This window comes from Streptomyces sp. NPDC002574 (genome assembly GCF_042889545.1).
Classification (GTDB): Bacteria; Actinomycetota; Actinomycetes; order Streptomycetales; family Streptomycetaceae; genus Actinacidiphila.
Genome location: NZ_JBIARB010000006.1, coordinates 18,664 through 134,006, shown reverse-complemented (window position 1 = coordinate 134,006; position 115,343 = coordinate 18,664). Strand labels below are relative to the sequence as shown.

Sequence of the window (115,343 nt, the reverse complement as noted above, 5' to 3'; positions counted from 1 at the left end):
CGTGACGGCGACGAAGGCACCCGTCACCGCGGCGGCGCGCCTTCGCCGGAGGGTCCGGCCGCGCGCGAGGCCGGCGGCCACGAGCGAGGCGGTGTCGGGGCTGAAGGCGTCACCTGTGCGGCGCAGCGCGGCGCCGAGGTCGTCTTCGAATGGCATGGGAGTACCACCGTCCGTGGAAGAGCGGGAAGCCGTGAACCGGAGCATTGCGGGGGGTCAGCGGGGTCAGCGGTGGGACACCAGGTCCACGAGGCTGTCGCCGAGCAGCTCGCGCAGCCGGGCGAGCGCGCGGAACGACCGCGTGCGCACGGTGCCGGAGGTCAGCCGCAGGGCTTCCGCGGTCTCCTCGATGCTCCGGTCCTCCCAGTAGCGCAGCACCAGCACCGCACGGTCCTTGGGAGACAGCCGGGCCAGGGCGTCGAGGAGGGTCAGCCGCAAAAGCGTCGTGTCGCCGTCCGGGGACGCGCCCGACGGGATGTCGGGGAGCTCTCCGACGGGCGACTCGCCGCTGCTGCGCCGCCGCTGATGGGTGAGGAAGGTACGGACGAGTACGGTCTGGGCGTAACCGGCCGGGTTGCCGATGCGGTTGATGCGCCACCAGGTGAGGTACATCTTGCCGAGGGTCTCCTGGACGAGGTCTTCGGCGAGATGCGTGTCGCCCCCGGTGAGCAGGCAGGCCGAACGGAAGAGGTGCGCCGCTCTGGTCGCGGCGAACTCCAGGAAGTCCTCCGTGCGTTCCTCGTGCATCCGCCGCCCCCTGGTCGTGATCGTCTTCCGGCGCGCCTTCACCTCACTGATGCCGTGGACGCCCGGAAATGTTGCACCGCCACAGCAGCAGGGCCCCGGCCAGGAACGGCAGACCCGCCACGGCGAACAGCGGCGCGGGACCGGCCCAGCCCGAGCCGAGCGCCCAGAGGCCGAACAGCAGCAGCGCGGCGGCCTCGGAACCCAGCCCCGCCAGGGAGGTCACGGTGGCCCGGGTGCGGTCCCCGAGCAGTTCCTGGAGTCGGGCGTCGGCGGCGGCGCCCGCCCAGTCGAAGACCCCGAACGCCACCGCGACGGCCAGCAGACCGGCCGGGTGACCGCTCGCCGTTCCCGCGCCGGCCGCCAGGCACAGCCCGGCCGCCGCCGGGGCCGCGGGGGCCCAGCGCATGCCGCGCCCGGCGAGCCAGCCGCCGGCGGTGGCGCCCGCGGTGACCAGGAGCACGAGCACCGGTACGAGGGGCGTGCTCACGCCGGTGGCCCGCGCCAGCAGCGGCACGTACTCGTCCAGCGCGGCCGCGCCCGCCAGCAGCGAGACCACCGCGAGCATCCGCGCCACCCCCGGCTCGTGCCGGGCCTCGGTCAGCGCGTCGCGCAGCAGTGCGCGGTAGCCCGGTTCCTCCTCCGCCGGTCCCCGGCGCCGCTCGGGCAGGCGGAGCGCGGCGAGCGCGGTGAGCACCGTCACGGCGATGCTGGCCAGCCCCACCGCCCGGTAGCCACCCGCCCCCAGCAGCGGTCCGGCCGCGGCCGTGGCCGCCAGCGCGGCCGTGGTGCCCAGGGCCTGGGAGCGGCCGATGAGACGTGCGTACGCATCGGCCGCGCCCGCCCCGGTCAGCCCTTCGTGGACGAGTGCCTGCAGCGCCCCCGACCGCAGTGCGCTACCGGCGCCCCACAGCACGAATCCGGCCGCGAAGGAGGCATAGCCGGGCAGGAAGGTCCACAGGGCGAAGCCCGCTCCGGTCAGCAGCGGCGCGACACACAGCAGGGCACGCCGGGAGAAGCGGTCGGCCCACACCCCGGAGGGCACTTCCAGCGCGAACGCCGTGAACGACCAGAGGGCGAAGAGCGAGGAGATCCCGGCCTCGGACAGCCCGGAGTCGGCGAAGAGCACCGCGTACACCGGGTAGAGCGGGATGAGGTCCTCGAGGAAGGCGTAGGCGTACAGCCTGCGCGCGAGGAAGGACTCCGGGGACTTCGAGGACTCCGGGGACTTGCCTGAGGATCAATGTCGCCATGTCATGACACGAGCGTACTGGGGTACGTCTCCGTTGAGGAGTGGTTTCCATGCACCTGGGACGTACCGGAAGCGAACCCCTGCAGGCCCGCAGCGCGCTGCGGCTGAGACTGGGGCTGGCCGCCTTCGGCCTGGTCTGGGCGATCGCCGGGACGGTGATCTTCTCGATCCTCGGGCAGATGGGCTGGGCGATCTTCTTCGGCGTGCTGGCGCTGGCCGCCGCGACCGACCTGGTGGTGGTCGTCCACCACATCCGGCAGGGCCCGCACTACCAACCGGGGCGTGACGTGCCCCCGTACCACCCCGTGCGCAGGCGGTGACACCGCGCGCACGTCGCGAAAGGCGGGAATGACGGAAGGCCCGGCGCTTGCGCACCGGGCCTTCCGTTTCAGTAGCGGGGACAGGATTTGAACCTGCGACCTCTGGGTTATGAGCCCAGCGAGCTACCGAGCTGCTCCACCCCGCGTCGATGAACACCACCCTACGGGGTGCCGGCCCCAGGACCAAATCCATTTCCCCCGGCCGCGCCGGACCGGGTCCGCGCAGCATCGCCGGCCGGCGACGGGAGGCCCCGGACCCTCTGGCGCGCCTCCCCGCGCGACCGGTCGAAACGGGCGACACTCTCATCCCGCGGAGGGAAAGCGGATGGTCCGGGTCGAGCGGCGCGCTTCGGCGCCGAGGACGCGAGGTGAGCGGTGAGCGGGTTCTCTGCCGCGCTTTCGCTGCTGGGGCTGGTGGTCCTGGCCGTCGGCCTCGGGTACGGGGTGAGCCGGCTGGTGCGGGTGCCGTCCGGGCACGTCGACGTCATGCCCTTCACCTCGGGGCTCGAGCCCGCCGAACACGCGGTCAGCCGCTTCCATGTGCGCTGGTACACGCCGGCGATGCTGTTCCTGGCCTTCGACATGGAGATGGTCTTCATGTACCCGTGGACGCGGGTCGTCCGGGCGATGGGACCGAGCGCCGTCATCGAGATGTTCGCCTTCCTCGGCATCCTGCTCGCCGGAGTGGCGTACGCCTGGCGGGAAGGCGCCCTGCGGTGGGTGTGAGAGCGGCGATGCTCCGCTCGGTCGCCGCCCGGCCTGCGGTTCTGCTGGTGACCGTGCCCGGCGGGACCGGTGCGCGGCTGGCCGCCGAGCGTGAGCTGCGGCAGCGGGACCTGCCGGTCGCCCTCACCCCCGCGGGGGCCGACATCCTCCTCGTCGCCGGCCGGCCGGCTCCCGCCCTCGCCGACGCGGTCGACCGGTTGTGGCGGGACATCGCGGCGCCCCGCGCACGAGCGGACGTCCGCGACGCGGGCGAGGTCGCCACGGCCCTGGACACGTGCGCCGTACGGCTGTCCGATCCGGCCGGACACCTGTCCGCCCCCGGGGCGGACGCCCGGGAAGCGCGCGTGCGGCACGGTGGCCTGCCGATGGCCGCGCCGGGCGAGGACCGTGACGGCCTGACGCTGGACCGGCTCCATGTACCGCTGGGCCCGCTGCTTGCCGACTGGCCGGCCGGGCTCGTGGTCCGGCTCGCCCTGCAGGGTGACGTCGTCCAGCGGGCCGACGTGGACGGCGGCGTCGCCGCGCACGGACCGCCGTTCTGGTCGGAGCCATGGCTGCGTGCCGCGGCAGGGGAGGACGTGACGGTGGGTGCTGCGGCCCGCCGACGGGCCGCCGCCCACTTGGACAGTCTGGGCCGCTTCCTGGCCGTGGCGGGTTGGCCCTCGCAGGCCACCGTCGCGCGGCGGCTCCGCGACGGGTTGCTCATGGGGTCGGAGACGACCCGGCTCCGGCGGGAGGTGCACGGGTTCTCCCGGCGTGTCGGCCGGTCGCGGACCCTGTACTGGCTGACCCGGGGACCGGGCGAGCTGACGCAGGGCCAGGCGCGTGACGCCGGAGTGGAGGGCCCCGCGGCGCGGGCGGGCGCGGACGTACCGGCCCGCTACCGGCAGTGGCTCGCCGACGTCGAGCGCGATCTGTCCCGGCTGGACGACCCTGCCCCGCTGGATCCGTCGGTGGATCGCGGGCCGCGTGGCCGGGCGGACGGTACGCGACGGCCGTCCGCGGCGCTGGTGGAGGTACTGCCGCGCATGCTCGCCGGTGCCGAACTGGCCGCGGCCCGGCTGATCGTGGCCAGCCTCGACCCGGACCCGGACGAGTACGGGTCGCGACCCGTCGGGGCAGTGGCCGGTGGCTGACTCCTCGCCGTGGTGGTCCGTCCTGGTCGCCCCCGTTCTCCTGGTGGCGCTCGCCGCGGTCGCGCTCGCCGCGGACGGAATGCTGGCCGCGCGGGACGCCGGACGCCCGGTCACCGTGGCGGCGGGCGGACGGCGGCTGCTGGCCGTGCCCCGGCTCCTGGTGTCCCAGCCACGCCGGATGCCCGCCCCGGACCTGCTGCTGTGGCGGCTGGGCGTGGTCGCGGTCCCGGCAGGCGCCGTGCTGTCGGTGCTGGTGATCCCGTTGGGCCGTTGGACGGTGGCCGATGTGTCCGTGGGCGTCGTGTGGTTCAACGCGACGGAGGTGCTGACATGGGCCGGTCTGTGGCTGGCCGGATGGGGTCCGGATTCGGCGTTGTCCCTGATCGGCGGCTACCGGTTCCTCGCGCAGGGACTCGCCTACGAACTGCCGTTGATGTTCGCGCTGATCGCACCGGCGACGGCGGCGGAGTCGCTGCGGGTGGGTGACATCGTCGGGGCCCAGCACGGTCTGTGGTACGCGGTGTGGATGCCCGTCGCCTTCGCCGTCCACGTGCTGAGCGTCCTGGCGTTCAGCTTTCAGGGGCCCTTCGCGTATCCGGCCGGGACGGACATCGCCGGAGGCGTGCTCGCCGAGGCGTCGGGCGTGGACCGCCTGCTCCTGCAGGCGGGGCGCCGGCTGTGGCTGGCGTCGGGCGCGGCGATGGCGGTCGCGTTGTTCCTCGGCGGCGGGAGCGGTCCCGGGCTGCCCGCCTGGGCCTGGTCGCTGGTCAAGACCGTACTGATGGTCCTGGTCCTGGTGTGGGTCTCGCGCCGGGTTCCCGTGCTCCGCGCGGACCGGTGGGCGGAGTTCGCGTGGGTGGTCCTGACGCCCTTGACGATCGTGCAGGTGCTGGTGCCGGCCCTGGTCGTACTGAACCGCTGACTCGTACCCGGTCGTTGGGAGGTGGCTGTGCACGCGGTGCTGCTGTGGGCGCTGGGCGCAGGGGCGTTGACGGGCGGCGCGCTGGTGTTCGTGTGCGGTTCGATGGCCAGGGCCACGTTCTCGATGCTGGGGTCGCTGTGCTGCGCCGGAGGGGTGGTCGTGGTGCTGGGGCTGCCCTATCTCGGTGTGGTCATCGTGCTGATGATGATCATGGAGATGGCGATCATGGCGGTGTTCATGGTCGCCTACATGATGGATCCGGCCGGACTGACGCCCATGTCGATGGTGCACAACAAGCGCGGAGCGCTGGCCACGTCCGTCGCGGTGTTCGCGGCGCTCGTCACGGGGATCTTCGTGGTGCCCTGGCCGCAACGGGCCGGCCGGGCCCCGTCGGACACCACCTTCCAGGTCGGGCGCGCGCTGATGGACGACCAGATGCTCGCGATGGTCACCCTGGGCGTGACGCTACTGGCCACCATGGTCGGCGCGACCGTACTCGCCACCCGACGGGGCCGCTACGACCGGTTCGGCGACGACCTCGACCAGCGGCCGGCCCGGGACCCGGCCGGCGGAGGGGTGGGCCGGTGACCTTCCCACTCGTGCTGGTGCTGGCGGCGGGGCTGTTCTCGACCGGCCTGTTCGGCGCGCTGTCCCAGCAGTCGATCGTCATGGTCATGATGGGGATCGAGTTGATGATCGGCGGAGTCGTCGTCGCCGCGGCCGCGTTCTGGCACTTCCTGGCCCCGGCCGCGGGAAGCGGCCAAGTGGTGGTCGTGGCCGCGGTGGTCGCCATGGCGGTGGAGATGGCCATGGGCTTCGCCGTCACCACGGCGATCTTCAGGGCCCGGCAGATCGACATGACCGACATGGCCGGGGATCTCAAGGGATGAGCGCGATGCCGTGGCTGCTGGTCGCCGTCCCCCTGGTCACCGGAACGGTCCTCGCGGCCCTGGGCACGACCCGGTGGCGCGCCCGCCCCTGGGTCCCCGCACTCGCCGCGGCCGCGGCCGCGGCGACTCTCGGGTCGGCCGTGGCCTGCGCGGTGCTGAGGCCGCCCGCGGCCGGCGCACCGCTGTTCTCCGGCGTCCGGGCCGGGTTGCGCGTCGACGGGCTGTCCGCGGTCATGGCGGTCACCGTCGCGGTGGTCACCCTCGCCGTCGTGGTCTTCTCCGCCGGCGAGTTCGGCGCACAGGAGAACCGGGGCCGGTTCTTCGGGATGCTGCTGATGTTCGCCGGGGCCATGCTCGTCACCGTCACGGCCGTCACCCTCCCGCTGCTGCTGATGGCCTGGGAGCTGATGGGGGCGACCAGTTGGGCGCTGATCGGCCATTGGTGGCGGCAGCCGGAACGCGTACGGGCCGCGGACACCGCGTTCCTGACCACCCGGACCGCCGACCTGGGTCTGTATCTGGCCGCGGGCGCCGCTGTGGCCGGCGGCGTCGGCTCCCTGCGCCTGGACGCGCTGCCGCAGGCCGACTCACTGTGGCTGCACGTACTCACCGCGGGAGTCGTGGTCGCAGCGCTGGGAAAGTCCGCGCAACTGCCGTTCTCCTTCTGGCTGTCACGGGCCATGCAGGGCCCCAGCCCCGTCTCGGCGCTGCTGCACTCCGCGACCATGGTCGCCGCCGGGGCGTACCTGCTGCTGCGGCTCCAGCCCCTGCTCGCCGCCTCCGGCTGGGCCGGACCGCTGGTGGCCTGGGCCGGCGCGGCGACCGCGCTGGCCCTCGGCGTCGTCGCCGTCGCGCAGACCGATCTCAAACAGTTGCTGGCGGCCTCCACCTGCGCACAGATCGGCTTCATGGTGCTGGCCGCCGGAAGCGGGGGCGTTGCCGCGGGCACCACACAGCTCGTCGCGCACGCCGCCACGAAGGCGGGCCTGTTCCTGGCCGCGGGCGCCTGGCTGAGCGCGCTGGGCACCAAGCGGTTGACGGCCCTGCGCGGCGCCGCCCGCGCCTTCCCGCTGGTGGGCGCCGCTTTCACCGTCGGGGCGCTCACGCTGGCGGGCCTGCCGCCGCTGTCGTTGTGGGCGGCCAAGGACGAGGTCCTGGCCTCCGCCCGCGCCGACGACATCGGGCTGTACGCCACCGGGTCGGCGGCCGCGGCCCTGGCAGCGGTCTACAGCGTCAAGGCCCTGTGGTTCGTCACCAGGCCGCTGCCCTCGGATCCCACCGCGGGCTACGACACCGAGCAACGCGGCACCCGCCAGGTGCCCGCGTTCGCCCATGCGCCCTTGTGCGTGCTGGCCCTGGCCGCGGCCGTACTCGGCGTGCTGGCGCTGCCCGGCCCCGCGGCCTGGCTGCGCACGGCCGTCGGCACACCCCACGAGCCGTCACCGCGGCCGTGGGAACTGGGCCTGTCGGCCGGTGTCGCGCTCGCCGCGGCGGCGGTGACCTGGCGGTGGGCGGGTCGCCCCGTCCGCCTTCCCGGCGTCGCGGTCCGGTGGGCGGCCGACTGGCTGTCGCTGGAAAAGATGGCCCATGCCCTGGTCGTACGGCCGGTGCTCGCGCTGGCCAGGTCCCTCGCCGTCTTCGACGACCGGTTCGTGGACGGTGCGGTGCGCCTGGCTGCGGGCGGCGCGACGGCCGCCGCGCGGTGGGCCCGGCGCCTGGACGACGGCGGGATCGACGCCGTCGTCCGGGCCGTCGCGGCCGGGACCCGGCGCCTGGGAACCTGGGCGCGCCGCCCGCAGACCGGACTCCTCCACCAGTACTACGCCCAAGCCGCCGCCGGCTTCGCCGTGCTGGCCATGATCGTGCTGTTGGTGAGGTAACCCCTGTGCTGACCGTCGTCACCTTCCTGCCGCTCGCGGTGTGCGCCGCGCTGATGCTGCTGCCCCGCGCGCTCCCCCGCCGGGCGTACACCTGGACGTGGATCGCCACCGCCACCGCCGACCTGGCCCTGGTCGTCGTCCTCTGGGCCGGCTTCGACCCCCACGGCGGCCTGCAGAACCAGCAGCGGGTGCGCTGGATCCCCGGCGCGGGAGTGGGCTACCACGTCGGCGTGGACGGCCTGTCCCTCCCACTGGTCGCCCTCACCTGCGTGCTCTTCCTCGCCGTCGCCGTCCAGTCGCTGCGCGAGACCCGCCGGGTGCGCGCTTACGTCTGCCTCTTCCTGTTCCTGCAGACCGTCGCCGTCGGGTTGTTCGTGGCCCTGGACCTGATTCTCTTCTTCGTCTTCTTCGACCTGTCCATCGTCGGCATGTTCTTCGTCATCGCCGGCTGGGGCCACGGGGAGCGGGCCCGGGACGCGGCCCTGAAGTTCTTCCTCTACACCTTCGCCGGGTCCCTCGCGCTGCTGCTCGGCTTCATCGGCCTCTACCTGGCCGCGGACCCGCACACCTTCGACATCCTCGACCTCACCCGCACCGGCCCGCTCGCCGGCCGCGGCGGCTATGCGGCGCTGGTCCTGCTGGCGATCGGCGTCGGCCTCGCCGTCAAAACACCCGTGGTGCCGTTCCACACCTGGCTGCCGCCGGCCCACACCGACGCCCCCGCCACGGGATCGGCCATCCTGGCAGGCGTCCTGCTGAAGATGGGCACCTACGGATTCGTGCGGATCGCGATGCCGCTGCTGCCGGGCAGTTGGCGGCAGTACGCGCTCGTCTTCGTCGTCGTGGGCGCGGTGTCCGTGGTGTACGGCGCCCTGGTCGCGCTCGCCCAGACCGACTTCAAGCGCATGATCGCCTACACCTCGGTCAACCACATGGGGTACATCGTGCTCGCCGTCGGCGCGGCCGGCACGCTCGCCGGCACCGATGCCCAGGCCCGCTCCCTGGCCACCACGGGAGCGGTGACGCAGATGGTCAGCCACGGCCTCATCACGGGCGCGCTGTTCCTGCTGTCCGGAGTCCTGTACGACCGAGGCGGCACCTACACCATGTCCGCGTACTCCGGCCTGGCCGCGTACACCCCGCGCTTCGCGGCTCTCACCGCGGTCGCCGCGTTCGCCGGCCTCGGCATCCCCGGGTTCTCCGGCTTCGTCGCGGAGTTCCAGATCTTCGCCGGAAGCCTCGGGCCCCAGACCGTCGCCACGTGCGTCGCGCTGACCGGGATCGTCCTCACCGCCGCCCTGTTCCTGCTCGCCCTGCGCCGGATGTTCCTCGGGCCGCCGCAACTGCCGCACTCCGTGGGCGCGGGCGCCTTCGACGACCTGACCACGACCGAGGCGGTCGCCACCGTGCCGCTGCTCGGCGCCGCTCTCGCCATCGGGGTCGCACCGCGCTTCCTGCTGGACGTGATCGAACCGGCCAGCCGTACCCTGATCGGGCTGGTCGCCCGGTGAACCAGAACCTCGCCGCCCTCGTCCCCGAACTCGCCCTGCTCGGCGCCGCCGTGGCCGGCCTGCTCGCCGGGTCCTGGCTGCCGCGCCGCCGTCAGTGGATCGTCGCGGCGCTCGCGGCCGCTGCTTGCGCGGCCGGTCTGACCGCGACCGCGGTCACCATGGCCACCGGGCGGGAACAGACCGTCTTCACCGACGCCTTCGCCGTCGACACCGCCACCGACGTCGGCCGGCTCATCGTGCTCGGCGCCCTGCTGCTGGTCGTCGCCCTGTCGGTGGAGACCGTGCGCGGCCACAAGCGCGAGAGCGAGTACTACGTCCTGCTGCTGCTGACGGCCCTCGGCACGCTCGCCATGACCGGCGCGAACGACCTGCTGATGCTCTTCGCCGGCTACCTGCTCGCGAGCGTCCCCGCGTACGCGCTGACCGGCTTCGCCAAGGACGTGACCGGCACCGAAGCGGCCCTGAAGTACTACCTGATGGGGGCGCTGTTCGGCACCACCATGCTCGCCGGTGCCGCGCTGCTGTACGGAGCCGGGCACGGCACCGCGTACCCGGGGCTGCGCACCGCGCTGCCCGCCGCGTCGTACGGGCTCGTCGCCGTCGGGCTGGTCGCGCTCCTCGCCGGACTGCTCTTCAAGATCGGCGCCGTCCCGGCCCACTTCTGGGTGCCCGACGTCACCGAGGGCGCACGCACCGCCGTGGCCGCGTACGTCACCACGCTGCCCAAGGTCGGCGCCCTCATCGCCCTCTACCGGCTGCTGCACCAGGCGTTGCCGGCCGTCGACGTCAACTGGCCGCTGCTGATCGCCGTCGTCGCCGCCGTCACCATGACCCTGGGCAACCTGGCCGCCTTCTTCCAGCGTTCCGTCAAGCGGCTGCTGGCGTACTCCACCATCAGCCAGGTCGGCTACCTGCTCATGGCGCCCGCCGTCGCCACCCGGAGCGAACTCGCGCAGAAGGGACTGCTGCTGTACCTGGCCGCCTACGCCGTCACCAACCTCGGCGCGTTCGCCGTCGTCACCGAACTCCCCCACGCCCGCACCCTGGCCGACTACCGCGGCCTGGCCCACCGCCGTCCCGCGCTCGCCGCCGTGCTCGTCGTGTGCCTGCTCGGTCTGGTCGGCACGCCGCCCACCGGCGTCTTCCTCGGCAAGCTGGAGATCTTCAGCGCCGCCGTCGACGGCGGTCTCACCTGGCTCGCCGCCCTCGCCGTCGCCAACACGGTCGCCTCGCTCTTCTACTACCTGCGGTGGCTCGCACCCGTCTTCGCCACCGCTGATCCCGCGCCCGCCCCGGCCCACACCGTCCTCGGCCACTGGGCCGCGGTGACCGCCGTCGCGGCCGCGGCCCTCTCCCTCGCCCTGGGCGTCGCCGGCGGAGCCGTCCTCCCGCTCACCACCGGCGCGCTCCTGCCCTGAGCCGCGCCGGCAGTCCCGGTCCCCCGAGGCCCGGCACGGTCAGACGGGCTGCCAGAGCTCGATCCGGTTGCCCTCGGGATCGGTGACCCAGCCGAACCGGCCGATCCCCTCCATGTCCTCGGTCTCCTGGGCCACGTCCGCCCCCTTGGCGCGCAGCTGCGCGAGCATCGCCTCCAGGTCGCGGACCCGGAAGTTGAGCATGGTCTGCTGGGCGCGGGACCCGAAGTAGTCGGTGCCGGACTCGAACGTCGCGAACACCGTCCCCCCGGCTTCCTGAGTCCACAGGCCGTGCTCATCGGTGTCCAGGCCCAGGCAGTCGCGGTACCACGCGCTCAGAGCCGCCGGGTCGGTGGCCCGCAGGAAGTATCCGCCGATTCCAAGTACACGTTCCATGCCGTCATCCTGCCAGGACCGGGGCGGACCGGCACCGCGCCATCCGCCGCTACTGCGGGCCCGGGCGGGGCCGGGGCAGGGTCGGGAGGTCGGGCGGGTCCTGCTCGTCCGCGGCGTCCGGGGCGTAGGGCCGGAAGGGGTCCAGGGCCGGGATGTCGGGGACCAGGTGCGCGTGCGCGCGGCAGACCGCGGCGGTCTCGGCGATCGACACCAGTGGGGTACGGATGTGGGACCAGCCGCCGGAGGCGTCCCCGGCCACCGCCACACCGGCCCGCTCCGGGGCGATCGACGTCGCGGCCGCCATGGCCTCGGGCGCGAAGTCGGCCAGGCCGATCTCGGCGGTCTGCTTGCTGACCCGGTGCACCACCCGGCCGGTCAGCTGGGCGCGGAGCAGGCCGGCGCCCTTGCCGAGCTCCGGCCCGAAGCGCTGCCCGCAGATCTCCAGGTAGATGCCGACCGGACGCGCCCTCTGGGCCAGCCGGATCAGGTTCGCGACCATGCGGTCCCGGGTTTCCTCGTCGATGGTCGTGGCGTTGGGGAACAACTCGGCGACGTCGTCGACCAGCACCACGACCGGGAAGGGCCGCAGGTACGCGGGAAGCCCCCAGATGTCCGACGCGACCTCCTCCTCGGGCTCGTCGAGCGCCGCGCCCTGCTGGTTCTTGAGGAGGTCAAAACGATCCTCCATCTCCGCCACCAGCGCGTCCAGCAGCTTGGCCGCCTGCTCGCGGTCGGTGGCCAGGGCCGACAGGCGGCACGCGTACGGGGCCTGTTCCACCCCGCGCTTGCAGTCGATGCCGACCAGGGCCACCGGAAGCCTGGCCAGGTTCATGATCAGGTTGCGCTGGTACATCGTCTTGCCGGACTGGTTCGCGCCCAGGGTCAGCGTGTGCGGGATCCGCCGGTAGTCGCGCACGAAGGTCGTCCCGTCCTCGCGCAGCGCGACCGGGACCACCATCGGGCCGGACGGCAGACGGCGCGGCATGCGCACGTCGCGCAGCACGTCGTAGCCGGTCATCCGCAGTTCCACCACGCCGGGCTTGATCGCGACCACGCTGAGCGCGTGCACGCCCCAGGCGTGCCGGAGCCGGCTGGAGGCGGCGGCCACATCGGCCGGTTCCAGTCCCGGTGGGAGCCGCAGCCGTACCCGCATGCCGATGAGGGAGCCGCTGACCCTTCGGATCTTCGGCGGGACCGGCTGGGCCTGCCGGCGGCCCGTGACCCACACCGCGAACGCCCGCAGCCGGGACGGGGGCAGCGCCAGCCCGCAGGCGACCATCGTGGAGCCGTAGGTGGCCAGGAACCGCCCCCACGTCAGCGGCAGGCCGACCAGCAGCCAGAAGGCCACCGGGTACCGGCGCCGGGTGTGGTCCAGGCCACCGGCCAGGGTCAGCACCAGGCCCAGGAGCACGACGACCCTCATGGTGATCAGCCCCTGCCATTCGACGCGGCGGCCAGAACCAGTGCGTGACCGCCACGGCGCAGATCGGGATCCCGTGCCGGGTACGGCCGTTGAACGCATGGTCGCAGCTCCGGGGCCGTGGGCCGCGGAATCGACACAGGAGGGCGCCGGACGCAGCCCGGATCGGTGACGCGGCTACTGCGGATGGCCGCTGACGAGCCGTCGGATGCCGGGGGCGGACGTGCGGGCGCGCCGACGGCGGGGCTCCCCCCGGTGCCCCGCCGCCGCGTACCGCGTGCCGTCGTGCCGCTCTCCGGCCGGGTCAGCCGTAGAGCTTGGCGACGGCCCTCTTGGTGGTCTTCTTGAACGCCGTGACCGGGGCCTGCTTGAGCGTGCCGATCTGGCTCCACTTCACGACGGTCACGGTCCGGCCGTCCCGCCCGATGCCGTAGAGCGCGACGCCGTGCTCGGAGTCGGGGTGCGCGGTGTGCACGCCGTAGACGTGCGCGCCGTTCTCGACACCGATCGCGCCGTAGTCCTTCCAGTCGGCGTCGCCCCGCGGGTTCTGGCGCTCGAACCGGGCGGCGCAGCCGCGGACGGACGCGCGGAGCCGGGTGGCCAGGTCGCGGGCGGCCTGGGTGTTCTTCGTCTTGAAGGTGAGCTGGAGGGCGCCGGTGTCGAACTCGGTGCCGAACTCCCGGTACGCGGCGCCGCGGGACGGCAGGACGCGCTCCAGGCAGAAGACCGGGTAGTCGGGCAGGCCCTGGGTGACCCGGTTGGCGAACCAGGGGGAAGTGGGATGTGGCGGCAGTTCCTTGGCCGCCAGGAACTTCGGTGCGGGAGCGGGCGCGGCGGCCTCCGCCCCGGCCGCCCCGAGGCCGAGCAGGGTGGTGGCGGCGACGGCCGTCACGACGGCGCGGCGGGTCAGTGTGCGCTGGTACAAGGTGCGTCCCCGTTGTCTGTGATGGTGGTCTTCGGTCGCGGTGCCGCCGGCGCCGGAGCGACGGCGGTTGACGTGCACCAGCCTGCGCGGGACGGTCCCGGCCGGGCAACGGATACCGCGTCATCCGGGACGCCGGAACGCTTCCGCGTACCCTGGCCTGGGGAGACGGGAGCGCCCTGGAACGGGTGCCGGGACGCGGGACGACGGCGGGGGCACGGGGATGGCCGGTACGGCGGCGGGCAGCGGGCAGTTCGCGGAACGTCTGCGCACCCTCAAGGAACGGTCGGGACTGAGCTACGGGCAGCTGGCGAACCGGCTGCACGTCAGCACGTCCACGCTGCACCGCTATTGCCACGGCGACGCCGTTCCCGCGGACTACGCGGTCGTGGAGCGCCTTGCCCGGCTGTGCGGCGCGGGGCCGGAGGAACTGGTCGAGCTGCACCGCCGGTGGGTGCGGGCGGACGCGGCGCGGCGGGCCGGCAACCGGGGCGGCGGCGCGGAGCCCGCGGGCGAGGCGCTCGACGCACCCGAAGTATCCGAAGCACCCGCGGAAGCCGTGCTGGAGCCCGCTGCGGACGGTCCGCCGCCCGCCGCCGGGGGCACGACGCGGCGCGGTTCCTGGCGCCGGCGGTTGTCCCGCCCGGCGGTCGTGGTGTCCGCGGCCGCGCTCGTGCTCACCGGCGCCGCGCTGGCGATGACCGATCCCACCGGCGACGGCCGGCCCGCGGCGGCCCGCACCGCGCCTCCGGCGACCGGCGGGACGAGCAGTGCGCACGCCTCCGCACCCGTCCCGGAGGGGGAACTCGGCGGCGGCCCGTCGTTGTCGCCCTCCGCGTCGGGCACTCGGGCGGCTCCTTCCCACTTACCGTCGTCAGGCGGCCCGTCGCGCTCGCCGTCGCCCGCGCGAACGCCGACGGGTTCCGTCCCCGCGGTCCCGGCCAGGCCGCTGAGCTGGAGCGTCCGGTCGCACGTGTGGGAGAACGGCTGCGACCACCGCTATCTGATCGACCGTCCGCCCTCCGACGTCCCGCCGCCGCCCGTCGCGCAGGACGCCGGCGCCTGGGCGAGCGCCCTCGACGCCGTGCACGGCGGCACCACCATCGTCGAGACCACGCTGCGCGGCCGCACGCCGGCACCGGTGGTGGTGCAGGCCTTGCACGTGCGGGTGGTGGAGCGGCGCGGCCCGCTCCACTGGTCCTCGTACGCGATGGACAACGGCTGCGGAGGCGCCCTCACCCCTGCCGTGTACAGCGTCGACCTCGACATCGCGCGCCCCCTCGCCCGTCCCCAGGACGGTTTCGACGGCGAGAACACCGTCCCCGCGACCCGTCTTCCGTACCAGGTCTCCGACGAGGATCCGCTGGTGCTGCGGGTCGACGCCCGGACGCAGGGCTGCGACTGCGACTGGTACCTGGAGGCCGACTGGACCTCCGGCGGGCGCACGGGCACCGTCCGCATCGACGACGGCGGGCGGCCGTTCCGCACCAGCGGCGTCAAGGGCCGCCCGCAGTACGGCTACTGGCCGTCCACCGGATGGACCCGCGGCTAGCCCCAGGCGTCAGGAGCCGAAGGGCAGGAGCAGCCCCTTGTTCATGGTGAGCAGCACGACCAGCACCATCAGGTCGGCCGCGCCGAGGACGAGGCCGAGCACGGCCCGTACGGGACGCTTGGTGCCGCGCACCAGGGCGATGCCCCCGAGCACGAGGGCGAACGGGCCGAGCACGATGTTGAAGGCGAGCAGGCCGACCAGTCCGAGGACGAACGAGGCGACGGCCATGCCGTCGGCCCCGTCCGAGCCGTCCTTGGAACGTGCGTCGCGCTCATGTGCGGGTGCGTAGGAGTCCATGGGTCGAATCCCCCCTGGGAGACGTGGAGTCAGCGGTTGCGGTGGTGTCCGAGGCGTTCGCGGATCGAGAAGACGAGCAGCCAGGCGGCGATCGCGCCGGCGGCGACGAGGAAGACGGGGAACGAGGTGCAGGAGACGGTGCCCAGGAGGATCCCCAAGGCGACCAGGGCGACGAGGAACGTCACGGGGTGCTGCCTTTCGTTTGAGTGAACAGTTGGAATAACAGTTGTTCACTGAGTCCGTAGTCTAGTGTCGCCAAACTCGGCGAACAGCTGTTTACTGGATGACATGAGTCACACCCTCGGGGTCCGCGAGGCCCAGAAGCAGCAGACCCGGCAGGCCCTTCTCGACGCGGGCCTGCGCCTGTTGGAGAACCAGAGCCTGAGCAGCCTGGGACTGCGCGCCGTCACGCGCGAAGTGGGCGTCGCACCCGCGGGTTTCTACCGCCACTTCCGGGACATGAGCGATCTCGGGGTGGCCCTGGTCGGCGAGTCGCTGAGCAGCCTGCACGTGATGATCCGGGCGATCATGGCCGAGCAGGACGACGCCGAGGAGGTCATCGCCCGCACCGTGCGGCTGATCGCGCTCCATGTGCGCGAGCACCGGCCGCACATCCGGTTCCTGGCGCGCGAGCGCCACGGAGGCGTCACCGCGGTCCGCGAGGCCATCGCGGCCGAGATGGATCAGTTCGCCGAGGAAGTGGCCACCGCCCTTGCCGCACAGCCCATTTCGGCGGGCTGGCGCGACGAGGACGTGCGCATGCTGGCCGAACTCTACGTGGACCGCATGCTGATGACCGCGATCGCCTTCATGGAGGCGCCCGCGGACGATCCCGCGGCCGAGGAGCGCATCGAACGCACCGCCCGCAAGGAGCTCTTCCTCGTCCACCTGGGCCGCCGGCACTGGCTCGCCGCCCAGGAGGACGGCACCGCGCCGCGCGACTGACGGGGGGTTCCACGATCCGGAATGCCGATTCGCACTTGCGGAGATCGGCCATCTAAGGTGAAGCCATGGCCATCGCACTCTTTCGGCGCAATCGTTCGGCACGCAACGGTACGGAGGCGGCGGTGCTCGCTCCGCCGATCGCCAGAGGCGCGGGACTGATCAGCTGCCAGGTCCTGGACCCTCTCGGCCAGCCCATGAACGGTGCCGACATCACGGTGTCCGAACTGGGCAGCGGACGCGTCCGGGTGAAGGCGACCAGCGACCCCTACGGGACGTTCCTCGCGACGCTGCCGCCCGGGCAGTACACCGTGGTCGTCTCCGCCGACAGCCTGCAGCCCTACCGCGGGACGGTGGAGATAGCCGAGGGGCTGCAATCCCCCATCGGCAGGATCCAGTTGGCCCCCGCCCCCGGGCTGGAGCTGCCGCCCCCCGGCACCTGGCTCTTCGACCCTCCGCACACGGCGATCCGCTTCATCGCCAAGCACGTCGGCATGGCGCACGTGCACGGCCGCTTCGACCGCTTCCAGGGCGGCATCCGGGTCGCGGAACGCATGGAGGACTCGCAGGTCGAGATCAGCATCGACGCCGCGAGCATCAACACCGGCAACCGGACCCGGGACAACCACCTCCGCTCCGCGGACTTCCTGGACGTCGCCGCCTACCCCTCCCTCCACTTCGCCAGCGACCGCTTCCTGCACCGCACCGGCAACAAGTGGACCGTGCAGGGCCATCTGACGATGCACGGCACCAGCCGCTCGGTCTCCCTGGACACCAACTACCTGGGCCTGGCGACCGGCGGCTACAGCGAGGAACTGCGCTGCGCGGCCCTCGCCACCGCCGAACTGCACCGTGAGGACTACACCCTCAACTGGCAGAACATGCTGGCGCGGGGCATCGCGGTGGTCGGCCCGACCATCAAGCTGGAGCTCGACATCCAGGCCATGTTCTCCGCGCACGACACCCCGACGCCCCCCGAGTAGCCGGGACCGGGCCTCAGAACGCGCTGTCGGCCGCGGGCGTGATGATCGCGAACACCGCGCCCTGCGGGTCGACGACCTGGGCGAAGCGGCCGACACCCGGCATGTCCATCGCGGGCACCCGCAGGCTGCCGCCGGCCGTCACGGCCTTGGCCACGGTCGCGTCGACGTCGGTCGCCGTGAAGTACGGCAGCCAGTGCGCGGTGGTGCCCGCGGCGAGCTGCGCCTCCTCCAGCAGCGCGACGCCGCCGTGGCCCGCGTTGTCGTCGCCGGCGCCCGGGGAGACCACCACGTAGGTGAAGCCCGGGTTGCTCATGTCGTCGGTCTTCCAGCCGAGGACCGTGCGGTAGAAGCCGAGCGCCGCGGGCACGTCCGTGGTGTACAGCTCCGTCCAGTACAGGCTGCCGGGCTCGTTGACGAGGTCGAGGCCCTTGTTGACGCCGGGCTGCCAGACGCAGAAGTTCGCGCCGGCCGGGTCGCCGAGGACCGCCATGCGGCCCAGGTCGAAGACGTCCATGGCCGGGTGGCGGACCGTGCCGCCGGCCTGCTCCACCAGCTTGGCGGTGGCCTCGGCGTCCTGGGTCTGGAAGTACGGCTCCCAGGCGGCGGAACCGGCACTGGGGTCGCCCGGGCCGATCCCGGCGACGGTCTTGTCGCCGATCTTGAACATGCCGTAGCCGCCCGCGTCCGGTCCGGCCGAGACGTACTGCCAGCCGAACACCTCGCCGTAGTACGCGGCGGCGGCCTTGCTGTCCGGCGCTCCCAGGTCGAGCCAGTTGGGCGCGCCGGGGAGGAAGTCTGTGCTGAGCATGGGGTGCTCCTTCGACGGAGGGTGTTTCCCTGGTCGCGCACAGTCTTGCAGGGGGGTCTGACAACGCCCCCGAACAGCGCTTTCCCGCCCTGTCCGCCCTCCGGGCCGTCAGGACCGCGGCGGCTGGCTGGTGATGACGGCGAACACCGCGCCCCCCGGATCCGCCAGGTGCGCGAACCGGCCGACGCCCTCGGTGTGCTGCGGGGCCATGACCACGGTCCCGCCGAGCCGGTCCGCCGTGCGGACCACCGCGTCGCAGTCGGTGACCTCGAAGTACGGCAGCCAGCGCGGGACGACGCCGGCCGCCCCCATCTCGTCGGTGATCCGCACGACGGCGCCGAGGGTGGAGCCCCCGCCGGAGGGCCCCTGGTCGGAGGTGGACAGCAGCGTGTAGCCGGTGTCGCCGAAGGGGACGTCCTGCGCCTGCCAGTCGAGGACGGAACCGTAGAAGGCGATCGCCGCGGCGGGGTCGGGCACGAACAGCTCCGCCCAGCACAGACTGCCGGGTTCGGTGACCACGTCCAGGCCCCGGGTGTCGCGCGGCTGCCACACGGAGAACTCCGCGCCGCCGGGATCGGTGAAGCCCGCCGTCCGCCCGTTGGCGAACACGTCGAAGGGCCCGAAGCGGACCGTGCCGCCCGCCTGCTCCACGGCCTTGGCGGTGGCGTCGGCGTCGTCCACCTGGAAGTACAGCGTCCAGGACGGGGGCGAGCTCTCGTCCGCCGACGGACCGAGGGCGGCCACGGTCCTCCCGTCCAGCTGGAAGAACCCGTAGCCGCCCGCTTCCGGCCCCAGGGGCCGCATGTCCCAGTCGAAGAGCCCGGTGTAGAACGCGGCGGAAGCGCCGGGATGGCGGCATCCGAGGTCGAGCCAGCTCGGGGCGCCGTGGGCGTAATGAGTCGTGAGCATGACGGGCTCCTTCGCTACGGCGTACTGCCCCCGTGCCGTCTTCCCGGTTCCGCCCTCAGTCTGGCACCGCCGTCCGGCTCCCGCCGGACGGCGTCACTTGGCCTTGGTGAACGCGTCGTACGCCTTCAGCACGTCCGGGGTCGGACCGTCCATGCGCAGGGTGCCGTGCTCGAGCCAGATGGCGCGGGTGCAGGTGTCCCGGATCGTGTTGTTGTTGTGGCTGACGAGGAAAACCGTTCCGGCTTCCTCGCGCAGCTCGCGGATCCGCGCCTCGGAGCGCTTGCGGAAGCTGTTGTCACCGGTGGCCAGCGCCTCGTCGATCATCAGCACGTCGTGCGTCTTGGCCGCCGCGATGGAGAACCGGAGGCGGGCCGCCATGCCGGAGGAGTACGTCCGCATCGGCAGGGAGATGAAGTCGCCCTTCTCGTTGATGCCGGAGAACTCGACGATGTCCTCGTAGCGCTCCTTCACCTCGTCCTGGGTCATGCCCATCGCGAGGCCGCCGAGCATCACATTGCGCTCGCCGGACAGGTCGTTCATCAGCGCGGCGTTGACGCCGAGCAGCGAGGGCTGGCCCTGCGTGTAGACCTTGCCGCTCTCCGCGGGCAGCAGGCCGGCCACGGCCTTCAGGAGGGTGGACTTGCCCGAGCCGTTGGAGCCGATCAGCCCGATGGACTCGCCGCGGTACGCGGTGAAGCTGACACCGCGCACGGCGTGCACCCGACGCACGTTCGGGTTGCCTTTGCGGCGAACGATGCGCGACAGCGCGTTGACGGCACTGCCCCGGCCGCCGCCGGCGCCGTGCACCCGGTACACGATGTGCAGGTCGTCCACGATCACGGTGGGAATGCGCTCATCAGCCACGGCCGTACCGCTCCTCTGCCTTCCAGAAGTACACGAAACCGCCCACGCCCATCACGAGGGCCCAGCCCAGCGCGACCGGCCACACGTGCGGCGGCAGCTGGTCCGCGGTGAAGCTGTCGATCAGCGCGAAGCGCATCAGGTCGATGTAGACGGCGGCCGGGTTGAGACCCAGCAGTATCTTCACCGCGTAGGGGGCGTGCGCCGCGACGTGGGCGATGCTGTACATCACGCCGGAGGTGTACATCCACGTGCGGAGGATGAACGGCATCAGCTGCGCCAGGTCGGTCATCTTGCTGCCGATCCGCGCCACGACCATCGCGAGCCCCGCGTTGAACACCGACTGCAGCAGCAGCGCCGGCACCACCAGCAGCCACGACAGCCTCGGCACCTCGCCGGTCATCAGCACGATCGTCAGCAGCACGAACATCGACATCAGGAGCTGCTGCAGCTGCATCAGCGTCTGGGCGATCGGCAGGCTGGCGCGCGGGAAGTGCAGGGCGCGCACGAGACCGAGGTTGCCGGCGATCGCGCGGACACCGGCCATCACCGAGGACTGGGTGAAGGTGTAGACGAAGATGCCGGTGACGAGGAACGCGATGTAGTTGTCCACGCCGCGGTCGGTGCCCAGCAGCAGGCCGAAGATCAGGTAGTACACGGCCGCGTTGAGCAGCGGCGTCAGCACCTGCCACAGCTGGCCCAGCCGGGCCTGGGTGTACTGCGCCGACACACGGGCCGTGGCGAACGAGCTGATGAAGTGGCGGCGCCCCCACAGCTGCTTGACGTACTGGCCCAGGCCTGGCCTGGCTCCGCTGACCGTGAGGCCGTACTTGGCCGCCAGCTCGCCGGGCGGAAGCGTCAATGTGCCTGGCGGCGCGGTGGCTGCGGAGGAGGACTCGATGTCAAGGCTCACGGGGGCGGCGCTTTCTTTCGAGGGGGTTCGAGGGAGGGGGTGCTGCGCGGGGGGTTTACGCTGAAGCTGAAGCGGAACCGGAACGACACCGTACCGTCGTGATCGAGACGTTAGACCACACGAGCGCTGGAACGCAACCGTTCCGTCCCGACGTCGCGTAGGCTGCCGCACATGGCATCGGACACCGCCCCCTCCCGTCGCGCCCCTGCCGGGGCAGCCGTGCTCCGTGACGACGTCACGGAGGCCATCCGTGCAGCGGTCTTCGAGGAACTGGCGGCCGTCGGCTACGGACGGATGTCCATCGAGGGCATCGCCCGCCGTGCCGGAGTGGGGAAGGCAGCCGTCTACCGCCGCTGGCGCTCCAAGCTGCCGCTCGTCCTCGACGTCGTCTCCGCCGTCGCCGCGCTCGGTGTGCCCGCTCCCGCGACGGGTTCCCTCCTGGGCGACATCCGTGTGCTGCTGGAAGTCACCGCACGGGCACTGCGGCACCCCGTGGCCTCCCAGATCGTCCCCGACCTGCTCGCGGAGGCCTCGCGCAACCCCGAGATCGCCGCGGCCCTCCAGGCCGCGCTCCGGGACACCCAGCGGGGCATCGCCGCCGGCATCATCGACAGCGCGATCGCCCGCGGCGACCTCCCGCAGGGCACCGACGCCGACCTCGCCCTGGACCTCATCGCGGGTCCCCTCTACTGGCGCCTCGCCGTCCTGCGCGCCCCCCTCTCCCCCCGCTACCTCGACCGCCTCTCCGCCGCCACGGCGGCGGCGCTCGCGGCGACGGCCGCCTGACGCGCTCGTGTGAGATGCCCCACACCGGGCGGATGTCACCCACGCGATGTGATCATGCGCACATCCTTGCGGTGCCGGGGTGCCGGGGTGCCGGCGGTGCCGGCCGCGTCAGTCGTGTCAGCCGCGCGGGATGGCGAAGTCGTCGAGGTGGGCCTCGTCGGAGGTGAGGGCGGACCAGGGAGCGGACGAGCTGAGGACCGCTAGAGCGGAGGTCGGGAACTTGTCGGCGGCCCGGAGCAGGGCGTCCGAGGCGGCCCCTCCCGCGAGGCGGAGCGTCAGGTCCTGGACGCCGGGATTGTGGCCGACGAGCAGAACGGTGCGCACGCTGTCGGGCGTCTCGCGGAGCACGTCGAGCATCGCGCGGGCGGTGGCGGCGTAGAGCCGCTCGTCGTACGCCACCGGGAGCTCCGCGCGGGGGGCGAGGGTGTCGGCGGCCAGTTCCCAGGTCTCCCGGGTGCGCAGAGCGGTGGAGCAGACGACGAGGTCCGGTATGTGCTTGTTCTCCCGCAGCCAGCGCCCGGCGGCCGGTGCGTCGCGGCGGCCGCGGGCGCCGAGTGGCCGGTCGTGGTCGGGGACGTCCGGGGGCCAGGCGGACTTGGCGTGCCGGAGCAGGATGAGGCGTCGGGTCACGGCCGCACCCCGCCGACCTCGCGGGTGAGTTCCAGGCCCAGGACCCGGTCCACGTGCGCGAAGGTCTCGAACCGCGAGCCGGGCGGCAGTTCCGCCTGACCCGCGACGACGTCGAGGACGTCCAGCACGGCCCGGGTGTCGAGGTCGGACGACAGCGCCGTCCGTACCCGCTCGACGTGCGGCGCGCACATCGGTTTCGAGGGCTCCTCCGCCCACAGTGCGACCGCCTGACGCCAGCGGGTCAGTCGCGCGGCGGCCGCGTCGAGCGTCGGCGGCGCCAGTTCCAGGGGCTCGCGGCGGCCCCGGCCGAGCAGCGCGAGCCGGAGGTCCAGGCCCGGGGACGGTTCCCCGGTCACGGGGCCGACGTCCATACGTACGCCTTCCCCCTCGTCGCCGGGGTCCACCGTGTCGCCGGCGGCCACGACGCGCACCGCGATCCGGCCGGCGAGGCCCTCCTGGGCCTCGGCGACGCTCGCCGCGAGGATCGCCGGGGGCGCCGCGCCCAGTGCGCGGCTCACGCCTGCGGCGTGGGGGGCGTGGGTGGGCTCGACTACGGCGAGGAGCACTTGGCCGCCTGTGAACTCGACCGTGCGCGCGAGTACGTCGGCCGTCACGATCACCCGCGCGGCCTGCGGGCCGCCCCTGGGGGGCAGGCAGGCCACGACTCTCAGCGGTGCCCGGCGTCCCGGTTCCAGCTCCACGGTTCCGCCTGTCCGGCCGTCCTCGATGCGCAACACGCCTCCGAATCTACGCCGTGGGCGTGGGCTGCGCTTGTGCTGGCAACGTGCGCGGGGGGCGCTGGAGTTGGCGCAGGCTCTTCCCCGCCCGCCCTCCCGTGTGCCCTGTGAAGTCAGGGCACCCCGACGCGCGTTTCGTGGGAGGCCGGGTGCGCGGCCTCCGGGCTGGCCATTCTGGACAGCACATTTAGGTGCCTCCGGTGCTCCCCACTGATCACCCCGGGTCATGCACCCAAATATGCTCCACAGTCCAGAACGCCCACCCTCCGACCCCGCCCCCTCCGTTTCGTCATGCGCCTGATCCCCGGAGGGGGGGTGGAGACGGCACCGCGCTCAGGCCACCCATTGGCGCAGCGCCGTCCAAGTGCCCAGCCGTCACCGCCGACAGCACCCCCAGCGGCCGTCAGTCGCTCCAGCAGCCGGAGGGGGTGTGGCGGGGTCCTCCCCCAGCGGTAGCTGGGGGAGGACCCCGGCGCGACACCGACCCCTCGTACGCACGCAGCGCAAGGCGGTCATTTACCGCGCCGGGCACACGGGCGGGCGGGGAAAAACCCAGGAGCCAGCGCAGCCGCGGCGGCTACTGGTCCGGGCCTTGCGCCCGCACGCGGCGCACGTGTTCCAGGGACTCCCGCAGCTCTCCCAGCCACGTGTCCGCGTTCCGCTCGACCAGCCGCACGCACCACGCCAGCGCATCGCTGCGGCTGCGGGCGACCCCCGCGGCGACGAGCGTGTCGAGCACCTGCCGCTCCGGCTGCCGCAGCCGGGTCATGACGGGGGCGGAGACGGTGGTGTACATCGTCCGGCGGCCGCCGCACTCCACACCCCAGGAGACCTTGCGGCCGAAACGCTGCTCGGCCTCGCGGGCGACGGCGACGCGGTCGTCGCGCGTGCGCTCCCGGAACTCCGCGGCGCGCCCGTCCAGGGCGGCCTCGCGCTCCACTTGTGACGCCTTGGCGCCGAGCTCGGGCTCCGGGATGCGGCCGACGACCGTGATCTCCTCGCGGTCCACGGTCACGTCCAGGAGCTCGGCGAACAGTCCCTCGGGCAGCCGCCCGGCGAGCCAGCCGCGTAGTGCCTCCATCTGCTCACTCGTAATCATGTAATCAGCATTACTCCGCAAGCGGCGCGGCACAAGGGGGCCGGCGCGAGGATTCCGGCGCTGTGCACCCGCCCGGGGGGCGACCTACAGTTGCGCGTATCGGACATTACGGATGCATGGGGTGAGAGGAGCCGTCGGTGCGCGAGATCCTCCCGGCGCTGGGCCGCTGGTACGCCGCGGGAACCCCCTTCGGGCTGGCGACGGTCGTCGACGTCAGCCGCAGCGCGCCGCGCGGACCGGGCGCGGCGATGGCGGTCGGGCCGGGGGACGAGGTCGTGGGCAGCGTGTCCGGCGGATGCGTGGAGGGCGCGGTCTTCGAACTCGCCAAAGAGGTCGTGGAGTCGGGCGAGCCCCGGGTGCAGACCTTCGGCTACAGCGACGCGGACGCCTTCGAGGTCGGGCTCACCTGCGGCGGCGAGCTCACGCTGCTCGTCCGGCCGGTGTCCCCCGCGACGGATCCGGCCTTCGGCGCGGTCGCCGCGTCCGTGGCGGCGCACCGGCCGGTGGTGACCGCGACCGTGCTCGACGGCCCCGCCCCGCGCGGCGCGGCGCTCGCCGTGTGGCCCGACGCGGTCGCCGGCACGCTCGGCACCGAGGGCCTGGACGCGGCGGTCACCGACGACGCGCGCGGCGGACTGGCCCAGGGTGTGACCGGGCTGCGGCACTACGGACCGCGCGGCGAGCGGCGCGAGGATGCCGTCAGTGTCTTCCTGCAGGCCTTCGCCCCGCCGCCGCGCATGCTGGTCTTCGGCGCGATCGACTTCGCCGCCGCGGTGGCGCGGATGGGGCTGTTCCTCGGCTACCGGGTGACGGTGTGCGACGCGCGCAAGGTCTTCGCCACACCCCGGCGGTTCCCGGAGGGCGTGGAGGTGGTGGTCGACTGGCCGCACCGCTATCTGGGCGGCACCGAGACCGACGACCGTACGGTCATCTGCGTCCTGACCCACGACCCCAAGTTCGACGTGCCGCTGCTGGAGGAGGCGCTGACGCGTCCCGCCGCGTACATCGGCGTCATGGGCAGCCGCCGCACCCACGAGGACCGCCTGGGGCGCCTGCGCGACACGTCGGTCTCCCCCGCGGCGCTGGCCCGCCTGCGCTCCCCCATCGGACTCGACCTCGGCGCGCGCACGCCCGAGGAGGTCGCGGTGTCCATCGCCGCCGAGATCGTCGCCCTCCGCTGGGGTGGCACCGGCATGCCGCTCTCCGTCACCGTGGGAGCCATCCACCCGCCGGCGCTCACCCGCGTGACGGCCTCCGGCTGACGGCGCGGGCTCACATGTTGATCATGTGACCCGCGAGGCCGTGCAGCGCCTCCTGGACGGCCTCGCCGAGGGTGGGGTGGCCGTGGACGTTGCGGGCGAGTTCGTAGGCGGTCAGGTCCCACTTCTGGGCGAGCGTCAACTCCGGGAGGAGTTCGGTGACTTCGGGGCCCACGAGGTGGCCGCCCAGGAGTTCGCCGTGGGCGGCGTCGGCGATGAGTTTGACGAAGCCGCCGGAGTCGCCGAGCCCGTGGGCCTTGGCGTTGGCGGAGAAGGGGAACTTGGCGACACGGACGTCGAAGCCGCGTTCGCGGGCCTGGGCCTCGGTCCACCCGAAGCTGGCGATCTGCGGCTGGCAGAAGGTGACCCGGGGGATCATCACGTAGTCCAGGGGCATGGTCTCCGCGTCGCCGATGGTCTCGGCGGCGACGATGCCCATGGCCTCGGCGGCGTGGGCGAGCATCAGCTTGGCGGTGACGTCCCCGATGGCGAAGATGTGCGGCACGTTCGTACGGCAGTGGTCGTCGATGTCGATGGCGCCGCGCTCGGTCAGCCGGACCCCGGTCTGCTCCAGGCCGTAGCCCGAGACGCGCGGCTGGAAGCCGATGGCCTGGAGCACCTTGTCCGCCTGGAGGGTCTGCCGCTGGCCGCCCGTGGTGACCATGACCTTGACCTGGTCGCCGGAGTCGTTGATCGCCTCCACCCGGGTGGAGGTCAGCACGTCGATGCCCATCCGCTTGTAGCGGCGGGCCAGTTCGGCCGAGACCTCCTCGTCCTCCAGCGGCACCACGCGGTCGAGGAACTCCACGAGGGTGACCTTGACCCCGAAGTTGTGCAGGACGTAAGCGAATTCGACGCCGATGGCCCCCGCGCCCGCGATCAGGACGCTCCGCGGGAGCGTGTCCGACATGATCTGCTCCTCGTACGTCACGACCCGCTCGCTGAGCGACGTACCCGGCAGCAGCCGGGTGGTGGCCCCGGCGGCGATGATGCAGTGGTCGAAGGTGACGGTCTGCGAGCCGCCCTCGTTGAGGGCCACCTGGAGGGTGTGGTCGTCGGTGAAGGTGCCGCGCCCGTCGAACTTGGTGATGTCGTTCTTCTTCATCAGGTAGTGGACGCCCTTGACCCGGCCGTCCGCCACCTTGCGGCTGCGCGCGAAGGCCTCGCCGTAGTCGAAGCTGACCTCGCCGTTCACCCGGATGCCGAAGGTCTTGGCCTCCTGGGTGAAGATGTGGGCCAGCTCGGCGTTGCGCAGCAGCGCCTTGGACGGGATGCATCCGACGTTGAGGCACACGCCGCCCCAGTAGCGCTCCTCGACGACCGCGGTCCGCAGGCCCAGCTGGGCGGCCCTGATGGCCGCGACGTACCCACCGGGGCCCGCGCCCAGGACGACGACGTCGAAGTGTGTACTGGTCATGCGGCAACCCCTGTCTGGACCACTGACGGATGCTCGTGCAGGCCGGACTTCCCCGCCTGCAACGATCACCCGCCCGGTCCGCCCGCGCAACACGTGCGCGGTGTCCGCCCCGTCACATCGGCCGCGCGGCAAGGGAGATGGGCCGCTACGCCCGACCGCACCCATGGCCAAGGATGCGGTCGTCCACGAGGCGATGCCGTGCCGGTGAGGACGACCGATCGTGCCCGCCGGCGGCATACGACGGCTCGCTTTCGCCGGAAGGCTTTCGCGGCTCGCCGCGTCCATGCCAAGAGGACCTACGTCCCGCCCGGAAAGGACTTCAGGACGGACCAAAGTCCGAGGTCAGCGGCGGTTCCGCCCCCTACGGTGGAGTGCTGATCCACGCATGCGGCGCATGCGTCCGAACGGCACCAGGAGGTACCCCCGTGGCACTGACGACTCGCGCGAACCGGACGCTCGGCGTTCTGGCGGTGACGATCGCCGGAGCCTCGGTGATGGCCTGCGGCACGCAGCACATGTCCCAGACGGCGGCTGCCGCGCCCGCCACGGCGACGCCCACCGCGGCCGCCACCTCCCCGGCGGCCCCGCACTCCCCCGCCGCGCCCTCGCCGGCGCGCACCCCGGCCACCACGGCGCCCGCCGCCCCCACCTCCGCGGCCCCCGCCCCCGCCCGGCCCACGCACCACCGCGCCGCCGCCCCGGCGCACCGGTCGCACACGGCGCCCGCCCCGGCACACTCCGCCACCCCGCCGGCCCCGCACCGCACGACCTCCGGCACCCCGGCCCACGCGCCGGCCGCCGGCCGCGTCGACCAGTCCATCCAGCACGGCGCGGAGGGCGGCGGGAAGTCGGTCGCGCTGACCTTCGACGACGGACCGGACCCGACGTGGACCCCGAAGGTCCTCCAGGTGCTCGCGGCGCACCACGCCAAGGCGACCTTCTGCGAGATCGGCCCCAACGCCACGGCCCACCCGGACCTGGTCAAGAAGATCACCGCGGCCGGTCACCGGCTCTGCGACCACTCCGTCCACCACGACGAGGCCGGGAGCGGCAAGTCCGCGGACTACAACCGCCACGAGATCCTCGACGCGCAGCAGGAGATATCGCGCGCCGCGGGCCACGGAGACCCGGTCTGGTACTACCGCGCCCCGGGCGGCGACTTCTCGCCCGCCATCCGCGCGATAGCCGCCGGCCACGGGCTGCGCCCGCTCGGCTGGACCGTGGACTCCGAGGACTGGCGCCGGCCCGGTGTCGACTCCATCCTCAAGAACGTGAACACCGAGCTCAAGCCCGGCGGGATCATCCTGATGCACGACGGCGGCGGCGACCGGTCGCAGACCGTCCAGGCCCTCGGGACGCTGCTCGACCGCCTCGACGCGGACGGCTACAGCTACACCTTCCCCGGCCGCTGAATCGCGCGGGCGGCGCGCGCGTCGCACCATGAGCACATGGCTACCGGGAGCGCCATCGACGCCGGGACCGTGGCGAACATGCGGGACCTCGGCGGGATCCCGCTGTCCGGCGCGGGCCCGGGACGGGTGGTGCGCCCCGGGGTGGTGCTGCGCTCCGGTCCGCTCGACCGCTACGACGCGGGTGCCGACCCGGACGTCGCGGGGCTCGGCATCCGTACGGTGGTCGACCTGCGCACCCACGAGGAGCGGGCCGGCGCCCCCGACGTCCTCCCCGAGGGCGCGCGGCTGTTCGTCGCCGACGTCCTCGGCGACCGTCCCGACCTGCCGGCCGCACGGCTGCCCATCCTGCTCGACGACCCGGCGGGGGCGGACCGGGAGCTCGGCGGGGGCAGGGCCGAGGAGCTGATGACGCGGGCGTACGAGCGGATGGTGCGGTCCCCGCGGGCGTGCTCCGCGTTCTGCGCCCTGCTGGAGACCGCCGCGGATCCGGCGGCGCGCCCGGTGCTCTTCCACTGCACGGCGGGCAAGGACCGCACCGGGTGGGCGAGCACGGTCCTGCTGACCCTGCTGGGCGCGGATCCCGCGGTCGTGGAGCGGGAGTTCCTGTCGGTAAATCCCGCGGTGCGCGAGGCCTTCCGCCCGGAGCTGCGCCGTTTCGAGGCGGCCGGCGGCGACCCGGAGATCGCGGACGCCGTCGTCGAGGTGCGCCCGCGCTACCTGGAGGCGGCACTGCGCACGGTGACGGAGGGCTGGGGCGACGTGACCGGCTATGTGCGCCACGGCCTGCGACTGCCCGACGCCGCGGTGCGACGACTCCGGGAGGGGCTGGTCGCCCCCGGCTCCCGAGCGTGACGATTCCGCGCACACGGGCTGCGCGGGCGCCCCGGAGACGGTGTAATGACGTCGTGGTCAGCGACGGCGCGAAGGGACGCAGGGTTCGGACGCTGTCGGCCGAGCTCGCGCTCAAGACGCTCCGATCCGGTCCGGAGCACTCCGGACGGCTGAGATCCGTCATCGAACAGGCACTGGTCTTCACCGGCGCGACGCTGGTCGCCGTCTACCTCCCCGCCGAGGGCGGTGGGGAACTGCGGCTGGCCGCCTCGGCCGGCGTACCGCGCACGCTGTACGGCCTGCGGGAGGGGTATCCGGCGGACGGGGGCTCGCCCATGGCCGTCGCGGTCCGGCGGAACCGGCCGGTCAGCGCCACCTCGGGCGCCGCTGACGCCTCCGGCACCTCGGCCGGGGGCGGACTGCCCGAGGGGGCGGCCCCGTTCGACGCGCCGCTCGTCGCGCTGCCGGTGCGGGCCGGGGAGGACGGCGTGGGATGCCTGGTCGCCGTCACCGACGACCCGGCGGGCTTCGACGTCGAGGACCGGCAGTGCCTGGATCTGTACGCCGCGGCTGTCGCCTTCCCCGGACCGGAGTCACTGCCCGACGATCTGCCCGAGCCGTCCGAGCCGTCCGAGCCGCCCGGGGCGCAGCCCGACCACCGGGCCCGCGACTTCGACCTCGCCATGGACACCGGGCGCATCCGGGTGGACGACGAGGTCCTGGCGCTGTTCGGGCTGGCCCCGGCGGACTTCGACGGCCGGGTGGACACGCTGCTGGCGCTGACCGTGCCGGAGGACCTGCCGACCGTCATGTCCGTGGTCGAAGCGGGTCATATGGCGACCGGGGAACGGGAGTTGGAGTTCCGTATCCGCCGGCCGTCCGGCGAACTGCGCTGGCTGCGGCTGCGCGGGCACGTGGTGCTCGCCGCGGACGGCCGTCCGGCGCGGCTGGTGGGCACCGTCGGCGACACCTCCCGGCTGCGCTCCGGCGTCAACGACGTGGGCCGGATCCAGCAACTGGCGACCGACCTGTCGAACGCCTCGACGGTCCAGGAGGTCAGCCAGGTCGTGGCCACGGCCCTGCGCGGGCCGCTCAGCGCCGACCGGATCGCGCTGGCCGAGGTGGAGACCGACCGGCTGGTCGTGACCGTGCTCGACCCCGCGGACCAGGCCGCCTGGCCCGAGGTGTGGCGCAGCGAGTGGCGCACGGAGTGGCCGGACGCGCCGACCCGCACGATGCCGACGCTGGCGACCGCGCTGCGCGAGGGCCGGATCGCCTTCTGCCCGCCGGGGACGCCGCTGGAACCGGCGCTGGCCGGGGTGGGGCCCGGGGGGCTGGCCGTGCTGCCGCTGCCGGCCGCGGGGCGGGTGGTCGGGTGCTGTCTGATCGGCTGGGACTCCCCGCACGAATTCGCCCCCGACGAACGGGCCGTGCTGACCGCCGCCGCCGGTCTGGCGGGCCAGGCGCTGGTCCGGGTACGGGCCTTCGACGCCGAGCACGAGCTCGTCGCCACCCTCCAGCGCACCCTGCTGCCCCGCAGGCTGCCCGAACTGCCCGGCGGCATCGCCGTCGCCCGCTACCTGCCGACCACCGGCGGCCTGGAGGTCGGCGGCGACTGGTACGACGTCATCCACCTGCAGGACCACCATGTCGCGCTGGTCATCGGCGACGTGCAGGGGCACAACGCGGGCGCGGCCACGCTCATGGGCCAGATGCGCACGGCGATCCGCGCGTACGCGGTGGAGGGGCACCCTCCCGACGTCGTCGTCTCGCACGCCAACCGGCTGCTCATGGGCATGGAGACCGATCTGTTCGCCACGTGCTGCTACGTGTCCATCGACATGGAGGAGGGCAGCGGCTGGTGCGTCCGCGCCGGGCACCTGCCCCCGCTCCTGCGGCTGCCCGACGGCGGGACGGAGACGGTGGAGGGCGACGGCGGGCCGCCGCTCGGTGTCATCGCGCACGCCGACTTCCCGCTGATCCCGCTGCGCCTTCGCCCGGGCACCGTTCTGGCACTGACCACCGACGGGCTGGTGGAGTCCGCCGAGCTCCACTACGACGAGGGCATGCGGCGTCTGGCCGCCACGCTGTCCGGCACCGACCCGGGGCACCTGGGTCTGATGGCCGACGCGCTGCTGGACGGCGCCACCCGCGGCGACGACATCGCCCTGCTGCTCATGCGCTACGACGGCATGGCGGTCAAGCCCGTCCGCGAGAGCTGGACGGTGTGGCGGCTGCCCGACGCCGCCTCGCACGCCCGTCGTTTCACCGGCCGGACGCTGCGGTCGTGGGGGCTGCCCCGCGACGAGGTGGACACCGCGCTCCTGGTCGTGTCCGAACTCGTCACCAACGCCCTGGTCCACACCGACGGGCAGGTCCGGCTCGACCTCACCCACATCGGAGACCGGCTGCGCATCGCGGTCAGTGACGCCTCTCCCCGTACCCCCGTCAAGCCCGCCATCGTCAGCTGGCAGGACACCGGCGGCCGCGGCATCCTCCTGGTCGAGGCGGTGTCCACGGCGTGGGGGACGGTGCCGCTCAGCGGCGGCAAGCAGGTCTGGAGCGAGCTGACGGTGCCGGCGCGACCCGTCTGACCACGCCTGATCACGTATGGCGGCCGACCGGGCCCGCCGCTACGGCAGTTGAGTCAAGACCGCTTCAAAACCGTGACCTGCAGCCCCTCTTCACGACATGCCGACCAGTCGGTATCGTGCGGCCACCCCGGAGCGACCCCGGGGGCGTACCGGCCCTGCCCGCTGGGAGACCACGTGATGACGTACTTCGGCGACACCCGGCACCACCCGTCCGCACATCGCCCCGCCGTGCCCGGCTGAACGCGCCGCGTGCCGCGGACCGTTGCGGTCCGCGGCCCTGGACGAAGCCCGCACTCGACCGAATCCGATTCTGGTTCTGGTTTTGGTTCTGGTTCCCGACTCGGATCGGGTTCGGGTTCCCGTTCGGGTTCCGGAACGCGCCAGACCTGTCCGCCCCTGTCCCTCTTCTCCCGCCCCGCCGAACTCCCCTAGGAAGGGTGACTGGTGGAAAGCCTCCTGCGGATCGACGACCTCGGAGTCTCCTTCGGTGGTCTGTCCGCGCTCGACGCGGTGTCCTTGTCGGTCCGGCCCGGCGAAGTGCTCGGCGTGATCGGGCCCAACGGCGCCGGAAAGACCACCCTGTTCAACGCCGTCTGCGGTTTCGTGCGCCCCGCCTCCGGCACGCTGCACTGGCAGGACCGCCCGGTGTCCTGGCCGCGCCCGCACCAGCTGGCCCGGCTGGGCATCGCCCGCACGCTCCAGGGGCTGGGGCTGTTCCCCCGGCTGACCGTGCTGGAGAACGTGATGGTGGGCGCCACCCGGCACGCCCGGGCGGGTTTCGCCTCGGCGCTGCTCGGGCTGCCCCGTTCCGACCGCGACGAGCGCCTGCTGCGGCACCGCGCCCTGGCGGTGCTGCGCGAACTCGGGGCGGAGGACGTCGCCGGCCGGCTGCCCGGCGAACTCCCCTACGGCGTGCAGAAACAGGTCGCGCTGGCCCGCGCGCTGGCCGGGGAGCCGCGCCTGCTGCTGCTCGACGAACCGGCCTCCGGGCTGTCCGAGGCGGAGATGCGCCGTCTCGGCGAGGTGATCGGCGGCCTGCGCGAGCGGATGGCGGTCGTCATCGTCGAGCACCACATGGACCTCGTGATGAGCGTCTGCGACCGGGTCCTGGTCCTGGACTTCGGCCGGGCCATCGCCCAGGGGACGCCCGACGAGGTGCGCGACGACCCGCTGGTCACCGAGGCCTACCTCGGCGACGAGGTGACCGAGGAGACCGCGGCCACCGCGGCACCCGCCCCGACCACGGCCGGCACGGCCGGCACCGGCGACGCCCGAGAGGAGTCCTCCCGTGCTTGAGATCGACGGCCTCGCCGTCCGCTACGGCATGGTCCGGGCCCTGGACGACGTCTCCCTGACGGTGGACCAGGGATCCATCACCGCCGTCCTCGGGGCCAACGGGGCGGGGAAGACCACCCTGCTGCGCGCCGTCCACGGGCTGGTCCGCCCGCGCGCCGGGCGGATCGTGCTGGACGGCGAGGCCATCACCCGCCTTCCGGTGGAGGACGCCGTCCGCCGCGGACTGGCCCATGTGCCCGAGGGCCGCGGGGTGATCACCGAGCTGAGCGTCCACGACAACCTGCGCCTGGGCGGCCTCTGGCGCGGCCGCGCCGAGCGCAGGGCCCGGCTCGGCGAGGGGCTCGACGAGGTGTACGCGCTCTTCCCCGCGCTGGCCGAACGCCGGGCCCGGCCCGCCGAGACGCTCTCCGGCGGCGAACGGCAGATGCTGGCCGTCGGGCGCGCCCTGATCACCCGGCCGCGGCTGCTGCTGCTCGACGAGCCGTCGCTCGGGCTGGCGCCCCGCATCACCGCCCAGATCCTCGCCGTCCTGCGGGAGTTGCGGGACCGGCAGGGACTGACCGTGCTGCTCGTGGAGCAGAACGCGCGCAGCGCGCTGTCCGTCGCGGACCACGGTGTCGTGCTGAACCTGGGACGGGTCGTCGCCGCCGACGCGGCCGCCCGTCTCGCCACCGCGGACGACCTCCGCCACGCCTATCTGGGGTTCTGAATGTATTTCATCAATCTGACACTCGGCGGGGTGAGCAGCGGCATCGTCTACGCGGCGGTCGCGCTCTCCCTGGTGCTGATCTGGCGGGCGACGCGGATCGTCAACTTCGCCCAGGGCGGCATGCTGATGATCACGACCTTCGTGGCGCTCGGCGTCATCCACGCGACGGGTTCCTACTGGGCCGGGCTGCTGGCGGCCCTGGCCGCGGGCTTCCTGCTGGGGGCGGTGGTGGAACGGCTGCTGGTGCGGCCGGTGGAGAAGGCCCCGCCGATGAACGCGGTCATCGTCACCCTCGGCCTGCTGCTGTTCCTCCAGGCGGTCGCCGGGATGGTGTGGGGCGGCTCGCCGCGCTCCTTCCCGCCGCTGCTGGGCATCCAGGGGTTCGGCATCGGCGGCGCGCGTCTGCTGCTGTCGCCGTCGGACCTGTTCACCATCGGCGCCGTGCTGGTCGTGATGGCCCTGCTGGTCGTCCTGTTCCGGGCCACGCCGGTGGGGCTGCGGATGCGTGCCGCGGCCTTCGCGCCGGAGGTGGCGCGGATGTTCGGTGTGCGCGTCGGGCGGGTGCTCACGCTGGGGTGGGCGCTGGCCGGGGCGGTCGGCGCGCTCGCCGGCGTGCTGATCGCACCGACGACGTTCGTCGGGCCCAACCAGTTCGACGCGGTGCTGGTGTTCGGCTTCGCCGCGGCCGTCGTCGGCGGGCTGGACAGTCCACCGGGCGCGGTGGTCGGCGGGCTGGTGGTCGGGCTGACGCTCAGCTACGTCTCGGGCTACCTGGGCTCCGAAGTGGCCCTGCTGGGCGCACTGGTGGTGCTGATGGCGGTGCTCATGGTGCGGCCCAACGGACTGTTCTCGCGTACCTCCGTGCGACGGGTGTGAGGCGCCATGACCGAGACGACCGACACGAACGAAACGAACGGCACGAACGGCACGAACGGCACGACGAAGTCCGCGGCCGCCACGTCCGCCGGCCCGGGCGGGCCCGCGTGGCTGCGCCCGGCACTCGACCGGACCCTGGTCCGGCACCTGCTGCCCGGCGCGGTGGCCCTGCTCGTGCTGTGCGCCGTCGCCGCCGCCCTGCCGCCGTTCCAGGACCTCCAGGTCGCCAATGTGGCCACCTATGTGTGCGCGGTCGCCGGGCTGACGGTGCTGACCGGTCTCAACGGCCAGATCTCGCTGGGCCACGGCGCCCTGATGGCGGTCGGCGCCTACGGCACCGGGCTGTTCCTCACCAACCTGGCCTGGCCGCTGCCCGTGGCCCTGGTGGCCGGAACGGCGGTCACCGCCGCGGTCGGCGCCCTCGTCGGCACCGCGGCGGCCCGGCTGCAGGGCCCGTACCTCGCGGGCGCGACGCTCACCCTGGCGGTGGGCCTGCCCGCGCTGGCCAACTACCGGCATCTGTCGGACCTGCTCGGCGGCGAGAACGGCCTGGTGGTGGCCACTCCCCCGCCGCCCGCCGCACTCGGCGTGTACTTCCCGCTGGAGCGCTGGCAGGCGTGGATCTGCCTGCTGTGCGCGGTGGTCGTGCTGGTCCTCCTCGCCGATCTCGGCCGCAGCCGGGTGGGCAGGTCGTGGCGGGCGATCCGGGACGACGAGGACGCGGCGGCGCTCGCCGGCATCCCCGTGGCCCGGCTGCGGGTGCTCGCCTTCGTCGTCAGCGCGGCCTGCGCGGGCCTGGGCGGCGGCCTGCTCGCGGTGGTCAGCTCGCTGGCGGCGCCCGGGGCGTTCCCGCTGGCCCTGTCGCTGTCGCTGCTGACCGGGGCGGTGCTCGGCGGGCTGGGCAGCCTCGCGGGCGCGGTCTACGGGTCCATCGTGCTCGTCCTGCTCCCGACCTGGACCGGGGACGTCGCGGACGCCCTGCACCTGTCGCGGGGCTTCTACGCGAACCTGCCGCTCGCCCTGTTCGGCCTCGTCCTCGTCCTGTCGATGCTCGTCTTCCCGCAGGGCATCCAGGGCGCCCTGGTCCGGCTCGCCCGGCGGCTCCGGTCGGCGCGCCGCGCCCCGTCCTGACCGCTCCCCCCTTACGGCACGACCCCGTACATCCGTCCATCACCCACCGAATCCGATTCGGTTCCAGGAGGGGCCATGAGAAGAAGTCTCCGCACCGCACTCCGCGCACGCCTGCACCTGCGCGCCACGGCCGCACTGGCCGTCCTCGCGCTCGCCCTCACCGCGTGCGGTGGCGACTCCGGCGGCGGTTCGGCGCCGGGCGTCACCAAGGACAGCATCGTCATCGGCAGCCACCAGCCGCTCACCGGCCCGGCGGCGCCGGGCTACAGCAACGTCTCGCAGGGGGCGAAGGCGTACTTCGACTACGTCAACGACCACGGCGGGGTCAACGGCCGCAAGATCGACTTCCGGTACCGGGACGACGCGTACAACCCGACCGAGACGGTGAAGATCACCAAGGAACTCGTCCTGCAGGACCGGGTCTTCGCGATGCTCGGCGGGCTCGGCACCCCGACGCACACCAAGGTCGTCGACTTCCTCAACGCCCAGCGCGTGCCCGACCTGTTCGTCTCCTCCGGCTGCCGCTGCTGGGACGAGCCGAAGAAGCACCCGCAGACCTTCGGCTGGCAGCCCGACTACGTCATCGAGGGCAAGATCCTCGGCCAGTACGTCAAGGAGCACTTCGCGGGCAAGAAGGTCGCGTACTTCTACCAGGGCGACGACTTCGGCAAGGACGGCGTGGCCGGGCTCGACCAGTTCATCCCGGCCGACCAGGTCGTCAGCCGGCAGAGCTACCAGCCCGGCGGCACCGACATCAGCCCGCAGGTCGCGGCCATCGCCGCCAAGAAGCCGGACGTCGTCGTGCTGTTCACCATCCCCGCCTACACCGCGCTGTTCAAGCTCACCTCGGTCAAACTCCGCTACAACCCGCAACTGGTGGTGACCAACGTCGGCTCCGACCCGACCACACTGGGCGGCCTGCTCGACGCGTACGTGAAGAAGGCGGGCGGCACCGCCGACGTCGCCGCGCTGATGGACGGCATCATCACCGACACCTACATGCCGCCGACCACGGACACCTCCAACAGCTGGATCAAGCTGTTCCGTTCGATCCACGACAAGTACATCCCCAAGACGCCCTTCGAGGGCAACGTGGAGTTCGGGATGTCCATGGCCTACACCTTCGTGCAGGCCCTGAAGGGCGCGGGGAAGGACCCCACGCGCGAGTCGCTGGTCAAGGCCGTGGAGAAGGGCGGCTTCACCGGCCCCGGCCTGGTGCCGTTCCGCTACAGCGCCGACTCCCACGCCGGCTACACCGGGGTGCAGATCGGCACGCTGAAGGGGTCGGAGATCAGCATGGAGGGCACTCCGCTGGTCACCGACAGCGGGACCGGCGCGATCACGCCGTACACCACCGCGCAGCCCGAGGCGCCCGCCGACGGCATTCCGGCGTCCTGACCGAAGGGACCGAAGAGACCGAAGGGTAGTGTTCTGCCCCACCAGGCAGTGACGGACGAGAGGTCCCGGTATGGGCGACACACAGGGCGACGAGCCGCTCGTCGGCGATTCCCCTGACGCCCAGGCCGCGGACCCCGGGGCCGGGCCCGCGGCCGCACCCGCGACCGCGCAGGCCCGGACGCCCAGCCGCGCCGAGACCACCCGCCAGGCCCTGCTCAAGGCCGCGCGGGAGGTCTTCGGCGAGGCCGGCTACAACGCCGCCGGCATCGCCGAGGTGGTGCGCCGCGCCGACGCCAGCGTGGGCGGCCTCTACCACCACTTCGACGGCAAGGCCGACCTCTTCCTGGCGCTGTGGGAGGACTTCCGCGCCGCGCAGGCCCACGCCGCCGCGCAGGCCGTGGCCCGGTGCCGCGCTGCCGGGGGCAGCCACCCCCGCGCGCTCTTCCTCACCGGCACCCGCGCCTACCTCGAACACACCTGGGCCCGGCGCGAGATGGCCAAGCTCTTCTACACCGGCGACACCCCGCCGGGCTTCGACGTGATGGGCCGCCGGAACCTGCGGACCTGGATCCACCACAACGCGACCCTGCTCGGCACCAGCCGCGAGGAGCCGGGCGACCGTGCGCTGCTCATCGCCCTGACCACGACCATCGCGGAGATCGGCCGCGAACTGGTGGCCTGCGACAACGCGTGCGAGGCGGCCGCCCTCACCGACAGCGCCATCGAACTCATCGACGGACTCTGCGACTTCGCCCCGGGAGGGGCGCGCTACCCGGCCCGGCAGCCTCAGATGCGCTGACCCGGCGCCTGCGTCGTGTCGCGCTGGCGCGGCAGGGCGACGCCCGCCGCCCCCTCCTTGCCGTCCGCCCCGGCATTCTCCGCGACGCCGTCCTGCCGGAGCATCACCGTTCGGGTGGGGTACGAGATCTCGATGCCCTCCGCCTGGTAGCGGCGGTGCAGGCGCTTGAGGAACTCGTGCTTGATGCGGTACTGCTCGCCGTACTCGGAGGTCCGCAGGATCACCGAGAAGTCGATGCGGGACTCGCCGAAGGTGTGGAAGCGCACGGCCGGTTCGTGTGCGGGCACGCCGCCCTCGACGCCGGCCATCACCTCCGCCGCGACCTCGACCGTCACCCGCTCCACGTGCTCCAGGTCGTTGCCGTAGCCGACGCCCGCCTGCACGATGAGCGACATCTGCTGCTCGGGCTGGTGGTAGTTGGTGGCGATCGCCCCGGCCAGCTTGGCGTTGGGGATGATCACCAGGTTGTCGGAGAGCTGCCGCACCACGGTGTTGCGCCAGTTGATGTCGACGACGTAGCCCTCCTCGCCGCTGCTCAGCCGGATGTAGTCACCGGGCTGCACGGTCTTGGAGGCGAGGATGTGCACGCCGGCGAAGAGGTTGGCGAGGGTGTCCTGGAGGGCGAGGGCGACCGCGAGACCGCCGACACCCAGGGCCGTTATCAGCGGTGCCACGGAGATGCCGAGCGTCTGGAGCAGTACCAGGCCGCCCATGCCCAGCACCGCGACGCGGGTGATGTTGACGAAGATCGTCGCCGAGGCCGCCACGCCGGAGCGCGACAGCGCGACCGACCGCACCGTCTCGGCCACCATGCGCGCCGCGGCGACCGAGGCGGCGAGGATCAGCAGGGCGACCAGGACCTGGTTGACCGTGCGGTCCACCGCGTGCTGCAGCGGGAGCGCTGCGGCGGCGGCCCACGCCCCGGCCCCCAGGACCGACCACGGCACCAGGGTGCGCAGCGCGGTGACGACGATGTCGTCGCCGTCCCACCGCGTCCGGGTGGCCCGTTCCCCGAGCCAGCGCAGCGCCAGCCGCAACGCGAGGGCGGCCACCGCGCCCGCGCCGACCCAGGCGCCGGCGACTATCAGGTCGTGCATGGTCAGCGTACGGTTCACCGGCCCGCTCCCGCCGTGTGTACGGATCCATCCACGGGACGGGGGACGTGCTGTGTCGTCACTTGTCGCCTTATCGCTCTGGGGACGTCGAGGGAGCGCGCCGGACAGACATCCCTCGTCCGGGCGCGATCTTCACCATCCTGCCCCAGTCGTCACCGCCACCGCATGTCGCGGACCCGGCAACGGGAAGCATCGCGCCACGCCTTGGCCGGCGCCCCGCGCACCGGAACGGCGCACGCGGCGGCCGGTCCCGCCCCCACCACGACAGCCGACCCGTGCGGAGGCGGAAACCGACGCGCCGGCCGACGGGCCCGGCACGCCCCCGCACCGTCAGGTCCCGCAAGCCCCCGGCCAGGCGTAGTCGGGGAGCAGGCGGCGCCAGCGCTGCCGGTCGGAGGGGCCCGCCAGGCGGCACAGGCGGGCGGTGCGGTGGTGGACGTCGGGGTCCCAGAGCCGGATCGTGCCGTCGTTGCCCGCGCTGGCCACGGTGGCCCCGTCCGGGCTGAAGGCGACGCTCCACGCGGCCCGGGTGTGGCCGGTCAGGGTGGCGGTGAGCCGCCGCGTCGCCGGGTCCCACAGCCGGACGGTGCGGTCGTTGCCGCTGCTGGCCAGGGTCCGCCCGTCGGGGCTGAAGGCGACTCCGCGCACGGAGCCGGTGTGGCTGGTGAGGACGCCCGCCGCGCGCGCGTGCGGCACGTCCCACAGCCGCACGGTGCCGTCGTTGCCGCTGCTGGCCAGCGTCCGCCCGTCCGGCGCGAACGCGACGCCCCGCACGGAGCCGGTGTGCCCGGTGAGGACGGCGCCGCCGCGCCGCGTCCGGGTGTCCCACAGACGCAGCGTCAGGTCGTCGCTGCCGCTGACCAGTCGCCGGCCGTCCGGACTGAACGCGACGCAGTTCACGAAGTCGGTGTGCCCGCTGAGGACGGCCACCTGGCGTCGGCGGGCGATGTCCCAGAGGCGGACCGTGCGGTCGGCGGAACCGGTCGCCAGGGTCCGCCCGTCGGGGCTGAACGCGAGGGCGAAGACGGCGCCCTCGTGGCCGCGCAGGACGCCCACGTTCCGCCGCGTCCGGGTGTCCCACACCCGCACGGTGCGGTCCGCCCCCGCCGAGGCGAGCCACCGGCCGTCCGGGCTGAACGCGACGTCGTAGACCGGCCCGCTGTGGCCGGTGAGTGTGTACGAGGGGACGTGCCGGGCCATGTCCCAGACCCGTACGGTGCCGTCGCCCCCGGCCGAGGCCAGGGAGCGCCCGTCGGGGCTGAACGCGGCCTTCCACACCTCGGTGACGGGGGTGGCGGCCAGGGTGCTGCGGCGCAGGTCCCACAGCACGACCGTCCTGTCGAAGCCCGCGCTCGCGACCATGTCGCCGTCGGGGGCCACGGCGACGGACAGCACGTAGTCGGTGTGGCCGGTGAGGGTGCCGACCGGCAGGTGGGTGCGGGTGTCCCAGCGGATGACGGCGCCGTCGCCGCCGGCCGAGACGACGGTGTGGCCGCCGGGCCCGAAGGCGAGGCCGTTCACATCGTCGTCGTGGCCGGTGAGCGTCGCCGTGCGGCGCCGGCCGGCGACGTCCCACAGGCGCACGGTGCGGTCGGCGCCGCCGCTGGCCAGGGTGCGCCCGTCGGGACTGAACGCGAGGGCGAGCACGTCGCCGCCGTGACCGCGCAGGACGGCCACGTTCCGGCGGGTCCGGGTGTCCCACAGGCGCACGGTGCGGTCCGCGCCGGCGGAGGCGAGCAGCGAGCCCCGGGGGCGGAAGGCCAGCGCCAGGACCTCGTCCGTGTGACCGGTGAGGACGGCGGTCCTGCGGCGGGTGGCGACATCCCACAGGCACACCGTGCCGTCACCGCCGGCCGATGCCAGCGTGCGACCGTCGGGCGCGAACGCCACGGCGCGCACGGCTCCCTGATGACCTGCCAGTACGGCGAGGGCACGGCGCCGCTGCACGGACCACAGCCGGACGGTGCCGTCGGTGCTCCCGGAGGCGAGCAGCCGCCCGTCGGGTGAGAAGGCCACCGACCGGACCGGACCCCGGTGCCCGGTCAGCACCGCCGCGCCGGTCCGGGAGGCGACGTGCCACAGCCGCACCGTGCGGTCGGAGCCCGCCGAGGCCAGCAGTCGCTGGTCGGGCGAGAACACCACCGAGTTGACGGCGGCGGTGTGCCCGGTGAGCCGCCCGGCGAAGGCGTCGGCCTGCGTGCTGAGCAGCGCGCCGCGGGCCTCGGTGGTGTGCGCGGTGCGATAGGCGGCCTCGGCCAGCAGCATCGCTGCTTCCGGGCGACCCATGGCCAGTTGGGCCGAGCGGGCCGCCATGGCCTGAGAGAGCGCGGTGGCGCGCTGCCGGTCGGCGGCGAACCGCTGCTCCACCGCCACACCTCCGGCCAGCACCGCGAGGACGAGCAGGACCACCAGCACGACCACGCCCATGCGCTGCTGCCGGGCCCGGCGGCGTACGAGCAGTCTGCGCAGGTCCTCCTCCCCGGTGGAGGCGGCGAGGAAGCCGGCTTCCTGCGGGCTCAGTTCACCGGGCCGGCGGCCGGGGCCCGCGACCCACTCGCGGGTGGCCGCCAGCCTGGTGCCGCGGTAGAGCAGTCCGGGGTCGCGGCCCTCCCGTTCCCATTCGCGGGCGGCCGCGCTGAGTTGCTGGTGCAGCAGCAGGTCGGCGCGGGCGGCGTGCACCCAGGTCCGCAGCCGCGGCCAGGCGCGCAGCAGCGCCTCGTGGACGATCTCCACGTGGGCGGTGCCCACGGTCAGCAGCCGGGCGGCGACGAAGGCGTCCAGCGCGGCGCGGGCCGCCGCGGCGTCCGGCATCCCGTCGAGGAGGTCCGCGGTGCCGCGGGGACGCCGGGACTGCTCGTTGTCCTCGCCGACCCGCACCAGCCGCAGCAGCAGCCGGCGGGCGGCCTCCTGCTCGGCGGGCGACAGTGCCGTGAACAGGGCCTCGGCGGCGGTCGCGACGGAGCCGTGGATGCCGCCCGCGGCAAGGTAGCCCGCCACGGTCATGGTGCGGCCCGACCGCTGCCGCCAGGTGGCCATCAGGGCGTGGGCGAGCAACGGGAGCGTTCCCGGAGAGCCTCCGGGAGCGGCGTCGTCCTCGTACGCCACGCCGCCGGGTGTCTCCGCGCCGAGGTCCCGCAACAGCACCTCGACCAGGCCGGGTTCGAGCTCGGTGCCCTCCTCCTCGGCGGGCCGCACGATGCACGCGCGCAGTTCCCCTGGGGTCATGGCGCCCAGGGCGAACAGGCCGTCGCTGACGACCGGTACGAGCGCGGGGTGCTCCAGGCAGCGGCCGGTGACGTCGGCGCGGATCCCGAGGACGACGGCGGCGTCGCGGGAGGCCGCGAGGCCCGTGAGGGCGGCGATGAAGGCGCGCCGCTCGGCCTCGTCGTCGCAGAGGGTGAAGGTTTCCTCGAACTGGTCCACCACGACGACCAGTCCCGTGCCCGCCGCTCCGGCACGGATCGCCTCGACGAGGGCGGTCCCACGGGCGGAGTGCGGTGCGTGCTCGGGCAGTTCGCCGGGCCCGGCGGATAGCGGCAGGGTGCGCAGCGCCTGCACCAGGGCGTCCAGCGGCCGGGCGGTCGGCGTGCACACCACGACCGGCCAGTGCCCGTACGGTCCCCCGGCCAGGGCGGGGACCAGACCGGCCCGCAGCAGCGAGGACTTCCCGGCCCCGGACGGGGCGACCACCGCCAGCGGCCCCTCGCCGACGCGCAGTTCGAGGCGCCGGACGAGCTCCGCGACGGCCCGTTCGCGGCCGAAGAACCGGGCCGCGTCCTCGGTGCCGTAGGCGGACAGCCCGGGATAGGGGCAGGGTGCCGCCGCGGCGCCGTCCCCCGGCGGCGGCCCGGACGGCAGCAGGGCGAGCAGTTCGCCCCCGGCTTCCAGGGCCTCGTCGCAGAGCCGGGCGAGGTCGGCGTTGACCGGCTTGCCGCCCGTCTCGATCTTGCTCAGGTACCCCTTGCTGTAGTGGGTGCGGCGCGCCAGCGCGGCGAGCGACAGGCCGCGTTCCAGGCGCAGTTCGCGCAGTGCCGGACCGAACGCCCCGGTGGGCGCGGTCGCCTCGCCTGGTGTCCGGTCCATCCGCTCCCCGCCGCGTACGGCGCGGTGGGCGCCGTTCCCTGTCTCCCGGCCGCTCCGCCGGCGTGCCCCGTCGCAGGGTCAGGAGCGACGAGGGGCGGGGCGCGGTTCCCAGGGTCGCCGGGGCGCGGGACGCACGGGCGAGAACAGGCCACGGGCCGGCGCCGGCCCACCACCCCCGTGAGTGGTGGGACGACGCCGCCCGTGGCGGTCGGGACGGCCGCGCGGCAGCGACCGCGCGGGCACTCGGCCGGTCTGCGGGGCCGCTCGGCCCGGCGCGCCGGGCCGCGGGGCGACGCAGGCGGGCCGGACCCCCGCGGCGCTCGGGACCGATGCCTCGCATCACCCTGAACTCCCGCACACCAAAGGGCAGTTCGGCTGAACCGCCGCCTCCGGTGCTGAGCCGCGGCCGGCCTCCCGCCGCTGGGGACCGCTCGGCGCGGTGCCCGTGCCGGCGCGTTCCGGACCGTGACCGGCGCGCCGGGCGGGCCCCCTCCGCCGCCCGGTGCGCCTCCCCGGAGCCGGTGCCCGGCCCTCTCCCCGCGGGCGACGGCAGGAGGGCGCGCCGGCGCCGAGCCCCCATGCGTTCCTCCCCCTCCGGACGACGCCCCCGCGCCGCCTCGCCCACGTCGGCCCTCACGGTGGCCCCCAACCGGCCGCCGCGGACAGGGGTTTCCCGTTTCCTCTTGAGCGCGCGACACAAAAGCCCAGGCAGACGCGGGTCACTGAGACATAGGACGAACGGCCGGACAGGCCGACCGCCGGTGCGCGGGACCGCAGTTGTCCTGATCTCGCCGCTCCGGGCGGCAGGGAAGGGGGGCGCGGCGCACGGCACCAGCACACCCGGCACGGCGATCGCAGTCGCCTTCTCGGCGCCCGCGTCCGGACCGCCCCCACCCGAGGCGCACGCTCCGGATCACCTGATCTCCGGGCGCATCGCGTTCTGCTCCCGCGGCCATGCGCCTCCGGCGACGACGACCGGCGAGCCGCACGTCACCGGCAGCGTGGGTCAGGGCCGAGCCTCGGGCGGCGCACCGGGCGCGCCGAGAAGCCGGGCGACCGCCGGACCAGCCGTCACGGGGCACCGCGCACGCGGTCCCACGGATACGCGGCGGTCCGCCCCGGGCCACGGCGAGCACCACCGCCGAGGCGGGGTCGGCGACATCGAAGCGTGCCACACGGACGGCGGTGTTGCCGGGGGACGCGGTGACGTCCGCCGCCACCCGGCTCCCTGCGACCGGCCGGCCGCGCCGCACCGCTGCGGGCGCACGCGTCAGTGGAGGGTCCGTACCCCGTCCAGGGCGACACCCAGGACGCGGTCGCGCTGCGCGTCGTCGGGGAAGCTGGTGGAGCTGATGCCCGAGACCATGCGGAGCAGGTCGTCGAAGGAGAAGTCGGTGCGGGCCTCGCCGGCCTTCTGGGCGCGTTCGAAGAGCGGGCCGCCGGCCTGGTACATGGAGTCGCGGCAGGCCAGGAAGACGTCGGACTCGTTGTTGAGGGCCTCGCGGATGGCCCGCTTGGTCACGGTGTAGTCGACGAAGCGGCGCAGCCAGGAGGTCAGCGCGTCCCAGGGCTCCAGGGGGGCGACGTCCTCGGCGACCCGGCACAGCTCGTTGACCTCGTCCGCGTAGACGGACTCGAAGAGGTGCCGGCGCGTCGGGAAGTTCCGGTAGAGGGTGGCGATGCCCACACCCGCGCGGCGGGCGATGTCCTCCAGCGAGGCTTCGGCGCCGTTCTCGGCGAACGCCTCACGGGCGGCCGCGAGCAGGGCGTCGTAGTTGCGGGCGGCGTCCCTGCGGTGCGGGCGCTGCGCCGCGACGATCTCGCTGACGGGAAACGGCTGGGCCGTCACTTCTGCCTCCCCGGCCGGAACAGTTTGAAGTGGAGGTGAGCCTCCGCTACAGTGGAGGCGTACCTCCACTTTAACAGCAGGGGGCGCACTTCCGTCGACACGTGTGACCGCACGCGCCGACCGCGCCCCGATTCGCCCCTTTCTGGGCCTTGCACCGGTGCAACGCCCTCCCCTGACTTCCGGCGGACACCGGCGCGCCCGACGCGGCCCGCGCCCCGCCGGCCCATCCCGTACCACCAGCCCGCTCATCACCCGCGGCCGGCACGCCCGGCCGCGCCCTGTCCGGATTCGGAGAGGCTCCTTCATGCCCCGACGCTCCACCCGCCTCACCTTCGCGGTCCTCGCGACCGGTGCGGGCGTGTTCTCCATGCTGCAGTCGCTGATCGCACCGGCCCTGCCGACGGTCCAGCACGCGCTGCACACGTCCCAGTCCACCGCGACCTGGGTGATGACGGCGTACCTGCTGTCCGCCTCGATCTTCACACCGATCCTCGGCCGCCTCGGCGACCTCGTCGGCAAGAAGCGCACCCTCGTCGCCGTCCTCGTCGTGCTGACGCTCGGCTGCCTGCTCGCCGCGCTCGCCCCGACGATCGGCGTCCTGATCATCGCCCGCATCGTCCAGGGCATCGGCGGCGCCCTGTTCCCGCTGTCCTTCGGCATCATCCGGGACGAGTTCGCGCCGAGCCGGGTCAGCCCCAGCATCAGCAACCTGTCCGCGGTGATCGCCGCCGGCGGCGGCGTCGGCATCGTGGCGGCGGGGCCCATCGTCTCCGCCCTCGACTACCGCTGGCTGTTCTGGATCCCGGTCGGCATCGTCGCCGTCACCGCGCTCATAGCCTTCCGCTACGTCCCCGAGTCGCCCAGCCGCGCCGACGGCCGCGTCAACTGGCTCGGCGCCGCTCTCCTGTCCAGCTGGCTCGTCGCCCTGCTCCTGCCGCTGAGCCAGGCCGGCAACTGGGGCTGGACCTCGGCCCGCGTGATCGGGCTGTTCGTCGCCGCGGTGGTGCTGTTCGCCCTCTGGCTGCTCTCCGAGGCACGCTCCCGCCACCCGCTGATCGACCTGCGCATCATGCGCCTGCGCGCGGTGTGGACGACCAACACCGCCGGTCTCCTCTTCGGCGCCGGCATGTACGCGATCTGGTCCTTCCTCCCCGGCTTCGCCCAGACCCCGCGCGCCGCGGGCTACGGCTTCGGGGCGAGCGTCACCTCGGCCGGCCTGCTGATGCTGCCGATGCTGATCGCGATGTTCTTCTCCGGCGTGCTCAGCGGCCGCCTCGAACCGGTCGTCGGCGCCAAGCGCCTGCTCGTCGCCGGCGCCGCGCTCGGCGCGGTGGCCTGCGGCTTCCTCGCCGCCTGGCACGACCAGCAGTGGCAGGTCGCCACTTCGGCCGGCATCTTCGGCCTCGGCATCGGCCTCGCCTTCGCCTCGATGGCCAACCTCATCGTCCGCAGCGTCCCGCCGGAGCAGACCGGCGCCGCCAGCGGCATGAACGCCAACATCCGCACCATCGGCGGCTCCATCGGCGCTGCCGTCACCAGCGTCCTGGTCACCAGCCGCCTGCAGCCCTCCGGCCTGCCCTACGCCTCCGGCTACACCCACGGCTTCGCCCTGCTCGCCGTCCTGCTCCTCGGCGCGTCCCTGGCCGCCCTCCTCGTCCCGGCCCACCACGGCCGGCACGCCACGGGCAACGTCGTCCGGACCTCGGACACCCCGGCCGTCGCGGAGGCGAAGGCCGAGGTCGAGGCGGTGGCGGGCGGCTGACCGCACGCGGCACACGCCGCCGTACGCGGCCGCCGGCCACGGGATTCCCCGTGGCCGGCGGCCGCGTACGGTCCGGGTGGGCCGGGTGGGCCTTCAGGCCGCCTCGGGGGTGATGTTCTGCTCCGCCCACACCGTCTTCCCCGTCGTCGTGTAGCGCGTGCCCTGGGCCTCGGTGAGGTGGGCGACGATCGACAGGCCGCGGCCGTTCTGGTCGCTGAGGGTGGACCGGCGCGGATGGGGGGCCGAGCTGCAGAAGTCGGACACCTCGCAGATCAGGGCCCGGTCCCGGATGAGGCGCAGCCGGATCGGGCCGCTGGAGTAGCGGACGGCGTTGGTGACGAGTTCGCTGACGATCAGCGTGGTGGTGAAGCACAGGTCCGGCAGGCTCCACTCGGTGAGCTGGCCGTCGGCCCAGGCGCGGGCGTCGGAGACGGCGGCGGGGTCGTTCGGCACCTCGCACGTCGCGACGTCCACCGGGTCCAGGGTGTGGATGAGGGCCGCCAGGAGCACGGGCTCGGGACGGCCGCCGGGGGTGGCGGCCAGGGCGTCCGAGACTGCGGTGTCGACCGCGTCCACGGCGTCGTCGCCCGTCGGCGGCATGATCCGGATCCCGGGGGCCGTGCCCGTCCCGCGGTCCGTGCCGCAGCTCAGCAGGAGAACGCTGCCAGGGGGCACGTCGAACTCCGCCACCGACTCCGCGGTCATGGGCGCGCAGTCCGGTCCCTCTGCCCGCTCGGCCGGGGGCGCGTCCGCGGGGAAGGCCGGTTCGGCCCAGGCGTCGCCGCCGGCGGCGGCCGCGCAGCGACGGGTGACGGGGTCGTAGACCGCCAGCAGGCAATGCACGGGCGGCTGGGCCGCCCCCGCGCGGCGGCCGAGCCGGGCGATGACCTCACCGGGGTCCATGTCCAGCAGCAGCAAGGCCCGGATCGCCGCCCTGACCTGGCTCATCCCGGCCGTGGCGGTGACGCCCCAGCCCTCGGCCGTGCCCGCGACCAGGGCCACCCGGGCGCTGGGCAGCGGGACGACGTCGATCCAGGACCCGGGCGCCGACGACTCCGGGACGTGCCCGCGCACCGCTTCGAGCGCGCTGACGGCCGGGGCGTCCGACTCGTGCAGGGCTTCCTGGAGGATCCGCGCGGCGGCCTCATGGACGAGCCGGCGCCGCTCGCCGTCCAGCAGCAGGGCGGCCCGGCGGCCCAGCCGGCCGGCCTCCCGCAGGTCTGCGCCCGAGAAGGCGGGCGACCCGGCCGTGCGGTAGAAGGCCGCGAGGCCGAGGAGCACACCACCGACGTCGAGGGGCACCACCAGCACGGAGTGAGTGCGGCTGCCGCGCATCAGCGGGGCGCGCACCGGGTCGCGCAGCAGCCAGGCGGTCCGCGGGTGCAGATTGAGGACGATGCGCGGACGCAGGTCGACCAGGGACGCGTGGTACGGGGTGCGGACCGGCAGTTGGCTGACCTCCCCGACCTCGTACGCGCGGGGTGTCTCGTCGGGCCGGACCGCCCGGAAGGCCCCGCGCCGGAAGTCGAGCACCGTCGCGGGCAGCCCGGACATCGCCGCCCGTTCGCTGACCGTGGCGTCGGAGACCTCCACGGCGGCGAAGTCGGCCACGGCGGGTACGGCGGCATCGGCGAGTTGCTGGGCCGCTTCGTACGAGTGGGGCTGATCCGGCGGAACGGGCGGGGGCTGGTCGATGACGCAGTACATGTCGGTTGCCTCGGAGGGACGGGTACGTCGGCTGTGACGACTTTCCATCACTGGCTACGAGCCTGCCCAATGGGTGCGGCGACCGCATCCCACCGGACCCGCAGACGTCATCCGTGGTAACCCGCAGTCCTGACTGCGGGTGTGCCGCACGGCCGGCGGCGTGTGCTGCCCGTTGCGCGGAGCGGATCTACCGTTGCAGCTATGGAAGTCCTCCGCCGCCCCGACGGCAGGCACCCCTCCGCCGCGACCACGGTGGTGCTCGCCGACGACCACCTGGTGGTCAGGGCAGGAATGCGCCTGCTGATGGCCGCGGACCCGGCCTTCGACGTCGTCGCGGAGACGGCGACCGTCCCGGAGACCCTGGACGCCGTGCGCGAGCACCACCCCCGGGTGCTGGTGCTGGACCTGACCATGTCGGGCCGGTCCAGCCTGCCGACCATCCCGGGCCTGCTGTCGGCCTCCCCCGGCACCAGGATCCTGGTCCTCACCATGCAGGAGGACCCGGCCTACGCCCGTGAGGCGCTGCGCACCGGGGCGGCCGGCTATCTGCTCAAGGAGGCCGCCGCCGACGAACTGCTGGCCGCCGTGCGCCAGGTCGCCGGTGGTGCCACCTACGTACAGCCCTCCCTGGGGGCACGGCTGGCCGTCGAGAACATCGGCGTCCCGGACCGCGGCGAGGAGCAGCTGACCGACCGGGAGACCGAGGTGCTCACCCTCCTGGCCCTCGGCCACACCAACCAGGAGATCGCCCGGCGCCTCTACGTCTCCGTGCGCACCGTGGAGACGCACCGCTCCCGGATCCGGGACAAGCTCGGCAAGGACAGCCGCGCCGAACTGATCGCCGTGGCCCGGGAACGCGGACTGGTGGCCTGAGCGTGACCAGGCCGCAACGGGCGACGCTGCGCCTGGGCTTCGAGATCCTCGGCACCGCGTGCCTGGCCGGCGCCGTCCTCATGGAGGTGACCGACCGGGAGAGGTCCTGGGAGCTGTTGCTGTCGCTCGTCGCGGCCGCGTCGTACCTGCTGATGATCCCGCTGTGCGCCGCGCGCCAGCGGATCTGGCTGCTGGTCGCCACCGCCCTCGCGCTGATGCTCACGGTCGCCGGGATGGTCAGGGTGGCCCAGGAGCCGCTGCTGAACATCCTGCACGTGTTCCCCCTCCTCCTGGCGGGCTACGCGATCATCGCCAGCCGCGCCTCGTCGCGCCGGGAGGAGCAGTTACGACGGGAGCGGGTACGGGCCCGTCACGACGGCGAGGAGCGCGAGCGCCGCCGCTGGGCGCGCGAACTGCACGACGACACCCTCCAGGAACTGGGCGCGGTGCAGGTCGTCCTCTCCTCCGCCGCGGCCGACGGCGGGCCGGCCGCGATGAGCAGCGCCATCCAGCAGGCGCGCGCCCTGGTCGGCAACCAGATCGTCTCCTTGCGCCACCTCATCGTGGACCTGCGCCCGGTGGTGCTGGACGAACTCGGTCTGCATCCGGCCCTGCAGGCGCTGTGCCGGCACACCTCCGAGACCTTCGGGATCCGCACGGACCTGCGCGTCGGGTCCCACGGGGACGCGCTCGGCGGGCGGCTCGCGCCCGAGACGCAGGCGCAGGTGTACCGGATCGTGCAGGAGGCGATCACCAACGCCGTCAAGCACGCCGAGCCGACGCGCATCGTCGTGAGCGTGGAGGGCAACGGCCGTACTGCCCAGCTGACCGTGACCGACAACGGCCGCGGCATGGACCAGCGCACCGCGGCCGGACGGCCCGTCCCGTTGCGCGCCCCGGACCCGGCGCATCCGTACCAGCGCGGGATGGGCCTGTCCGCGATGCGCGAGCGCGCCGACCTCATCGACGCCCGCCTGACGCTGCGCAGCGCTCCGGGCGAGGGGACGACGGTCGCGCTGCGCGTCCCGCTGGCGCCGCCGGACGATGCCGCGGGGACCCGGGACCGGGACGCGCCCTGACCGCCACGGCCCGGACGACGCGCCGGGGTCCTGCCGCGGCCTCCACGGCCGGCCGGCGACGGTGCCGAAGAGGCCGGTCCGCCCACCGTGCCACCCGCCGGGCGGGCCCCTTCCCCTCACTTTCTTGACCTCGACGGTGGTCGAGGTTCTACGGTCGCTCCATGAGCATGGAGACCACGGCCTGGACCCAGCTGCACAGCGTCATGAACGCCACGCAGGACCGCCGCCCCCTCGCCCGCGACACCCTGCGGCGCGTCGCGGCGTTCGCACGACCCCACCGCCGCCGGATCACATGGTTCGTGCTGCTCAGCGTGGTGACCGCGCTGCTCGCCGTGGCGACCCCGGTCCTGGCGGGGCGCGTCGTGGACGCCATCGTCTCCGGGGACCGCTCCGGCCGGGTGACCACCCTGGCCGTGCTCATCGCCGTCATCGCGCTCGCCGAGGCCGGTCTCGGGCTGGTGAACCGCTGGCTGTCCGCGAACCTCGGCGAGGGTCTGATCCTCGATCTGCGCACCACCGTGTTCGACCACGTCCAGCGCATGCCCGTCGCCTTCTTCACCCGCACCCGCACCGGCGCGCTGGTCAGCCGGCTCAACAACGACGTGATCGGCGCCCAGCGGGCCTTCAGCAACACCCTGTCCGGGGTGGTCGGGAACCTGGTGACCCTGCTGCTCACGCTCGGCGTCATGCTCGCGCTGTCCTGGCAGGTCACGCTGCTCGCCCTGGTGCTGCTGCCGGTCTTCGTCGTACCGGCGCGGCGCACCGGCACCCGCATGGCCCGCCTCCAGCGGGAGGCCGCCGCGCACAACGCCGCCATGGGCACGCAGATGACCGAGCGCTTCTCCGCCCCCGGCGCGACGCTGGTCAAGCTCTTCGGCCGGCCCGCCGACGAGTCCGAGCAGTTCGCCGAACGCGCCCGCCGCGTGCGGGACATCGGGGTGCGCACCGCCATGGCGCAGTCGGCGTTCATCACCGCGCTCACCCTCGTCTCCGCCCTCGCGCTGGCGCTGGTCTACGGACTCGGCGGCCACTACGCGCTCACCGGCTCCCTCGAAGCCGGCTCCGTGGTCACCCTCGCCCTGCTCCTCACCCGCCTCTACGCGCCGCTGACGGCGCTGGCGGGTGCGCGTGTCGACGTGATGAGCGCCCTGGTCAGTTTCGAGCGGGTCTTCGAGGTCCTCGACCTGAAGCCGCTCATCGCCGACAAGCCGGACGCCCGCGAGGTGCCGGACGGACCGCTCGCCGTCGAGTTCGAGAACGTGCGCTTCGGCTACCCGTCCGCGGAGAAGGTCTCGCTCGCCTCCCTCGAAGAGGTCGCGAGCCTGGACACCCGCGCGGGCGGCGAGGTGCTGCGCGGCATCTCCTTCCGTGCCGAGGCGGGCCGCACGCTGGCGCTCGTGGGCTCCTCGGGGGCCGGGAAGTCGACGATCGCCCAGCTCCTGCCGCGGCTGTACGACGTGGACGAGGGCGCGGTGCGCGTCGGCGGTGCGGACGTACGCGACCTGACGGCGGCCTCGCTCCGCGCCACGGTCGGCATGGTCACCCAGGACGGCCATCTCTTCCACGACACGATCCGCGCGAACCTCCTGCTGGCCAGGCCCGACGCCGGTGAGGACGAGCTGTGGGAGGTCCTGCGCCGGGCCCGCCTCGCGGACCTCGTGACCGACCTCCCGGACGGGCTCGACACCGTCGTGGGCGAGCGCGGGTACCGGCTCTCCGGCGGCGAGCGGCAGCGCGTGACCATCGCCCGGCTGCTCCTGGCGGGGCAGCGGGTCGTCATCCTCGACGAGGCCACGGCGCACCTCGACAACACCTCCGAGGCGGCCGTCCAGGAGGCCCTGGCCGAGGCCCTGGAGGACCGGACCGCCGTCGTCATCGCCCACCGGCTGTCGACCGTGCGGGCCGCCGACCTGATCCTCGTGGTCGAGGACGGGCGGATCGTCGAACGGGGCACGCACACCGAACTGCTGGCGGCCGACGGCAGGTACGCCGAGCTCCACCGCACGCAGTTCAGGACGGACGACGACCCGGAGCCGGAACCGGCCGGGGTCGCCTGAGCCCGCTCACCCGGCCGGCGGGCCCGGCACCTGCGCACGGAAGCGGGCCAGAAGTGCCCGCCCCTCCACGGTGTCCGGGTCGAAGAACTGCTGGGCCAGGGCGCGCGGCACCGCCGGGCCGTGCATGCGGACCTCGTGGCAGGTGAAGCAGAACGCCGCCTCGAACAGCGCCGGTTCGAGGGAGGCGTCGTACGCGCGGATGCCCCAGCCCGGTGAGAAGCCGCAGCGGTGCTGCTGACTGCCGGGCAGGGTCCCGATCAGGGTCAGGGCGTCGGCAGCCCCGTTCCCGGTCCAGAGGGCGGCCGTCCCGCCCGGGTAGGGGGCGCCCGGCGCGGTGGGGAGGCCGGAGATCCGCACGACCTCGATCAGGGCGGTGGCGGCGACGGCTTCGGCGGGGAGACGCACGGTCGCATTCTGCCCGCCGGGCCGCCGGGACCGGGCGGGTGCCCGCTGCCACGGTGCCCGGACCCGCGGCACGGGTCCTGTCCGCGACGTTCTCGTCGACCGGGTCGGCGCCGATGACGACGACGCCGTAGGTGCGGGACGTACCGGTCCCGGTTCGCGAAGGCGTCGCTCAGCGGCCGGGGAGGCGGGTGGTCACTTCCTGGAGGACCCACTCGTTGCCGTCCGGGTCGCTGAACGAGGCGAAGGACCCGTAGCTCGCGCGCTCGGGGTGCGGGCCGGTGACCCGGTCCTTGTCACCGGCGTGGTGGAAGACGCCGCCCGCGTCGTGGAATACCTCGCTGACGTCGACGCCGCGCCCGACGAGCTCGCTCCGCGCCTTCTCGACGTCGGTGACGACGATGTGCAGGCCCTGGGCCGAGCCCGGGGCCGCGGTGGTCACGTCGTCGCCGAAGAGGACGGAGCACTGAGATCCGGGCGGCGTCAGGTGCACGACCCGGAAGCCCTTGTCGTCGGCGTAGTCGACGTCCAGCCGGAAGCCCATGCCCTCCTCGTAGAAGCGCTTGGAGCGGTCGACGTCGGAGACGGGCAGGACGAGCACTTCGAGCTTCAGGTCCATCGTCGTCCATCTTTCCGTGAGGAGTTCTGATCACCGGTCTGACTGGTGACGAGCATGGCCGACGGCGACATCACCTGTCAAGGTGGTGACGCCTGGACCGGGGAAGGGAAAGGGAGGGGATCAGCCCTGGTCCGCCGGGTCGCCGCCGGCGACCTTCCGGAGCGCCGACGTGAGCGAGGCGAGGTCCTGGCCCTCGAAGTGGTCGACGAGGTTCTGCCGCACGGTGGCCAGGAACGTCGGCCAGGCCCGCTCCAGGCGGGCGAGCCCGGCATCGGTCAGCACGGCGTTCCACCCGCGCCCGTCCTCGGCGCACTTGACCCGCTGGACCCAGCCCTGCTTCTCGAGCCGGATGACGACACGGGTCACACCGCTGAGGGAGAGGTTGCAGGCGTCCGCAAGGTCGCTCATCCGCAACTGCGCGTCGGGGGCCTCGGACAGGTGCATCAACGAGGTGTACTCGGAGAGCGGCAGGCCCGCCTCGCGCACCAGGTCGTTGTCGACCACGCGGGGCAGCACCAGCATCACCCGGCTCAGCTCGCGCACGAAGGCTTCCTCGCGCGCACTGAGGGGCTGCAGTGGTTGCGGTGACTCGGGCGACCGGGGCGACGGGGACGACTGGGGTGACTGCGATGACCGGGGTGACTGCTCTCGGGGCGACACGCCCTCACCCTAACTGCTTGACAGGTCAAGAGGGCGCCGTGCGGCGCTGCCGCGCGCCGTCCGCCCGGCCGTCAGGGTGATGACGTCGCGTCAGGCCCTCTGTACCGTGACCGGGATGCGGATCCTTCACCTGTCCGACATCCACATCGGGCCCGACGACGCGCCGAACGCCCGCGGCATCAACGCCAGGGAGTCGCTGCGCAGGATGCTCACCGACCTGGAAGCGGTGCCCGGCATCGGCGCCGTCGTCGTCAGCGGGGACGTCGCCGACGACGGCTCACCGGAGGCGTACACCGTGGCGCGCGACATGGTGCGGGGGTTCGCCTCGCGCAAGGGGGCGCCGGTGGTCTTCTGCACCGGCAACCACGACGAGCGCGGCGCCTTCGCCAAGGTGCTGGGCAGCGGCCATGTCGGCCTCGACGGCGGCGACACGGCGACGACGGTCGTCGACTCCCCGGAGGGCGAGCGGGCGGCCGCGAGCACGATCGACGGCCACCGCTTCATCACGCTCGACTCACTCGTCCCGGGCAAGGTCTACGGACGGGTCGGCGCCCGCCAGCTCGACTGGCTCCGGGAGGTGCTGGCCGCGCCCGCGCCCCACGGGTCGGTGGTGGTCCTCCACCACCCGCCGGTCACCCTCGACGTCGAGGTCCAGAAGACCCTTGGCCTGCAGGACGCGGCCGAGCTGGCGGACGCCCTGCGCGGCACGGACGTGCGGCTCGTCCTCTGCGGCCACTTCCATCTCCAGATCCTCGGCCACCTCGCGTCCGTCCCGGTGTGGGTGACCGCGGGCGTCCTCAGCCGCGTCGACCTGACGGCCCCGCCGGGGACCGAGCGGGCCGTTCGCGGGGCCTCGGCGACCCTGGTCGACCTCGGTGGTCCGTACGCCCCGATGTTCCACGTGCTCCACGCACGCGACCCGCGGGCGGGCGAGACGGTGTACGAGCTCGACCGCGACCAGCTCCGCTCGGTCCTCGACCGGCTGGGGCCCGGCGCCTGATCAGGGGGCGACGACGACCTTGCTGACCAGCGGGAGGTGGTCCGACGCCGTCTCGTCCACGTGCACGACGCGCGTGAGGAGCGGCTTCACCTTCGCCGTGGTGTAGATGTCGTCGATCCGCTCGGTCGGGGCCTCCGCGGGGTAGGTCGCCCCGTCGCCGCGCGGGTGCAGGGACTTCGCCCAGGCGTCGGTGTAGCTGCTCTGCAGCGGCTGGGACTCCGGCGCGGTCGGGACGGCGTTGAAGTCGCCCACGAGGATCGCCGGCTGGGTGGCGCCGATCCTGTCGACGATCTGCGGGGTCTGCTGCAGCCGGTCGGTCTGCGAACTGGCCGCCAGGTGGGTGCAGTAGAAGTGCACGGCCTTGCCGCGGACGTCGAGCGTGGCGTGCAGCAGCCCGCGCTGCTCCTGTCCGGGCGACTTGTACAGCCAGGTGTTGTCCGACTCCGTGATCGCGTAGCGGGACAGGATCGCGGTGCCGTACTGGATCCGGTGCCCGCCGGGGGTGGGCGGCTCGTTGTCGATGTTGGCCCCGAACACCACGTGGTAGCCCAGCAGCGCCGCCAGGTCCGCCGCCTGGTCGGCCCAGTCGCTGCGCCCGGAGTAGTGGTTGTCGACCTCCTGGAGCCCGACCACGTCGGCGCCGCTCTCGCGGACGACGTCCGCGATCCGCTGGACGTCGAGCACGCCGTCGGTGCCCTGGGCGTGGTGGATGTTGAACGTCATGACGTCCAGCACCCGCGGCCCTCTGCCCTCGGCGGCCGACGCCTGGCCGATCCCGGTGGTGGTGACGGCGGTGAGCGCGGTGACGACCGCGAGTGCTGACAGGGTCCGGCGCAGCATGAAGGATCCTCCTGGGGTGGGGACGGGGGCAGGAACGATCACGATCGTCATCCTCCCCCCTGGCGGAGTTGTGGCCGCGAAGTGAACGGCCCTCCGACTCCCCGTGGAGAACCTGCAGGTCGTTCGTCCACGGGGAGGTCCCCACCACCGGATGGGGCGGATCAGACGGTACCGCTCTCCCACCACCAGGAGCCGGAGCCGTAGGAGGGGTACTGGACGCGGCTGTCCACGTGCTGCCAGGAGTGCGTGTAGGCCTCCAGGCCGGAGAAGCCGCAGGTCTCGGCGATCCGGTAGACCTGGAGGGTGGAGTGGCCGGAGACCACGATGTCCGAGGCGACACCGTAGACGTGCATGCTGTTGGAGGCGCCGCCCACCGAGGCGTTGTGGGCGACGCTGCGGAATCCGGAGTTGACGGTGATCGCGCTGTTGCCGGCCTTCTTGCGCAGCGCCTCCAGCTTGTACATGAGCCGGCGCACGTTCTCCTTCACCTGGGTGGCGCCCACCTTGCCGCCGCCGAAGCCCGTGCCGTCGTTGGAGTGGAACTCGGTCCATTCGAAGTGCGCGGTCGAACCGTCGGCGCTCTCCAGGCTGTTGAGCACGCTCTGGGTCTGCGGGCCGACGACGCCGTCCGCGGACAGGCCGTAGGCGGACTGGAAGCGCTTGACCGCGGCCGCCGTGCCCGGGCCGAAGTCGCCGTCCCACGCGACGTAGGTCTGCGCGGCGCCGGCCGAGGCCCAGCCGCCGACGCGGATCTGCAGCTCGGTGACGTCGGCGCCGGTCACGCCCTGCTGAAGGGTGCGCGACCATCCGTACGCCGAGGCGCGGGACGCCGATCCCAGGTTGAGGGCCGCGGCCATGCCGGCCGCGGCGGTCAGGCCTGCCGCGCCGCGGAGCAGACTGCGCCGGTCCAGGCCGCGGCCCGCGTCTTCTGCGGTGTTCATGAGCGTTCTCTCCTCGATTCGGGGGGCGGGGGCACGTCAGGCGACCAGTGCCTGCCAGGTGTTGGATCCGACGACGCCGTCCACGGCGAGGCCGTGGGCCGACTGGAACGAGCGCACCGCACTGTCCGTACCGGGCCCGAAGTCACCGTCCACGGCGAGCGAGGCACCGTGCGCCTTGAGCTGGCTCTGCGCCGCGGTGACCGCGGGGCCGGTGGAGCCCTGCCGGACGGTGACGACCAGCGCCTGCCAGGTGCCGGGGCCGACGACGCCGTCCACGGCGAGGCCGTGCGCGGACTGGAACGAGCGCACCGCGCTGTCCGTACCGGGCCCGAAGTCACCGTCCACGGCGAGCGAGGCACCGTGCGCGGTCAGCAGGTACTGCACGGTCCTGACGCGTTCGCCGGTGGAGCCCTGCCGGACGGTGGGCCAGCCGGAGGCCGGCGGCGGGGTGTAGCCGTCGCCCCGGGCGAAGGCCTGGAGGCCGGCGAGGCTGCCGTTGAAGGTGTCCTGGTCGCCGGGGAAGACGCCGGAGTCGGCGTACTGCCAGATCGTCTGGGCGGACCAGCCGGCGGGCAGCGCGCCCGGGCTGCCCGCGTACCGGGCGATCCACAGGGGGTTGGTGGCGCCGAAGCCGCTGTTGTTGCCGGTGCAGGTGGTCCACCAGTCGGTGGTCGTGTAGATCGCCGGGTAGCGCCCGGTCCTGGCCCTGACCTCGTTGCTGAAGGCTCGGATCCAGGAGACCATCGCGCTCTGGCTCAGGCCGTAGCAGCTGCTCCCGTACGGGTTGTACTCGATGTCCAGCGCGGGCGGCAGGGTCCTGCCGTCGGTGGACCAGCCGCCGCCGTGGCTGGTGAACCAGTCGGCCTGCGCGACACCGCTGGAGTTGTTCGGGAGCGCGAAGTGGTAGGCGCCGCGGATCAGTCCGGCGTTGTAGGCGCCGTTGTACTGCTGGGGGTAGTCGGGGCTGGTGTACGTCGTCCCCTCGGTGGCCTTGACGTAGGCGAAGGCGGCGCCGTTGCGCTTGACGGCCGCCCAGTCCACCGCGCCCTGGTGGGAACTCACGTCGAGCCCGGCGGGGCCGGTGGCGGCCGCCGCGGCGGGCGTCACGGCTTCGCGTCCTGCGGGGCCGAGTCGCCGCAGCCCGGATCCGGCGTGGTCGTCCTCCGGATGCGTCATGGGCGTCGGGACCGCGCGGTCCGGGGCGGCGGCCTGCGCTGCGGTCTGCGCGGCGGCGGCACCGGACGGGGAGAGCAGCGCGGACAGCAGGGCGGCGAGGAGGACCGCCGCCGCGGCGCGCGGGCGACGGGTGCGCGTACCGGCACCGGCACCGGGTCCGCGCTCGGAAGTGATGGCTGCGGGCATGTGTCCTTCCAGGGGGGCGGGTCCGACGGGCAGGGTGGTGTCGTGGGACGAGAAGGCACTCGCGTTTCAGCGCGTTCATGACAACACACCTCGCAACTACGCGGGTAGACTCCCCCGGTGAATTTGCTGTGAATGGGCCCCGCCGCGACGTGGCCTGCCCCACCGGCTCCCCTGCCTCATGCCGCTCGCAGGCGAGCCGGCCGGCCGGGCTTGACCCTCGACTTGGTGCAGGGCCCAGGGTTGCGGGTGTGGAGAGCGAGATGCGCAGTATCGGCGAGATGGCCCGGGACAGCGGGCTGGGCGTGAGCGCCCTGCGGTTCTACGACCGGGCCGGCGTGCTGGTGCCGGCCTGGGTGGATCCCGTGAGCGGCTACCGCTGGTACGACGCCGAGCAGCTGGAGGAGGCCCGGCTGCTGGCCCGGCTGCGCAGGGCGGGGATGCCGCTCGCGGACATCCGGCTGGTGCTGGCCGGCTGGTCCGGCCCGGACACCGGCCTGGTGCGGCAGTTGCTCGAGGCGCATCTGCGCCGTCTCGAACTGACGCTGTCCGATGCCCGCATCGAGCTCTCCACGGTCCGAGCCCTTCTCGAACACAGGGAGAACCCCATGACCTCGACCAGCACGCCCGCCACCGCCCGGCTGGACCTGCCCGCGCCCGAGCTGGCCGCCGCCTTGGACGCGGTCCGCTTCGCCGCCGGCACCGACCCGGAACTGCCCGCGCTCGGTGGTGTCCTGTTCGACATCGAGGACGAGGCGCTGCATGTCGTGGCCACCGACCGGTACCGGATGGCGGTCGCCCGGGCAGGCGCCACCGGGCACGCCGGACCCCGTACGCAGGTCGTCGTGCCGTCCCCGCTCGCCGACGCCATGCGCGCGCTGCTGAGTGACGGCGGGTCCGTCCGGCTCACCGTCGACGGTGACCGCGTGGCGCTGGAGGCGGGGGACCGCCAGGCGGCCGGCCGGCGTGTCGATCACGACTTCCCCGACTACCGTCGCCTCGTCCGCCTCCCGGCCGGGCGGCGCGCCCTGGTCGACGTCCCGGCGTTCCGGGCGGCGGTGGAGGCCGGTCCCGTCCGCGCCGGTGAGGTGCGCGAACAGGACGGCGTGTCCTTCGACATCGTCGTGCTCAAGATGACGGACGACGGCGGGGTGGGGGTCTGCGGGGGCGAGGGCGAAGGCGACGACGACACGGGTGACGTCGCCGTCAACCGCGCCTTCCTGCTGCACGCGCTGACCGCCGGGGCCCGCGACCGGCTGATCCTGGAGTTCGGCGCTCCTACCGCCCCACTGGCGGTCCGCAGGACCGACACCGAGGACACCTTCTCGCTCCTGATGCCCGTCCGCCTGGAGGACTGACCCGGCACGCTCCGGCACCGGCCCGGGCGGCGGCCTCGACGCCGCCGCCCCGGCCGACCGGTCAGGCGTGGGAGAAGAGCCCGATGCCCTCCGGGACCGGCCGCTCGGCGCCACCGGTCGGGTGGTTGCGCACCACGGGCAGGCCGGTCACCGCGTCACGCGTCACCAGCGTGGAGGAGCCGCCGCCGTCCAGGTTGACACCGTTGTCGGCGCCCACGCTCTGGAAGACGCCCGCGAGTTCGGCGACGGTCAGGCCCGCGCCGCTCTCCGCGGTGCCGTCCAGCACCAGCAGGTAGAGCAGCCGGCCGCCGTCACCGAAGGCCGCGCCGGTGCGGGTCGCCACGGCCTTGTTGTCCAGGCCCGCGATCGGCTTGCCGTCGCGCAGTACCGGGTTGCCGCCGACCGCGAACCTCAGCCGGTTGCCCTCGGCGGAGTCCAGGTCCTCGGAGACCCGGATGTGCTCGCCGATCTCCAGCGAGCGCAGCTCCGCCGCGCCGGCCTCGCGGCCGACCAGGACCACGGAGTCGGCGTCGATGGCGCCGGCCCCGATGGTGGACGAGCCGGACACCACGCGGTTGTTGCGCACGGTCACCTCGTAGACGTCCGTGCTGCAGGCGGCGCCGCGCACGGTGTCGGTGCCGCAGGTGGCGCGCTTGCGCGAGATGTCGCCCCACTGGGAGGTGAAGGCGCCGATGCCGCCGACGGGGATCGCGTACTGGTTGAACCCGTCGAGGCCGAGCTCCTTGTCCCGGTGCCCCTTGATGGAGCCGTCGAGGGTCAGCGAGTCCAGGTGGGCCACGTTCTTGTAGTCGACGCCGATGACGTCACGGGTGGACGTGCCGGGCGACAGGCCCGGCCCGAAGCGCTGGCCGTTCGGCACGGCGGACTTGAGCGCCACACCGTTGTCGATGGCCGGGCCCACCGCGGAGTTCGTGGCCGCGACGCCGGGGTGCTGCGTCTCGTCGATGTTGAAGAAGTCGGCGTTGACGCCGGCCACCGCGCCCTGTGCCGCGACCAGTTGGGAGAGCTTCGTACGGGCGGAGACCTTGCCGGGGCTCAGCATGCCGACCGAGACATGGCTGTCGCTCAGGTCGGCGGTGATCACGTGGCCGGTGACCTTGCCGTGCGAGGCGGTCACGGAGAAGGACTGGTACGTGATGCCCGGCGCGACGGTCACGTCCTCCGCCAGCCGGACCCGCTCGACGGCGTCGGCCTGGGTGAGACCGGCGCCCAGGACCATCACGCTCATGGTGATGGTCGCCGCAACGGACGCGGCCGCCGTACGGGCCCGTCCTGTCATTCTGGTCATGTATGTCCCGTCATATGTGCATGCATGGCGCATGAATATCCGCCGGAGCCATGAGATGCGGTCCGGAGGAATAGCCGGTGGCAGTTCGCTGACGGGGCGGCGAATCTTGGCGGACCGGGCGCGGGGGTTCCGCGGGCCGGTGCGGGCGTGCGGGCGGGCTCGGGCGTGCGGGCGGGCTCGGGCCCGGGCGCTGGTGAGCCCGCCGCGTGCTCAGGCCGCGGCGCCGAACCACCGGGGCAGCCGTCCGAGCAGGTCCGCCTGGTCCTCGCCGGCCCACACCACATGGCCGTCCGGCCGCAGCAGCACGGCGGGCACGTCCAGTTCCTCGCCGGCGTCGCCCGCGTCGACTGCGTCGACCACGTGGTCGACGCGATCCGCCCAGCCGGCCACCGACAGCCGGCCCGTTCGGTCGAGCAGCAGCCCGCGGCCGCCGTGCATCAGCGCGTAGAGGCGCCCCTGCTTCAGCGGCACGTCCCGCAGCCGCCGCCCGAGCAGTCGGTGGCCCTCGCCGACGTCGTAGCGGATCCCGATGGCGGTGATCTTCTCGATCAGGTGCCGGTTCACGTCCTCGAAGCGCACCAGTTCCGACAGCAGTCGGCGCACGGAGCGGGGGCCGGGCCCGGTGTTCATCAGCTCCATCTGCGCGCGGGTGTTCTCCAGGACGTCGGCGGCCACCGGGTGCCGTTCGGTGTGATAGCTGTCCAGCAGCCCGTCCGGCGCCCAGCCGTTGACCTCGGCGGCCAGTTTCCAGCCGAGGTTGAACGCGTCCTGGATCCCGAGGTTGAGTCCCTGCCCGCCGGTCGGCGGGTGGATGTGCGCCGCGTCGCCGGCCAGCAGCACCCGGCCGGTGCGGTAGCGCTCGGCCTGCCGCGTGGCGTCGCCGAAACGGGACAGCCGGCGCGGCGAGTGCACGCCGAAGTCGGTGCCGGCGACCGCCCGCAACTGCTGCTTGACCTCCTCGAGGGTCGGCGGGACCGAGCGGTCCCCGGCGACCCCGGCCGCGGGCACGACGACGCGGTACACCCCGCCCCCGAAGGGCCCGACCCCGAACCGCTTCTGGGTCCTGCGGACTTCGGCCACCACCGCGGCCACCTCCTCGGGCGGCGCGGTCACCTCCATCTCGCCCAGCAGTGTCTCCACCCTGGTGGGTTCGCCGGGGAAGCCGACGCCGAGCAGTCTGCGCACCGTACTGCGCCCGCCGTCGCAGCCGACGAGCCAGCGCGAGCGCAGGCGCCTGCCGTCGGCCAGTTCGGCGGTCACCCCCTGGTCGTCCTGACTCAGTCCGACCAGTTCGCGGCCGCGGCGGATCTCGGCGCCGAGTTCGGCCGCGCGCTCGGCCAGCAGGCGGTCGGTGGTGGGCTGCGAAATGCCGAGGACGTAGGGATGAGCGGTGTCCAGCCGGTCGGGCCAGGGCATGTCGAAGCCGGCGAAGAGACCGCCGGCCGCGTACTGCTTCCCGAGCGGGAGGAACCGCTCCAGCAGTCCGCGCTGGTCCAGCACTTCGATGCTGCGCACGTGCAGGCCGAGCGCGCGGACGAATCCGGCCGGCTCCGGCTCCTTCTCCAGCACGACCACGTGCACGCCGTGCAGCCGCAATTCCGCCGCCAGCATCAGGCCGGTCGGCCCGCCGCCGGCGACGATCACGTCGATGTCATCGATGCTGTCGATGCCGCTGTTCATGAAATCCCCCCGGAGCACGCACTCTTCAGCATTCCGCGCATTCCGCGCATTCGGCGGATTCCGCGGTCGGACGCAGATTCTGCGCCACGACCCGGGCCTTGCCGCAAGGCCCCCCGTGCGCTATACGTTGAGAGTGGCAAGGAGCGCGCGACCTCCTTGCCTTTGCTGTGTGCGGTAGCCGTCCGTTCGCGGGCGGGCACGGGGGAAGGCGCTTGATCACCCGCTTCCCCTCGTATAGCAATGCTCCCGTGATGCATGGCGAGAAGACCGGGCTGCGCGCCCGGCAGGAGAGCGACGTCCAGATCCTCCAGTCCGAGCTGTACGACGACGTGGCCACGCGGGCGCGCGCCGACTCCCGCCCATGGCGGCCCGTCCCGCCGGGTTCGGCGCGGTCGCCCTACGCGGTGGCCGATCCGTCGGACGAGGCAGCCCTGTTCTCCGTGGTGGAGCTGGAGTCGCGGGAATTGGCGGGCGAGGCGCTGCTCTGGGGCATCGACCTGCACAACAGGACGGCCCACATCGGGATCTCCCTGCGTCCGGCGTTCCGCGGCCGCGGCTTCAGCACCGATGTCCTGCACACGTTGTGCGCGTACGGGTTCACCGTTCGCGGGCTGCAACGCCTCCAGATCGAGACCCTCACGGACAACGCCCCGATGATCGCGGCCGCGACCGCTGCCGGGTTCGTGCGCGAGGGCACCCTGCGGCGCTCCGCCTGGGTGTACGGCAGGTACATGGACGAGGCCGTCCTCGGCCTGCTCGCGAGCGACTGGACGCCCCGGACGTGAACGACGCCCGCACCGACGCCCTGACGGGCACCCGCCTGGTGGCGGCCGGGGCCGCGGTGGCGACCGTCGCCGCGGGCCTGGGGCTGAGGGCCGTGGCGGCGGGGAACGCGGCCAAGTACGGCGGGGACGCGCTGTACACCCTCCTGCTGGTGGCGCTCGTCGTCCTGGTGGCCCCACGAGTGTCGTCCCGCGCGGCCGCCGGAAGCGCGCTGGCGCTCAGTTGGGCGGTCGAGTTCCTCCAGCTCAGCGATGTGCCGGCGGAGCTCTCCGCGCGGAGCACGCTCGCCCGCCTCGTGCTCGGTTCGACCTTCAACGCACCCGATCTGTTCTGGTACGTGGTCGGTGCCGCCGTGGGCCTGCTCCTCCACCGTGCGGTGGATACCGTGCTGTCCCGCCGGCGTCCGCCGCACCCCGTCCAGCAGGGCGGATGAGGTTCCCGGCAGGGCCACCCGCGGCCGCTGCGAAGGCGGCCAAAAGTACGCCATTCGGGGAAAATCCTTGGACTCCGGGGATTCCGGCGCGGGACACTCCCCTCCCCCGCGCCTCTCGCTGTCGAGGCGCGCGCCCGAACCGGGCCGGGGCGCCGCACGGCCCGTGAATCCGCACGTGGCGGGCCGCCGTACGACAACACGGGGTTGTGATGGGACTGTCTGAGGAACACGCGGGTACGCCGGGCAAGGGCTCGGTCGTCCTCGCGCTTCGCCACTACGGAAGGGAACTGTCCCGGCTGCGGCGTTGGACGGCGCCCGCGATGCTCCTGCCGGCGCTGGGCAACATCTGCATCAACTATCTGGCGCCGCTGATCGTCGCCAAGCTCGTCGGCCGCGTCGCCGGCGGCAGCGCCATCGGCTATGCGGCGGCCCTGCCCTACGTCCTCGGCTTCGCCGGCGTGCTGCTGGTCGCCGAGGCCCTGTGGCGGCTCGGCCTGCACTGCCTGAACCGCCTCGACGCTCTCGGTATCGAGCACTTGTACGTCGTCGGAATGGACGAGTTGTTCGCCAAGGACGCGGCGTTCTTCCACGACAACTTCGCGGGGTCGCTGACCAAACGGGTGCTGAGTTTCGCCTCCCGGTTCGAGGAGGTCATCGACACGGTCACCTTCCAGATCATCGGCACTCTCGTGCCGCTGCTGTTCGGCTCGGTGGTGCTGTGGCGCTACGAACCGCTGCTCGTCGTCGGGCTCGTGACGATGATCGTGCTGACGGCGCTGTGCGTGGCCCCGCTGATCCGGCGCCGCCAGGGGCTCGTCAACCAGCGCGAGGCCGCGTTGGCCCGGGTGTCGGGCCACGTCGCCGACAGCCTGGCCAACATGGACACGGTGCGGGCGTTCGCCGCCGAGGAGCGCGAGGCGGCCGAGCACCGGCGCCGCGTCGCGGAGTCGCGGCGGCTCACCCTGAAGTCGTGGGACTACGGCAATCTGCGCATCGACACGCTGGTCGCGCCGCTGTCCGTGCTGACCAACGGCCTGGGCCTGCTGCTGGCGATCACCCTCGGCAGCCAAGGGCACACCGGCGCGCACGACGTGGAGGCGATCGTGGTCGCCTTCACCTACTACAGCAACGCCACCAGGATCATGTTCGAGTTCAACCAGATCTACCGCCGCCTGGAGAGCTCGATGACGGAGGCGGCGCAGTTCACCGAACTGCTGATGACCCCGGCGACGGTGCTCGACCCGGAGTCCCCGGAGCCGCTGCGGGGCGGGTCGCGCCGGTCGGCCGAGGTCCGCTTCGAGCAGGTGACCTTCGCCCACGCGGGCGCGGAGCCGCTCTTCGAGGGCCTCGACCTGTCGGTGCCCGGCGGGGAGAAGATCGGCCTGGTCGGCCGCTCCGGCGGCGGCAAGAGCACGATGACCCGGCTCCTGCTGCGGATGAAGGACATCGACTCCGGCCGCATCCTGGTCGGCGGTCAGGACATCAGCGGCCTGCGCCAGGCCGATCTGCGCAGCCTGATCGCCTACGTGCCGCAGGACCCCGCGATGTTCCACCGCACGCTGCGGGACAACATCGCGTTCGCCCGGCCGGAGGCCACCGAGGCCGAGATCCGCCGCGCGGCCGAGGCGGCGCACGTCACGGAGTTCGCCGACGCGCTGCCGGAGGGCTTCGACACCATGGTGGGCGAGCGCGGCATCAAGCTCTCCGGCGGGCAGCGCCAGCGGGTCGCCCTCGCCAGGGCGATCCTGCGGGACGCGCCGATCCTGCTGCTCGACGAGGCGACCAGCGCCCTGGACTCCGAGAGCGAGGTCCTGGTCCAGGAGGCGCTGTGGCGGCTCATGGAGGGTCGCACCGCGCTGGTGGTGGCACACCGCCTGAGCACGGTCGCCACGATGGACCGGCTGGTCGTCCTCGACCACGGGCGCATCGTCGAGCAGGGCACCCACCAGGACCTGCTCGCCTCGGACGGCGCCTACGCGAAGCTGTGGCAGCACCAGTCGGGCGGCTTCCTCGACGACACCCCGCGGGAACGGGCGGCGACCCCCACCGCGTCCTGACCGGCGGCCCCGGCCCGGACGCGGTCCGGGCCGGGAAGGCCGCCCCCGTACTGCGCAACAAAGGTGCATGTTTCTACGTGTGAGTCCAGTTGACGGCATGTCGAACGATCCGTACCGCTGCGGCGGTCGGTCATTCCGCGTCGGCGGGCGGCTCGGGAACGGCCCGACCACCGCGCCCGCCTTTGCCATATGTTTACCTGCCGATTGCCCACACCTGTGAGCATCTACGTTCTCTGCCCGCAGCGTTACGGAGAGACGATGCCACCGAAGAGAACCCACGCCGTGCTCGCGACCCTGGCCGTCGCCGCCGGCACGCTGGCTGCCGCAGGTCAGGCGGACGCGCACCAGACCTCGCACCAGCCCCTGGCCTTCCAGCGCACCGCCACCTTCCCGGTGTTCCAGAACCGCCCGGCCGGTGAGGACCCGGCCACCGCGACCGTCGCCGAGATCTCGGCGGTCAGCGAGGACGGCCGGACCCTCGTCTACACCGACGCGCTGGCCAAGCGGATCGGCTTCCTGGACATCAGCAGGCCCGACAGCCCGCGCGGGCTCGGCACGCTGTCGCTGGCCGAGCTCGGCAACGCCGAGGACGAGCCGACCTCGGTGGCCGTCGTCGGCCAGTACGTCCTGGTCGTGGTCAACACCAGCGCCGACCACGCCCACCCCTCCGGCCGGCTCGACGTCATATCGCTGCGCGCCCGCGAGCGGGTGAGCAGTTTCGACCTCGGCGGCCAGCCGGACTCGATCACCGTCACCAAGGACAAGCGGTACGCGGCCATCGCGATCGAGAACGAGCGCGACGAGGAGGCGACCCCGCCCGGCGGCGAGGAGGGCGACCTGCCCCAGGCCCCGGCCGGCTTCGTGCAGATCGTCGACCTCAAGGGCGGCTCGCCGCAGCACTGGCGCACCCGGGCCGTCCCGCTGACCCGCGCCGACGGCACGGCGCTGCCCGTGCTCACCGGCGCCGGGATCGCGGAGCCCACGGACCCGGAGCCGGAGTACGTCACCGTCAACGGCCGCGACCAGCTCGCGGTGACCCTCCAGGAGAACAACGGCATCGTCCTGATCGACCTGCCGGCCGGCCGCATCACCAAGGCCTTCAGCGCGGGCACGGCCACCGTCCACGGCATCGACACCGTCAAGGACGGTGTGATCGACCAGACCGGCTCGATCACCGGCGTGCCGCGCGAGCCCGACGCGGTCAACTGGATCGACGACCGCTACCTGGCGACCGCCAACGAGGGCGACTGGAAGGGCGGCACACGGGGCTGGTCGATCTTCGACAGCCGCACCGGCAAGGTCGCCTGGGACGCGGGCAACACCTTCGAGCGGATCGCCGTCCGCCACGGCCTGCACAACGAGGACCGCGCGGGCAAGAAGGGCACCGAGCCGGAGGGCGTGGTCGTCGCCACCTTCCACGGTGTGCGGTACGCCTTCGTGGGCTCCGAGCGCAGCAACTTCGTCGCCGTCTACGACCTGACCCGGCCCACCGCCCCGGTCTTCCGCCAGGTGCTGGCCACCACCAACGGCCCCGAGGGGCTGCTGCCGATCCCGTCGCGCGACCTGCTCGCGGTCTCCAGCGAGGAGGACGACGCCTCGGTCAACGTGCGGTCCTCGGTGAGCCTGTTCCAGCTGGGCAAGGGCACGCCGTCGTTCCCGGGCATCGTGTCCGCCCCGGACGCCACGGGCGCGCCGATCGGCTGGGGCGCGCTCGGCGCGCTGTCGGCCGTCCCCGGCCGGTCGCACGAGCTGTACTCGGTGACCGACGCGGCGTACTCCGTCACCCGGATCCTGACCATCGACACCTCGTGCCGTCCCGCGGTCGTCAAGCGGGCGCTCACCGTCAAGGATGCCGGCGGCAAGCCGGCCGGCTACGACGCGGAAGGCATCTTCGCCCGTCCGCAGGGCGGCTTCTGGCTCGCCGTCGAGGGCGCGACCGGCGACGGCAACAAGCTGGTGCGCCTCGACCGCGACGGCGTGACCCGGCAGGTCGTCGCGCTGCCGGCGGACGTCGCCACGGGCCTGGCCAAGCAGGGCTTCGAGGGCGTCACGGCCACCACGGACCACCACGGCCACGAGGTCGTGTGGGCCACCCTGCAGCGCGAGGTCAAGGGCGACCCGGCGGGCGTCGTCCGGATCGGCCGCTACGACGTGCGGGCCGGCACCTGGAGCTGGTTCGGCTACCGGATCGGCACCACCACGGCTCCCGGCGACTGGATCGGCCTGTCCGAGATCACCGTGGTCGGCGACAAGCTCGCCCTCATCGAGCGGGACAAGCTCAACGGCCCGGCCGCGGCGATCAAGCGGATCTACACGGTCGACCTGCCCGAGTCCGCAGCCCCGGCGGGTGCGTTGCCGGTGCTGCCCAAGCGGCTCGCCCACGACGTGCTGCCCGACCTGCGCGCGGCCAAGGGCTGGACGCAGGAGAAGCTCGAAGGCCTGGCGGTGGGCGGTGACGGCGAGGTCTACGCCGTCACGGACAACGACGCCGTGGCCGACGCGACCGGGGAGACGGTCTTCCTGCGCCTCGGTTCCAGCAAGGGGATCTTCGGGCGCCGCTGATGCCTCACGGCACTCCCACGGACGGCCGCCCGTACCTCGCCGGCGGCCGTCCGCGGCCCGGTTCCCTCAGTAGCGGTCGAGGATCAGGTCCGTCTTGAGGATGTCGCCGTGGTACAGCCAGCCGTTCCGGTCGGCGGCCGCGATGGCGTCGGTGTGCAGCCGGGAGGCGTCGGCGTAGGTGTCGGCCTTGAACGACAGCTCGATCACGTACTCGGTGCCGGTCCCGGCGGCGTTCTTGACGGGCAGCACCTCGATGCTCGCGTCGTCCGACGCCTCCCAGGCGCCCGACCAGACCTGGGCGGTCACCGGGCCGTGGGCGCGGGAGGCGGAGAGGGTGTCGCCGCCCCAGTTGTCGCGGGACCAGTCGTCGAGCTTGCCGGGGATCTCGTCGACCAGCCAGCCGCGGCCGGTGCCGCTCGACGGCATGGCGGTCCCGGAGGAGCCGCTCGCACTGTGGGACTTCTCGTTGGTGAAACTGAGGGTCTGCTTGGCGTAGCCCCAGTCCACCTCGGCGTCGTAGTTGGTGTCGCTGCTGTCGAAGCCCTGCGCGTTCGCCTGGTTCAGGGCGGCGGTGATGTCGCCGTTGGTCACCGCGTAGCGCTTCTTGTAGCTCTCCTCGAACGAGGACCCGGACTTGTGGCGGAGCCGGACGCTCCAGCCCTGGGCGTCGAGGGCCTGCGCGTCGGTGTCGAAGTACTCGTACGAACGCGCCTTGGCGGAGCCGGAGATGCCGAAGGCCGCCTTCACGGCCGCCGTCGGGCTGTGCGAGGCGTCGAGCGCGGCGGTGGTGAGGTTGATCTTCACTTCGTACGTCGGAACGGCGTTGGACGCGGCGAACGCCGGTGTCGCGGGGGCGAGGACGGCGAAGGACACGGTGAGGGACGCGGCGAGGGCGATCACGGACGCGATGGGCGTGCGACGGCCCAGTGAAGTGATGGACATGCCAATAACTTCCGGCCGGTGGATGATCAACACGTATGCGCCGTCCGTGATCCACATGAAGCGCAGACGTCGTTCAGGTCGCGACGGCCCCCGGCCCCGCCGCCCGTCGGGCGCTCACGACGGGACGGCGGTCACCCGGTCCCAGAACCAGTAGAGGCTGACGATCACGATAGGCGCGGTCATCGCGGGCAGCACCCAGCGGTGCGCGGGGGCCCTGCGGAGCAGCACCAGCAGCGGGAACACGACCACGATGATGCCCAACTGCACGGCCTCGATCCCGACGTTGAAGCTCAGCAGCGACAGCAGCAGCTCCCACGACCAGCTCTCGTCGATGCCGAGCGCCCCCGCGAAGCCCAGGCCGTGGACCAGGCCGAAGAGGAAGACGACCGGCAGCCGCCAGCGCCCGGCGCCCTCCCGGTCGCGGAGCAGGATGCCGGCGCACGCCATGACGGCGATGGAGGCCGCGATGACCGGTTCCACCACGGCCGCGGGCACGGTCACCACGCCCATGGCGGCCAGCAGGAAGGTGACGCTGTGGGCGGCCGTGAAGGCGGTCGCCGCCAGGAGCACGTCGCGCAGGCCGCGGGCGCCGATGAGCAGCGAGAGCAGGAAGAGGATGTGGTCCAGGCCGAACAGCAGGTGTTCCATGCCGAGCAGGAAGAACTCGCCGATCTGGTGGCGGGATCGGTGGGGTCCGCCGGTCGTCAGGGTCGGCTCGGCGGCCGTCAGCACCTGGGAGCCGCGCTGTCCGTCGATGTCGTAGTGGACGATCGTCTCCGTGCTGTGCACAAAGCTCTCGGCGTCCGGGAACAGGGCGCTGGAGATCGTCCAGGGGCCGCTCGCTCCCGCCGGGCAGTCGTAGGCCAGGGTGAGGACGGCGAACGGGCGGGTGCCGCGGGTGTGGACGGCGGCGTCCCCGGCCGGGCGGGGGGTGCAGGCGGTGCCGTCGTGGCCGAGCGCGAAGCGCCCGCTGACGTACGCGTTCACGGCCTTGGCGTTGGTCTTCAGCTGGCGCAGCTGCTCGGCGCGGTCCTTCGCGCCGTAGGCCTCGGCGTAGAGCCAGGCCGACTTCATGAGCAGGTCGTACTCGAGGTCGAGTTCCGCCTGGACGCGGGTTCCGGTGCCGGTCACGTCGACGTACGCGGTCGTGGTCGCGTCGTGCGCGGCGGCCGGGGAGGCGCTCGCGAGTCCGGCGGCGAGCACGGTCAGGAGCGCCGCGAGGAGGGTGAGCAGTGCGGTGGGCGGGCGCGAGGCGGCGGAACGCATGGGGATCTCGGTTCTCGTGGTCGAGCGGGACGGACGGTGGCGCGCCCGCCGTCCCGGACCGGTGGGGTCCGGGACGGCGGGCGCGGTGTCAGCGGCCGGTCAGAAGGTCACCGCCGGGTGCCGGACGAGGCGAACCAGGGGTACGCGGACTCCTCCGGTCCCCAGGAACCCGCCCGGCCCCGCGCGTCCTTGGTCACCAGGACGCTCGGCTCGGAGGAGGTGACCCCGCCGCCGGTGGAGCGCGCCGTCACGAGCCACGCGTGGGTCGTGTCCGGCTCCAGGTCCCGCCAGGTCACCGAGGCGACCTGGCCGGAGGCGGCTTTGGCCTCGCCGATGACGCTCACGGGTGTGTAGAGCGCCAGCGAGTCGGTCCTGAAGGTCGTCTTGCGGCTGCTGAGGTCGATCGGCAGCACCATGTTGTCCTCGGTGCCGTCGTACCGGTGGTTGGTGTCGTACTCGGTGGCACCGAACTCGTCGAGCAGCGGCGAGTAGGTGTCGACGGTCAACTGGGAGCGCTTGACGTCGAACTGGAGCATCCGGAAGAAGCTCGCGCCGAACTGCAGCTGGTCGTCGGGCTGGTAGCCGCCGATCTCGGTGAGCCCGAGCCGGTCGGCGGACACCGTGTAGAACTGGTAGTCCGCCAGCAGCTCGACGACGTCGTGCGCGACCTCGCCGACCCGCGGCTTCACGTTGGTGCCCACGCCGTGCTCGTGACCGGCGAGGATCAGGAACACGTTCGGGTTGTCCTGGACCACCGTCTTGTACAGCATCGAGCCGTCGGGCGCGGAGAACGGGGCGCCGCGTCCGTTGGGGTTGCTGCTCGGCGCGAGGTAGTCGTGCGAGAGCAGGATGCCGTTGCGGTCGGGGAAGCGCTTGAAGACCGAGTCGGCCCATTCGGCCTCCTCGCGCGTCACCCCGTAGGACAGGCCGACCACGACGAAGTCGAGGCCGCCGGCGGAGAACAGGTCGTAGTGGTTCTGGTTGTCGCCGTCGCGCCACGGGCCGCCGTACTCGGCGTGCTCCCAGCCCTTGGACAGGGCCTGGTAGCGGTCGGGGCCGTAGTACCGGTTGTAGATGGCGCCCGGGCCGTTCTCGGTGCCCGACTGGTTGTCGTGGTTGCCCGCGATGACGCCGTTGGGCACGCCGGCGTCGTCCAGGATCCTCTGCTGCTTCGAGGACACCTCCAGCTCACCGGTGACCTGGCGCTGGGTGGCCTCGTCGGCGGGCTTGCGGATGTTGTTCTCGATGAGGTCGCCGGTGTGGGCGACGTAGGCGATCTTGCGCTTGTCCTTGTTGTCGACGATCCAGCGGGAGACGTCGCCGTACGCCTTCTCCCACACCGCCCGCTCCTCGGGCGTCTCCTGCTCGACCGCCCCCTCGGAGAGGTACTGCGTGTCGGTGTAGTGGACGATCGAGAAGTCGTACGCGTCGGGGTCGGCGAACCTGTTGGGGTCACCGGCGTCGATGTCGTCGGCGAACGGGTCCTCACCGGTCACCATGGCGTGGACCTTGGTCCCGTCGACGTAGCGGCGGTCGACGGTGGCGGTCAGGACGGTGTCGCCCTTGACGGCGCCGCGGGCGCTGGTCAGGACGTCCCACTTCTCCGTCGCGGAGTTCCACACGCGCAGCGCGGCGAGCCGCTCGGGGTCGATGGTCCCCTCCCAGCGCAGCACCGGCGCGTCGACGAGGTTCTTCACCTTGACGTCGAACCGCTGGTAGCTGACGGCGTCGGCGGCCGGCGCGTCGATCGTGCGGCCGTCGGCGGGCTCGATGCCGGTGGCCTTCAGCTTCTGCTCGCCCTCGACCTTGAGGGTGGTGGGAACGGCGGCGGCCGTGCCCTGGTAGACGTGGTCGGGCGTGACGATCTCGGTCTCGGAGAACGTGGCGCTCACCTCGCCGCCGTCGGGCTCGCCCACCTTCGCCGACAGCTGGACGCTGCCGCCCGCGTCGGTCGTACCGGACTTCGGGGAGAGCTCGGTGGGGACGTCGGGGATGCCGGCGGAGCTGAACCTCACCTCGCGGCTCGCGCTGTTGCCGAGGCCGTCGGTGGCGGACACCGCCAGCGTGTGCTCACCGGCGGACAGACCGGGGCCCACGAGGGCGCCGACCCGGACCGGCTTGCCGTCCAGCGTGACGACCGGGCCGGTCACGACGGCGGACAGGTCCTCCACGCGGACGTCGAGCACGACCGAGGCGGTCAGCTTCTGCCCGGCGGCGGGGACGCTGGAGGCCACCTCGGGCGCGGAGTTGTCGGTGACCAGGACGCGGGTCGCGGCCTTGCCGGTCTTCGACGTGGCGGCCAGCGTGTGCGTGCCGTCGGCGATCCGCGCGGTGTCGAGGTCGGCGCGCAGGCCCTGGGCGGGGCCGTCGACGAAGAACTCCAGGTCGATCTCGGTCAGCGGGTTGACGTTGTCGCCGCAGTTGCCGTCACCGAGGCTGTACGAGCCCTTGAGCATGCGACCGGCGGCGGTGCCGTTCGCCGGGGTGAGGGTGATGTCGGAGATCGCGAAGTCGTCGTGGTTGTCGCCGCAGGACGTCGGGAAGGTGCCGGTGACGAAGTCGACCGTGTTCCAGCCCGGGACCAGCCACTCGTTGGGCAGCGCGAGGTTCACCCGCTGACTGACGAAGTCGCCGTCGAGCACGTGCTGCTGACCGTTGACCAGGACCTGGTTCTGGTAGCGGGCCTCGATGGAGTTGGTGCCCACGGTGAAGCCGAGGGTGGCGTTCCCGGAGCCGAGGGTCGGCGTGGCGTGCACGGCCGGGGCGTCGATCGTCCAGTGCAGCTCGGCCTCGCGCAGGCGGGTGGTGGTGTTGCCGCAGCTGCCGTCGCCCATGGCGTAGGAGTCGGCGATGCCGTGGCCGGTGACGGTGCCGCCGTCGAGGGCGAGCGCGAGCCGCGAGATGTCGAAGTCGTCGCGGTTGTTGCCGCAGGCCTCCTTGTACGGGCTGGTGACGACGGTGATCGTGTTGTCGCCGGGCACCAGGAAGCGCGCCGGGATCGCGATGTCGACCCGCTGGCTCACCCAGGTGCCGCCCAGGTCGATGCGCTTGCCGTTGACGAGCAGGTAGTTGTCGTACTTGTCGTCGATCGAGTTCGACCCGACGTCGAAGGAGAAGGTGGCCGCGCCGTTGCCGAGGTTCGCGTCGGTGGCGGGCACCTTGCCGTCCACGGTCAGCGTCGCGGTGTCGCCCTCGGCGCCCGCGGGGAAGTTCGCGAACACGGGCTGGCGCCCCTTGACGAGCGTGCCGTCCTTGGGCAGCAGCTTGGGAGCGCCCGCCGGGGCGTTGTTGACCGTCACCGTGGTCTTGACGGACTCGCCGGAGACCGTCCGCGCACCGACGACGTGCTCGCCGTTGGACAGCTTCGTGGTGTCCAGGTCGGCGCGCATGCCGGTGGTGCCCTGCGGGTCGCCCAGCACGAAGAAGCTCAGCGCGGCCTTCGTCAGCAGCGTGGTGTTGCTGCCGCAACTGCCGTCACCGAAGGAGTAGGTGTACTCGTTCTCCTCGCCGTCGGCGACCTCGCCGAGCAGGTCGAGGCCGATGTCGGAGAGCACGAAGTCGTCGTAGTTGGTGCCGCACGAGCTGTCGACGGTGCCGGCGAAGAACTCGATCGTGTTCTCGCCCTTGCGCAGGCGCTGGTTCGGGATCTCGATGGTGCCCCGCTCGTTGACGAGGTCGCCGATGTCGATCCGGTAGTCGCCGTTGACCAGCACGTAGTTGTGGTAGCGGGCCTCCGTCGAGTTCGTCCCGACGTCGAAGCTGAGCCGGGAGACCCCGAGGGTCGACTCGGCGTCGATCCCCTTGCCGTCGACCGTGATCCGCCGGATGGAGTCACCGGCGGCGGTGGGTGTGGCCACGACCGTCTCGGTGCCCTCCAGGTACGCGCCGTCGCCGGGCGTGAGGGTCGGCAGGCTCGTGGTGTCGGCCGACGTGCTCCGCTGCGACGGCCCGGTCTCGGCGGCGTAGGCCGCGGTCAGGTTGCCGCTCACGAGCAGCAGCGCGGCCAGCGCCGCGCCGAGCAGCCGCCGCCCGCCTGATCCCCCGGGTCCGCCACTTGGCCGTCTGCGCCACTGTGTTGGCCGCTTCACGTACTGCCCCTCCCGATCGGTACAAGGTCAAGGGCATGTCGAGAGAGAGTCACGACATGCCCATGGCGGATCCTGGGCGGCGTAAATGAACGCAGTTAAAGCAGAGGTAAACAACCAGCGGAATGCTCCGCTGGTGAGGGCGCGTCACCACTTCCGCACGCGACCCACGGGAAGGGAGATAACGTCCTATTGACGATAAGTGATGGACGTGCGAGGCTGACGGGACATCACGTCGGTGACGCGACCTGCCGGAACACGTGGAGGACACCCGTGGCCCACGCCCCCGTACCGAATCCCCGCCTGGACGCACGGGCCTCCGACCGGGCCGCCGGGGTGCTGCTCGGCGCGGCCGTGGGCGATGCGCTGGGCGTGCCGTACGAGTTCAAGGCCACGCTGAGCGAGACCCAGCAGCCGCGGATGGTCGGCGGCGGCCTGGGACCGTACCGGCCCGGCGAGTACTCCGACGACACCCAGATGCAGGTCTGCATCGCCCAGGTGGCGGCGACCGGAGCGGATCTGCGCGGCCCCGAGGCCCTCGACGCGATCGCTTCCCACTTCCAGGGCTGGCTGAGCGAAGGCGCCAGCGACGTCGGCAACCAGACCAGCCTGATCCTGAGCACCGCCGCCCGGGCGCCGGGGTCGGCGGGCACGGCGATGCGGGAGGCCGCCCGGGAGTACACCGCCGGCAACGCCCGCAGCGCGGGGAACGGTTCGCTGATGCGGACCGGGATCGTCGCCCTCGCCCACCTCGGCGACGCCACCGCGATGGCCGAGGCCGCCGTCGCCGTCAGCGCACTCACCCACCCGGACCCCGACTGCGCCGACGCCTGCGTCCTGTGGTGCTCCGGCATCCGCACGGCAGTGCTGCACGGCACCTTCGACGGTGTGCGAGAGGGCCTGGACCTGCTGCCCGCCGAACGCCGGCAGACGTGGGCGAAGCGGCTGGACGAGGCGGAGGCCGACCCGCCGCACCACTTCCCCAACAACGGCTGGGTCGTCCACGCCCTCCAGGCCGCCTGGTCGGCCATCACCCGCACCGCCGTGCCCGAACTGAACCTGGCCGAGGGCCGCTTCCCCGCCCAGCACTTCCAGCTGGCGCTGGAGGCGGCGGTCCGGGCCGGTACGGACACCGACACGGTCGCGGCGATCGCGGGCGCCCTGCTCGGCGCGCGCTGGGGCTGCTCCGGCATCCCGCTGGAATGGCAACTGGCCGTCAAGGGCTGGCCGGACCTCACCGCGCCCGACCTGGTCCGGCTGGCGGTGCTCACTGCCCGGGGCGGGAGGGACGACAAGCTCGGCTGGCCCTCGTCGCCGGTCATGCCGCCCGGTGGCCACAGCAGCTTCGCGATACCGCACCCGCACGACCCCGGGGTGATCCTGGGCAACCTGGCCCTGGTCCAGGGCACCGAGCCGGTCGCCGTCGACGCCGTGGTCTCGCTGTGCCGCGTCGGCACGGCACCGCTGCTGCCCGGCACCGAGATCGAGCACGTCCGGGTCTGGCTGGTCGACAGCCAGGGGGACAACGCCAACCTCCACTACGTCGTCGACCAGGCCGCCCGCCAGGTGCTGCGGCTGCGTCAGGAGGGCAAGCGCGTCCTGCTGCACTGCTTCGCCGGGCAGAGCCGCACCCCGGCCGTCGCGGCGGTCTACAGCCACCTGTCCCAGGGCCTCGACGCGGAGAGCGCGCTGCGGGACCTGCGCCGCACGCTCACCGGCGGCTGGCACCTGCACGCCCACCCCGAACTCCAGGACGCGGTCCACGAACTGACGGCGCGGGCGGCCGCTGTCGATGGCCAGGTCGAGCGCGGGATCGACGGAGCCAACGGCGCCGCCGAGCAGGAGGAGCTCGACCTGGGGCTCGACAGGGACGGGGGGGCCCGGGGGTTCCTGGACGAGAAGGCTTCCGTGTCCCGGGTGCGCGGGCTGATGCTCGGCCTGGCGGTGGGCGACACGGTGGGCCGCGCCGGGGACAAGCTGCCGGCCGAGGGCTCGCTGCGGGCGGGGGTCAGCACCCAGCTGGCGTGCTTCACCGCCGAGGGCGCGATCCGCGCCCTCGTACGCGGCGCCGAGAAGGGCATCTGCCACCCGCCGTCGGTGGTGTGGCACGCGTACTGCCGGTGGGCCGCGCTGCAAGGTCTGGAGGCCAAGCGCTGGGGCTCGGGCGCAGAGATGTGGCCCGACGGCTGGCTCGCGGAGGTACCCGTCCTGGCCGAACGGCGCGGCTCGGCACCGGCGACCGTGGCCGCCCTGGCCAGGATCGAGCAGGGCACGGCGGAGCGGCCGACGACGACCAGCCGCGGCTGCCACGCGCTGACTCGCACCCTCCCCCTCGCGGTGCTCGGCGCGGCGGAAGGCCCCGAGCGGGCAGCCCTGTGGGCCCGCGAGATCGCCGCCCTCACCCACGGCGACCCGGCCGCGCACTCCGCGGCGGCCCACGCGGCGGTACTGGCCGGCCACTGCCTGACGAGCACGCGGGTGCAACAGGCCCTGCGGGACGGCCTCAAGGCCCTTCGTGCCGCAGACCGCGGCCCGGCCGCCAAGGAGCTCGACCGGCTCGACGCGGCACTTCAGCAGGCCGTCGACCACCCCTCCGACGCCAAGCGGCTCGCGAAGCTCGCCCCGGACGCCACCGCGCCCTCGGCGCTGCTGGGCGGCGTGTACGTCGCCGCCTCCTTCCCGGCACGGGAGCAGGTGGCCGACGCACTGCGCTTCGCCGCCGGGGCACCGGACGGCGACTCGGTCGCGTGCGTGGCGGGTGCGCTGCTCGGCGCGGCCCACGGCGCGGAGGCGCTGCCGGTCGGCCTGGTCAGCCGCCACGAACTGGCCTGGGTCCTGGACACCCTGGCCCGCGACCTCGTCACGCAGCTCGCCCGCACGCACAGGGACGCGCACTGGTGGGACCGCTACCCCGGCTGGTGACCCGCCTCCTGGTGCGTTGGCCACGAACGTTGCCGGGGTGTTGGTGACTCGCCGGTCGGTGCTCGCGGTGCTGGGTTGGTAGGCGTCATCCTCATTGTCGACGTGGTCACTGGTGAGGGTGAGGGGCGAAGATGGCAGAGCCGGTCAGGGCACGGCTACTGACCGATGAAGAAGGGCAGAGGCTGCAGCAGATCGTCCGGCGGGGCCGCCACGAGTCGGTGCGGGTCCGCCGGGCACTGATCATCATGGCGTCGGCTTCGGGTACCACTGTGACCGCGATCGCCAGGCTGGTCCAGGCGCACCACCGTCCGGGACGTGATCCACGCCTTCAACGAAAATGGTCCGGCCGCGCCGGGCCCTCAGTGGGAGGGAGGCCGTCCCCGTCCGATCAGCGATGACGACCGCGAGTTCATCATCGCGACGGCCACAACCCGCCCGTCTGGTATCGGCGCACCCACCGGTACGGCGCCTCGGGATCGGCGGCGAGCGTGCCGGACGCTGTACGGTGACCTCGCGTCCACCGAGGAGTCGTGCGGCCGGACCCGGCTCCGAATCCGTGGGAGCCCGACACATCCGGTTCGCGTGCCACCGTCGGGAGTAGGGTGAAAAGGCCAAGGAACTTGGCCTGCCGGCAGCCGAGGCGATTCGGCTTCGGGAGTTCGGCGGGCCAGCCGGGTTCCGTGCTGACAAGCGAGAAGACCATGGCCGACACGGACAACCCCCATCTTCCCGAACACTTCCCGGACGAGATCCAGCGAGCGGTGAAACCCGGGACGGCGCTGCTGAGGCTGGAGACGGCTCAGGGCCGTCAGGGAATCCTCGACGGTGCGTGGTGGCCGCGTTCCCGCGACATCGTCGCGGAGCTTCCCCGTCTGGTCACGGAGTTGGTCCGCCATCTGGGCCCCATCACGCGCGTCGGTCTGGACGCGAACGCCTGGGACGAACTCCCCACGCGCCTGACCGTTGACGACCGGGTCGTGCACATCGACTCCTTCCCCGTTGGTGACGACACGGTCTTGATCACCCGCGGTGACCGGGACCACTTCTCCCTCCTGGTGGTGCCGCCGCGGGCAACCCCTGATGCGGCGCGCGCCGCGATGGCCAAGGCGGTACAGGGCGGCAACGTCGCAGGGGCCGAACAGATCCTCATCGACACAGGCACCAATCCGGATCGTCCGAGGCGCGTGGACGACGCGGGCGCGGGCCGGCAACCCGATGATCTGACGTGATGGTGCGGCCGAGGGCGGTCACCGGTCGGCTTGGCACGTTCTCCGAACGGGCTCCCAGTACTGATCGACGACCTCTGCCGGTTCGACCGGGGCGCCAGGCCTCGCAGAGCGAGGATGGCGATGGGTAGGGCCGCCGGCCATGGCCGCCCAGCAGTGGGCGCTGCTCGGGGACATGCCTCCTGGCGGGTCGTGACGCCGGTCCCGGCGAACCGGCCGGCGTTGTCCCACTGACACGCACCCATTTCCCGCGGCGGCAAAGGCGGTGACCCATGCTCCAGCACCCTGTGCGGGAGCGCCCGCGTAAAGCGGAACGCAACGGCCCCGGCGCATTCACACGCCAGGGCCGCCCTTCCCAACTGCTGCACGTGAGAGTGCACCAGTTCAACTCCAATGCTACTGCTGCCGAACTCTCGACGCGGAGACACGAATACCAGGTGAGCCGTGTCCCGCACCTGCCGTGCGCCCGGACGCCCGCTCCGCACCGGCACGGCCGCATCCAGCGCGTACGGGAAACAGGCCGAACACAGCGCCGGGGTTCTCCGCCGACGAGGGTGCGGTCGCGGATCGGCCGGGCTACGCCAGGCCGACCGGGTTCGCCCGCCCCATCCGCCTGCCGGCCCGATCGGGTACGGGCCGGTGCGTCACCCCCAGGCGATTGCCGGCGGCCAGTCGGCCCGGCGGGCCCGCGCGGTGTCCGCCCGATTGAGGGCCTCCGCCGCCGCGTCGCCCGTATCACGGCGGCCCGCCGTCACCCGAGGCGGAATCTCCCCAGCGCGCGCATGGCCAGCAGGTGTCGCATGGCCCGTGTCCACCCCGGACCGGAGCGACTGCACGGCCCGAGGGGCCTGCGTGGTGTCGACCGTGAGGTGCAGGCGAGTGGTGCCACCCTCCGGGCTTGCCGGGTAGCTGCGCTGTTCCGTACCCGCGAAGTGTTGCCGAAGCGCGTCAACGACCCCGCGGGCGGCCTCGGGGGACGCGGCGATGACGCGAACCTCGGCGAGCGCGGTCCAGGCCGGTGCCGTCCGTACTGTGTGCGCCGCGGGTGGCGGGCGGCCCGTAACGGTGACACGACTGGGGGAGGCCAGCAGTCGTGCGGGTCGCTGCACGCCAGCTGCCGTCGAACCTGTGTTTTGCAGCCGACGACGGCTGCCGCCTTGCGGCTCTTCGTGCACCGTCCTGGCCAGTGAGTCCGAGGAACCGCCGGCGCCTCTCTCTGGGACGGCGATAGTCCGGCGACCACGGTACGGGAGGAGATCGCCATAACGGAAAGCGGTGATCCGGTGATCGTGCCGCTCGTTGAGCGCGCGGATGATGAAGGCGCCCACGGCGATCATCGCGAGGAGGCGCACGGCCAGGCTGACGAGGACTGCCATCACGCCCACATCCCCCTGGCGCTGCTCGGCACCGCGGCCGTGTCGGCCGCGGACGGGGTGCCGCCTTCCGACTCCCAGTCCGCTTCGCCCCTGCGGTCGGTTCCCATGGTTCGGAGGAGTTCGTCGTCCGCCATGAGGCCGCTCGCGGTGAGTCTGCGCCGGGGGTCGGCCGCGGCTGCCATCAGCCGGGTCGCTGCGGCCAGATCACATTCCGGCGGGATGACCAGCAGATCCAGGCGACCGGTGGTGTAGGAGAGCAGCAGCAGTTTGTTCGGGTCCTGCTCCCTGAACCATCCGACGTGGACGACATGTCCCAAGGCGGAGACCCTTCGCGGGATCACCGGCCATGGCGTGGGGTTCACCGCGACTCGGGTCACTCGCGCCCAGCGGCGATCCAGTGTGTCGATCAGGGCCGGGAGTTCACGTGCGAGATCGCGGGAACGCGGCCACCAGGCTCCGTCCAACAGCCCACGCACGGCAGCGGCCGGCTTCAGTGCCAACCGAGGCGGGGGTATCGGAGGTGAAGAATCCTGCCCATCAGCGATGAGCGGTTGATCGAGGACGACACTCATGACACGGACCTGACTACGGGCGTGTTCCCACTTGCCCGAGATGGTCGTTCGCCGGGAACGACACCGGCATGAGGGCCCGTGTGCGTAATGCTCCTGGTGACTCCAGACTACTCCGGTGAGGGCCCGCTGAGGACGGTACAGACGTCCGGCGGGCATCTGACGGGGCTGGGCACGGCTCGCGAGGGAGGCCCCGCGCACCGAGTACGCCCTCACCCCAACGGTGCCCTGCGCTCGGCGAGGTTTCTGCGCGCTCTCGGCCTCACATCCGCGCGTTGGGCGGTCACACGTCACCGGGGTGGCGCAGCGCGGCATGGTCATCCCCGGCGGAACCCGGTCCCCGACACGGACGGGGTCGCGGGCCGAGCCCGACCGCGTCCTGGCGCCCGGACCGACGCGGGGAAAGGATCCCCCCTGAGCGCCGAATGCCGTGAATAGGTAGATTCCACCTCGGATGCCCGGGGCGCGGACGCCCGTGAGCGCTTCCGCCGCAAGGCCCCGGAACCGCGACCCCGAGGCGAGGAGGAAGCCCATGTCCCGAACGGTCATCACGGGCATCGGCTGCCACGGGGGTCCGGCGCCGGGACCACCGGCCGCAGCGGTTCCCGGGGAAGGAAAGGCGGCGGCCGCCGCGAACGCCGCACGCCCCGACAACGAGAACTCCGGCCCGCGGAGGCCGCCGAGGAACGGGGAAACCCACCATGCCCACTGACTCACCCATGCAGCTCGGCATGATCGGGCTCGGCCGGATGGGCGCCAATCTCGTGCGCCGGCTGATGCGCGACGGCCACCGGTGCGTCGTGCACGACCTCAGCCGCGATGCCGTACTGGAGCTGGAGAAGGAGGGGGCGACGGGCGCCGCCTCCCTCCGGGAGTTCGTGGAGAAGCTGGAGCCGCCGCGCAACGTCTGGCTGATGCTGCCCGCCGGGGTGGTGCAGCCGACGCTCGACGAACTCGCCGCTCTGCTGGAGCCTGGCGACACCGTCGTCGACGGCGGCAACTCGTACTACCGCGACGACATGGCCCGTGCCCGGCAGCTCGCGCCGCAGCGGATCCACTACGTGGACTGCGGCACGTCCGGCGGTGTCTGGGGGCTCGAACGCGGCTACTGCCTGATGATCGGCGGCGAGGACGAGCCCGTGGCCCGGCTCGGCCCGATCTTCCGCACCATCGCCCCCGGCCGCGGGAACGCCGAGCCCACACCGGGCAGGACCCGGTCCGACGGGACGGCGCCGGAGGGCTATCTGCACTGCGGGCCCAGCGGCGCCGGACACTTCGTGAAGATGGTCCACAACGGGGTGGAGTACGGGATGATGGCCGCCATCGCCGAGGGCCTGAGCATCATCCGGCACGCGGACGCGGGGCTCGGCCGCAGGACCGTCGACGCCGAGACCGCGCCCCTGCGGGAGCCCGAGGCGTACCCCTACGAGATCGACGTGGCCGAGGTCGCCGAGGTGTGGCGGCGAGGTTCGGTGATCGGCTCCTGGCTGGTCGACCTCGTCGCCGACGCGCTGGCCCGCTCGCCGCAGCTGGACTCGTTCACCGGCCGGGTCTCGGACTCCGGCGAGGGCCGCTGGACGGTGCAGGCCGCGATCGACGAGAGCGTGCCGGCCCCCGTCATCAGCGCCGCGCTCGCCGAGCGGTACGCGTCGCGCGGACTGGGCGAGTTCGGCGACAAGGCGCTGTCCGCGATGCGCGGCGAGTTCGGCGGCCACGCCGAGAAGAGCGGGTGAACGCCGTGACCCACCGTTCCTCCTCATCGGGCTCATCGAGCTCGTCGAGCCACGCACCGGTCCCCGACGACCATGTGGTGGTGCTGTTCGGCGCGACCGGCGACCTCGCCCGGCGCAAGCTGCTGCCCGGACTGTTCCACCTGGCCAAGGCGGGGCTGCTGCCGGCCCGCTACCGGATCGTCGGCTCGGCTCCGGCCAAGAGCACGATGAGCGACGAGGACTTCCGCAAGCACGCGCGGGAGGCGGTCGCGGAGTTCGGCCGGTCGAAGCCCGAGGGCCGCGCGTGGCAGGAGTTCGAGGCCGCCCTGTCGTTCGGCGCGTGCGACCCAGGCGCCGCGGAGCCGCTGATCGCGGCCGTCCAGGAGGCCGAGCGGGCCATCGAGGGCAGTCCGCGGCGACTGTTCCATCTCGCGGTGCCGCCGAGCGCGTTCACGTCCGTGGTGGAGACGCTCGGGGCGAGCGGCCTGTCCGACAACGCCCGGGTGATCGTGGAGAAGCCCTTCGGTACGGACCTGGCCTCGGCCCGCGCGCTCAACGCGTCGATCCACGCCGTGTTCGACGAGTCGCGGGTCTTCCGTATCGACCACTTCCTGGGCAAGGAGTCGGTCGACAACATCCTCGCGCTCCGCTTCGCCAACGGCCTCTTCGAGCCGATCTGGAACCGCGACAACATCAGCCATGTGCAGATCGACGTGCCGGAGAGCATCGGCATCGAGGGCCGCGCGCAGTTCTTCGAGGGCACCGGCACCTTCCGCGACATGATCGTCACGCACCTGTTCCAGCTTCTGGGATTCGTGGCCATGGAGCCGCCCACGGCCCTTGAGGCGCACTCCATGCGGGACGAGAAGGAGAAGGTCTTCCAGTCCCTCAAGCCGATCGACCCGGCGCATGTCGTCCGCGGGCAGTACGAGGGATACCGCGCCGAGCCCGGCGTGGACCCGAAGTCGGACACGGAGACCTTCGTCGCGCTGCGCGTCGGGATCGACAACTGGCGCTGGGCCGGGGTGCCGTTCTACCTGCGCTCGGGCAAGTCGCTGGGCGAGGCGCGGCACGTGGTGACGCTCGGCTTCCGGGAACCGGCCCTGCGCATGTTCCCGCTGGCCGTGCGGGGCGGCGCCGGCGTCCGGAGCAACGAGTTGCTGATCGACTTCGACGACCCCGGCCGCATCATGGCCTGCTTCCTGGTGAAGGACCCCGGGCCCGCCATGCGTCTGCGCGAGGCGGAGATGGTCTTCAGCTACGCCGAGTCCTTCAACACGATGCACGCGCTCGAGGGCTACGAACGCCTGATCCTGGACGCGATGCTGGGCGACCAGTCGCTGTTCACCCGTTCCGACGGGATCGAGCGCCTGTGGGAGGCGTCCACCCCGCTGCTGGAGAACCCGCCGCCGGTGGAGCTGTACGCACCCGGTTCCTGGGGACCGGAGCCCTCGGTGCGCCGTCTGATCGCGCCGCACCGCTGGAGCCTGCCGCGCCGCGCGTGAGCGTCGCGCGTAGGGAGCCTCCCCGGGCGGCCGCGGCGGGCACCACCGGCGGACATCCCCGCCCCGGCCAGGGGGCTGCCTCACCGTGGCCGAGGGCGGCGATGCGCCCCTGTCAGTCCGGCAGGGGAGCCGTCAGGTTCCCGATCCGCGTGACCGCCCAGCGCACCAAGATGGCCGTCACCATGCCGCTCGCCACGACGGCGGTGACGATCGAGGCGGCCGAGCCCGAGTGCAGCGCGGTCAGGAACGGGAAGACCAGCATGACCACCACCGCCAGCGCCCCGGCGCCGTACCAGGCCAGGAACAGCACCGGGCCCAGGCTGCCCGCAGGAGACTGACCCGACGACATGAGCAGATGATGCTTGGTCGCCCCTCGGCAGGCGTTGACCAGCGAAGCGCCCACCAGCGGCGGCACCAGGATCGGTGCAAGCAGCGCGCGGGCCCCCGCGCCTTCCCCGGCCAGCACCCCCGCCGCCACCAGCGCGCCCACCAGCCCCAGCACGACGGGCACCGACGTGTGCCGCAGCATCAGGTCCCGGTAGGGATACGGCGCCCACGACCCGCGCCGCGTGTCGTCGGTCTCCAGACGGGCCGGCTCCAGCAGCTGGGTCAGCGACCAGTAGCCGAAGGCCAGTGAGGTTAGCGCCGCCGCCGCGCCCGTCCCGCCGTGCGCCGAGGCCGCCAGCACCGCGCCCAGCACCGCGAGCACTCCCAGCACCACTGCCCGGCCCAGCCGGCCCGGAGTCCGCAGCAGCGCGAGCGCGTCCCGCCACGGCACCGCGAATTCCGCCCACCGTGGCGCCGGCAACCTCCATCGCGCCGACCGGCCCCCGCCGGTGACCCCGGCCACCGCCTGCCGCGCGGTACGGAACTCCACCGTGCGCAGCGCGGCCATCACCCCGGTCGCGGTCCGCGAACGCCGCCGTACCGCGGACAGCGCCAGCGACCCGACGAAGCGGTGTGCCGCGGCCAGCGCGCCGGCCACCACCACGGCCAGCAGGACGCCCGCGGCCCAGCCGCCCGGCAGCGCGGCCGGTGTGGGGGCCAGGGCGGCCAGCCCGGCCCAGCCCCAGGGCCCGGACCACAGCTCCACCCGTTCCAGTCCCGGCAGCCGGTCGCCGCGGACCGCCATCACGGTCTGCGCCACCAGCGCCAGCAGCGCCACAGCGACGTACGGAGTGGCCAGCCGGGCCCAGCGGGCCACCCGCTCGCTGCCCTCCACCGCCGCGCCCAGCGCGGTCGCCAGCAGCGGCAGACCGATGCCGCCCAGCAGACACCAGCCGAACGCGGCCGGCAGCCCGACACCGACGGTCAGGCCCAGCGCGATCATGCCGATCGCCGAGACCAGCAGCCCGGCCCCGCCGGAGATCGCGGCCGACCCCCAGAACCACGGCCGCAGCACACGGCCGACGTCCACCGGCTGGGCCAGCAGCCAGTCGACGGTCTCGCGCGGCGGCACCACCGGCCCGCGCCACTGGGCGTCCCAGGCGGCGACGAGCAGCCATCCCAGCCCCAGCGCGCAGGACCCGGCCGGCAGCGCGGCCAGGATCGCCGGTCCGTGACCGGAGTAGTCGGTGCCCATCGACTTCTCGAGGAACAGCCCCATGCTCGGCAGCGCTCCCCACACCGCGAGGATCAGCGCGACGCAGTACACGGTGTAGGCGATCTGGCCGGTCCGCTTGCGGCGGTGCGGGGTGCGCAGGTCGCGGACCAGGCGGAGCGTCTCCCGGGTCCAGTCGTCCTCGTCGGACCAGGCGGCGGAGTGCTCGCCGGTCTCCCCGATGTCCCCGGTGTCCCCGGTCTCCTCGGTGAGGGTGGTCACCGGGCACCGTCCGGGCTCTCGGCCAGCCAGGTCAGTCCGTCGGTCCCGGTGGCGAGCACCTTGTCCGGGTGGCCGTCGGCCACCACCTTGCCGTCGCTGAGGACCAGCACCCGGTCGGCGACCGCCCGGGCCAGTTCTCCGTGGTGGGTCACCAGCAGCACTCCGACGCCCTCCGCGGTCTCCTTCTTGATCAGGTCCGCCAGGCGGCGCCGCGCGCCCGGGTCCAGTCGTTGTTCCGGCTCGTCCAGCAGCAGCAGGTCGCGCGGCCGGACCATCGCGGAGGCCAGCAGCAGCGACTGGAGCTGCCCGGAGGACAGGGCCCCGGGCAGCGCGTCGGCGTGGTCGGTCAGCATCCGCTCGGCCAGTACGTGGCCGATCCAGTCGCCGGCGTCCTCCACCCCGTGGGCCACGGCCACCAGCTGCAGGTGCTCGCGCACGGTCAGGTCGGGGTAACAGGCCGCGGTGTCGCCGACCACCGCCACCCGGGCCCGGACCGCCGGGTCGTTCTCGTTCATCGGCTTGCCGTCGAAGGTCACCGTGCCGGTGCTCGGCCTGTCCCGGCCGGCCGCTATGCGCAGCAGTGTCGATTTGCCGGAGCCGTTGTGGCCGAGCAGCGCCACGCACTTCCCGGACCGGAGCCGCAGGTTCATGGTGGCCAGCGCTGTGCGCTTGCCGTAGACCCGGCTGACGCCGCTGAGTTCGAGCAATGGTGGTGCACCCATGTCGCCGGGCCTCTCGTCTACCGCGAACGCTGTCCCCGCTTCGGCCTCGGGGATGACGGCCCGGAGCGGCCCGGCCATTCTCCATGCTCTGCCCGGTCCGAGGCCATCGGCCGGCTGTTCACCCGCTCCGACGGCGTCCAGCGCCTGTGGGCGGCCTCCCCCCGCTCCTGGAGAACCCACCGCCGGTGGAAGCTGTACGCGCCCGGTTCCTGGGGACCGGACTCCGTGCGCCGCCTGATCGCGCCGCACCACTGGAGCCTGCCGCGCGGAGCGCGTGACCGCCGGACGGCCGGGCCGCCGGGCCGCCGGGCATACGGAGGCCGGGACCGGACCCGGCCGTCTCACCAGCCGGGCTGCGGATCGCCGAGAGCCAGCCCACTGTCGCGCAACCACTCGTCCGTGACCGCGCGGTTCTTCCTACGCGTGCCGATGGAGAGGTAGACGTTGAAGGCCCCCGGCTTGTATTCGGCATGCTGGCTGGTCCACTCGCTGTTGAGACACAGCTGCACCCCGCAGAGGTTGCCGTCGGGCAGACCTCGCAGTGGGTATTCCCACTGGACCTCCACCATCAGCGGGCCGAGGACGGCCGCCATCGCATCCACCTCGGCCTCCGTGGAGCAGTCCTCGTCCTCCACATTCTCGTGGCCGAAGGGCGGCACCCAGCCGAGTGACAACCACACGTCGTCGGGGAACGGCCACAATTCCATGAGTTCTGGGCGTAGTTCGAGCTCCAGCAGCAGCCGGTAGCCGTCCTCGACAATGCGGTACCCGATGTGCCGCCCGTCCAGCTCGGCCAGGAGGGCCGCCTCCGCCGAAGGATCACGAACCCACCCCACGATGAGATGAGCCCGAGGAAACGTCGCGACGACATGGGCCAATTGCCCGGCGGTCGTCACCATGACATGGTCCACCCATGGTTTGCCGTACCCCGGGGCACCATGGCTGCGCAGCAACGCACGCGCCCGGGCCACTGCCGTCTCTGCGTCCGGCAACGGCTCCATCAAGCGGTAGAGGAAGGAAGCGCTCATTCGCACGCCTTTCGGCATCACGCCCCGCCATCGGAAGCGGGGCGGGGACTCCGTGGCGGCGCGAATCCGCCGCCACGGGATTCAAACAGACGTGCCGCTCGCCGCGAAGTGATTAATGCCCGGCATCAAGGGGCGGGGATCGCCCCCGTGACCACTCCCCCATCCCTCGCCCGGCCGTTCCCTGCGCCCATAGGAACTGTTGAGTTGCCGAACAGGACGGTCCACGCTCAGGGACTCGTCTTCCGACCATCCGGAAGTCCTCATGCCTCGCCGCTCACCGGGCAGGATCAGAGACCGGCAGTCCTTGCGCGGGGCAAGGGAGCGACCCGCTCGCAGCCGCACGTACCGGCTCAGTCGCAGACGTGGTCCGTTGTGCTGCCCGGCGGGGTCAGGCCCTTCTCCCCCGCCCTGAGGCCGCGTCCCGCCACCGCGCACAGCTTCTCCAGCCATCGCTCCGGGTCGAGCGCGAGGAGGTAGCCGTCGGACCCGTCGACCAGGCCCATCGACGCGCCGTCCTCGGTCAGGTCGGCGGTCGCGCCGTACCCCGGCGTGAAGTGGTAGCGCTCGGTGCCACTGCCGACGTCCCAGACGGTGTACTCGTTCTGCGTGCTCTGGGTGCTCAGGGTGGACTCCGACGAGAAGGCGCTCAGCCATTGGACGCCCTGGTACGTCAGCGGCTCCAGCCACTTGTCCTTGCCTGCCTTGTCCATGTCCCACACCCGCACGGCGCCGTCGTAGGTCAGCACCGCGAGGAGCCGTCCCGTCGGGTCGAAACCGAGCTGCTTGACGCCGTCGGACCCCCCGACGTCGAGGGACTCGACCTCCCGGCCCTCTTCGAAGTCCCAGATCACGATGTCGGATTTCCCGTCGGCGGCGCGTACCGCCGCCTGCCCGTGGCCCGGGCGTGCCGCCGCCCAGGTGCCGGCGGCCGCGATCGAGACCTCGGTCGGCTCCTGGGCCCTGGGCCGGTAGGCCGTGCCGACTTCCCGGCCCTGGGCCAGGTCCCATCGCTCGACGTAGGACAGCGCCGAGATCACCACGTGGTCCGGGCCGTCAAAGGTGATGTCGACCCACGCCGGGGTGCGCCCGGAGCGCGGGTCGGGGTCCGTGGGGTGGATGTCCGGCGGTCGTGGCAGGTCGATCCGGTCCAGCTCTCTCAGTGTGTTCCCGCGCACCTCCCAGACCAGGACGGTGCCGCCGTCCGCCGCCGTCGTGAGGACCCGTGTGCCGTCCGGGCTGTACGTGGCGTACCGGGCGGCCAGCGGGCGGGACGGCCGCACCGCGGCCAGCATGCGGTGCGTCCGCAGGTCCCACAGGCGCAGTCCGTTGCCGTCGGTGTCGACGCTGACGACGTGGTGGTGGTCGGCGTCGACGGTCCTGATCCGGGCGGTGAGCATGGTGGTGTCGAAGGCGGAGGGCTCCGGGACGCGCGCGACCATCACCGACGCCGCGATGCCGACCGCGGCGCGGAGCTTGCCCGGCGGTCCGGTGAGTGACACGGCGGGCAGCTGCGACTCGCCGGTGAACGAGGCGTCCTGCTGTGCGGGCGCGGGCAGGTCGAAGGTGCCGGCACGTCCCTGGGCGAGGTCGAACACCAGGAACCGGAACCTGCCGAGCGAGGCGCCGAAGCGCTGCACCGGGTTGACGAGGAACCGGCCGGTCCGGTCCAGGCGCGGCACGTTCAGCGGGCAGACCAGCCCCAGTTGCCGCGTGCTGTACTGATGGCGCACTTTCGGGCGGCCGGTCAGGTCCCAGGACTGCAGGACCCCGTCCGGGGTGCACCGCACGAGCGTCCGGCCGTCGCCGCTGACCGTGACGGCACCGGTCAGGTCCGTTCCCCAGGTCGCCGCGTCCCGCCGGCCGTCGGCGAGGTTCCAGCGCACGAGGCGGCCCTGGGCGCCTTCGGCCGCGCCTTCCTGGGTGATCCGGCCGATCACGGTGCCGTCCGGGCCGAACCACGCCTGGGCCGTCTCCCAGCCCTTCGGTGCGGGCAGCGCCTTGCCCGCGCGCCGGCCGCTCGCGGACTCCCAGACCAGGACCCCTTCGCCGGGCAGTGCGGCGAGCACCCTGCGCCCGGTGGCGTCGAAGCGCAGGTCGGCAGGGGCGCGGGCGTTGTTCCGTACGGCGTCGCCGTCGCGCAGGACCACCGTGCGCCACTTGCCGCCGCCGTCCGGCCCGATTCCCACGGACACCTTCCCGTTGACCGAGGCGCGCGCGGACATGAGTCCGTCGGGCGAGAGCGCGACGATCTGCGATCCCGCAGGCAGCCAGTCGGGGTGCGCCTCGTCCGTGCCGGGCGCCAGGCCGACGGCGTCGCCGGAGGTCATGCCGACATTGATCCGCTTGCCGTCCTCGCTCATCGCGACATCACGGACCGGGGCGTGGTTGTCCCACACCACCCGCTCCACATGGCGCAGCCTCAGGTACTGGCTGATCAGCGCGGTGCGGGCCTCGGGCTCCTGGGCGGTCCGGTACGCCGCTCCCGACAACAGCGCCGAGGTCACCACGGATACGTCGTCGAGCTGTGCGACGCGCGCCGCCAGCTGCTTCGAGGCCGCCCGCCGCAGTTGCCCGTCGAGCTGTGCGTTGCGCCAGAAGAACAGCCCGGAGGCGACGACCGCGAGCACGGTCAGGACGGCGAGTGCGCCGATGCCCCCGCGCTTCTGCCGCACCCGCCGCCGCGCCCGTTCCTCCTGCGCCACCCGTCTCGCGACCGAGGCGTCGACGAACTGCCGCTCCGTGTCGGTCAGTACGGGCCCCCGGCGGGCCACCCACTGCTCCGCCTCCGTGAGCTGTTCGCCCTCCAGGAGCTGACCGCGCTCCACGTCGTGCCGCAGCTCCGCCCGCCAGGCCAGGAACGCGCGGTCCTGCCGCACGCGCTCCTCGAGCCGCTTCCATGCGCCGATCAGGGCCTCGTGGGCGAGTTCGGCGGTCACCGCCTCGCCGCCACCGCCGCGCAGCACGAGCAGCCGCCGCTCGGCGAGCGCGGTCGCGATCCGCCACCGCCCCTCCCCCGCGTCCTGCTGCCTGAGGGCGTTGCGCATCGGGACATCGCCGCCCGGCAGGAACCGGACGAGATCGGTGAGCAGCCGCATGGCCTCGGCCTCGTCGGCCTCGCCGACGCAGCTTCGCCAGGCGGTTTCGGCGTACCGCCCCAGCGCGCCCTGGACGCCGCCCACTTCGCGGTAGGTGTCGAAGCGCAGCCGTCCCCCGATCTGCCCGTCCCACAGCTGTGCCATGACGAAGCCCAGCAGGGGCAGCGCGCCGGGGCCGTCCCCCGCGTCGTCCAGCATCCGCTCGACGAGCCCGTCGTCGTACGTCACGGCAGGTGTCAGCTCCAGGGGGTCGCGGATCACCTGCTCCAGTTGCGGGCGGGACATGGGGGCGAGCAGCCGCACTTGCCCGCGGCTGAGTGCGGGGCCGAGGAGCGGATGGCTGAGGGCTGCGTCCGTGAAGTCCGACCTGAGGGTGACCAGCACGCGCAGTCCGTCGGGACGGTGCTCGGGAAAGAGCAGGCGGACGGCCTCCTCGATCTCGGGGTCCGGCCCGGCGAGCAGTTCCTCGCCTTGGTCGAGTACGACGAGCAGCGGCTGCTGTCCCTGCCCGCCGGCCATGCGCAGGGCGTCCATGAGGCCGTGCTCGGCGAGCAGCTCCTCCAACTGCCGGACCTCCCGCGTCCTCGCGGCTCCGCGCAGTGCGGGACGTACGGCGGTGACGAGCTCCGAGGCGAGCGCCGTCCGCAGGGTGGCGCCCTCACCGGAGCGCACCATCAGCACGGCATGGCCCCGCTCCCGCAGCCGCGGCACCACGCCCGCGCGGGCGAGCGAGGACTTGCCGCAGCCGGAGGGTCCGACGAGGGTGACGCAGGGGTGGGAGCCGTCGACCAGGGCGGTGGCGTCGGCGACGTCGTCCTCGCGGCCGAAGTAGACCTCGGCGTCGCCCTCTTGGAAGGTCGACAGGCCGCGGAACGGCGAGGCAGGACGGACCACTGTCGCCAGTTCCGGCAGTTCGGCGACGAGCGTGCGGGTGGGCATCAGAAAGCTCTGCTGCACTCCGCCGGGCTGGATCACGACGACCATCCCGGCCACGGCGCGCAGTTGCTCGTCCCAGACCGGGCTGCCGCTGAACCCCTCCTCGACGGGCACGCCGTGTGGATCTGCCTGCGACAGCTGCACCCAGCCCTCGGCGGTGGCGCCGCGCAGCCGTCCGTAGTGCCAGACGCCGCCCGGGGAGCGGTACGGGAAGCCCGGCACGCGTACGTCGTGGCCCCACACCTGCTCAGTGTCGGCCATGTGCAGCGGGTGGGACCCGGGTATCGCGGCGCGCAGCCGGAGGACCGCGATGTCGCCGGTCTGGTCCTCCCGTACCGGCACCCAGCGCTCGACCTCGGCGGCGGCGCCGCCCTCGGCGAAGGGCAGGTCGACGAGGACCTCGGTGCCTGTGGCCACCTCGTCCTCGCGGGGCCGGCGGAGGGCGTCGTTCACGACGTGGGCGCAGGTCAGGACGAGGTCGGGGGCGATGAGGAAGCCGGCGCCGGCGAGTTCGCCGTCGGGGCCCTTGACGCGGACCACGGCTGCGGCCAGTGCTTCTTCGGGGCTGCGTGAGCCGGGCCCGGCTCCTGTTCCCGTTCCCGCGTTCGCGCCTGCCCCCGTCGTCCCGGCCGTCACCGATGCCTCCGTGCCTCCGCGACCCCCGCTGGATCAACTCCCTTACGGAGTATCGTCGTTGACGTCCCTCCGGTCACCCCTGTTCCAGGTCAGGGTGACCGCGAAGTTGGCCGCTGTGGCGGTGCTGGCGATGACGACGTCCGCCTCGGCGGACAGGGAGACGCCGAATTCGAGGGTCACCTCGTCCGGGGCGTTGGCCATCCCGCGGAAGCGCCCCACGAAGCTGTCCGCGACGGGCCGCACGGTGTCCAGCATCTGCCCGAGCGACCGTTCGGCGCGCACCACGGCCCGATTGCCACGACCGACCCGGACGAGGCTCTCGTCCACCTCGCGGATCTGGACCCGCACCACGTCGTCGCTGCCGTCGCCCAACGGCACTTCCACGGTGTGCACAGACCGGTCGGTCATGGGGGTCTCCTTCACTCCGGTGCAGGGTGCAGTGATCGTAACGGTCCCCAACACCGCTTCGGGCAGGCCGGAATGGTCCTGGCGGCGCCCGGGCCACATGAGGTCTTCGGCGCTGCAGGGACCGCCGCCGCGCCACCCGGGGCGATACGCCCGACGCACCTGCGGGTTCCCGCCGAAGAAGCTCGGAGGCACTTTCCTCACGCCTTAATTCATGTCTTGACAGAACATCGACAAGCTGTTTCGATCTGCTCGCGTCCCGAGGAGGGAGGAGAGCTTCCCAATACGCCGTCGGCCCGAGCAGCGAGCGACAGGGCGGAAAGAGCCCCGTCGCGAGGGGCGGCGCCGTCCGAACGAACCCCTGTCAGCGGCGGGTTGCCGGGGATCCCGAGGTCACGTCTGCCTGAGCTGCCGTCAGCGGCCGGTCGGCAGCGACCCACGGGGTCGGGACCGCGCACGACCCGCGCATCCCAGCAGAAAGGAAGGACATCGTGAGACGTTCCCTCATCGGGGCAGCCGCAGCTCTCACCTTGGTCGTTCTCGTCGGCACGGAGTCAGCGGCCCCGGCCGCCGTACCGCACCACCACGGCTCCTCCGTGACGGGCACCTATTCCACGGGGGCCGACCACGCGTGGCAGCCGTTGCCGGGTGTGAGCGCGGGCGCCCCCGCAGACGCGACCGTCGTCGTCGACCCGAGCACCACCCGTCAGAAGTACTCGGGCATCGGCTTCTCCCTGGACGAGACCAGCGTGTCCAACCTGTGGAAGCTCACCCCCGCCAAGCGTGAGGAGGCCGTCCGGCTGCTCGTCGACCCGAAGACCGGGGCGGGCCTGAACCGCTTCCGCCTCACGATCGGCAGCCCCGACCTCATCGAGCACCTGCCCTTCTGGTCGGAGGACGACCTGCCCGCCGGAGTCGCCGACGACTTCCAGCTGAAGCACTTCTCCATCCAGCGCGACGTCGACCTGCACATCATCGACACCATCAAGCTGATCCAGCGCTACAACCCGAAGGCCACCTTCTTCGGGTCCGCGTGGAGCGCCCCGGCGTGGATGAAGACCAACAACCAGTTCACGGGCGAGGTCGCGCTCAAGCCCGGGAGCACCACGGACTACTACCAGGTCGGCAAGCTGCGGGACGACTGCATCGACGTCTTCGCCCGCTACTACGTCAAGTTCGTGCAGGCGTACGCCAAGCACGGCATCCGCGTCGACGCCCTGACCCTGCTGAACGAACCCGGCATGGACGTGGTCTACCCGGCCATGGACATCAGTGTCGCCCAGCAGCAGAAGCTCGCCCTCGCGATCAAGAAGGCCCTGCGCAAGGCCGACCTGAACACCGGTCTGTACGTCCACGACTTCAACTTCTGGGACTGGCGCGACCCGAACAGCACGGCGACCAAGAACTACTACCGCATCTTCAACGACGCCCCGGACGGCTCCGTGACCGGCCGGCAGGTCCTGAACGCGACCGACGCCGTGGCCTTCCACCCCTACTGGGGCGACCCGACGGTGATGCGCGACGCGTTCGAGCAGACAGGCAAGCCGGTCCACATGACCGAGACCAGCGACCTGTCCGCGTCCACCATCCTGAACTACTTCCGGCTCGACGCGAGCTCCTACATCATGTGGGCGCAGACCACCGACCAGGACGGCGGCACGCTGCACTGGACTCCCGCGCGGGACAACAACATCGACTGGGACGAGGTCGCCGCGACCACCAAGTGGCCCGACCGCCTGGTCAAGGTGAACACCACGACCAAGGACTTCACCGTCCGCGACGAGCTTTACACCATGGGCCAGTTCGCCAAATACCTCACGCCCGGCGACGTACGCCTGGAGTCGAGCACCACGGCTGACGGTGTGAGCAACGTGGTCTACCGGCACGGCACCGACAGGTTCACCGCGGTCCTCGGCAACGCCAACAGCACCGACACCACGGTGCGGATCGTGCTCGCGGGCACGTCGTACGCGGTGAAGGTCCCGGCACACTCGTACGCCACGTACCAGTGGAAGCAGCACGTCCCCCGCAACACCCACAACCGGGCGCCGGTGGTGGCTCCGGCAGCGGACGTGGTGGCGGACCAGTACGGCACGGTGCAGGTCCCCCTCAAGGCCACCGACCGCGACGGCAACCGGCTCGCCTTCTACGCGACCGACCTCCCGGACGGCATCACGGTCGACCCCGCCACGGGACTGGTGACGGTCAACCCGACGGTGGCGGGCGAGCATGACGTGACGGTGTACGTCACCGACGGCACCGCGCGCACGAAGGTGACCCTGCACGTGACGGTGCGACCGCACAGCGCACCGGTCGGGGTCCGGGTCGAGGCGGAGTCGTACGCGGCCCAGCACGGCTGGACATCGGGCGGCGCCAACTTCATCGAGTCCAACCCGGCGGCCAGCGGCGGCGCGAACGTCGGCTGGACGGCCGCAGGCAACTGGCTGGACTACGGCGTCGACGTCCCGACGGCCGGCACGTACGACCTGGAACTCCGCGTCGCCACGGGCGGCGGCGCGACCGTCCCGAACGCCCTGACCTTCCGCGACGCGGGCGGCACGACGCTGGCCACGGCGTCCGTCCCGAACACGGGCGGCTGGGGCTCCTACCAGTCGGTCCACGTCCCGGTCACCCTCGCGGCGGGCGACCAGACGGTCAGGCTCTTCTGCGAAACGGGCGGCTTCAACATCGACTACTTCCGCCTGTCGTAACGCCCGGGCGGCCCGCCGTCACTCCCCCACGCGCGGCGGGGGCGACGGCGGGCGCCACGCCGCCCGTCAGGAACGCGGAATCCCCATCCCGTCGAAGCGCTGCATGAGGGACGGCTTGCCCCGGTGAGCGGCCCGCAGTTCACCGACCCGCCGGTCGAAGTCGGCGGTGCCGCCGGTGTGGGCCTCCAAGGCGCGCAGGTCTCCCAGGAGTACGACGGCGGCGTCGTAGGCGCCGGCCTTCTTCTGAGCGATCAGGCCATCGACGTCTCGCCACGCCTGATCGATGTCCTGAGCGACCTTGTGCAAGCGTGCTTCCTTCGCCTCGGCGTCGGCGCGTGCCCGGGCAGTCTGCTCTCGCTCCCTGCGGTCGGTACGACGGCGGTAGGCGGTGTCGAGAAGTTCAGCCGCGGTACGCCGCCCCGCTTCGTCACGCGGGCCGGGGACAGTGATGGCCGCCCGATAGCGAGCCAGGAGCCCAGGCCCTGGGGATACCGGGCCCAGCGCGGCCTCGACCAGCAGGACGTCCTTGTCGGCGGCGGGAAGACCGGCAATGAAGGCGGCCAGAGCCGTACGGTCCACGCCGTCCGCAGTGGCGGCCCGGCTCGCCTCGGCGGCGACCGCCAGCAGGTCCGCGTCGACCCCCAGGAAGTCCGCCAGTGCCCGCTGCGGGCCGGACAGCGAGGCCAGTCCCGCAGGAACGGGCGGTTCGACCTCGCGGGCGTAGTTCTCCTCGTCGTCCTCCGCCAGCTCCCAAGCGGTGAGCCCGGCAAGCCATGCCACATACAGTGGCCGCAGGTCTCCCGCCGCGAGTTCGGCGCGCAGCCCCACGAAGGCCGAGAGCGTGTAGAACGTCTCGAATTCCCATTCGCAGCCATCCTCCGAGGACACGGAGAAGTCCAGCAACGTCTGTCCGGACCGGGTCCAAACACTGAGCGCGTCGTCCATGGCGTACGCGGTTGCTTCCTTGGCCGTGAGCGACCCAGCAGGCAGGCGCAGGAGGAGACGGCGGCTGCCCCAGTTCGCGTAGTACAGGTGGGCGTCGTAGAGCTGCTCGACCAGCTTCGTCGGATCGCCTTTGAAGTCGCCCCAGTGGTACTCGTTGACGAAGCGGGTCGCGGTGATGTCGGCACGAGTGGACAGCGCCCGTACCTGCCCGACCTCGTCCTCGTCCAAGGGCCGGTCAAGCGCGAGGAACTCGTAGTACTGGTACTCGCTCACGCTCCCGGAGCCTACCGATCCTGGTCACGCAGGGCGTAGAACCAGCCGAACCACCCGTCCAAACGCCGCTCGCGCTGTACCCGTTCCCGTTCGGCCTCCGCTTCGGCTTGCTCGGCCGCAGCGCGCTCGCGTTGCATGCGACAGTGCGGGCACTCGTCGCCACGCGCCGGGTCGGGGCCATCCTCCGGGTCGAACTTGCTGCCGCAAGTCGAGCAGGGCCGCAGTGAGGCGCGCCATCGCCGGTACTCTTCCTCCTCGCGGCGCTCTTCCTCCGCCCAGGCGGCCCGCTGTGCGGCAAGACGTTGTTCCTCTCGGCCTTCGAAAGCCCGGCGGTCGTCCGGGTTGTCCAGCGCATCGGCGAGCACTTGCCCTGAGCCGTGGCCGAAGCGCCACCAGATCGCCGCGCGAGGGCCGTTCTGGCGCAGCTCGTCGAGTGTGGTGGCCAGCACGGGCACAGCGTCCGTGTAGTCCCAGTAGTCGTCGCTCTCCGCGGTGTTCTCGATGTGGCGCCCATAACACCACTGACCCTGCCAGTGCTCGCGTGAGAGGCGGACGACCTCTTGTATGCGTGCTTGCTGGGCCTTGGGCCCGACCTGCTTGGTGAACACGAACGCCACCGGTGGGTATCCGTCGCGACCGGAGGCCTGCCAGAGGGTCGACCACAGGGGGATTTGCTGCCCGTTGTGGTCCTTCGCGGTGCGCTGGAAGAACCGGCGGTAGCGAGCGATCTTGTCTGCCACCTTGGCCGGTGGCTCGGTGCCGTTGTCGACCTCCACGAACAGCACTGGCAGCCCGGCCTCCGGCGCGGTGAGCACCGCGTCGGCGCGCAGACTGCCCTTGCCCGGCGTGGTGAACGTGCCGCTGATGGGGAGAGCGACCTCGGTGTGCCAGCCGTGAAGTGTCCCCAGCCCGGGGGGCCTGACGGGCATCAGCCTCGTCGGCCCTGCAGCGGGCGGTACACCCCGGCGTACAACCGGCCTGGTCAGCTCCGGCGGCGATTGTAGGAACGCATCGATGGTGTCGGTCACCTTCACCGCGTGCGCCGCGCCGGCCCTGGCTGCCGCCTGCGCTGTACCGCCCATCTCTGCGAGCGGCCGGTCCAGCTCGGTGGCAGCCGCGGCTAATCCGGCCGTGGTGAGATTCCACAACTGCTCGCTGACCGGCCGCCCCGACGGATTCAAGCCGGTCATCTTGCCGACCGATTCCAACAGCCCGGCATCTCGGAGGTCCTTGCACGCGTTGCGGACGGTCTGCCCGTCGGTGGTGCCCGGCAGGACCAACTGCCGTAACTGCGCAGCCGTGGCGACCTTCACTACCCCCAGCGCCAGCAGCACCAGACTCCGCGTTCGCGCCGTCGACCCGAATCGCCACCGCTTGGCACCCGCCATCGACCTCTCCCTCCCCTCCGCCCCCAGTGCCGCACCCCCACACGCGGACCCACGTCCGCGCCGCACGGCGCCAGCCGGACATCCAGGGCTGGGCGGGCACCCGGGGCCCCACCTCACAACCCCTGCACGACCACTCCACCACCCCCCACTGACATACAAGACCAGAAACAGCAGGAGCAAAGGGGTTGTCGAGCCACTCGCGACCAACCAATACACGGACTGACCTGCAGAAACCCTTCGCACGACGGGGAAAGTCACCGTAGGGCGGGGTGTAGGGAGGACTGTAGGAACCGCGATAGCTACCTCTGTCAGCGCGGAAGGCAACCGCGGTCACTGACCCAGAGAAACCTGTCATGGCATGCACCGCGCTCAAGTCACTCGCCGATCACCGCTCAACTCACCGACAGCTCATGGCCTATGAGCCGCCCAGGCCGGTCCTGCGCACCAGTTTGAGGTGCGACAGGTAGTGGCTGGGCAAGCGGGAACTCACCGCTATCTACGATCGCGCTCAGCACCAGGGCTACAGGTCGTTGCCGGTGAGTAGCGCGGGTCCACGGCAGTGAGGCCGCGCCGGTTCGCAGCCCTCGGAGACGAGCGGACCGGCGCCGCGCTGCAATCATCGTTGGCTCAGGTATCGCTCGCTGCGCCAGCTATTCGCCCGGTCCAGAGCTGTCAGCGACAAACGACCCTTGCCCCAAGACCGTACGCAGCCTGCCCTCAGTGCGCAGCGCCGCCACAGCCTTCTGCACTGTGGAGGGCGCAACGTCGAGCTCAGCGGCCAGCGCGTTCACAGCGGGGAAGCGCTCCCCCACTGGGTAGGTGCCGGCGTCGATGCGACGGCGCAGTTCGTCCCGCACCTGAGTCCATACGGGAACGCTCCGGTCAAGATCCATGGCTTCAGCGTGCGCGAATACGCGAAAACAGGCGACCGCGTATACGCGAATACGCGTATGCTCGATAACGAAAACACCCCGACAGTCGGGCAAGGACTGCCGGGGCTGAGCCGATCGCTACTGAGGAGCGAACGACAATGCGAAGCCTAGTGGCCGAACTCTTGAGCATCATCCTGCCCGCCCGGGGAAAGCGCCGAGCCGAACCCGAGCCAGCAGCCGCCGTCCGTCCCCTTCCGCCGCCCACTCCCCGGGCTCCCCGGGCTCCCCGTACGGCAACGGTGATCGACGCCGAGACACTCCCACTCGTACCCCGGTATCTCGAGGCTTTCGAGCAGGCACGTGAACGGCAGGCCCAGCGGGATCGGCGAAGGTCTCTCGCACTGGCAGCCATGGGACAGGACTACGTGCCGGAGCGCGTGGCATGACTGACGACGCCGTGGCTGGACTCCGCCTGCTGCCGTGGGAAGGTCCCAATGGGAAGCCCGTGTACGCGCCCGACGGCAATCCCGAGGGCGTGATCGCGCGACTCGCCGACAGCATGGAACGCGAACAGCTCGCCACAGCGTCAGGCACGCTTGAGCTTGCCCGTCAGATGCTTGCCGTTACTGAGCCGCTGTCCCCGGACCAATCGCGCTTCGTCGTGGGACGTCTCTGCAACGTCCTGTCGAACACGCTGCGGATCGCCGAGTCACGCGGCATGCGTCTGACGACCGGAGGCGCCGATGCGTAGACGCGAAACGCCGCTGATGACTATGCGCGTATCGCGCGACGGCGGGCAGACGTGGGGGCGCCGCCTGCGCTTCCGCAGCGGCGACAATCTCAAGCCCCTCCAATCCTCGGTGTGGCCACCGTGCGAGTGCCGCCGATGCATGCCGGGGATGCACCGCTCATAGCGACCCGTCCGGACTCAGAGGCGCCCGTGGCGGCCTATTGACGCACAGGCCGCCACGGATGCCTCTCGGTTCATGACTGCCCGGCTTGCCTCAGCCAGATCCGAGGTCATGGTGAAACCGGACGGGCTCTGCAAGCGCCGCGTGCGCTCCCTCGAAATCTGCCAGCCTCGCCGCGACTGTTTGGATGGCGAGCCGTTCGGGCAGTGCGGCTGAGAACTTCAAGCCGCGCACAGCACGTCGGTCCACGTCCGGTAGCACGAGGCGCTCGTCAGCTCCGTTGAGAGCGGCACGCCACATCGCAGGCGAGAGATCCTCCCGTAGGCGCAGCCAGCAGTCGTTCGGTCTTTGGACAGGGTCGGCGACTGAGGAGAGCGTGGCTGCAAGAGTGGCGTTCGCCCGGTAGCCGGCCCACGTCCACCAGCGAACGTCGTCACCGACCCGCGTGATGAGTGTCCCGGTCTCCTGCACGCTGCCCGGACCCTCATTCTCGCGTACGTCGGCAAGACATGCCTCGGCGCGCCTGGTCAGAGTGACCGATGGTGTGACACCGAGCAGGATCTCCCGCATGGCCTGCGTCAGGGCATATGACAGTCCCGTGACTCCGCCGTTCATCCACTTGGCGACGCCGCCTCCGTCGGCAGGCTCGACGAAGACCCGCTTTCGCCCCCAGTCGACGAACGTGACCTGCCAGCTGCGTCCCCCCAGTAGCAGCCGCCTAGGCCCTGGCCGCTCCTCCGTCAGTACGGATGGGTCTGTCTGGCCGATCTCCACCCTCCCAGACAGAACTGTGAACTGCGGTGGCGCGGTGAACGAAGCGGTCAGCTCGATGAAGTGCCTCTTCCCGAAACGGCGTTCCGCTTCGGGGCCGACGAACAGCAGTCCACTGTCCTCATCCAGGAAACCCTCGTCGACGAGGTATCTGAGGATCGGAGCAGCGGAGCGGTCGAAGGGCGTGAGGCCGTTCCATTGCTCGGGCCACAGCTGGTCCCCCAGCTTGTGCTGTTGCAGCGTGGCGGCGAGAAGCTGCTGCGCGACGAGATGGCGCGGCTCGGGCGGCGCAACCACGGGCTCCACCCAGGCTCGTGCCCACAGCAGGAGCAGTCCGGCCGCCTGCAGCAGCGTTTCCTTGCGGGTGGTGAGGAACAGACAGTTACGCGTGGTGCCGTCACGACGGCCGGTGCGTCCGATGCGCTGGAGGAACGAGGCGACCGAGGCGGGCGAGTCGATCTGGATGACGCGGTCCAGGTCGCCCACGTCGATGCCCAGTTCCAGCGTCGAGGTGGAGACGATCACGCAATCCCTCGCCTCGGCGAACGCCTGTTCCGAGCGTGCCCGTTCGTCGGCGGAGAGGGACGCGTGCGACAGGAAGACCGTCACGTCGCGTGCCCGGAGTTCCGCGCCCAGCAGTTCGACCTGGCGTCGCGAGTCGCAGAAGACGAGGCGTTTCTCACCTCGGTGCAGTGCGGCAATCACCTTGGCGGCGTTTTCCAGCGAGCCGACGTAGTCGAGCTCGACCTCGCCCGCAGGTCGGGGTACTTCCTGAGCGGGAGTTTCGTCGGCCGGAGCCGGCTTCCCTGCGCGCGGAAGCACTACGCCGGGCGCGATGACGCGGCCGGGCCGCTTCCCGTTCCCCGATCCCTGCAGCCAGCCCAACAGGTGCTCCGGGTTGCCCACGGTGGCCGAGAGTCCGATCCGCTGGATAGGTCGCCCCGTGACCCTCTCCAGCCGTTCGAGTACGGCGAGTAGGTGCCAGCCTCGATCGTCGCCTGCGAACGCGTGCACCTCGTCCACGACGACCGCCCTGACATTGCCGAGCAGGTGCGCGTGGTCGGTCTTGACCCCGATCAGCATCGCCTCGAGGGACTCCGGTGTGGTGAGCAGGAAGTCCGGGGGCTCAGTTCGGATGCGCTGCCGCTGCGATTCCTTGGTATCCCCGTGCCAGAGCGCTGCTCGACGGCCCATCCACTGCGCGTACGAGTCGACACGCGTGACCAGGTTGTTGAGCAGCGCCTTGAGCGGGCACAGGTACAGCACCGACGTACCCGTCCACTTGTGGCCGGCCATGGCAGAGAGCAGCGGGAAGCAGGCCGCCTCGGTCTTGCCGCCCGCCGTCGGTGCCAGGAGTACGGCGTCCTCCCCATCCATGAGGGGCGTGATCGCATCCCGCTGGAGGGGGCGGAGGTCCGGCCAGCCGAGCGAGTTCACGATGTGATGCAGCAGGACGGGGTCGAGCCGGTCGAGCACGTCGCCGTCGCAGCTCTCCGGTGCACTCACAGTTCCAGCTCGATGTCGTCGGCCGAGGCGCCGGAGGCGGTCAACGCGGCAGCCAGGTTGCGCTCGACATCGGTGAGTTCACTGCTGGCGACGGTCAGCTTGTAGTGCCGCCGCGGGTCGAAGTCGTCGAACTGGTCGACTCGGTCGAGCACGTCCCCGACCAGCTTCTTCAGGAACAGCCGGGGAGCCACTCCGACCTTTCCCCCGAGGGCCCCGCCGACCGCCCGCGCCAGATCGGCGACGTAGTTGTCGTCCACCACTGTCCCGATGCGCTCGGGAGACGTTGTCCCCGCCGCAAAGAGGTCGCGGATGGTGACGCCGAGGCCCACGAGCGACTCCTGCGTGAAACCGGGGAGCCTGACCTGCACAGCCCGCGGGTTGTCAAAGCGAGGATCGGTGGTGAAGTCGGTGGCGAGGCGCTGCGCGAGGGGGGCGAGGCGCTGTACGCCCTGCTGGCCGTCGTAGAAGGCAGGCGTGCCCGTGATCACCAGGTACAGGCCGGGGAAGCGCCCCGAGTGCACTTCGTCGATGAGCTGCCTCAGGGCGTTGAGGGCCTTGTCGCGCGCATCGGAGCGCACTCGCTGCAGGGTCTCGACCTCGTCGAGGACGACGAAGAGCCCCGTGTGCCCGGAATCCCGCAGGACGGTGAGCAGGCCCTGCAGGAACCCGAGCGCGCCGAAGTGGTCGAGGTCCCCCCGTACACCGGCTGCTCGGCGCGCGGCCGCCGCGACGTGCGGCTGTCCGCCGAGCCAGGCCATCACCGCGGCCGCGGTCGCCTCGTCGCCCTCGGCCAGGGCTGCCCGGTAGCCACGCAGTGCGGCGGCGAAGGACGGTGCGTGCCGGGAGACCTCGGCGAGGCGAGCCAGGAGCAGCTTCTCGACCTCTTGCGGCAGTTCCTCCTCGGTGGCTCCGGCAGCGAGGGCGTCCTCCTCCAGCGCGTAGAACCAGGCGTCGATGACGGGCCTCAGTGCGCTGGGCGGAAAGCTGGAGGTGGTGAGTCGTTCGGTGAGCCTTCGGTAGACGGTTTCCAGCTTGTGGAGGGGTGTCTCGTTCTCCGAGATCTGGATCTCGGCCACCGCGAAGTTGCGCCGCTTGGCCCGCTCCCCCAGCCAGCGGGTGAAGAAGGTCTTTCCTGAGCCGTACTCGCCTCGGACGGCCTTGAACACCGACCCGCCGGAGGCCACCATGTCCAGCTCCGCTTCGAGCGCCGCCTCGAAGCGGTCCAGCCCGGTGGCGAGGAGGTCGAGGCCGCTCTCGGGCACGGCTCCGCGCCGCAGCGCATCGATGACGGCGCGGCGGCGTGCCGTGCTGACCTGGGTGGGACGCGTCGATCCGGTGGCACTCACAGACGCCAGTGTCCCATTGCCACCCATGTGTCGTAGGCCCCCTGGGGACCACGGCCTGCGGCGACCCGATGGGCAATCGTGACGGGGATGACCAACTGGGTTGACGGTGACCCGATCAAGCTGGTGAAATCACTCTCTGTACAGGGTGGTGCAAGGCAATGGGGGACCCTTCGTATGGCTGCGCTCGACAACGTCAAGCTCAAGGAACTACTCGCGGACGTCGCCTCGGGGACACTGCAGCTACCGGATTTCCAGCGCGAGTGGAAATGGGACGACGACCGTATCCGGGCCATCATCGCCACTGTGACCCTCGACTATCCGCTCGGTGTCGTCATGACGCTTTAGACGGGCGGCAGTTCACCTTTCCGGGCGCGCACGCTCACGGGCGTCGGGCTGCATGAGGAGCCTCGCAAACCCGAGTTGCTGCTGCTGGACGGTCAGCAACGTCTCACCTCTCTGTTCCAGGCACTGTGCCTGGACGTCCCGGTGGATACGGCAGACACCCGCAACAAGCCGATCAGGCGCTGGTACTACATCAATGTGGCCAAGGCCGTCGGACCGTCCGCTGACCGTGACGAGTCGGTGATCTCCGTGCCGGAGGACAAGGTCCTCCGGACCGCCTTCAACCGAACGGTCGTCCTCGATCACAGTACCGAGGAGAAGGAGTGCGCGGCCGGTCTTTTCCCCTACACTTCATCTTCAACGAAGAGGCCGTGGGTTCAAATCCCGCCACCCCGACGGTATAGCAGCAGGTCAGGGCCATGATCCTTCCAAGGATCGGGGCCCTGGGCCGTTCCCGGGTCCGTCTTGGGAGCCATTTGGGAGCCAACCTCGGCATCCGGCTCCGCGGCGGGAGCCGAGCGGGTATGCGGAACGCCTGAGCGAGCCCCCACACCGCCGCTACGGTCGCTTCCACGGGTCCGCGCCGTCGGGGAGGAAGCCACATGCAGGACAGATCATCGGAGCAGGGTTCGGGGAGTGCGACGACGTCCGGACCTCTCATCGCCGGAGAGGTAGCGCTGACCGAGGTCATAGCCCGGCTGCGGCAAGACCGACCGGTCTTCCACTCCGAGGCAGACCTCCAGCACAGCTTCGCGCGCGTGCTGTGGGAGTTGGCACCCAAGATCCAGTCCAGACTGGAAGTACGCCAGCACGTATCGGACGCAACCGGCCGCGAGTACCTCGACCTGCTCTGCATCGGCCCCTCAGCCCGCACGGCCATCGAGTTCAAGTACTTCACGGCGAGCTGGGCCGGAACAGCTGGGCAGCCCCCGGAGGAGTACGCGCTGAAGTCGCACGCCGCCACCGACCTGGCCCGACTGGGCTTCGTCTCCGACATCGCCCGCCTGGAGCGCTTCGGCAACCGCCCCGACCAGAACGGCCTGGCCCTTCTCATCACCAACGAAGTCGGCCTGTGGCTGCCACCGAAGCAGGACAACACCCGGGACCGCGACTTCCGCCTCCATGAGGGACGGGCGCTCTCGGGCCAACTCCTCTGGAGTGGCGGCGACTACGAGCCGAACACCCGAACGCTGCGAGCCTCCTACTCCCTCAACTGGCAGCCGTACTCACTGCAAGACGGACCCCGAGGCGAGTTCCGCTACCTCGCCGTCTTCGCCGACCCGCATCCCAACTGGAGCTACTGAGAATTAATGCGTGATGTCATCGGGGCTTGTGGCGAGGCCGGTGTCGCGCCAACGGACCGGCGGCGCTCCGCAGTAGCAGCAGCTGATCGCCGGTCAGGTCGCGGGACAGGTCGGTAAGCATGCCATCGGGCGCTTGCGGTCCTCACAGCGGGCACAGGCTGGCGGGGAACATTGGAACGAGGACCGGCTGCCCGCAGGCGGCCGGCACGACACCGAGGGGGTCTGTTGGCGTTACAGATCCGACTCTGCGGGCGCGAGCTCGGTCTCGCTACGGGTCTGCAGCCAGTTCAGCAGCCGAAAGCCGCGCTTGCTCTGCTCAGCGCTTACCCACATGGCGGCTGAGAACGCTGCGACGGTGAGCACCATAAAGGTCCGAGTACGAGCGTCTGCGGGCCGGTGAGTGGCTGGGGCTGGCCTAGGGTGTCCGTCGTTGTCCTTCGTGTCGGTCGGTACAGGTGATCCAGCGTAGGAGCCGCTTGGGGCGAGCCGTGCAGATATCCGGTGGAATGCCCGTGACCGGGTGGGGTAGTTGGGGGTGTCGCACGGTCCACCCGGCCGGAGGCTCACGACCCTTCGTGCTGGCGCCGGGCCCGCTCCTCCGCTGGGCCTTGCCCTGGCTTCGGCGAGGTTCCGCGCGTTCTCCTCGGGCGTGTACCTGCTGGTCGGGGACGGCGGCGGGCGGAGTCCGTGCTGCTCCTGCCCCAGGCGCGCAGCACCCTCGACTCGGCCCTCAACGACCTGCTGCCGGAGGCCGAGAATCAGTGCAGTGTCCTGCTGGGCGACCTGGCGGCGGTCGAGGCCGCCGCAGCAGGCAACCCGGAGGCCGCCTGCGAGTATGCGACGCGAGCGCTGGAGCGACTGGCTATCACCTGGTACATCACCGGCAAGGAACGGGTGCGTGAGGTAGGGCGCACTCTCGCGCCGTGGCAGCCCGAGCCATGCGTCCGCGAACTCGATGGCCGCCTCTACGCCTGGGGAACCACGGTCAGCGCCCTTCAGTGTTGAACTTCGCGATGATCTGCGGCAGTTTGGCGAGGAAGTCGAAGCGCATCGTCGTAATCACGTCCGCGTCCGAATCGTGCTGGTGGCTCCTGCCCCACGGTCCGCGGCGAACCAGCGCCGTCAGAAGCCCCGCCTGCACCGCAGGGCGGATGTCGTTGTCCAGCCGGTCCCCTGCATAGAGGATCTCGTGGGGTTCGGCTGGCGCTGCCTCGATGACATGCTCGAAGAAGGCAACGTCCGGCTTCGATGCCCGGCAGCCGTCGCTCGTCGCGATGAGGTCCGAGGGCAGGTCGAGTCCTCGCAGTAGCCCGCCAGCGCGGACGGTCTCGTTTCCCGCGACCACCCACAGGCCTGCGGCCCGAACGGCCTCCGGCGTCGGCCGCACGTCCGGATACAGGTCGTCCTCGCCGAACCGCTCCGACTTGCCGGCCCCCGCCCGTCGCTCGCGCTCCTCAGCGAGGTCGAAGTCGGGGCGGAAGACCTGGAACGTCTCGCGGTAGTCACGCCCCCGCGCGATGACCGCCCCGAAGACGGCGGCGAATGTGTGCCGGGGCACACCCAGCCAGTCCGCCCACGTGCCGTACTCGCGAGTCTCATCCACCAGGCACTCACCGACGTCGAACACCACAGCGCGAATCATGCGGGCGGCGTAGCGGGAGACAAATCGGTGAGTGCCGAGGAACCTCCGCTCGGGATCGAGCGCAGAGCGGGACACCGTCCTGGCCAACGGGTCGCTTCTTGTGTGTACGCAGGCCTTGCCGGGACCGAGGACCACGGCCTCGACGTCGCCCACGCCCCTGGGCATGACCGTAACCCGCTATCGACCCGCGACCTTCCTAGCGGATCGGCTACCCTACGTGCTGTGGGTAGGACTGGGGGCGACGAGATCAGCCGGGAGCGCCAGCTTCTCCCCTGCACCTTTCTGACCGTCGAATACGAAACAGAGTCCGACCTCGCCCCGGCAGAACCGCAGCTGAAACCCCAACCCTAGGGTCAGGACACTCGAGGAACGGCTCAGTGGTGGACGAGCAGTTCGGACTGGATACGGTGGCGGCCGAGGAGGCTGTCGTTTCTGTGTTCAAGCAGATCGTCGCTGTCCTTGCGCGCCAGGCAGACGCAGCGATCGATGACCCGGCTCTACTCCAGCTGGCGAACAGGCTCTTTGCTGCGTTTGCCCGCGCGGGTGAGGAGGGGATGACAGCTGAGCAGATAAGGGCGGCATGTGCCGATTACCCGGACGAAGCGATCGACAACCGCCTGGGCGTCCTGCGCAAACTCGGCGCGATCCAGCCCGCGTTTGATAAGCCCTACCAGCGCGAGTACCGAGCCTCGTTCACTAGCTACGTGTCGATGCTGTTCGTCCAGCGGATGCTGGTACGCGGGGGTCAGTCGGAACTGCACCAGCTTCTGACGATGGAGAAAATCAGACTGGAGGGCGGGCAGGGCACCGCTGAGGAAGCCCTTGAGGTCGTCGTTGGGATCACCACGGCGCTTCGACTCCTCGTCGCCGAGCTCGTGGCGCTGACCGTCGGCGGCACTGTGGAGGCCCTACTGGAGCGCGCTCCACTGCTGTGGAACGCGAAGTCGCTGATCGACCAGGCATCTGCGGTGCATGAGATCTTGCTGGAGTTCTGGCCGGAACTCAGCCGTCAGTGCGGGCAGCTGCGGTCGGCGATCGCCGCCTACGGAGACGCCTCGACGAACGCGTCGGCACGCCTGATGGCCGCAGCTGGGACCTCGCGGGCGCTGAACCTGCTGCCACCCGAGATGTGGAAGCGCTTCGCGCGGCAGGCAACCGTGGAGGAACTCGCGGCGGTCTTGGCCGACCAAGTCTTCGACGCACCTTCCCCATGGCACGACGTCGCCGACCTGGCGGAGGCCGTTGCCGGCAGACCGCAGCCCACCAGTGGTCGTTCTACGCCGCCACGCTCCCGCGTCCCCGATGACGATGAGCGGCCTTCCCAGGAATGGTCCGACGCGGAGGCCGAGCGACTAGCAGGAGTCGCCGAAGAGGTACTCAACGGCGGGGACTCTGTTGCGGTGGAGCACCTGCTGTCGACTGTGGACTGGGTGACGGCGCGCCGCGTGCTGGCCGACCTGGTTGCCGCGAGCAACAACGACCGGCTCGGCTACCGACTGGCGTGGTCTGGTCCGGTTCAGGTACGGGCCGGCAGCGTGCCGTCGTGGCTTACCCGTGGCGTATTCGAGCGAGTGCGGAGGCCCGCGTGAGTGGTGCGGAGGCGGCGCTGTGGTGGGCGAGGGCGCGTGCCGAAGGGCCGCTGCGCATCCCGTCTGCGGCCAGAACGCCCGCGGGCATGCTGCGGCTGGTGGAACGGGGTGGTGAGCGCTGCTGGCTGCTGCCTCGCCCGCCCGACGAGGTGACGCCGGCCGTGCTACGCGAGCTGCGGATACCGACACTCTCAGCGGAGTTTCCGAAGGAGACCAGCCGGGTCCTGGCTGCGGCGCTGCGCTGCTGCTGGGTCGACGTCCAGGCAAGTCCGTGGCCTGGGCAGCCTGCGAGGCTGCGCGAGGTGCTGGATGTGGTGGACCAGCTCATTCCCGGACGTGAAGAGGAGGCACTGCATCGCCTCGGAACGGGGGCGCTCCGCCGCCTTCATGTCAGTCGGTGGCTGGACATAGATGAGGAGACGCAGAGGGTCTGCCTCGGCCCCCGGGTGGCTACCTGGCCGGACCAGGATCTTCCGGCGCTGCGCGAGTTGCACCGGGAGTTGCCGCCTCCGCGCTCTGACGGGGAGCAGGATCAGTGAACGGCTTGTTCGATGACCTGCTGCAGCCGCTCGGTGATAAGCAGCGCGATGCACTGGTCTCGGCTTGGAGCGCGCTCGAGTACGGCAGCGAGCCCGCCAGCGAGGCCGCGTTGCCCGCACTTCGGGACGCGGCGCTGCGCCATCTGCTTGACCAGATGCTGCAAAGGACCGGCCGTACGCTCGTTCACGCGGGCGACTACGTGTGGACCTCGGGGTACCGGGACGACACCGCTGCGGAACTCGTGACGAATGGCTGGGGGATATTGCCGCCACTGGAGCGAGCCGCGCTGATATTGGTACTGATCCACTCCGTCGCGATTCCCAGGGCAGAGGGGCGCCTAGTCAGGGACGACTGGCAGTCGTCCCATCCGACCACACCAACCCACCTGCGGAAACTTTCACAAATTCACGGGCAGCGGCGCCTGTCCGATGCCCTGCAGTGGCTGCGCGCGGCCGGGCTGGTCCGCATGGTGCGCGGCGCAGATCGCGAGACAGCCGGCGCCTCCTACGTCCCGGGGCAAGCGCTACGCCGGCTCACTCCGGCCGCGGGCCAGCGTCTGCAGGAGAATCTGATTCTGGCCGTGGGCCCGGACACCGCGCTCGCTACAGCGATCATGGTCCGCCGGAGTCTGGGCCGCTCAGAAGTGGCAACCTCCCCGAGGAGTGGTTCATGAGCGGCAGCGCGCCGCAAGAAGAGGACATCGTTGGTGAGCGTGTCCTGGTCGGCCTGCAGAGCGTGCACATCTCCCGGCTGTCCACGCATCCCGTCCCGATTGCCGCTGGCACTCTCATCGCCGTGGCCGGGCAGGGGCCGAAGGACTCCAATGGGGCGGGGAAGTCGTCGCTGCTTGCCCAGATCAGCTTGCTGCATGCCGATGAGCAGTGGCGATTCGGCTCCGGCGCGCCCGCCGCAGTGGACCTGCTGTTCAACTCCGAGGACGCTGGCGGTGAAGACCGCTGGGGCAACGCTGACCATGGGTACCTCATTGGCGTGTTCGCTCCCGCCGCCGGGACCCTCGATCAGCTCCAGGCCAGCGCTCTGACCGTGTGGATCCGGATCGACCGCAGCAGCCAGAAAGGTCCCCGGCTGAAGCTGCGCTGGCAGGACGGGCTGCATCTACCCACCGGCAACAGCGAGGCCAAAAGGGAGCAGGATGCTGACTCGGTTTGGCAAGCACTGCCTCCGCGGGCCAAGCGAGAGGACTTGGGGGCCCGTGATCTTCCGCGCACCCTCTACGGGGAGCACGTGCGGTGCGTGTCGTTCCTGTCGACATCGGTGCGGGCGAGCATGGCCCCGAACCTGCTCGCCCAACCTCTGAACGAGATCTCCGAGCGGCGGATCTTCGAGGCGATCGCGGCGCTCACCGGCATCGACCACGAACTGGAGACGGAGCGTCGGGCACGCCGCCACGAGTACGCCCGCCTCCAGGAGGCCAGCGACGCCGAGTCAGACCTTGCCACCTGGGAGGAAAGCGCCCAGGTCACCGAGGGCGGTATCGACGCCCGGGACAAGGCGCGCGGGCACGTCGCGGAAGCGGCCGACCGTTGGCGGTCGCGCACGGCACGCTTGCTGTGTGATGCCCTCCAGCGAGAAGCCGAAATCCAGGCCGAGATCGCCGGGATCGACACCGAGATCGAGCAGGACAATCGCACGACACAAGGGCTGGTCGGACAGGCGGCAGAGCTGGCCGATGACAAAGCATTCACACGACGGCGGCAGGACGCCATGACCACGTTCGGCAGGCACGACGCTGACGATCGCGAGCTAGGCAATCAGATTGCAACACTCGACCAGCAGATCGAGGACACCGACCGCCTTCTACGCACGGCCAGGGAAACGGCCCGAGACGCTGACGGCCGTGACGAGCCAACCGCCAACCGGGAACGCACCGACGCGGACATTGAACTGGAAGAGACGGTCAAGGCGGTCGGAGTGGCGGAGAGGGCGCTCTCCGACGCAGAAGCATGCCTGCGGGACACAGAAAGTGGCAGGGACCTGGCCCGGCAACAGATCGACCTCCTCGCAGCCGGTGGGATCAGCAGCATCTGCCTGCTCGACGCCGTTGTGCTCACCAAGTCGCAGAGGCCAAAGTGGGAGCCGGCCCTCTGGCCTTACCGTGAGGCGGCCGTTGTGAACTCCGCCGATCTCGACAGGGCCAGCGTGCTCTTGGCGGGCGTACCTGGCTCGACCCTGATTGCCGCCAACCTCACCACGAGTGCGGGGCGCGCCAGCCTCCCTGACAATGCCGACCAGCAATACGACCTAAGCGGCTTCCTCGCGGCCCTCGACGCGCGAACCACTGCCCGCGCCGACCCTGACCGGGTTCACGACGACGCTGGCATCGTGATCATCAGCGGGTTTCCGAGACCCGTGACGGGCCGTGCCGTCCGCATCGCTGCCGCACGAGAGCGCGTCCGACAGGAATCCGTCGCCCATCAGCGGGCCCAGGAGAAGCGGAAGGCTGCCGGGCAGAAGGTCACGGCCGCCGAGCGCCGGCAGAATGGCGCAAAAGCCGCAGTCGAGGCCACCCGACTGAACGGACGGATCGGCAACCTGCGGAACAAGGGGCAGGTCACCCGGGACGAGCGCGCGAAACTCTCCCCGGTACTCGGCGCGGCACTCGCCGAGCGGGACGAGGTGCTCCGCCTAGCGGGTGTCCGCCAGCAGCAGATCGAGTCTCTGCAACGTCAGAAGAGCATCATCGACAACACAATCAAGGTCCGGCGAGAAAAGCGCGAGAATCTCGCCAAAGAACAATCAGAGCTCAGCATTCCGGGACTGACCGCTCGCTGGGGCGGTACCCCCGACTCCGCCACCCAACACCTGCTCGCCCTGCCGGACGACCAGCAGTCCTGGACGGCCGAAGACTGGTGGGAAGAAGCCCGGGAGCTGCTCAGTACCGCGATATCCCAATGCTTCCCTCCCACCGCTTCTGACAGCATGCCGACGGAGATCGCCGTCCTGCTGGAGGAGTCCAGCCAGCGCGGACCCAGCAGCAGCCAACGAGCACAGGTCGCCTTCGCCCCGCTACGCCACGCACTCCACGTCTACCTGCGCCACCAAGAAGGTACCGACAAGTACGAGCGCCAGCAGATCGCCATCCAGCGCAAGGAACGCCACGAGAGCCTCGGCGCCGCGCGCCTCGGCCACGAGGAGGCGGTCCAGGCCAGTCGGGCCCACCGCGGGGCGCTCGCCTCCGCCATCAAGAAGAAGCTGGCCGACGTCGCGGCCGAGTTCGACCGGCTCGACGGGGCCTACGGCGGGTACGGGGCCTCGCTCCAGTACGACGAACCTCCGCCGCCGACCGATCCCACCGAGGACTGGGGCTGGAAGGTCACACCGACGTGGCGGCGCGCTGAGGGACGGCGGCACATCCCTTACGACCGGCGGGCCAACACTGCACAGATCGACGATCGGGCGATCAAGCTCGTATGCGCCGCCGCAGCCGCGAGCGGCACAGGCCGGCCGCTGGTCCTCGTCCTCGACGAGCTCGGCCGCAATCTCGGCAAGCAGCACCGCCGCGAGGCGGTCGCCCTTCTCGGGCAGATCGGCAGAGAGAGCGGAATCACCGTAGTCGGTGCACTGCAGGATGACATGGAGTCCTACGCCATCGACGCCTGCGGCGAATACATCAAGCTGCGCCGCAGCTCAGACTCCAGTCCGTACAACGAGCAGCCGGTCGTCGTCGGCTATGACGAGCAGGCCCCGCGTGTTGAACTGCTCCGTGCCTGGCTGACCGCCAACGAGTACCGTGAGCTGGCATGACCGCCCGCTCCCGCCCGCGCGGCTTCGCGATGCGCCACCTCAGCGTCTACCCCGGCCTCACCACGTACGCGGTCCCTCTGCCCGAGGGCAACTACAGCATCGACCGCAACGGCAATCCGAAGATCACGCGGGTCACTCTGGAGCCGGAAGACTTCCCGGCACCACGCCGCCCGCCCGGACTGACCGAAAGCCAGTGGGCTTTCGCCACGAACAGCCCCCGCCGGTGGCAGTCCGCCCTGACCAAGTTCGGGACCCGCGCCGAGGCCATAGCCACAGAGCTCGCGCGCAACGGCTGCATCGTCCTCGAATGTGACTTCCGCGACGCCCGAGTGGTCCTGCCACCCCGCGGCTGGGCCCCCCACCCTGAGCTGCAAGCGGCCCAGCAAGAACACAACAGCCAGCGCGCCGCGCGAAGGACCGCTCAGGGCGACGAGGCAGGCCATCTTGCCGTCAAGCTCGCTCCCTATCCGGCCGCCGGGCCACTGGTGGCCATCCTCAGAGCGCAACGGGACGGGGCCTACCGTGACCACGTTATCGAGACAGCCCGCGTCTTTCTCGCCGACGAGACTATGTCGGGCACGGGCGAGGTCGCTCCATGGGCCGCTGTGCGGTGGCTCAAGCGCGGAACGAAGACGGACTACGAAAGAGACCAAGAGTCGCTCGCTGAGGGCGGCCAGGGAGCGGTCTACGGCGGCGTGCACAAGCACGCCCGCATCCCCATCGCTCTGAAGCAGCTCCGCTACGGCGACGAGGACTCAGTGCACCGCATGCGCCGCGAGATCTCCATCGGGCACCTCTACGGAGAGCACCCGAACGTCATGCCGGTGCTTGACTCTGACCCAGACGGGCGGTGGTTCGTCATGCCCCTCGCGAACGGAAGCGCCGCCAGCCACGCAGAACGCCTGAAGCGGGAGACCGGAGCCCTCCAGGACCTCGTCACGGCGGTTTGCGAAGGACTGCGCCACCCGCACGCCGACGACCGGGTCCACCGCGACATCAAGCCAGCAAACGTCCTACTCCTCAACGGCAAGTGGGTCGTGGCGGACTGGGGACTAGGTCGCCAACCCCGAGGGGAGACTAGCGTTCCGCACCGAACTCGGACCGGCACCGGTTTCGGGTCCGAGGGATTCGCCGCGCCGGAGCTGTCGTCTGGAAACCCCCATAACGTGGCAGCTACCGCCGACATTTACAGCATTGGCCGGCTCATCGCAGCCATCCTGACCGGGGAGCGTCCGGAGCAGAACCTCCCGCTGCTGCCCGCACGCGGACCATGGCGAGCCGTCGTAGCGGAGGCAACCCGCCACAAGCCGACCGACCGACCGCAGGACGTGGACGAGTTTCTCCGCCTCCTCAAGGACATCCCGTGACCGTTCCCACGCCGTCCCAGCTAAAAGGATCATGTTGTCGATGACGCGCATCGCGCTAGAGCCGTACTTCCTGCACCAGGACCAGGTTCAGTCCCTCCTCGGCGAGCAGCGGGCGGAATCCGCGCGGGCGCGGGCTGCCCGCAGGAGCGAGCCCGAGGCAGCGTTGCCCTACGTGCTCGCCACAGAACTGGCCGAGGCGCTCTCCTCGCTGGGAGTCGAAGAGCTGGCGAGGTGCGTCCTGCAGCAGGACCTGCGCACGGGGCAGGTCGTCGGCACTGAGCTCGAATTTGCGTTCCAGCGGGACCGGGACCGCGACGCCCCAGGCTTCAAGCCGGTCAGCTTCACGGCGGTGCTCGACGCGGGCGAGCCGGTACGCGTCACCGGCACATTCAACTCGGCAAGAACGGCAAGCTCGTCCGCGACCGGCAGCCTCGCCGGGAACAGGCGGGCCTACCTGATCGGAACGGTCACCAATCTCAGTGCAGCGCAAATTGAGCTCAGGCCGGTCTTCATCGGAATCAGGTCGTTCGTCGATGACCGCCTTGTCGCTGGAGGCCCGGCACCGAGAGCCCGGGTGTACCCCGGCGACATCGGCCAGTTCAGCGGGATCGACTTCGCATCTCCCCTCACCAAGGCCGAGGGTGAAGCGGTCCTGGGCGTCCCGGAGGACGCGGTGAAACTCGCCTTCGCCAGGCTGATCGGCGAGTCCTACGTTCCGAAGGACTGGGGTGGCGAGCGCTCCGATCTCTACACCTCACGAGTGTTCGCCCACGGGCGCCAGGTCTCGGCCGCCTGGCTGTTCAAAGGACCTGGCTACCCACGCGCCATGGACGTCAAAGCCCTCGGCAAGAACGGCGACCAGATCGACCGGCTGTTCACCGAGCCTGCGGAGCTGCTCGTTCTGCAGCACTGTCATCAGATCAAGCCGAGCGTGGTTGGCATGATGGACGCCTACGCCCACGACGCCCGACGCCCGCGCTCCTACATGATCATCGACGGGGCGGACACCGGACGCATCCTGAGGTCGCTGGGCCTGCTCCCGGCAGGTCTGCCTCTGCAGAACCAACGATCGGAAGCCCCAAGGCAAACTGAGCTCTTTTAGTGTGGCCACTGATCGAGTGACGGGCTCGGAACCGCAACACACCAGGTACCCATGCCGTTGGGGGAGGTGTTCGAAGTCGCAACCCACAGGCGCGGTAGTGACGGACCCGATTCCTATGCACAAGTACGGGCTGCGCGTCCGGCGGTGCGTGTCGAAGCTGAGCATGGCGCCAATGGGCGAACCGTGCTCCAAACTCCGTCCACGGCGGCGCTGGCGTCGCCCTCTCCTGGGGCTGCGCCCAAGATGTCCAGCGGCTCCTTGACTCTGCGAATTGAGCCGAATTCCAGAGAGCGAAGCGCGGCCGGGGGGGGGGGCGGGGGCGGGGGGGGGGGGGGGGGGCCCGGGGGGGGCCCCCCCGGGTTAACGCGCGTAAGCCCGGGGGTTCTGGGGCGGGTGTGGGGGGGGGCCCGGGTGGGGGGGTTTC

Annotated in this window: 92 protein-coding genes and 1 tRNA gene (1 of these 93 running past the window's edge); 48 read left to right on the top strand and 45 right to left on the bottom strand. The window is 72.0% G+C overall.

From position 1 onward, the window contains the following. The 3 genes from ACFYXS_RS15735 to ACFYXS_RS15725 all read right to left on the bottom strand — a co-directional run. Window positions 1–156, bottom strand: the 5' portion of a protein-coding gene (locus tag ACFYXS_RS15735) for a hypothetical protein (protein WP_389248216.1). 651 nt of this gene lie to the left of the window's left edge; the window shows 156 of its 807 coding nt (coding positions 1–156); it begins with the start codon at window positions 154–156; its stop codon lies off the left edge, out of view. A gap of 66 nt (window positions 157–222) precedes the next feature. Beyond that, the gene (locus ACFYXS_RS15730) at window positions 223–744 is read right to left on the bottom strand and encodes a SigE family RNA polymerase sigma factor (RefSeq protein ID WP_389248214.1); all 522 of its coding nucleotides are present in this window, start codon (window positions 742–744) and stop codon (window positions 223–225) included. A gap of 43 nt (window positions 745–787) precedes the next feature. Then, the gene (locus tag ACFYXS_RS15725; protein ID WP_389248211.1) at window positions 788–1,879 is read right to left on the bottom strand and encodes an MFS transporter; all 1,092 of its coding nucleotides are present in this window, start codon (window positions 1,877–1,879) and stop codon (window positions 788–790) included. A 164-nt stretch (window positions 1,880–2,043) separates the two neighbouring features. On the opposite strand from ACFYXS_RS15725, the gene ACFYXS_RS15720 reads away from it, so the two are divergent. Beyond that, complete coding sequence (locus ACFYXS_RS15720; protein ID WP_389248209.1) at window positions 2,044–2,313, top strand: DUF6343 family protein; 270 nt, start codon at window positions 2,044–2,046, stop codon at window positions 2,311–2,313. A 72-nt stretch (window positions 2,314–2,385) separates the two neighbouring features. On the opposite strand, the gene ACFYXS_RS15715 is transcribed toward ACFYXS_RS15720, so the two are convergent. Further along, window positions 2,386–2,459 (bottom strand) — tRNA-Met (locus ACFYXS_RS15715). 229 nt (window positions 2,460–2,688) lie between these two features. Between ACFYXS_RS15715 and ACFYXS_RS15710 the strand changes: the two genes are divergently transcribed. Genes ACFYXS_RS15710 through ACFYXS_RS15675 form a run of 8 tightly spaced genes read left to right on the top strand, consistent with a single transcriptional unit; the run spans window position 2,689 to window position 10,796 of the window. Then, entirely contained in the window at window positions 2,689–3,039 is a 351-nt protein-coding gene (locus ACFYXS_RS15710) for an NADH-quinone oxidoreductase subunit A (protein WP_389248207.1), read from the top strand. After that, window positions 3,030–4,175 (top strand): hypothetical protein, encoded by a 1,146-nt coding sequence (locus ACFYXS_RS15705; RefSeq protein ID WP_389248205.1) that lies wholly within the window; start codon window positions 3,030–3,032, stop codon window positions 4,173–4,175. The genes ACFYXS_RS15710 and ACFYXS_RS15705 overlap by 10 nt, the downstream gene beginning before the upstream one ends. Continuing rightward, window positions 4,168–5,097 carry an NADH-quinone oxidoreductase subunit H gene (locus ACFYXS_RS15700; RefSeq protein ID WP_389248203.1) on the top strand — a complete coding sequence of 310 codons (930 nt, stop codon included), beginning with the start codon at window positions 4,168–4,170 and terminating at the stop codon, window positions 5,095–5,097. The genes ACFYXS_RS15705 and ACFYXS_RS15700 overlap by 8 nt, the downstream gene beginning before the upstream one ends. Before the next feature lie 27 nt (window positions 5,098–5,124). Beyond that, window positions 5,125–5,685, top strand: coding sequence for an NADH-quinone oxidoreductase subunit J (locus tag ACFYXS_RS15695; protein WP_389248856.1), 561 nt, complete (start codon window positions 5,125–5,127; stop codon window positions 5,683–5,685). Then, complete coding sequence (locus ACFYXS_RS15690; RefSeq protein WP_389248201.1) at window positions 5,682–5,987, top strand: NADH-quinone oxidoreductase subunit NuoK; 306 nt, start codon at window positions 5,682–5,684, stop codon at window positions 5,985–5,987. Before ACFYXS_RS15695 ends, ACFYXS_RS15690 begins: the two co-directional genes overlap by 4 nt. Next, window positions 5,984–7,867 carry an NADH-quinone oxidoreductase subunit L gene (locus tag ACFYXS_RS15685; RefSeq protein WP_389248199.1) on the top strand — a complete coding sequence of 628 codons (1,884 nt, stop codon included), beginning with the start codon at window positions 5,984–5,986 and terminating at the stop codon, window positions 7,865–7,867. Before ACFYXS_RS15690 ends, ACFYXS_RS15685 begins: the two co-directional genes overlap by 4 nt. Window positions 7,868–7,872: 5 nt before the next feature. Next, window positions 7,873–9,378, top strand: coding sequence for a NuoM family protein (locus ACFYXS_RS15680; RefSeq protein WP_389248197.1), 1,506 nt, complete (start codon window positions 7,873–7,875; stop codon window positions 9,376–9,378). Beyond that, a complete protein-coding gene (locus ACFYXS_RS15675; RefSeq protein WP_389248195.1) occupies window positions 9,375–10,796 on the top strand; it encodes an NADH-quinone oxidoreductase subunit N in 1,422 nt (473 codons plus the stop codon). The genes ACFYXS_RS15680 and ACFYXS_RS15675 overlap by 4 nt, the downstream gene beginning before the upstream one ends. A gap of 39 nt (window positions 10,797–10,835) precedes the next feature. On the opposite strand, the gene ACFYXS_RS15670 is transcribed toward ACFYXS_RS15675, so the two are convergent. The 3 genes from ACFYXS_RS15670 to ACFYXS_RS15660 form a co-directional block, all read right to left on the bottom strand. Beyond that, on the bottom strand, window positions 10,836–11,189 hold the full coding sequence (locus ACFYXS_RS15670; RefSeq protein ID WP_389248193.1) for a VOC family protein: 354 nt from the start codon (window positions 11,187–11,189) through the stop codon (window positions 10,836–10,838). A 49-nt stretch (window positions 11,190–11,238) separates the two neighbouring features. Beyond that, on the bottom strand, window positions 11,239–12,612 hold the full coding sequence (locus ACFYXS_RS15665; protein ID WP_389248191.1) for an FtsK/SpoIIIE domain-containing protein: 1,374 nt from the start codon (window positions 12,610–12,612) through the stop codon (window positions 11,239–11,241). A gap of 301 nt (window positions 12,613–12,913) precedes the next feature. Continuing rightward, complete coding sequence (locus ACFYXS_RS15660; protein WP_389248189.1) at window positions 12,914–13,534, bottom strand: hypothetical protein; 621 nt, start codon at window positions 13,532–13,534, stop codon at window positions 12,914–12,916. A gap of 220 nt (window positions 13,535–13,754) precedes the next feature. Between ACFYXS_RS15660 and ACFYXS_RS15655 the strand changes: the two genes are divergently transcribed. Continuing rightward, a complete protein-coding gene (locus ACFYXS_RS15655) occupies window positions 13,755–15,083 on the top strand; it encodes a helix-turn-helix domain-containing protein (protein WP_389248187.1) in 1,329 nt (442 codons plus the stop codon). Window positions 15,084–15,092: 9 nt separating this feature from the next. Here ACFYXS_RS15655 and ACFYXS_RS15650 read toward each other — a convergent pair whose 3' ends face one another. Both ACFYXS_RS15650 and ACFYXS_RS15645 read right to left on the bottom strand, forming a co-directional pair. Next, window positions 15,093–15,380: a DUF4190 domain-containing protein gene (locus ACFYXS_RS15650; RefSeq protein WP_389248185.1), complete on the bottom strand. Its 288-nt coding sequence runs from the start codon at window positions 15,378–15,380 to the stop codon at window positions 15,093–15,095. A 29-nt stretch (window positions 15,381–15,409) separates the two neighbouring features. After that, the gene (locus tag ACFYXS_RS15645) at window positions 15,410–15,565 is read right to left on the bottom strand and encodes a hypothetical protein (RefSeq protein WP_389248183.1); all 156 of its coding nucleotides are present in this window, start codon (window positions 15,563–15,565) and stop codon (window positions 15,410–15,412) included. 103 nt (window positions 15,566–15,668) lie between these two features. Here ACFYXS_RS15645 and ACFYXS_RS15640 point away from each other — a divergent pair, with 103 nt between their 5' ends. Next, window positions 15,669–16,325 (top strand): TetR family transcriptional regulator, encoded by a 657-nt coding sequence (locus tag ACFYXS_RS15640; RefSeq protein ID WP_389248181.1) that lies wholly within the window; start codon window positions 15,669–15,671, stop codon window positions 16,323–16,325. Between the two features lie 65 nt (window positions 16,326–16,390). Beyond that, complete coding sequence (locus ACFYXS_RS15635; protein ID WP_389248179.1) at window positions 16,391–17,305, top strand: YceI family protein; 915 nt, start codon at window positions 16,391–16,393, stop codon at window positions 17,303–17,305. 13 nt (window positions 17,306–17,318) lie between these two features. Here ACFYXS_RS15635 and ACFYXS_RS15630 read toward each other — a convergent pair whose 3' ends face one another. The 4 genes from ACFYXS_RS15630 to ACFYXS_RS15615 all read right to left on the bottom strand — a co-directional run bounded on the left by ACFYXS_RS15630 (window position 17,319) and on the right by ACFYXS_RS15615 (window position 20,796). Next, window positions 17,319–18,113 (bottom strand): VOC family protein, encoded by a 795-nt coding sequence (locus ACFYXS_RS15630; protein WP_389248177.1) that lies wholly within the window; start codon window positions 18,111–18,113, stop codon window positions 17,319–17,321. A 108-nt stretch (window positions 18,114–18,221) separates the two neighbouring features. Then, window positions 18,222–19,022 carry a VOC family protein gene (locus ACFYXS_RS15625; RefSeq protein ID WP_389248175.1) on the bottom strand — a complete coding sequence of 267 codons (801 nt, stop codon included), beginning with the start codon at window positions 19,020–19,022 and terminating at the stop codon, window positions 18,222–18,224. A 93-nt stretch (window positions 19,023–19,115) separates the two neighbouring features. Then, window positions 19,116–19,886 (bottom strand): ABC transporter ATP-binding protein, encoded by a 771-nt coding sequence (locus ACFYXS_RS15620; protein ID WP_389248173.1) that lies wholly within the window; start codon window positions 19,884–19,886, stop codon window positions 19,116–19,118. After that, on the bottom strand, window positions 19,879–20,796 hold the full coding sequence (locus ACFYXS_RS15615; RefSeq protein WP_389248171.1) for an ABC transporter permease: 918 nt from the start codon (window positions 20,794–20,796) through the stop codon (window positions 19,879–19,881). Before ACFYXS_RS15615 ends, ACFYXS_RS15620 begins: the two co-directional genes overlap by 8 nt. Window positions 20,797–20,967: 171 nt before the next feature. Here ACFYXS_RS15615 and ACFYXS_RS15610 point away from each other — a divergent pair, with 171 nt between their 5' ends. Beyond that, window positions 20,968–21,582 (top strand): TetR/AcrR family transcriptional regulator, encoded by a 615-nt coding sequence (locus ACFYXS_RS15610; RefSeq protein ID WP_389248169.1) that lies wholly within the window; start codon window positions 20,968–20,970, stop codon window positions 21,580–21,582. A 117-nt stretch (window positions 21,583–21,699) separates the two neighbouring features. Here ACFYXS_RS15610 and ACFYXS_RS15605 read toward each other — a convergent pair whose 3' ends face one another. The 3 genes from ACFYXS_RS15605 to ACFYXS_RS15595 form a co-directional block, all read right to left on the bottom strand. Further along, the gene (locus ACFYXS_RS15605; RefSeq protein ID WP_389248167.1) at window positions 21,700–22,212 is read right to left on the bottom strand and encodes a SixA phosphatase family protein; all 513 of its coding nucleotides are present in this window, start codon (window positions 22,210–22,212) and stop codon (window positions 21,700–21,702) included. Next, the gene (locus ACFYXS_RS15600; protein WP_389248165.1) at window positions 22,209–22,949 is read right to left on the bottom strand and encodes a hypothetical protein; all 741 of its coding nucleotides are present in this window, start codon (window positions 22,947–22,949) and stop codon (window positions 22,209–22,211) included. Before ACFYXS_RS15600 ends, ACFYXS_RS15605 begins: the two co-directional genes overlap by 4 nt. A gap of 577 nt (window positions 22,950–23,526) precedes the next feature. Further along, window positions 23,527–24,048, bottom strand: coding sequence for a hypothetical protein (locus ACFYXS_RS15595; RefSeq protein WP_389248163.1), 522 nt, complete (start codon window positions 24,046–24,048; stop codon window positions 23,527–23,529). Window positions 24,049–24,185: 137 nt separating this feature from the next. On the opposite strand from ACFYXS_RS15595, the gene ACFYXS_RS15590 reads away from it, so the two are divergent. Beyond that, window positions 24,186–25,310, top strand: a complete 1,125-nt coding sequence (locus ACFYXS_RS15590) for an XdhC family protein (protein ID WP_389248161.1) — start codon at window positions 24,186–24,188, stop codon at window positions 25,308–25,310. Window positions 25,311–25,320: 10 nt separating this feature from the next. On the opposite strand, the gene lpdA is transcribed toward ACFYXS_RS15590, so the two are convergent. Further along, window positions 25,321–26,724 (bottom strand): dihydrolipoyl dehydrogenase, encoded by a 1,404-nt coding sequence (lpdA, locus tag ACFYXS_RS15585; RefSeq protein WP_389248159.1) that lies wholly within the window; start codon window positions 26,722–26,724, stop codon window positions 25,321–25,323. Window positions 26,725–27,149: 425 nt separating this feature from the next. On the opposite strand from lpdA, the gene ACFYXS_RS15580 reads away from it, so the two are divergent. The 9 genes from ACFYXS_RS15580 to ACFYXS_RS15540 all read left to right on the top strand — a co-directional run bounded on the left by ACFYXS_RS15580 (window position 27,150) and on the right by ACFYXS_RS15540 (window position 37,770). Next, the gene (locus ACFYXS_RS15580; RefSeq protein WP_389248157.1) at window positions 27,150–28,136 is read left to right on the top strand and encodes a polysaccharide deacetylase family protein; all 987 of its coding nucleotides are present in this window, start codon (window positions 27,150–27,152) and stop codon (window positions 28,134–28,136) included. Between the two features lie 36 nt (window positions 28,137–28,172). Continuing rightward, window positions 28,173–28,988, top strand: coding sequence for a tyrosine-protein phosphatase (locus ACFYXS_RS15575; protein ID WP_389248155.1), 816 nt, complete (start codon window positions 28,173–28,175; stop codon window positions 28,986–28,988). 53 nt (window positions 28,989–29,041) lie between these two features. After that, on the top strand, window positions 29,042–31,561 hold the full coding sequence (locus ACFYXS_RS15570) for a SpoIIE family protein phosphatase (protein WP_389248153.1): 2,520 nt from the start codon (window positions 29,042–29,044) through the stop codon (window positions 31,559–31,561). Between the two features lie 444 nt (window positions 31,562–32,005). Beyond that, entirely contained in the window at window positions 32,006–32,857 is an 852-nt protein-coding gene (locus ACFYXS_RS15565) for an ABC transporter ATP-binding protein (RefSeq protein ID WP_389248151.1), read from the top strand. Continuing rightward, window positions 32,850–33,566, top strand: a complete 717-nt coding sequence (locus ACFYXS_RS15560; RefSeq protein ID WP_389248149.1) for an ABC transporter ATP-binding protein — start codon at window positions 32,850–32,852, stop codon at window positions 33,564–33,566. Before ACFYXS_RS15565 ends, ACFYXS_RS15560 begins: the two co-directional genes overlap by 8 nt. A 30-nt stretch (window positions 33,567–33,596) precedes the next feature. Next, the gene (locus ACFYXS_RS15555) at window positions 33,597–34,442 is read left to right on the top strand and encodes a branched-chain amino acid ABC transporter permease (RefSeq protein WP_389248147.1); all 846 of its coding nucleotides are present in this window, start codon (window positions 33,597–33,599) and stop codon (window positions 34,440–34,442) included. Between the two features lie 6 nt (window positions 34,443–34,448). Then, window positions 34,449–35,573 carry a branched-chain amino acid ABC transporter permease gene (locus ACFYXS_RS15550; RefSeq protein ID WP_389248145.1) on the top strand — a complete coding sequence of 375 codons (1,125 nt, stop codon included), beginning with the start codon at window positions 34,449–34,451 and terminating at the stop codon, window positions 35,571–35,573. Window positions 35,574–35,648: 75 nt separating this feature from the next. Then, window positions 35,649–36,971, top strand: a complete 1,323-nt coding sequence (locus tag ACFYXS_RS15545; RefSeq protein ID WP_389248143.1) for an ABC transporter substrate-binding protein — start codon at window positions 35,649–35,651, stop codon at window positions 36,969–36,971. A 70-nt stretch (window positions 36,972–37,041) separates the two neighbouring features. Continuing rightward, complete coding sequence (locus ACFYXS_RS15540) at window positions 37,042–37,770, top strand: TetR/AcrR family transcriptional regulator (RefSeq protein ID WP_389248141.1); 729 nt, start codon at window positions 37,042–37,044, stop codon at window positions 37,768–37,770. Here the strand turns inward: ACFYXS_RS15540 and ACFYXS_RS15535 are convergent. From ACFYXS_RS15535 to ACFYXS_RS15525, 3 genes are all read right to left on the bottom strand, one after another. Beyond that, on the bottom strand, window positions 37,758–38,885 hold the full coding sequence (locus ACFYXS_RS15535; RefSeq protein WP_389248139.1) for a mechanosensitive ion channel family protein: 1,128 nt from the start codon (window positions 38,883–38,885) through the stop codon (window positions 37,758–37,760). The genes ACFYXS_RS15540 and ACFYXS_RS15535 overlap by 13 nt on opposite strands. Window positions 38,886–39,215: 330 nt before the next feature. Then, window positions 39,216–42,968 carry a helix-turn-helix domain-containing protein gene (locus ACFYXS_RS15530; RefSeq protein WP_389248137.1) on the bottom strand — a complete coding sequence of 1,251 codons (3,753 nt, stop codon included), beginning with the start codon at window positions 42,966–42,968 and terminating at the stop codon, window positions 39,216–39,218. Window positions 42,969–44,238: 1,270 nt separating this feature from the next. Beyond that, window positions 44,239–44,817, bottom strand: coding sequence for a TetR/AcrR family transcriptional regulator (locus ACFYXS_RS15525; RefSeq protein WP_389248135.1), 579 nt, complete (start codon window positions 44,815–44,817; stop codon window positions 44,239–44,241). 304 nt (window positions 44,818–45,121) lie between these two features. On the opposite strand from ACFYXS_RS15525, the gene ACFYXS_RS15520 reads away from it, so the two are divergent. Continuing rightward, window positions 45,122–46,579: an MFS transporter gene (locus ACFYXS_RS15520; RefSeq protein ID WP_389248133.1), complete on the top strand. Its 1,458-nt coding sequence runs from the start codon at window positions 45,122–45,124 to the stop codon at window positions 46,577–46,579. 93 nt (window positions 46,580–46,672) lie between these two features. Here the strand turns inward: ACFYXS_RS15520 and ACFYXS_RS15515 are convergent, their stop codons facing one another. Beyond that, the gene (locus ACFYXS_RS15515; protein WP_389248131.1) at window positions 46,673–48,286 is read right to left on the bottom strand and encodes a SpoIIE family protein phosphatase; all 1,614 of its coding nucleotides are present in this window, start codon (window positions 48,284–48,286) and stop codon (window positions 46,673–46,675) included. Window positions 48,287–48,487: 201 nt separating this feature from the next. Between ACFYXS_RS15515 and ACFYXS_RS15510 the strand changes: the two genes are divergently transcribed. From ACFYXS_RS15510 to ACFYXS_RS15500, 3 genes are all read left to right on the top strand, one after another. Next, the gene (locus ACFYXS_RS15510) at window positions 48,488–49,159 is read left to right on the top strand and encodes a response regulator (protein ID WP_389248129.1); all 672 of its coding nucleotides are present in this window, start codon (window positions 48,488–48,490) and stop codon (window positions 49,157–49,159) included. Window positions 49,160–49,161: 2 nt separating this feature from the next. Then, window positions 49,162–50,238 carry a sensor histidine kinase gene (locus ACFYXS_RS15505; RefSeq protein ID WP_389248127.1) on the top strand — a complete coding sequence of 359 codons (1,077 nt, stop codon included), beginning with the start codon at window positions 49,162–49,164 and terminating at the stop codon, window positions 50,236–50,238. A gap of 161 nt (window positions 50,239–50,399) precedes the next feature. Then, window positions 50,400–52,295, top strand: coding sequence for an ABC transporter ATP-binding protein (locus ACFYXS_RS15500; RefSeq protein WP_389248124.1), 1,896 nt, complete (start codon window positions 50,400–50,402; stop codon window positions 52,293–52,295). Between the two features lie 6 nt (window positions 52,296–52,301). On the opposite strand, the gene ACFYXS_RS15495 is transcribed toward ACFYXS_RS15500, so the two are convergent. From ACFYXS_RS15495 to ACFYXS_RS15485, 3 genes are all read right to left on the bottom strand, one after another. Continuing rightward, complete coding sequence (locus tag ACFYXS_RS15495; RefSeq protein ID WP_389248122.1) at window positions 52,302–52,700, bottom strand: hypothetical protein; 399 nt, start codon at window positions 52,698–52,700, stop codon at window positions 52,302–52,304. Between the two features lie 169 nt (window positions 52,701–52,869). Next, window positions 52,870–53,316, bottom strand: coding sequence for a VOC family protein (locus ACFYXS_RS15490; protein WP_389248120.1), 447 nt, complete (start codon window positions 53,314–53,316; stop codon window positions 52,870–52,872). Window positions 53,317–53,436: 120 nt separating this feature from the next. After that, window positions 53,437–53,859 (bottom strand): MarR family winged helix-turn-helix transcriptional regulator, encoded by a 423-nt coding sequence (locus ACFYXS_RS15485; protein ID WP_389248118.1) that lies wholly within the window; start codon window positions 53,857–53,859, stop codon window positions 53,437–53,439. Window positions 53,860–54,091: 232 nt separating this feature from the next. On the opposite strand from ACFYXS_RS15485, the gene ACFYXS_RS15480 reads away from it, so the two are divergent. Beyond that, window positions 54,092–54,976, top strand: a complete 885-nt coding sequence (locus ACFYXS_RS15480) for a metallophosphoesterase family protein (RefSeq protein WP_389248116.1) — start codon at window positions 54,092–54,094, stop codon at window positions 54,974–54,976. Here the strand turns inward: ACFYXS_RS15480 and ACFYXS_RS15475 are convergent, their stop codons facing one another. From ACFYXS_RS15475 to ACFYXS_RS15465, 3 genes are all read right to left on the bottom strand, one after another. Then, window positions 54,977–55,816 (bottom strand): endonuclease/exonuclease/phosphatase family protein, encoded by an 840-nt coding sequence (locus ACFYXS_RS15475; protein ID WP_389248114.1) that lies wholly within the window; start codon window positions 55,814–55,816, stop codon window positions 54,977–54,979. A gap of 161 nt (window positions 55,817–55,977) precedes the next feature. After that, window positions 55,978–56,757 (bottom strand): D-Ala-D-Ala carboxypeptidase family metallohydrolase, encoded by a 780-nt coding sequence (locus ACFYXS_RS15470; RefSeq protein ID WP_389248112.1) that lies wholly within the window; start codon window positions 56,755–56,757, stop codon window positions 55,978–55,980. A 36-nt stretch (window positions 56,758–56,793) separates the two neighbouring features. Further along, window positions 56,794–58,119, bottom strand: coding sequence for a GH25 family lysozyme (locus ACFYXS_RS15465; RefSeq protein ID WP_389248110.1), 1,326 nt, complete (start codon window positions 58,117–58,119; stop codon window positions 56,794–56,796). Window positions 58,120–58,379: 260 nt separating this feature from the next. Here ACFYXS_RS15465 and ACFYXS_RS15460 point away from each other — a divergent pair, with 260 nt between their 5' ends. Further along, the gene (locus ACFYXS_RS15460; RefSeq protein WP_389248108.1) at window positions 58,380–59,474 is read left to right on the top strand and encodes a MerR family transcriptional regulator; all 1,095 of its coding nucleotides are present in this window, start codon (window positions 58,380–58,382) and stop codon (window positions 59,472–59,474) included. Between the two features lie 61 nt (window positions 59,475–59,535). Here the strand turns inward: ACFYXS_RS15460 and ACFYXS_RS15455 are convergent, their stop codons facing one another. Together ACFYXS_RS15455 and rox are read right to left on the bottom strand one after the other, a co-directional pair. Beyond that, window positions 59,536–60,783, bottom strand: a complete 1,248-nt coding sequence (locus tag ACFYXS_RS15455; protein ID WP_389248106.1) for a phosphodiester glycosidase family protein — start codon at window positions 60,781–60,783, stop codon at window positions 59,536–59,538. A gap of 210 nt (window positions 60,784–60,993) precedes the next feature. Then, entirely contained in the window at window positions 60,994–62,463 is a 1,470-nt protein-coding gene (rox, locus tag ACFYXS_RS15450; protein ID WP_389248104.1) for a rifampin monooxygenase, read from the bottom strand. A gap of 251 nt (window positions 62,464–62,714) precedes the next feature. Here rox and ACFYXS_RS15445 point away from each other — a divergent pair, with 251 nt between their 5' ends. The 4 genes from ACFYXS_RS15445 (at window position 62,715) to ACFYXS_RS15430 (ending at window position 68,298) form a co-directional block, all read left to right on the top strand. Beyond that, window positions 62,715–63,248, top strand: a complete 534-nt coding sequence (locus ACFYXS_RS15445) for a GNAT family N-acetyltransferase (RefSeq protein WP_389248102.1) — start codon at window positions 62,715–62,717, stop codon at window positions 63,246–63,248. Then, entirely contained in the window at window positions 63,245–63,679 is a 435-nt protein-coding gene (locus ACFYXS_RS15440; RefSeq protein WP_389248099.1) for a DUF2809 domain-containing protein, read from the top strand. The genes ACFYXS_RS15445 and ACFYXS_RS15440 overlap by 4 nt, the downstream gene beginning before the upstream one ends. Window positions 63,680–63,888: 209 nt before the next feature. After that, window positions 63,889–65,736, top strand: coding sequence for an ABC transporter ATP-binding protein (locus ACFYXS_RS15435; RefSeq protein WP_389248097.1), 1,848 nt, complete (start codon window positions 63,889–63,891; stop codon window positions 65,734–65,736). Window positions 65,737–65,994: 258 nt separating this feature from the next. After that, window positions 65,995–68,298 (top strand): esterase-like activity of phytase family protein, encoded by a 2,304-nt coding sequence (locus ACFYXS_RS15430; protein ID WP_389248094.1) that lies wholly within the window; start codon window positions 65,995–65,997, stop codon window positions 68,296–68,298. Window positions 68,299–68,364: 66 nt separating this feature from the next. On the opposite strand, the gene ACFYXS_RS15425 is transcribed toward ACFYXS_RS15430, so the two are convergent. From ACFYXS_RS15425 to ACFYXS_RS15415, 3 genes are all read right to left on the bottom strand, one after another. Further along, on the bottom strand, window positions 68,365–69,240 hold the full coding sequence (locus tag ACFYXS_RS15425; protein WP_389248092.1) for a hypothetical protein: 876 nt from the start codon (window positions 69,238–69,240) through the stop codon (window positions 68,365–68,367). Window positions 69,241–69,354: 114 nt separating this feature from the next. Further along, entirely contained in the window at window positions 69,355–70,506 is a 1,152-nt protein-coding gene (locus tag ACFYXS_RS15420) for a HupE/UreJ family protein (RefSeq protein WP_389248090.1), read from the bottom strand. A gap of 107 nt (window positions 70,507–70,613) precedes the next feature. Further along, window positions 70,614–74,594 (bottom strand): metallophosphoesterase, encoded by a 3,981-nt coding sequence (locus tag ACFYXS_RS15415; protein WP_389248088.1) that lies wholly within the window; start codon window positions 74,592–74,594, stop codon window positions 70,614–70,616. Between the two features lie 270 nt (window positions 74,595–74,864). Between ACFYXS_RS15415 and ACFYXS_RS15410 the strand changes: the two genes are divergently transcribed. Together ACFYXS_RS15410 and ACFYXS_RS15405 are read left to right on the top strand one after the other, a co-directional pair. Then, window positions 74,865–77,513, top strand: a complete 2,649-nt coding sequence (locus ACFYXS_RS15410; protein ID WP_389248086.1) for an ADP-ribosylglycohydrolase family protein — start codon at window positions 74,865–74,867, stop codon at window positions 77,511–77,513. 701 nt (window positions 77,514–78,214) lie between these two features. After that, window positions 78,215–78,742, top strand: a complete 528-nt coding sequence (locus ACFYXS_RS15405; protein ID WP_389248084.1) for a DUF5994 family protein — start codon at window positions 78,215–78,217, stop codon at window positions 78,740–78,742. A 641-nt stretch (window positions 78,743–79,383) separates the two neighbouring features. Here ACFYXS_RS15405 and ACFYXS_RS15400 read toward each other — a convergent pair. After that, entirely contained in the window at window positions 79,384–80,115 is a 732-nt protein-coding gene (locus ACFYXS_RS15400; protein WP_389248082.1) for a hypothetical protein, read from the bottom strand. Continuing rightward, window positions 80,115–80,687, bottom strand: coding sequence for a DUF5994 family protein (locus ACFYXS_RS15395; RefSeq protein ID WP_389248080.1), 573 nt, complete (start codon window positions 80,685–80,687; stop codon window positions 80,115–80,117). Before ACFYXS_RS15395 ends, ACFYXS_RS15400 begins: the two co-directional genes overlap by 1 nt. A 698-nt stretch (window positions 80,688–81,385) precedes the next feature. Between ACFYXS_RS15395 and gnd the strand changes: the two genes are divergently transcribed. After that, window positions 81,386–82,417: a phosphogluconate dehydrogenase (NAD(+)-dependent, decarboxylating) gene (gene gnd / locus ACFYXS_RS15390; RefSeq protein WP_389248078.1), complete on the top strand. Its 1,032-nt coding sequence runs from the start codon at window positions 81,386–81,388 to the stop codon at window positions 82,415–82,417. Continuing rightward, window positions 82,414–83,901, top strand: coding sequence for a glucose-6-phosphate dehydrogenase (zwf, locus tag ACFYXS_RS15385; protein WP_389248076.1), 1,488 nt, complete (start codon window positions 82,414–82,416; stop codon window positions 83,899–83,901). Before gnd ends, zwf begins: the two co-directional genes overlap by 4 nt. 112 nt (window positions 83,902–84,013) lie before the next feature. On the opposite strand, the gene ACFYXS_RS15380 is transcribed toward zwf, so the two are convergent. From ACFYXS_RS15380 to ACFYXS_RS15360, 5 genes are all read right to left on the bottom strand, one after another. After that, window positions 84,014–85,723, bottom strand: coding sequence for a hypothetical protein (locus tag ACFYXS_RS15380; protein ID WP_389248074.1), 1,710 nt, complete (start codon window positions 85,721–85,723; stop codon window positions 84,014–84,016). Next, a complete protein-coding gene (locus tag ACFYXS_RS15375; protein ID WP_389248072.1) occupies window positions 85,720–86,445 on the bottom strand; it encodes an ABC transporter ATP-binding protein in 726 nt (241 codons plus the stop codon). Before ACFYXS_RS15375 ends, ACFYXS_RS15380 begins: the two co-directional genes overlap by 4 nt. Window positions 86,446–86,786: 341 nt before the next feature. Further along, complete coding sequence (locus ACFYXS_RS15370; RefSeq protein ID WP_389248070.1) at window positions 86,787–87,473, bottom strand: hypothetical protein; 687 nt, start codon at window positions 87,471–87,473, stop codon at window positions 86,787–86,789. A 350-nt stretch (window positions 87,474–87,823) separates the two neighbouring features. Further along, a complete protein-coding gene (locus tag ACFYXS_RS15365) occupies window positions 87,824–92,044 on the bottom strand; it encodes a trypsin-like peptidase domain-containing protein (protein WP_389248068.1) in 4,221 nt (1,406 codons plus the stop codon). A gap of 138 nt (window positions 92,045–92,182) precedes the next feature. Next, on the bottom strand, window positions 92,183–92,548 hold the full coding sequence (locus ACFYXS_RS15360) for a CU044_2847 family protein (RefSeq protein WP_389248066.1): 366 nt from the start codon (window positions 92,546–92,548) through the stop codon (window positions 92,183–92,185). A gap of 488 nt (window positions 92,549–93,036) precedes the next feature. Here ACFYXS_RS15360 and ACFYXS_RS15355 point away from each other — a divergent pair, with 488 nt between their 5' ends. Beyond that, window positions 93,037–95,256, top strand: a complete 2,220-nt coding sequence (locus ACFYXS_RS15355; protein ID WP_389248064.1) for a carbohydrate-binding protein — start codon at window positions 93,037–93,039, stop codon at window positions 95,254–95,256. 66 nt (window positions 95,257–95,322) lie between these two features. Here the strand turns inward: ACFYXS_RS15355 and ACFYXS_RS15350 are convergent, their stop codons facing one another. The 3 genes from ACFYXS_RS15350 to ACFYXS_RS15340 form a co-directional block, all read right to left on the bottom strand. Next, on the bottom strand, window positions 95,323–96,474 hold the full coding sequence (locus tag ACFYXS_RS15350; RefSeq protein WP_389248062.1) for a hypothetical protein: 1,152 nt from the start codon (window positions 96,472–96,474) through the stop codon (window positions 95,323–95,325). A gap of 11 nt (window positions 96,475–96,485) precedes the next feature. Further along, entirely contained in the window at window positions 96,486–97,862 is a 1,377-nt protein-coding gene (locus ACFYXS_RS15345) for a replication-relaxation family protein (protein ID WP_389248060.1), read from the bottom strand. A 650-nt stretch (window positions 97,863–98,512) separates the two neighbouring features. Next, a complete protein-coding gene (locus ACFYXS_RS15340) occupies window positions 98,513–98,755 on the bottom strand; it encodes a GntR family transcriptional regulator (protein WP_389248058.1) in 243 nt (80 codons plus the stop codon). A 421-nt stretch (window positions 98,756–99,176) separates the two neighbouring features. On the opposite strand from ACFYXS_RS15340, the gene ACFYXS_RS15335 reads away from it, so the two are divergent. Then, window positions 99,177–99,485 carry a hypothetical protein gene (locus tag ACFYXS_RS15335; protein ID WP_389248056.1) on the top strand — a complete coding sequence of 103 codons (309 nt, stop codon included), beginning with the start codon at window positions 99,177–99,179 and terminating at the stop codon, window positions 99,483–99,485. A 253-nt stretch (window positions 99,486–99,738) separates the two neighbouring features. Here the strand turns inward: ACFYXS_RS15335 and ACFYXS_RS15330 are convergent, their stop codons facing one another. Both ACFYXS_RS15330 and brxD read right to left on the bottom strand, forming a co-directional pair. Next, window positions 99,739–101,922: a DEAD/DEAH box helicase gene (locus ACFYXS_RS15330; protein ID WP_389248054.1), complete on the bottom strand. Its 2,184-nt coding sequence runs from the start codon at window positions 101,920–101,922 to the stop codon at window positions 99,739–99,741. Continuing rightward, window positions 101,919–103,268 (bottom strand): BREX system ATP-binding protein BrxD, encoded by a 1,350-nt coding sequence (gene brxD / locus ACFYXS_RS15325; protein WP_389248052.1) that lies wholly within the window; start codon window positions 103,266–103,268, stop codon window positions 101,919–101,921. The genes ACFYXS_RS15330 and brxD overlap by 4 nt, the downstream gene beginning before the upstream one ends. A gap of 87 nt (window positions 103,269–103,355) precedes the next feature. On the opposite strand from brxD, the gene ACFYXS_RS15320 reads away from it, so the two are divergent. The 3 genes from ACFYXS_RS15320 to ACFYXS_RS15310 all read left to right on the top strand — a co-directional run bounded on the left by ACFYXS_RS15320 (window position 103,356) and on the right by ACFYXS_RS15310 (window position 105,919). After that, a complete protein-coding gene (locus ACFYXS_RS15320; RefSeq protein ID WP_389248050.1) occupies window positions 103,356–103,613 on the top strand; it encodes a DUF262 domain-containing protein in 258 nt (85 codons plus the stop codon). A gap of 599 nt (window positions 103,614–104,212) precedes the next feature. Continuing rightward, a complete protein-coding gene (locus ACFYXS_RS15315; protein WP_389248048.1) occupies window positions 104,213–104,914 on the top strand; it encodes a hypothetical protein in 702 nt (233 codons plus the stop codon). 687 nt (window positions 104,915–105,601) lie between these two features. Beyond that, window positions 105,602–105,919 (top strand): hypothetical protein, encoded by a 318-nt coding sequence (locus ACFYXS_RS15310; protein WP_389248046.1) that lies wholly within the window; start codon window positions 105,602–105,604, stop codon window positions 105,917–105,919. On the opposite strand, the gene ACFYXS_RS15305 is transcribed toward ACFYXS_RS15310, so the two are convergent. After that, window positions 105,900–106,556 carry an HAD family hydrolase gene (locus tag ACFYXS_RS15305; RefSeq protein ID WP_389248854.1) on the bottom strand — a complete coding sequence of 219 codons (657 nt, stop codon included), beginning with the start codon at window positions 106,554–106,556 and terminating at the stop codon, window positions 105,900–105,902. The genes ACFYXS_RS15310 and ACFYXS_RS15305 overlap by 20 nt on opposite strands. Before the next feature lie 380 nt (window positions 106,557–106,936). Between ACFYXS_RS15305 and ACFYXS_RS15300 the strand changes: the two genes are divergently transcribed. The 6 genes from ACFYXS_RS15300 to ACFYXS_RS15275 all read left to right on the top strand — a co-directional run bounded on the left by ACFYXS_RS15300 (window position 106,937) and on the right by ACFYXS_RS15275 (window position 114,919). Continuing rightward, entirely contained in the window at window positions 106,937–108,145 is a 1,209-nt protein-coding gene (locus ACFYXS_RS15300) for a hypothetical protein (protein ID WP_389248044.1), read from the top strand. An 86-nt stretch (window positions 108,146–108,231) separates the two neighbouring features. Beyond that, window positions 108,232–108,684, top strand: coding sequence for a hypothetical protein (locus tag ACFYXS_RS15295; protein WP_389248042.1), 453 nt, complete (start codon window positions 108,232–108,234; stop codon window positions 108,682–108,684). Further along, window positions 108,681–109,358 carry a hypothetical protein gene (locus tag ACFYXS_RS15290; RefSeq protein ID WP_389248039.1) on the top strand — a complete coding sequence of 226 codons (678 nt, stop codon included), beginning with the start codon at window positions 108,681–108,683 and terminating at the stop codon, window positions 109,356–109,358. The genes ACFYXS_RS15295 and ACFYXS_RS15290 overlap by 4 nt, the downstream gene beginning before the upstream one ends. After that, on the top strand, window positions 109,355–112,450 hold the full coding sequence (locus tag ACFYXS_RS15285; protein ID WP_389248037.1) for a hypothetical protein: 3,096 nt from the start codon (window positions 109,355–109,357) through the stop codon (window positions 112,448–112,450). The genes ACFYXS_RS15290 and ACFYXS_RS15285 overlap by 4 nt, the downstream gene beginning before the upstream one ends. Further along, window positions 112,447–113,817: a serine/threonine-protein kinase gene (locus tag ACFYXS_RS15280; RefSeq protein WP_389248035.1), complete on the top strand. Its 1,371-nt coding sequence runs from the start codon at window positions 112,447–112,449 to the stop codon at window positions 113,815–113,817. The genes ACFYXS_RS15285 and ACFYXS_RS15280 overlap by 4 nt, the downstream gene beginning before the upstream one ends. Before the next feature lie 40 nt (window positions 113,818–113,857). Then, window positions 113,858–114,919 carry a hypothetical protein gene (locus ACFYXS_RS15275; RefSeq protein ID WP_389248033.1) on the top strand — a complete coding sequence of 354 codons (1,062 nt, stop codon included), beginning with the start codon at window positions 113,858–113,860 and terminating at the stop codon, window positions 114,917–114,919. Window positions 114,920–115,343 lie beyond the last annotated feature (424 nt).

Bases quoted from the DNA above. Each gene is read 5' to 3' on its own strand.
- ACFYXS_RS15405 (WP_389248084.1), top strand. From the start codon at position 78,215: ATGGCCGACACGGACAACCCCCATCTTCCCGAACACTTCCCGGACGAG.
- ACFYXS_RS15650 (WP_389248185.1), bottom strand. From the start codon at position 15,380: ATGGACTCCTACGCACCCGCACATGAGCGCGACGCACGTTCCAAGGAC.
- lpdA (WP_389248159.1), bottom strand. From the start codon at position 26,724: ATGACCAGTACACACTTCGACGTCGTCGTCCTGGGCGCGGGCCCCGGT.
- ACFYXS_RS15575 (WP_389248155.1), top strand. From the start codon at position 28,173: ATGGCTACCGGGAGCGCCATCGACGCCGGGACCGTGGCGAACATGCGG.
- ACFYXS_RS15470 (WP_389248112.1), bottom strand. From the start codon at position 56,757: ATGAACACCGCAGAAGACGCGGGCCGCGGCCTGGACCGGCGCAGTCTG.
- ACFYXS_RS15340 (WP_389248058.1), bottom strand. From the start codon at position 98,755: ATGGATCTTGACCGGAGCGTTCCCGTATGGACTCAGGTGCGGGACGAA.
- ACFYXS_RS15280 (WP_389248035.1), top strand. From the start codon at position 112,447: ATGACCGCCCGCTCCCGCCCGCGCGGCTTCGCGATGCGCCACCTCAGC.
- ACFYXS_RS15435 (WP_389248097.1), top strand. From the start codon at position 63,889: ATGGGACTGTCTGAGGAACACGCGGGTACGCCGGGCAAGGGCTCGGTC.
- ACFYXS_RS15510 (WP_389248129.1), top strand. From the start codon at position 48,488: ATGGAAGTCCTCCGCCGCCCCGACGGCAGGCACCCCTCCGCCGCGACC.
- ACFYXS_RS15370 (WP_389248070.1), bottom strand. From the start codon at position 87,473: ATGAGCGCTTCCTTCCTCTACCGCTTGATGGAGCCGTTGCCGGACGCA.
- ACFYXS_RS15295 (WP_389248042.1), top strand. From the start codon at position 108,232: ATGCTGCGGCTGGTGGAACGGGGTGGTGAGCGCTGCTGGCTGCTGCCT.
- ACFYXS_RS15425 (WP_389248092.1), bottom strand. From the start codon at position 69,240: ATGTCCATCACTTCACTGGGCCGTCGCACGCCCATCGCGTCCGTGATC.
- ACFYXS_RS15465 (WP_389248110.1), bottom strand. From the start codon at position 58,119: ATGCCCGCAGCCATCACTTCCGAGCGCGGACCCGGTGCCGGTGCCGGT.
- ACFYXS_RS15345 (WP_389248060.1), bottom strand. From the start codon at position 97,862: ATGGCGGGTGCCAAGCGGTGGCGATTCGGGTCGACGGCGCGAACGCGG.
- ACFYXS_RS15640 (WP_389248181.1), top strand. From the start codon at position 15,669: ATGAGTCACACCCTCGGGGTCCGCGAGGCCCAGAAGCAGCAGACCCGG.
- ACFYXS_RS15460 (WP_389248108.1), top strand. From the start codon at position 58,380: ATGCGCAGTATCGGCGAGATGGCCCGGGACAGCGGGCTGGGCGTGAGC.
- ACFYXS_RS15360 (WP_389248066.1), bottom strand. From the start codon at position 92,548: ATGACCGACCGGTCTGTGCACACCGTGGAAGTGCCGTTGGGCGACGGC.
- ACFYXS_RS15635 (WP_389248179.1), top strand. From the start codon at position 16,391: ATGGCCATCGCACTCTTTCGGCGCAATCGTTCGGCACGCAACGGTACG.
- ACFYXS_RS15720 (WP_389248209.1), top strand. From the start codon at position 2,044: ATGCACCTGGGACGTACCGGAAGCGAACCCCTGCAGGCCCGCAGCGCG.
- ACFYXS_RS15610 (WP_389248169.1), top strand. From the start codon at position 20,968: ATGGCATCGGACACCGCCCCCTCCCGTCGCGCCCCTGCCGGGGCAGCC.
- ACFYXS_RS15475 (WP_389248114.1), bottom strand. From the start codon at position 55,816: ATGCTGCGCCGGACCCTGTCAGCACTCGCGGTCGTCACCGCGCTCACC.
- ACFYXS_RS15480 (WP_389248116.1), top strand. From the start codon at position 54,092: ATGCGGATCCTTCACCTGTCCGACATCCACATCGGGCCCGACGACGCG.
- gnd (WP_389248078.1), top strand. From the start codon at position 81,386: ATGCCCACTGACTCACCCATGCAGCTCGGCATGATCGGGCTCGGCCGG.
- ACFYXS_RS15670 (WP_389248193.1), bottom strand. From the start codon at position 11,189: ATGGAACGTGTACTTGGAATCGGCGGATACTTCCTGCGGGCCACCGAC.
- ACFYXS_RS15500 (WP_389248124.1), top strand. From the start codon at position 50,400: ATGAGCATGGAGACCACGGCCTGGACCCAGCTGCACAGCGTCATGAAC.
- ACFYXS_RS15625 (WP_389248175.1), bottom strand. From the start codon at position 19,022: ATGCTCACGACTCATTACGCCCACGGCGCCCCGAGCTGGCTCGACCTC.
- ACFYXS_RS15430 (WP_389248094.1), top strand. From the start codon at position 65,995: ATGCCACCGAAGAGAACCCACGCCGTGCTCGCGACCCTGGCCGTCGCC.
- ACFYXS_RS15520 (WP_389248133.1), top strand. From the start codon at position 45,122: ATGCCCCGACGCTCCACCCGCCTCACCTTCGCGGTCCTCGCGACCGGT.
- ACFYXS_RS15685 (WP_389248199.1), top strand. From the start codon at position 5,984: ATGAGCGCGATGCCGTGGCTGCTGGTCGCCGTCCCCCTGGTCACCGGA.
- ACFYXS_RS15665 (WP_389248191.1), bottom strand. From the start codon at position 12,612: ATGAGGGTCGTCGTGCTCCTGGGCCTGGTGCTGACCCTGGCCGGTGGC.
- ACFYXS_RS15375 (WP_389248072.1), bottom strand. From the start codon at position 86,445: ATGGGTGCACCACCATTGCTCGAACTCAGCGGCGTCAGCCGGGTCTAC.
- ACFYXS_RS15275 (WP_389248033.1), top strand. From the start codon at position 113,858: ATGACGCGCATCGCGCTAGAGCCGTACTTCCTGCACCAGGACCAGGTT.
- ACFYXS_RS15285 (WP_389248037.1), top strand. From the start codon at position 109,355: ATGAGCGGCAGCGCGCCGCAAGAAGAGGACATCGTTGGTGAGCGTGTC.
- ACFYXS_RS15320 (WP_389248050.1), top strand. From the start codon at position 103,356: ATGACCAACTGGGTTGACGGTGACCCGATCAAGCTGGTGAAATCACTC.
- ACFYXS_RS15335 (WP_389248056.1), top strand. From the start codon at position 99,177: ATGACTGACGACGCCGTGGCTGGACTCCGCCTGCTGCCGTGGGAAGGT.
- ACFYXS_RS15595 (WP_389248163.1), bottom strand. From the start codon at position 24,048: ATGATTACGAGTGAGCAGATGGAGGCACTACGCGGCTGGCTCGCCGGG.
- ACFYXS_RS15550 (WP_389248145.1), top strand. From the start codon at position 34,449: ATGACCGAGACGACCGACACGAACGAAACGAACGGCACGAACGGCACG.
- ACFYXS_RS15455 (WP_389248106.1), bottom strand. From the start codon at position 60,783: ATGACCAGAATGACAGGACGGGCCCGTACGGCGGCCGCGTCCGTTGCG.
- ACFYXS_RS15730 (WP_389248214.1), bottom strand. From the start codon at position 744: ATGCACGAGGAACGCACGGAGGACTTCCTGGAGTTCGCCGCGACCAGA.
- ACFYXS_RS15540 (WP_389248141.1), top strand. From the start codon at position 37,042: ATGGGCGACACACAGGGCGACGAGCCGCTCGTCGGCGATTCCCCTGAC.
- ACFYXS_RS15400 (WP_389248082.1), bottom strand. From the start codon at position 80,115: ATGGCAGTCCTCGTCAGCCTGGCCGTGCGCCTCCTCGCGATGATCGCC.
- ACFYXS_RS15490 (WP_389248120.1), bottom strand. From the start codon at position 53,316: ATGGACCTGAAGCTCGAAGTGCTCGTCCTGCCCGTCTCCGACGTCGAC.
- ACFYXS_RS15545 (WP_389248143.1), top strand. From the start codon at position 35,649: ATGAGAAGAAGTCTCCGCACCGCACTCCGCGCACGCCTGCACCTGCGC.
- rox (WP_389248104.1), bottom strand. From the start codon at position 62,463: ATGAACAGCGGCATCGACAGCATCGATGACATCGACGTGATCGTCGCC.
- ACFYXS_RS15315 (WP_389248048.1), top strand. From the start codon at position 104,213: ATGCAGGACAGATCATCGGAGCAGGGTTCGGGGAGTGCGACGACGTCC.
- ACFYXS_RS15305 (WP_389248854.1), bottom strand. From the start codon at position 106,556: ATGATTCGCGCTGTGGTGTTCGACGTCGGTGAGTGCCTGGTGGATGAG.
- ACFYXS_RS15630 (WP_389248177.1), bottom strand. From the start codon at position 18,113: ATGCTCAGCACAGACTTCCTCCCCGGCGCGCCCAACTGGCTCGACCTG.
- ACFYXS_RS15420 (WP_389248090.1), bottom strand. From the start codon at position 70,506: ATGCGTTCCGCCGCCTCGCGCCCGCCCACCGCACTGCTCACCCTCCTC.
- ACFYXS_RS15655 (WP_389248187.1), top strand. From the start codon at position 13,755: ATGGCCGGTACGGCGGCGGGCAGCGGGCAGTTCGCGGAACGTCTGCGC.
- ACFYXS_RS15445 (WP_389248102.1), top strand. From the start codon at position 62,715: ATGCATGGCGAGAAGACCGGGCTGCGCGCCCGGCAGGAGAGCGACGTC.
- ACFYXS_RS15395 (WP_389248080.1), bottom strand. From the start codon at position 80,687: ATGAGTGTCGTCCTCGATCAACCGCTCATCGCTGATGGGCAGGATTCT.
- ACFYXS_RS15530 (WP_389248137.1), bottom strand. From the start codon at position 42,968: ATGGACCGGACACCAGGCGAGGCGACCGCGCCCACCGGGGCGTTCGGT.
- ACFYXS_RS15515 (WP_389248131.1), bottom strand. From the start codon at position 48,286: ATGTACTGCGTCATCGACCAGCCCCCGCCCGTTCCGCCGGATCAGCCC.